The 115,343-nt window shown below is 31.8% G+C and carries 108 protein-coding genes and 2 tRNA genes (2 of these 110 running past the window's edge); 60 read left to right on the top strand and 50 right to left on the bottom strand.

Features of this window, described 5'->3' with window-relative positions; all coding sequences use genetic code 11:
- Positions 1 to 505 carry the 3' portion of a glycosyltransferase family 2 protein gene (locus tag BP92_RS15705; RefSeq protein WP_051604366.1) on the top strand. It extends 431 nt beyond the left edge of the window, so 505 of the gene's 936 nt are visible here — the last part of the coding sequence; its start codon lies beyond the left edge, outside the window; it ends in the stop codon at positions 503 to 505.
- On the opposite strand, the gene BP92_RS0103055 is transcribed toward BP92_RS15705, so the two are convergent.
- Together BP92_RS0103055 and BP92_RS0103050 are read right to left on the bottom strand one after the other, a co-directional pair.
- Positions 502 to 906: a sugar 3,4-ketoisomerase gene (locus BP92_RS0103055; protein WP_026724695.1), complete on the bottom strand. Its 405-nt coding sequence runs from the start codon at positions 904 to 906 to the stop codon at positions 502 to 504. The genes BP92_RS15705 and BP92_RS0103055 overlap by 4 nt on opposite strands.
- Positions 884 to 1,702 carry a glycosyltransferase family 2 protein gene (locus tag BP92_RS0103050; RefSeq protein WP_026724694.1) on the bottom strand — a complete coding sequence of 273 codons (819 nt, stop codon included), beginning with the start codon at positions 1,700 to 1,702 and terminating at the stop codon, positions 884 to 886. The genes BP92_RS0103055 and BP92_RS0103050 overlap by 23 nt, the downstream gene beginning before the upstream one ends.
- A gap of 72 nt (positions 1,703 to 1,774) precedes the next feature.
- Here BP92_RS0103050 and BP92_RS0103045 point away from each other — a divergent pair, with 72 nt between their 5' ends.
- Complete coding sequence (locus tag BP92_RS0103045) at positions 1,775 to 2,917, top strand: glycosyltransferase family protein (protein ID WP_026724693.1); 1,143 nt, start codon at positions 1,775 to 1,777, stop codon at positions 2,915 to 2,917.
- Here BP92_RS0103045 and BP92_RS15700 read toward each other — a convergent pair.
- Genes BP92_RS15700 through BP92_RS0103020 form a run of 5 tightly spaced genes read right to left on the bottom strand, consistent with a single transcriptional unit; the run spans position 2,880 to position 8,086 of the window.
- Complete coding sequence (locus BP92_RS15700) at positions 2,880 to 4,184, bottom strand: hypothetical protein (RefSeq protein WP_051604365.1); 1,305 nt, start codon at positions 4,182 to 4,184, stop codon at positions 2,880 to 2,882. The genes BP92_RS0103045 and BP92_RS15700 overlap by 38 nt on opposite strands.
- Positions 4,168 to 5,439, bottom strand: coding sequence for an O-antigen translocase (locus BP92_RS0103035; RefSeq protein ID WP_160169111.1), 1,272 nt, complete (start codon positions 5,437 to 5,439; stop codon positions 4,168 to 4,170). Before BP92_RS0103035 ends, BP92_RS15700 begins: the two co-directional genes overlap by 17 nt.
- Positions 5,439 to 6,011, bottom strand: a complete 573-nt coding sequence (locus BP92_RS17410; protein ID WP_035692738.1) for an acyltransferase — start codon at positions 6,009 to 6,011, stop codon at positions 5,439 to 5,441. The genes BP92_RS0103035 and BP92_RS17410 overlap by 1 nt, the downstream gene beginning before the upstream one ends.
- The gene (locus BP92_RS0103025; RefSeq protein ID WP_026724690.1) at positions 6,012 to 7,112 is read right to left on the bottom strand and encodes a DegT/DnrJ/EryC1/StrS family aminotransferase; all 1,101 of its coding nucleotides are present in this window, start codon (positions 7,110 to 7,112) and stop codon (positions 6,012 to 6,014) included.
- A complete protein-coding gene (locus tag BP92_RS0103020) occupies positions 7,109 to 8,086 on the bottom strand; it encodes a hypothetical protein (protein ID WP_035692734.1) in 978 nt (325 codons plus the stop codon). The genes BP92_RS0103025 and BP92_RS0103020 overlap by 4 nt, the downstream gene beginning before the upstream one ends.
- A 110-nt stretch (positions 8,087 to 8,196) precedes the next feature.
- On the opposite strand from BP92_RS0103020, the gene BP92_RS0103015 reads away from it, so the two are divergent.
- Positions 8,197 to 9,984: a gliding motility-associated C-terminal domain-containing protein gene (locus BP92_RS0103015; RefSeq protein ID WP_245598358.1), complete on the top strand. Its 1,788-nt coding sequence runs from the start codon at positions 8,197 to 8,199 to the stop codon at positions 9,982 to 9,984.
- A 7-nt stretch (positions 9,985 to 9,991) separates the two neighbouring features.
- On the opposite strand, the gene BP92_RS0103010 is transcribed toward BP92_RS0103015, so the two are convergent.
- Positions 9,992 to 10,732 carry an RDD family protein gene (locus BP92_RS0103010; RefSeq protein WP_026724687.1) on the bottom strand — a complete coding sequence of 247 codons (741 nt, stop codon included), beginning with the start codon at positions 10,730 to 10,732 and terminating at the stop codon, positions 9,992 to 9,994.
- Between the two features lie 20 nt (positions 10,733 to 10,752).
- Between BP92_RS0103010 and BP92_RS0103005 the strand changes: the two genes are divergently transcribed.
- From BP92_RS0103005 to BP92_RS0102900, 21 genes are all read left to right on the top strand, one after another.
- Positions 10,753 to 11,730 (top strand): stage II sporulation protein M, encoded by a 978-nt coding sequence (locus BP92_RS0103005; protein ID WP_026724686.1) that lies wholly within the window; start codon positions 10,753 to 10,755, stop codon positions 11,728 to 11,730.
- On the top strand, positions 11,714 to 12,652 hold the full coding sequence (locus tag BP92_RS0103000; protein ID WP_026724685.1) for a hypothetical protein: 939 nt from the start codon (positions 11,714 to 11,716) through the stop codon (positions 12,650 to 12,652). The genes BP92_RS0103005 and BP92_RS0103000 overlap by 17 nt, the downstream gene beginning before the upstream one ends.
- Positions 12,642 to 13,352 (top strand): DUF4129 domain-containing protein, encoded by a 711-nt coding sequence (locus BP92_RS15695; protein WP_150111854.1) that lies wholly within the window; start codon positions 12,642 to 12,644, stop codon positions 13,350 to 13,352. Before BP92_RS0103000 ends, BP92_RS15695 begins: the two co-directional genes overlap by 11 nt.
- A gap of 1 nt (position 13,353) precedes the next feature.
- Positions 13,354 to 14,547, top strand: coding sequence for a hypothetical protein (locus BP92_RS0102990; RefSeq protein ID WP_026724684.1), 1,194 nt, complete (start codon positions 13,354 to 13,356; stop codon positions 14,545 to 14,547).
- Entirely contained in the window at positions 14,547 to 15,557 is a 1,011-nt protein-coding gene (locus BP92_RS0102985; RefSeq protein WP_026724683.1) for an AAA family ATPase, read from the top strand. The genes BP92_RS0102990 and BP92_RS0102985 overlap by 1 nt, the downstream gene beginning before the upstream one ends.
- Positions 15,558 to 15,633: 76 nt before the next feature.
- Positions 15,634 to 16,968 carry a DUF58 domain-containing protein gene (locus BP92_RS0102975; protein ID WP_026724682.1) on the top strand — a complete coding sequence of 445 codons (1,335 nt, stop codon included), beginning with the start codon at positions 15,634 to 15,636 and terminating at the stop codon, positions 16,966 to 16,968.
- Positions 16,969 to 16,971: 3 nt separating this feature from the next.
- Positions 16,972 to 17,520 carry a hypothetical protein gene (locus BP92_RS0102970; protein ID WP_150111853.1) on the top strand — a complete coding sequence of 183 codons (549 nt, stop codon included), beginning with the start codon at positions 16,972 to 16,974 and terminating at the stop codon, positions 17,518 to 17,520.
- 76 nt (positions 17,521 to 17,596) lie between these two features.
- On the top strand, positions 17,597 to 20,620 hold the full coding sequence (locus BP92_RS0102965) for an amidohydrolase family protein (RefSeq protein WP_026724680.1): 3,024 nt from the start codon (positions 17,597 to 17,599) through the stop codon (positions 20,618 to 20,620).
- Positions 20,621 to 20,622: 2 nt separating this feature from the next.
- Positions 20,623 to 21,915, top strand: coding sequence for an amidohydrolase family protein (locus tag BP92_RS0102960; RefSeq protein ID WP_026724679.1), 1,293 nt, complete (start codon positions 20,623 to 20,625; stop codon positions 21,913 to 21,915).
- A gap of 141 nt (positions 21,916 to 22,056) precedes the next feature.
- Positions 22,057 to 22,845, top strand: coding sequence for a TrmH family RNA methyltransferase (locus BP92_RS0102955; protein ID WP_026724678.1), 789 nt, complete (start codon positions 22,057 to 22,059; stop codon positions 22,843 to 22,845).
- An 84-nt stretch (positions 22,846 to 22,929) separates the two neighbouring features.
- Positions 22,930 to 25,149, top strand: a complete 2,220-nt coding sequence (locus BP92_RS0102950) for a RelA/SpoT family protein (RefSeq protein ID WP_026724677.1) — start codon at positions 22,930 to 22,932, stop codon at positions 25,147 to 25,149.
- 93 nt (positions 25,150 to 25,242) lie between these two features.
- Entirely contained in the window at positions 25,243 to 25,680 is a 438-nt protein-coding gene (locus BP92_RS0102945) for a Fur family transcriptional regulator (protein ID WP_026724676.1), read from the top strand.
- 31 nt (positions 25,681 to 25,711) lie between these two features.
- Positions 25,712 to 26,983: an adenylosuccinate synthase gene (locus BP92_RS0102940; protein WP_026724675.1), complete on the top strand. Its 1,272-nt coding sequence runs from the start codon at positions 25,712 to 25,714 to the stop codon at positions 26,981 to 26,983.
- Positions 26,984 to 27,099: 116 nt separating this feature from the next.
- On the top strand, positions 27,100 to 28,794 hold the full coding sequence (locus BP92_RS0102935; RefSeq protein ID WP_035692776.1) for an OstA-like protein: 1,695 nt from the start codon (positions 27,100 to 27,102) through the stop codon (positions 28,792 to 28,794).
- 72 nt (positions 28,795 to 28,866) lie between these two features.
- The gene (locus tag BP92_RS0102930; protein ID WP_026724673.1) at positions 28,867 to 30,057 is read left to right on the top strand and encodes an aspartate aminotransferase family protein; all 1,191 of its coding nucleotides are present in this window, start codon (positions 28,867 to 28,869) and stop codon (positions 30,055 to 30,057) included.
- A 154-nt stretch (positions 30,058 to 30,211) separates the two neighbouring features.
- Positions 30,212 to 31,606: a tetratricopeptide repeat protein gene (locus BP92_RS0102925; protein ID WP_026724672.1), complete on the top strand. Its 1,395-nt coding sequence runs from the start codon at positions 30,212 to 30,214 to the stop codon at positions 31,604 to 31,606.
- A 10-nt stretch (positions 31,607 to 31,616) separates the two neighbouring features.
- On the top strand, positions 31,617 to 32,270 hold the full coding sequence (locus BP92_RS0102920) for a VTT domain-containing protein (RefSeq protein ID WP_026724671.1): 654 nt from the start codon (positions 31,617 to 31,619) through the stop codon (positions 32,268 to 32,270).
- Positions 32,271 to 32,348: 78 nt separating this feature from the next.
- Positions 32,349 to 32,993: a VTT domain-containing protein gene (locus tag BP92_RS0102915; protein WP_026724670.1), complete on the top strand. Its 645-nt coding sequence runs from the start codon at positions 32,349 to 32,351 to the stop codon at positions 32,991 to 32,993.
- A 100-nt stretch (positions 32,994 to 33,093) separates the two neighbouring features.
- Positions 33,094 to 33,849 (top strand): shikimate dehydrogenase family protein, encoded by a 756-nt coding sequence (locus BP92_RS0102910; protein ID WP_026724669.1) that lies wholly within the window; start codon positions 33,094 to 33,096, stop codon positions 33,847 to 33,849.
- Between the two features lie 401 nt (positions 33,850 to 34,250).
- A complete protein-coding gene (locus tag BP92_RS0102905; protein WP_026724668.1) occupies positions 34,251 to 36,134 on the top strand; it encodes a DUF349 domain-containing protein in 1,884 nt (627 codons plus the stop codon).
- Positions 36,135 to 36,307: 173 nt separating this feature from the next.
- Positions 36,308 to 37,804 carry a coiled-coil domain-containing protein gene (locus tag BP92_RS0102900; RefSeq protein ID WP_026724667.1) on the top strand — a complete coding sequence of 499 codons (1,497 nt, stop codon included), beginning with the start codon at positions 36,308 to 36,310 and terminating at the stop codon, positions 37,802 to 37,804.
- 277 nt (positions 37,805 to 38,081) lie between these two features.
- Here BP92_RS0102900 and mazG read toward each other — a convergent pair whose 3' ends face one another.
- From mazG to ruvX, 4 genes are all read right to left on the bottom strand, one after another.
- Positions 38,082 to 38,855: a nucleoside triphosphate pyrophosphohydrolase gene (gene mazG, locus BP92_RS0102895; RefSeq protein ID WP_026724666.1), complete on the bottom strand. Its 774-nt coding sequence runs from the start codon at positions 38,853 to 38,855 to the stop codon at positions 38,082 to 38,084.
- A gap of 183 nt (positions 38,856 to 39,038) precedes the next feature.
- Complete coding sequence (locus BP92_RS15690) at positions 39,039 to 39,473, bottom strand: DUF5606 family protein (RefSeq protein WP_035692731.1); 435 nt, start codon at positions 39,471 to 39,473, stop codon at positions 39,039 to 39,041.
- A 113-nt stretch (positions 39,474 to 39,586) separates the two neighbouring features.
- Positions 39,587 to 40,174: a peptide deformylase gene (def, locus tag BP92_RS0102885; RefSeq protein WP_026724665.1), complete on the bottom strand. Its 588-nt coding sequence runs from the start codon at positions 40,172 to 40,174 to the stop codon at positions 39,587 to 39,589.
- A gap of 55 nt (positions 40,175 to 40,229) precedes the next feature.
- Positions 40,230 to 40,643 carry a Holliday junction resolvase RuvX gene (gene ruvX / locus BP92_RS0102880; protein WP_026724664.1) on the bottom strand — a complete coding sequence of 138 codons (414 nt, stop codon included), beginning with the start codon at positions 40,641 to 40,643 and terminating at the stop codon, positions 40,230 to 40,232.
- A 116-nt stretch (positions 40,644 to 40,759) separates the two neighbouring features.
- Here ruvX and BP92_RS0102875 point away from each other — a divergent pair, with 116 nt between their 5' ends.
- The 4 genes from BP92_RS0102875 to BP92_RS0102860 are packed head-to-tail and all read left to right on the top strand — an operon-like array spanning position 40,760 to position 44,796.
- Positions 40,760 to 41,599: a 2,3,4,5-tetrahydropyridine-2,6-dicarboxylate N-succinyltransferase gene (locus BP92_RS0102875; RefSeq protein WP_026724663.1), complete on the top strand. Its 840-nt coding sequence runs from the start codon at positions 40,760 to 40,762 to the stop codon at positions 41,597 to 41,599.
- A 15-nt stretch (positions 41,600 to 41,614) separates the two neighbouring features.
- Positions 41,615 to 42,685, top strand: coding sequence for a glycosyltransferase family 9 protein (locus BP92_RS0102870; RefSeq protein ID WP_026724662.1), 1,071 nt, complete (start codon positions 41,615 to 41,617; stop codon positions 42,683 to 42,685).
- Positions 42,685 to 43,740 (top strand): UDP-N-acetylglucosamine 2-epimerase, encoded by a 1,056-nt coding sequence (locus BP92_RS0102865; protein ID WP_051604362.1) that lies wholly within the window; start codon positions 42,685 to 42,687, stop codon positions 43,738 to 43,740. The genes BP92_RS0102870 and BP92_RS0102865 overlap by 1 nt, the downstream gene beginning before the upstream one ends.
- A 30-nt stretch (positions 43,741 to 43,770) precedes the next feature.
- Positions 43,771 to 44,796 (top strand): NAD-dependent epimerase, encoded by a 1,026-nt coding sequence (locus BP92_RS0102860; RefSeq protein ID WP_026724660.1) that lies wholly within the window; start codon positions 43,771 to 43,773, stop codon positions 44,794 to 44,796.
- A 70-nt stretch (positions 44,797 to 44,866) separates the two neighbouring features.
- Here the strand turns inward: BP92_RS0102860 and BP92_RS0102855 are convergent, their stop codons facing one another.
- Both BP92_RS0102855 and BP92_RS0102850 read right to left on the bottom strand, forming a co-directional pair.
- A complete protein-coding gene (locus BP92_RS0102855) occupies positions 44,867 to 45,685 on the bottom strand; it encodes a glycosyltransferase family 2 protein (protein WP_026724659.1) in 819 nt (272 codons plus the stop codon).
- 24 nt (positions 45,686 to 45,709) lie between these two features.
- Positions 45,710 to 46,474, bottom strand: a complete 765-nt coding sequence (locus BP92_RS0102850; RefSeq protein ID WP_026724658.1) for a lipopolysaccharide kinase InaA family protein — start codon at positions 46,472 to 46,474, stop codon at positions 45,710 to 45,712.
- Positions 46,475 to 46,557: 83 nt separating this feature from the next.
- Here BP92_RS0102850 and BP92_RS17190 point away from each other — a divergent pair, with 83 nt between their 5' ends.
- Complete coding sequence (locus tag BP92_RS17190) at positions 46,558 to 46,917, top strand: hypothetical protein (protein WP_026724657.1); 360 nt, start codon at positions 46,558 to 46,560, stop codon at positions 46,915 to 46,917.
- On the opposite strand, the gene BP92_RS16875 is transcribed toward BP92_RS17190, so the two are convergent.
- The 5 genes from BP92_RS16875 to BP92_RS0102820 all read right to left on the bottom strand — a co-directional run bounded on the left by BP92_RS16875 (position 46,814) and on the right by BP92_RS0102820 (position 51,192).
- Positions 46,814 to 47,080, bottom strand: coding sequence for a glycosyltransferase (locus BP92_RS16875; protein ID WP_084329631.1), 267 nt, complete (start codon positions 47,078 to 47,080; stop codon positions 46,814 to 46,816). The genes BP92_RS17190 and BP92_RS16875 overlap by 104 nt on opposite strands.
- A gap of 89 nt (positions 47,081 to 47,169) precedes the next feature.
- The gene (gene neuC / locus BP92_RS0102835; protein WP_026724656.1) at positions 47,170 to 48,297 is read right to left on the bottom strand and encodes a UDP-N-acetylglucosamine 2-epimerase; all 1,128 of its coding nucleotides are present in this window, start codon (positions 48,295 to 48,297) and stop codon (positions 47,170 to 47,172) included.
- A gap of 353 nt (positions 48,298 to 48,650) precedes the next feature.
- The gene (neuB, locus tag BP92_RS0102830; RefSeq protein ID WP_026724655.1) at positions 48,651 to 49,691 is read right to left on the bottom strand and encodes an N-acetylneuraminate synthase; all 1,041 of its coding nucleotides are present in this window, start codon (positions 49,689 to 49,691) and stop codon (positions 48,651 to 48,653) included.
- Positions 49,692 to 49,722: 31 nt separating this feature from the next.
- On the bottom strand, positions 49,723 to 50,385 hold the full coding sequence (locus BP92_RS0102825) for an acylneuraminate cytidylyltransferase family protein (RefSeq protein ID WP_026724654.1): 663 nt from the start codon (positions 50,383 to 50,385) through the stop codon (positions 49,723 to 49,725).
- A 42-nt stretch (positions 50,386 to 50,427) separates the two neighbouring features.
- Complete coding sequence (locus tag BP92_RS0102820) at positions 50,428 to 51,192, bottom strand: lipopolysaccharide kinase InaA family protein (protein WP_026724653.1); 765 nt, start codon at positions 51,190 to 51,192, stop codon at positions 50,428 to 50,430.
- An 86-nt stretch (positions 51,193 to 51,278) separates the two neighbouring features.
- On the opposite strand from BP92_RS0102820, the gene BP92_RS0102805 reads away from it, so the two are divergent.
- Positions 51,279 to 53,111 carry a DUF3413 domain-containing protein gene (locus BP92_RS0102805; protein WP_084329629.1) on the top strand — a complete coding sequence of 611 codons (1,833 nt, stop codon included), beginning with the start codon at positions 51,279 to 51,281 and terminating at the stop codon, positions 53,109 to 53,111.
- A 1-nt stretch (position 53,112) separates the two neighbouring features.
- Here BP92_RS0102805 and BP92_RS0102800 read toward each other — a convergent pair whose 3' ends face one another.
- Positions 53,113 to 54,144, bottom strand: coding sequence for a polysialyltransferase family glycosyltransferase (locus tag BP92_RS0102800; RefSeq protein ID WP_026724650.1), 1,032 nt, complete (start codon positions 54,142 to 54,144; stop codon positions 53,113 to 53,115).
- A gap of 41 nt (positions 54,145 to 54,185) precedes the next feature.
- Between BP92_RS0102800 and BP92_RS0102795 the strand changes: the two genes are divergently transcribed.
- The 4 genes from BP92_RS0102795 to BP92_RS0102780 all read left to right on the top strand — a co-directional run bounded on the left by BP92_RS0102795 (position 54,186) and on the right by BP92_RS0102780 (position 57,727).
- Complete coding sequence (locus tag BP92_RS0102795) at positions 54,186 to 54,746, top strand: L-threonylcarbamoyladenylate synthase (protein WP_026724649.1); 561 nt, start codon at positions 54,186 to 54,188, stop codon at positions 54,744 to 54,746.
- A 95-nt stretch (positions 54,747 to 54,841) separates the two neighbouring features.
- Positions 54,842 to 56,257 (top strand): CCA tRNA nucleotidyltransferase, encoded by a 1,416-nt coding sequence (locus BP92_RS0102790; protein WP_026724648.1) that lies wholly within the window; start codon positions 54,842 to 54,844, stop codon positions 56,255 to 56,257.
- Positions 56,258 to 56,332: 75 nt separating this feature from the next.
- On the top strand, positions 56,333 to 57,352 hold the full coding sequence (locus BP92_RS0102785; protein ID WP_026724647.1) for a COX15/CtaA family protein: 1,020 nt from the start codon (positions 56,333 to 56,335) through the stop codon (positions 57,350 to 57,352).
- A 6-nt stretch (positions 57,353 to 57,358) separates the two neighbouring features.
- Positions 57,359 to 57,727 (top strand): hypothetical protein, encoded by a 369-nt coding sequence (locus tag BP92_RS0102780; RefSeq protein WP_026724646.1) that lies wholly within the window; start codon positions 57,359 to 57,361, stop codon positions 57,725 to 57,727.
- 2 nt (positions 57,728 to 57,729) lie between these two features.
- Here BP92_RS0102780 and BP92_RS0102775 read toward each other — a convergent pair whose 3' ends face one another.
- The 4 genes from BP92_RS0102775 to BP92_RS0102760 form a co-directional block, all read right to left on the bottom strand.
- Positions 57,730 to 58,500 carry a LytR/AlgR family response regulator transcription factor gene (locus BP92_RS0102775; protein WP_026724645.1) on the bottom strand — a complete coding sequence of 257 codons (771 nt, stop codon included), beginning with the start codon at positions 58,498 to 58,500 and terminating at the stop codon, positions 57,730 to 57,732.
- 76 nt (positions 58,501 to 58,576) lie between these two features.
- Entirely contained in the window at positions 58,577 to 58,945 is a 369-nt protein-coding gene (locus BP92_RS0102770) for a 2TM domain-containing protein (RefSeq protein WP_026724644.1), read from the bottom strand.
- 24 nt (positions 58,946 to 58,969) lie between these two features.
- Entirely contained in the window at positions 58,970 to 60,307 is a 1,338-nt protein-coding gene (locus BP92_RS0102765) for a 2TM domain-containing protein (protein WP_026724643.1), read from the bottom strand.
- 10 nt (positions 60,308 to 60,317) lie between these two features.
- Entirely contained in the window at positions 60,318 to 60,938 is a 621-nt protein-coding gene (locus BP92_RS0102760) for a hypothetical protein (protein WP_026724642.1), read from the bottom strand.
- A 233-nt stretch (positions 60,939 to 61,171) separates the two neighbouring features.
- On the opposite strand from BP92_RS0102760, the gene BP92_RS0102755 reads away from it, so the two are divergent.
- From BP92_RS0102755 to BP92_RS15685, 14 genes are all read left to right on the top strand, one after another.
- A complete protein-coding gene (locus BP92_RS0102755) occupies positions 61,172 to 62,449 on the top strand; it encodes a chloride channel protein (RefSeq protein ID WP_026724641.1) in 1,278 nt (425 codons plus the stop codon).
- Positions 62,446 to 63,045 (top strand): HPP family protein, encoded by a 600-nt coding sequence (locus BP92_RS0102750; RefSeq protein ID WP_026724640.1) that lies wholly within the window; start codon positions 62,446 to 62,448, stop codon positions 63,043 to 63,045. The genes BP92_RS0102755 and BP92_RS0102750 overlap by 4 nt, the downstream gene beginning before the upstream one ends.
- Positions 63,046 to 63,072: 27 nt before the next feature.
- Positions 63,073 to 63,987 carry a glutaminase gene (locus tag BP92_RS0102745; protein WP_026724639.1) on the top strand — a complete coding sequence of 305 codons (915 nt, stop codon included), beginning with the start codon at positions 63,073 to 63,075 and terminating at the stop codon, positions 63,985 to 63,987.
- An 81-nt stretch (positions 63,988 to 64,068) separates the two neighbouring features.
- The gene (locus BP92_RS0102740; RefSeq protein ID WP_026724638.1) at positions 64,069 to 64,620 is read left to right on the top strand and encodes an IS1096 element passenger TnpR family protein; all 552 of its coding nucleotides are present in this window, start codon (positions 64,069 to 64,071) and stop codon (positions 64,618 to 64,620) included.
- A gap of 102 nt (positions 64,621 to 64,722) precedes the next feature.
- The gene (locus BP92_RS0102735; protein ID WP_026724637.1) at positions 64,723 to 65,781 is read left to right on the top strand and encodes a nucleoid-associated protein; all 1,059 of its coding nucleotides are present in this window, start codon (positions 64,723 to 64,725) and stop codon (positions 65,779 to 65,781) included.
- Positions 65,782 to 65,922: 141 nt separating this feature from the next.
- Positions 65,923 to 66,582: a TetR/AcrR family transcriptional regulator gene (locus tag BP92_RS0102730; protein WP_026724636.1), complete on the top strand. Its 660-nt coding sequence runs from the start codon at positions 65,923 to 65,925 to the stop codon at positions 66,580 to 66,582.
- 4 nt (positions 66,583 to 66,586) lie between these two features.
- Entirely contained in the window at positions 66,587 to 67,897 is a 1,311-nt protein-coding gene (locus BP92_RS0102725; RefSeq protein WP_026724635.1) for an ABC1 kinase family protein, read from the top strand.
- Positions 67,898 to 68,028: 131 nt separating this feature from the next.
- The gene (locus tag BP92_RS0102720) at positions 68,029 to 68,919 is read left to right on the top strand and encodes an ABC transporter ATP-binding protein (RefSeq protein ID WP_026724634.1); all 891 of its coding nucleotides are present in this window, start codon (positions 68,029 to 68,031) and stop codon (positions 68,917 to 68,919) included.
- 10 nt (positions 68,920 to 68,929) lie between these two features.
- Positions 68,930 to 69,784, top strand: a complete 855-nt coding sequence (locus BP92_RS0102715) for an ABC transporter permease (RefSeq protein WP_026724633.1) — start codon at positions 68,930 to 68,932, stop codon at positions 69,782 to 69,784.
- Between the two features lie 16 nt (positions 69,785 to 69,800).
- Positions 69,801 to 71,819 (top strand): T9SS type B sorting domain-containing protein, encoded by a 2,019-nt coding sequence (locus tag BP92_RS0102710; RefSeq protein WP_035692726.1) that lies wholly within the window; start codon positions 69,801 to 69,803, stop codon positions 71,817 to 71,819.
- Between the two features lie 44 nt (positions 71,820 to 71,863).
- The gene (locus BP92_RS0102705) at positions 71,864 to 72,874 is read left to right on the top strand and encodes a DHH family phosphoesterase (protein WP_026724631.1); all 1,011 of its coding nucleotides are present in this window, start codon (positions 71,864 to 71,866) and stop codon (positions 72,872 to 72,874) included.
- Positions 72,875 to 72,878: 4 nt separating this feature from the next.
- The gene (gldI, locus tag BP92_RS0102700) at positions 72,879 to 73,436 is read left to right on the top strand and encodes a gliding motility-associated peptidyl-prolyl isomerase GldI (protein ID WP_035692725.1); all 558 of its coding nucleotides are present in this window, start codon (positions 72,879 to 72,881) and stop codon (positions 73,434 to 73,436) included.
- Between the two features lie 6 nt (positions 73,437 to 73,442).
- Complete coding sequence (locus tag BP92_RS0102695; RefSeq protein ID WP_026724629.1) at positions 73,443 to 74,531, top strand: peptidylprolyl isomerase; 1,089 nt, start codon at positions 73,443 to 73,445, stop codon at positions 74,529 to 74,531.
- Between the two features lie 10 nt (positions 74,532 to 74,541).
- On the top strand, positions 74,542 to 75,729 hold the full coding sequence (locus tag BP92_RS15685) for a peptidylprolyl isomerase (RefSeq protein WP_035692722.1): 1,188 nt from the start codon (positions 74,542 to 74,544) through the stop codon (positions 75,727 to 75,729).
- A 48-nt stretch (positions 75,730 to 75,777) separates the two neighbouring features.
- Here BP92_RS15685 and BP92_RS0102685 read toward each other — a convergent pair whose 3' ends face one another.
- From BP92_RS0102685 to proS, 6 genes are all read right to left on the bottom strand, one after another.
- On the bottom strand, positions 75,778 to 76,209 hold the full coding sequence (locus BP92_RS0102685) for a hypothetical protein (protein WP_026724628.1): 432 nt from the start codon (positions 76,207 to 76,209) through the stop codon (positions 75,778 to 75,780).
- A gap of 45 nt (positions 76,210 to 76,254) precedes the next feature.
- Positions 76,255 to 78,054, bottom strand: coding sequence for a translational GTPase TypA (typA, locus tag BP92_RS0102680; RefSeq protein ID WP_026724627.1), 1,800 nt, complete (start codon positions 78,052 to 78,054; stop codon positions 76,255 to 76,257).
- A 144-nt stretch (positions 78,055 to 78,198) separates the two neighbouring features.
- Positions 78,199 to 78,450, bottom strand: coding sequence for a 30S ribosomal protein S20 (gene rpsT / locus BP92_RS0102675; RefSeq protein WP_026724626.1), 252 nt, complete (start codon positions 78,448 to 78,450; stop codon positions 78,199 to 78,201).
- A 156-nt stretch (positions 78,451 to 78,606) separates the two neighbouring features.
- A tRNA-Glu gene (locus BP92_RS0102670) sits at positions 78,607 to 78,678 on the bottom strand.
- Positions 78,679 to 78,708: 30 nt separating this feature from the next.
- Positions 78,709 to 78,780: transfer RNA gene (locus BP92_RS0102665), tRNA-Glu, on the bottom strand.
- A 116-nt stretch (positions 78,781 to 78,896) separates the two neighbouring features.
- Positions 78,897 to 80,375: a proline--tRNA ligase gene (proS, locus tag BP92_RS0102660; protein ID WP_026724625.1), complete on the bottom strand. Its 1,479-nt coding sequence runs from the start codon at positions 80,373 to 80,375 to the stop codon at positions 78,897 to 78,899.
- Positions 80,376 to 80,476: 101 nt separating this feature from the next.
- Here proS and BP92_RS15680 point away from each other — a divergent pair, with 101 nt between their 5' ends.
- The 4 genes from BP92_RS15680 to BP92_RS0102640 all read left to right on the top strand — a co-directional run bounded on the left by BP92_RS15680 (position 80,477) and on the right by BP92_RS0102640 (position 84,889).
- Positions 80,477 to 81,436: a hypothetical protein gene (locus tag BP92_RS15680; protein ID WP_051604361.1), complete on the top strand. Its 960-nt coding sequence runs from the start codon at positions 80,477 to 80,479 to the stop codon at positions 81,434 to 81,436.
- Positions 81,437 to 81,466: 30 nt separating this feature from the next.
- A complete protein-coding gene (locus BP92_RS0102650; RefSeq protein WP_035692719.1) occupies positions 81,467 to 83,014 on the top strand; it encodes an OmpP1/FadL family transporter in 1,548 nt (515 codons plus the stop codon).
- A gap of 200 nt (positions 83,015 to 83,214) precedes the next feature.
- Entirely contained in the window at positions 83,215 to 84,516 is a 1,302-nt protein-coding gene (rimO, locus tag BP92_RS0102645) for a 30S ribosomal protein S12 methylthiotransferase RimO (RefSeq protein WP_026724623.1), read from the top strand.
- Positions 84,517 to 84,652: 136 nt separating this feature from the next.
- Positions 84,653 to 84,889 carry a YdcH family protein gene (locus BP92_RS0102640; RefSeq protein WP_150111852.1) on the top strand — a complete coding sequence of 79 codons (237 nt, stop codon included), beginning with the start codon at positions 84,653 to 84,655 and terminating at the stop codon, positions 84,887 to 84,889.
- Between the two features lie 50 nt (positions 84,890 to 84,939).
- On the opposite strand, the gene BP92_RS0102635 is transcribed toward BP92_RS0102640, so the two are convergent.
- The 6 genes from BP92_RS0102635 to BP92_RS0102610 all read right to left on the bottom strand — a co-directional run bounded on the left by BP92_RS0102635 (position 84,940) and on the right by BP92_RS0102610 (position 93,510).
- Positions 84,940 to 86,358 carry an MBL fold metallo-hydrolase gene (locus BP92_RS0102635; RefSeq protein WP_026724621.1) on the bottom strand — a complete coding sequence of 473 codons (1,419 nt, stop codon included), beginning with the start codon at positions 86,356 to 86,358 and terminating at the stop codon, positions 84,940 to 84,942.
- A 75-nt stretch (positions 86,359 to 86,433) separates the two neighbouring features.
- Positions 86,434 to 87,585 (bottom strand): peptidoglycan endopeptidase, encoded by a 1,152-nt coding sequence (locus BP92_RS0102630; protein ID WP_026724620.1) that lies wholly within the window; start codon positions 87,583 to 87,585, stop codon positions 86,434 to 86,436.
- A 90-nt stretch (positions 87,586 to 87,675) separates the two neighbouring features.
- A complete protein-coding gene (locus BP92_RS0102625; protein WP_026724619.1) occupies positions 87,676 to 89,217 on the bottom strand; it encodes an acyl-CoA carboxylase subunit beta in 1,542 nt (513 codons plus the stop codon).
- A 74-nt stretch (positions 89,218 to 89,291) separates the two neighbouring features.
- Positions 89,292 to 90,731 (bottom strand): acetyl-CoA carboxylase biotin carboxylase subunit, encoded by a 1,440-nt coding sequence (locus BP92_RS0102620; RefSeq protein WP_026724618.1) that lies wholly within the window; start codon positions 90,729 to 90,731, stop codon positions 89,292 to 89,294.
- Positions 90,732 to 90,741: 10 nt separating this feature from the next.
- Positions 90,742 to 91,227: an acetyl-CoA carboxylase biotin carboxyl carrier protein subunit gene (locus BP92_RS0102615; RefSeq protein WP_026724617.1), complete on the bottom strand. Its 486-nt coding sequence runs from the start codon at positions 91,225 to 91,227 to the stop codon at positions 90,742 to 90,744.
- An 84-nt stretch (positions 91,228 to 91,311) separates the two neighbouring features.
- The gene (locus BP92_RS0102610; RefSeq protein WP_026724616.1) at positions 91,312 to 93,510 is read right to left on the bottom strand and encodes a B12-binding domain-containing radical SAM protein; all 2,199 of its coding nucleotides are present in this window, start codon (positions 93,508 to 93,510) and stop codon (positions 91,312 to 91,314) included.
- Positions 93,511 to 93,614: 104 nt separating this feature from the next.
- Between BP92_RS0102610 and BP92_RS0102605 the strand changes: the two genes are divergently transcribed.
- From BP92_RS0102605 to BP92_RS0102585, 5 genes are all read left to right on the top strand, one after another.
- Complete coding sequence (locus BP92_RS0102605) at positions 93,615 to 97,253, top strand: T9SS type B sorting domain-containing protein (RefSeq protein ID WP_026724615.1); 3,639 nt, start codon at positions 93,615 to 93,617, stop codon at positions 97,251 to 97,253.
- 11 nt (positions 97,254 to 97,264) lie between these two features.
- Positions 97,265 to 98,158, top strand: a complete 894-nt coding sequence (locus BP92_RS0102600) for a DUF6263 family protein (protein ID WP_026724614.1) — start codon at positions 97,265 to 97,267, stop codon at positions 98,156 to 98,158.
- A 75-nt stretch (positions 98,159 to 98,233) separates the two neighbouring features.
- Positions 98,234 to 99,829 (top strand): bacillithiol biosynthesis cysteine-adding enzyme BshC, encoded by a 1,596-nt coding sequence (gene bshC, locus BP92_RS0102595; protein WP_026724613.1) that lies wholly within the window; start codon positions 98,234 to 98,236, stop codon positions 99,827 to 99,829.
- A 151-nt stretch (positions 99,830 to 99,980) separates the two neighbouring features.
- The gene (locus BP92_RS0102590; RefSeq protein ID WP_026724612.1) at positions 99,981 to 100,808 is read left to right on the top strand and encodes a formylglycine-generating enzyme family protein; all 828 of its coding nucleotides are present in this window, start codon (positions 99,981 to 99,983) and stop codon (positions 100,806 to 100,808) included.
- 58 nt (positions 100,809 to 100,866) lie between these two features.
- Entirely contained in the window at positions 100,867 to 101,286 is a 420-nt protein-coding gene (locus tag BP92_RS0102585) for a nucleoside-diphosphate kinase (protein WP_026724611.1), read from the top strand.
- Between the two features lie 52 nt (positions 101,287 to 101,338).
- Here BP92_RS0102585 and BP92_RS0102580 read toward each other — a convergent pair whose 3' ends face one another.
- On the bottom strand, positions 101,339 to 102,814 hold the full coding sequence (locus BP92_RS0102580) for a helix-turn-helix domain-containing protein (RefSeq protein WP_026724610.1): 1,476 nt from the start codon (positions 102,812 to 102,814) through the stop codon (positions 101,339 to 101,341).
- Positions 102,815 to 103,004: 190 nt separating this feature from the next.
- On the opposite strand from BP92_RS0102580, the gene aceB reads away from it, so the two are divergent.
- The gene (gene aceB, locus BP92_RS0102575; RefSeq protein ID WP_026724609.1) at positions 103,005 to 104,588 is read left to right on the top strand and encodes a malate synthase A; all 1,584 of its coding nucleotides are present in this window, start codon (positions 103,005 to 103,007) and stop codon (positions 104,586 to 104,588) included.
- Between the two features lie 86 nt (positions 104,589 to 104,674).
- The gene (gene aceA, locus BP92_RS0102570) at positions 104,675 to 105,952 is read left to right on the top strand and encodes an isocitrate lyase (RefSeq protein WP_026724608.1); all 1,278 of its coding nucleotides are present in this window, start codon (positions 104,675 to 104,677) and stop codon (positions 105,950 to 105,952) included.
- A 63-nt stretch (positions 105,953 to 106,015) separates the two neighbouring features.
- Here aceA and BP92_RS0102565 read toward each other — a convergent pair whose 3' ends face one another.
- Both BP92_RS0102565 and BP92_RS0102560 read right to left on the bottom strand, forming a co-directional pair.
- Positions 106,016 to 106,312, bottom strand: coding sequence for a DUF721 domain-containing protein (locus BP92_RS0102565; protein WP_026724607.1), 297 nt, complete (start codon positions 106,310 to 106,312; stop codon positions 106,016 to 106,018).
- 1 nt (position 106,313) lies between these two features.
- Positions 106,314 to 106,730: a lipocalin-like domain-containing protein gene (locus tag BP92_RS0102560; protein WP_026724606.1), complete on the bottom strand. Its 417-nt coding sequence runs from the start codon at positions 106,728 to 106,730 to the stop codon at positions 106,314 to 106,316.
- A gap of 108 nt (positions 106,731 to 106,838) precedes the next feature.
- Between BP92_RS0102560 and BP92_RS0102555 the strand changes: the two genes are divergently transcribed.
- Entirely contained in the window at positions 106,839 to 107,903 is a 1,065-nt protein-coding gene (locus tag BP92_RS0102555) for a serine hydrolase domain-containing protein (RefSeq protein ID WP_026724605.1), read from the top strand.
- Positions 107,904 to 107,924: 21 nt separating this feature from the next.
- Here BP92_RS0102555 and BP92_RS17245 read toward each other — a convergent pair whose 3' ends face one another.
- From BP92_RS17245 to BP92_RS0102500, 11 genes are all read right to left on the bottom strand, one after another.
- A complete protein-coding gene (locus tag BP92_RS17245) occupies positions 107,925 to 108,107 on the bottom strand; it encodes a hypothetical protein (RefSeq protein WP_026724604.1) in 183 nt (60 codons plus the stop codon).
- A gap of 11 nt (positions 108,108 to 108,118) precedes the next feature.
- Positions 108,119 to 109,099, bottom strand: coding sequence for a signal recognition particle-docking protein FtsY (gene ftsY, locus BP92_RS0102545; RefSeq protein WP_026724603.1), 981 nt, complete (start codon positions 109,097 to 109,099; stop codon positions 108,119 to 108,121).
- Between the two features lie 124 nt (positions 109,100 to 109,223).
- On the bottom strand, positions 109,224 to 109,376 hold the full coding sequence (locus tag BP92_RS16870; protein WP_014389076.1) for a DUF4295 domain-containing protein: 153 nt from the start codon (positions 109,374 to 109,376) through the stop codon (positions 109,224 to 109,226).
- 8 nt (positions 109,377 to 109,384) lie between these two features.
- Positions 109,385 to 109,567 carry a 50S ribosomal protein L33 gene (gene rpmG / locus BP92_RS0102535; RefSeq protein WP_008253902.1) on the bottom strand — a complete coding sequence of 61 codons (183 nt, stop codon included), beginning with the start codon at positions 109,565 to 109,567 and terminating at the stop codon, positions 109,385 to 109,387.
- 20 nt (positions 109,568 to 109,587) lie between these two features.
- On the bottom strand, positions 109,588 to 109,830 hold the full coding sequence (rpmB, locus tag BP92_RS0102530) for a 50S ribosomal protein L28 (protein ID WP_008253904.1): 243 nt from the start codon (positions 109,828 to 109,830) through the stop codon (positions 109,588 to 109,590).
- 79 nt (positions 109,831 to 109,909) lie between these two features.
- On the bottom strand, positions 109,910 to 111,157 hold the full coding sequence (locus BP92_RS0102525) for a CinA family nicotinamide mononucleotide deamidase-related protein (protein WP_026724602.1): 1,248 nt from the start codon (positions 111,155 to 111,157) through the stop codon (positions 109,910 to 109,912).
- A gap of 43 nt (positions 111,158 to 111,200) precedes the next feature.
- Positions 111,201 to 111,545, bottom strand: a complete 345-nt coding sequence (locus BP92_RS0102520) for a hypothetical protein (protein WP_026724601.1) — start codon at positions 111,543 to 111,545, stop codon at positions 111,201 to 111,203.
- 2 nt (positions 111,546 to 111,547) lie between these two features.
- The gene (locus tag BP92_RS0102515; protein ID WP_026724600.1) at positions 111,548 to 112,159 is read right to left on the bottom strand and encodes a fumarylacetoacetate hydrolase family protein; all 612 of its coding nucleotides are present in this window, start codon (positions 112,157 to 112,159) and stop codon (positions 111,548 to 111,550) included.
- 69 nt (positions 112,160 to 112,228) lie between these two features.
- Positions 112,229 to 112,999 (bottom strand): 3'-5' exonuclease, encoded by a 771-nt coding sequence (locus tag BP92_RS0102510; RefSeq protein WP_026724599.1) that lies wholly within the window; start codon positions 112,997 to 112,999, stop codon positions 112,229 to 112,231.
- Between the two features lie 81 nt (positions 113,000 to 113,080).
- The gene (locus tag BP92_RS0102505; RefSeq protein ID WP_026724598.1) at positions 113,081 to 114,379 is read right to left on the bottom strand and encodes a dihydrolipoamide acetyltransferase family protein; all 1,299 of its coding nucleotides are present in this window, start codon (positions 114,377 to 114,379) and stop codon (positions 113,081 to 113,083) included.
- Between the two features lie 84 nt (positions 114,380 to 114,463).
- Positions 114,464 to 115,343: the 3' portion of a glycosyltransferase family 2 protein gene (locus BP92_RS0102500; RefSeq protein WP_026724597.1), read on the bottom strand. The gene runs 239 nt beyond the window's last position; 880 of the gene's 1,119 nt are visible here — the last part of the coding sequence; its start codon lies beyond the right edge, outside the window — the gene reads right to left on this strand; its stop codon occupies positions 114,464 to 114,466.

The following is a 115,343-nucleotide window of genomic DNA, read 5'->3' as shown; positions in this document are numbered from 1 at the left end:
AGATTTTTTTCAAGCCAGTTTAGTGAATCGAATAGCTACTTCTTCTTCTGTCATTGTTCCTAAAAAAATTATTATGGAATATAAAGGATTTAATAAAACAATTACAAACGGAGAGGATTTAGAACTTTGGACAAAAATTGCTATAAAGAACAATGTAGCTATTAACAATGTAATTTCTGCAATTTATCATTTTGAAGCACAAAATTCTTTAGCGAAATTGAAATTTACAAAAAAAACTTTAATCGATTTAAATCAATTTTCTGAAGTAGAAAAACAAAACAAAATTTTAAAAAAATTCTTAGATATTTACAGATTAGAATATGCTTTGCAATTTAGAATTGCTGGAGACCTAGAAAAATCAAAGCAGTATTTAAACGATATTTCATTAAAGATTCCGATTAAAACTCAAATACTATTAGCTTCTCCAAGTTTTTTCTTAAAATTTCTTTTAAAAACTAAACATATTTTAAAAAAATACGGCATCGATTTCACAGTATATCATTAAGACTTAGATTTCAAAAATTCATCAAAATCACGAATATAATCGTCTTCATCAAAAACATCTGAAGCAACTACTAAACAAACGGCTCCAGAAGAAAAATCTTTCAATTCTCGCCAAATGCCATTTGGAATCAAAAGTCCTTCAAAAGGTTTGTTAAGTGTAACTGTTTTTTCAACTTTTCCATCGTTTAAAATCACATCAAAACTTCCAGATAAAGCGACCAAAAATTCTTGTTGTTCTCTATGAGAATGTCCACCACGTTCAGCACCACTTGGCACATCGTATAAATAATACACGCGCTTGATTTCAAATGGAATTACATTATGTTCTATCACCGAAAGATTTCCTCTAGGATCTTCAATCTTTGGAATAGCAAGTATTTTACAATTTTGTATGGTTGACATAAGCTTTTTTACCCTTGAGGGCTTGAATGAATAAGTAATAAACTTGAGTAAAGTTAATTTTACTTTGTTTTAAATCAAAAAATAATTTCAAAGCTACCCAAAATAAATACATTTTACCAAAAATGCGATAAAAAACAGCACTTTGTACAAAATATAATTCTGAAAAAATTGTTTTTTCTCCTGTTGATAAATCGGAATGAATTAATATTGTTTTTGGCACAAAACCTATATTCAAACCTTTTTTTATAGCATCAGAAACAAAAATAGCTTCTTCTCCCATGTAAAATGTAGATCCCAAACCAAAATTCTCATCAAATAGGACAACTTTAGATTTGATACTATTCTTTTTAAAAACCAACTCTACAGAAGATGCATTTAATATTTCAAAATTTGAAAGTTTTGATAAAAAACGTTTTGGATATTTTTTGGGTAAATTTCCATTTTCATTTTCATATTGAAATCGAAAACCATCATGATTTGGGTTGGAATTGAATGCGTTTAATACAAAATCTTCGAAACCAGATTTAAAAACCACATCATCATCAGTTAAAATAACCAAATCTTTAGAAGCTTTTTGTAATGCTAAATTTCTGCTTTTAGACAATCCTCTTTCAAAAGAATTGATTACTTCAACATTATCAAAATCAGATTGCAATAACCTATCAGAAGTTGTTTGATTAATTACTAATAAGTTAAGCGTTGAAAAATCAGAAAATACAAACATCGCTTTCAAAAAATCGAAATTAGTTCGATTCATCGTGGCAATTAAAATTTGAATATCCGATTTTTGATACATATTTAGCAATTATACTATATTTACACAAAGATAAGAATTTAGAAGTCAGAATTTAGAATTTAGAACCATTACATGAAAATACTTTTGTTAGGCGAATATAGTCGTTTGCACAATTCTTTAAAAGAAGGATTAGTAGCGCTTGGTCATGAAGTCACAATTGTGGGTTGTGGTGATAAATTCAAGAAATTCCCTGTAGATTATTCAATTTATGCGGCTGTATGCAACGATAACAAGATAGCTAATTTTCTATTTAAAAGTATTCGAAAAGTTTTGGGTTTAGATTTCGAAAAAATTGAAAAAGCGATTCGATTTTATCTGCTTTTACCTAAGCTGAATGATTTTAATCATGTACAATTAATTAATTCGGATGCTTTAGAAACGTATCCAATTTTGTCAAGATTTTTATTTAAAAAGTTATTCAAGAAAATTAAAAGTCGAAGTTTATTAATTTGTGGTGATGAGACACCAATTGTAGATTATTGGTTTCAAAACGAACTAAAATATTCGGTTTTAACTCCTTATTTTGAGGACAATTCTTTGGAAAATCAATTTCAATTTCCTTTAAAATATCGAAAAGAAAATTATCGAAAAACCTTTGAATGGTTGAAAGAAAATTGTCAACAACTAATCACATCAGATTTAGATTATGAAATTCCGATGCAAAAAATGGGATATTCAACCACGTTTATTCCAAACCCAATAAATACAGATAAAATTGTTTTTCAACCTATAGAAAATACAAATAAAATCATCATTTTTCTTGGTATTAATCGATTGAGTTACCTTAAAAAAGGAATTAATTATTTCGAAAAAGCTTTAGAAATCGTTCGAAAAAAATATGCTGATAAAGTTGAAATAGTCGTAACCGAAAACCTTCCGTACAACGAATATATTTCTATTTACAATAAAGCGCACATTGTTTTAGACCAAGTTTTTGCATACGATCAAGGGTATAATGCATTAGAAGCTATGGCAAAGGGAAAAGTGGTTTTTACTGGCGCTGAAACCGAATTTTTAAATCAGTATCAGTTGCAAGAAGATGAAATTTGTATTAATGCGTTACCTGATGAAAACAAAATTGCAGCAAAGCTTTCCTATTTAATTGAACATCCTGAAAAAATAATAGAAATTTCTGAGAATGCTCGAAATTTTATAGAAAAAGAACATAATTACAAAACTAATGCAACCAAGTATTTAACTTGCTGGGAAGCTTAATATTCTTTTTCAAAAATAAAAAAACTGTACTTATCATTATAAATTCGAAAGGAAAACTAAAACGATTATTGGTTCCATAAGTTGCCAAGGCCTGTAAAACAGAAGCCGTAAACACAATTAAAGCTAATAAAAATTCAAAGCTAAGTTTTTTACTTTTCATGAATTTCACCAACTGAAAGCAAAAAACAAAAAGGAATCCTGCCTTAATTAAAACAATAAGAGCGGACTGCAAATACCAAACTCCCAAAAATAGTTTATTCGCATACTTAAAATTGAACGCTTCATAATTCCAATTGATTGTTGGTTTCCAAAAATCAAACCAAGACTTAGTGATAACTTGTTTCAAATATGCGAATGGATTTTCTTTTATTGCTGCTTTAGCAAATTTTCCCAACTCTACTGAAAATTCAGGTAAAGTTAGATTGTACTTATCATAAGCGCCATCTTCATAAGCATACCAAATCGTCATAGCCACGTCGCGATTTTCTCGTATAGATTTTTCTCTGTAATCCACGTATGTTTTTGAAATCCAATCGAATTCTTTTGGAGCATCTTCGGCAAAATAAACACAATTTTGCGCTAAATATAATCCTGAAATTCCTGAAGAGGAAAATTGACCAATGTTAATTTTATTTACATACGACCAACTCAAAAAAGCTAGCATTGGGAAAATTAGAATCACAAATGCTTTGCGAAAAAAAATTTTAAAATTGGCCTGATTTAGAATCAACCAAACAAGTAATAAAAAAGGTATAAAAATGTAAAACGACTTAATAAAGACTAAATATCCTAATATAAAACTCATTAGAAAATCGAACTTTAAACTTTGATTTTGAAAAGAAGTTTTGGAAAGTAAATAAACAAAAGTACTCATTAAAAAAAGCACTACAGTTTCCACTAAAATACAAGTTTCGAAAAAGAAAACATTTAGAAAACAACTAATGAAGAGTGCAAATATTAAGCTATTTCGTTTTGAAAAACCCAAATAAACCAGCGTTTTATATTGAAAAACAGAAGTTATAATTCCTAATCCAAATTGAATAAAAATAACTGCATATAAATTAGAATTCACAAAAGAAATCAACAATGGATAACCGGGTGAACGCAATCCGTTATAATTTGAAAAATCAAAATTGGAAACTCTTTGCGCTAAGTCGATATATCCTTCAGAATCGGGAAAAATGGTTACTGAAGAATAGAATATCAGAAATAAAACCAATCGAAATAGGGTTTCGATTGCGATAAGTAGCTTAAGATTTTTTGACATAAATTAGTTTTCTAAAAAAATATAAAACCACTAAAAAAGTAATGACATTAGCATAAAAATAAGCCATAACAGCACCTTCAACTGAAAATTGTTTTAACAAAAACAAAACGCCAAAGTAAAATAAAAGATTAAAAACAAGCTCAATAATTAAATACTTATTTACCATCGCTTTTACTAAAATTTGATACCCAAAGGCTAAGGTCATAATCTTAAATAAATCGCCTAATAACTGCCAAATCAAAAGTGATTTCACCAATTGAAACTTCGATGCTAACACATAATCAATAATCCAATTTTTAGCGACAAATACGAACAATAAAACCAATATAAATAACGGAACTAAGGTTTTAAAATAATATCCCAATTCCTTTTTAAACTCATCATCTGTATTCAAAGCTGAAAGTTTTGGAAGATAATACATGGATAATCCAGCACTAAAAAACATCATGTAAAATCCTGAAATTCTATTGACTGCTTCCCAATTTCCAGCTGCATCAAGTGAAATATCTGTAATTAGTACATTTCGAATTAACAATGATGTCAGTGGAATAATAATAGCACTTACTAATGCCATCAATAAGAACTTTTGAATACTTTTTAAATAGGTAAAATCGATGTTTTTTAAAGTATTAAAATAGTGAAAAGCTTCATTTTTTCGTAAAAAATATAATGTACAAACCAACAGTAATACATCTGAAATCACCAAAATTAAAATGGCTCCTTCTAATTGATTTCGAATAGTAAAAAAAGTAGTAAAAGCAAAAATCACAATGGAACTTACCAATTGTAATGCAATCAATTTCTTGAAAAATTGTTGGGCATTTAATAACGCCGCCAAAAAAGATTGGAATGTAAAAAAAGGTAATAACAATCCAAACAAAATTAAAAAGTGCGAAAACTGATTGGATTGAAAAATCAATTGACTCCATTTTGAAGCAAAGCTGATGATAATTACGGAGCAAACAATGGTTATAATTCCAAAAAAAGAAAGGAATGTGGAAAATATTTTTTTTCGCTGTTCGGCTTCCGTGTTTACAATAAACAACTTGATAAAACCTTCTTTTAGACCCACAATGCTTATCGACTTGAAAATACTGGTGAAGTTTCTCAAATTCCCCATAAAAGCCATACCGCTCGGACCTAAATAAACTGACACAATATTAACGGAAATCAGACCTAAAATAAATTGTACAAAAACTGCAATCGCATTAAGCGACAATACTTTTAATAAAATATGTCGGTTAAAAAATGACACTATTTGATTTCTTTTATGATTTGCGCTGGATTTCCAGCAACAATTACATTTGAAGGAACACTTTTAGTTACAACCGAACCATTTCCTACAACCGAATGCTCACCAATTGTGACTCCTTTCAAAATGGTAACGTTATCGCCAATAAAAACGTTTTTCTCAATTACAATTTCAGCTGATTTTGGTGTTCCAGAAAGGCGATTATCAATTTCTAAGGAATGTCCGTCGTTATCTAAAATGGAACAATTTATCCCAATCAAAACATCATCTTGAATAGTGATTTTTGATAAAGCTTCAATGGAACAATGGTTATTTATTGAAACATTATTTCCAATGACAATTTCACTTTCTGAGTTTCTTGCTTCAAAATAAGAATAATGAGAATAATAGTTTGGCGAATTTACAACACCAATTTGAACATTTTTTCCAAACGAAATCTTCCCTTTTCCATTTAAAAGCAATGGATGATATAATTTAGGCTGACCCGAAACTTGCTTACACGAAGACAAGCTGTTATATTTTAAAATGCGAAGCTTTACAAAAGCAAATTGTTTCAATTTATGCAAAATTCCCATTTAGTAATTATTTAAAGTTGTAATGATATGCTGAATTTCTGAGGCTTTTAAACCCGAATTCAATGGAATACTCAAAACCTCATCATGAATTTTCTCTGTAATTGGAAACGATAACTGATTCCAATTGGCTAATGCTTTTTGTTTATGTGGTGGAATTGGATAATGAATCATGGTTTCAATTCCGTTTTCTTTTAAATAATTTTGCAAATCCGTTCGATTGGAAGTTCGGATGACAAACAAATGAAATACGTGATTTTGAGATAAATCCCAATTTGGCATTAAAATCTTCTCATTTTTAATTTTAGAAAGATAGCGTTTTGCCATACTTCTTCTGAACTCATTTTCAGAATCTAATTGCTTCAATTTAATATTCAAAAAAGCGGCTTGTAATTCGTCTAATCTTGAATTAACTCCTATAATTTCATTCTCATATTTAACTTTAGAACCATAATTTCGCATCGAAAACAAAACTGCTGCCAATGCATCATCATTAGTTGTAATAGCTCCAGCATCGCCTAAAGCACCTAAATTTTTTCCTGGATAAAAACTAAAAGTAGCAGCATGACTTAAATTTCCAGCTTTTTCATTTTCAGAAAACTGACTTCCGTGCGCTTGAGCTGCATCTTCAATAACTAAAAGATTGTGCTTTTTAGCGATTTCGTTTATAGCTTTCATTTCACACAATTGTCCATATAAATGAACAGGTAAAATAGCTTTAGTTTTAGATGATATTTTAGCTTCAATTTCTTCTGGATTGATATTGAAAGTTTCTAAACGAGGTTCGACTAAAACAGGAACCAAATCAGCTTGTAAAATTGCTAGAATACTTGCAATATAAGTGTTTGCTGGAACGATTACTTCATCACCTTTTTGTAATTTCCCAAGATGAATATAAGCTTTGAAAATTAAAACCAATGCATCTAAACCATTACCAACACCAATACAATGTTTCGTTCCGCAGTAAGTGGCGAAATCCGTTTCAAATTGCTTAACTTCATTTCCTAAAATATACCAACCACCTTCTAGAAATTGCTTCATCTTTTTCTGAAAAGCAGCTTCAAAAGGTTGATTTAGTTTTTTTAAATTTAGGAAATGTATCATATCAAAACGCTTTCTAAAAGTGGATAGTTTTTGGTTTCAATCTCATAAAAATTTTGAACAATGGTTCGTGCTCCAAAACCTTCTTTCCAAAACAGCAATCCTTGATTGATATTTTGTCCTTGATTTTCATTTGAAATTCCGAAATCGAAATACTTTTTATTACGAAACGTATAGGTTATTAATCTGTTGTGTAAAAAATCTAAACTTCCGGTTGTATTTTTTGATTCATCTGCCGAAATATATTGCGAATGTGCTACAAAATCACTTTCAAAAACGGTTGTTCCTGCAATGATTTTCCCTTCTTTATAAACATTGAATTGTCTAATATTATTTGGAAATTTAGATTTCAAATAGGCTATCTCTTCTAACGAATGAACAGGTTTTGCCTGATGCTTTTGTGCTAAATTAGGAATTAATATTTCATTCCAAAACGAAGTAAAATCTTGTTCTTCTCTAAATTCTAAACCAAAATCAGTTCCTCTTTTTATTCCTTCTGCCCTACTACTACTAAATTCGAAATCGGTTTCTAAATTAATAACCGACAAACTATCTCTTCTAATTAATTTCGCATTTAAAATAAAACTTAAATACTCCATTTCATCAGAAGGCGATTCATGATAAATAGTTGGCAATTGTTTTAGATTAATTGACGAAATCGAATTTTCATTCGAAAACTGTAATACTGAATGTACTATTTCAATTACTTCTTGAAGTCTTGTTTTTTGGTTTAAAACCAAACCTCCATAGGTCAATCCTTGATGAGAATACAGCGTATTTTCTACTTTATTTGCAGGTAAAATGGCTTTCAAATGATTCTTTTCATCAAAAATCAAAAGCGAATAATCTTCAAATCGATCTTGATGATATTCCATAAAATCGCGATGAAACAAGAATGTTGCATTTTTAGCATGGGCTACAAAATTGTTCCATTCTTTATAATGTTCGTTTGAATACTTTTGAATTTGATACTTCATTAAAACCTTTAAATAATTCGGAAAATTACTAATTTTTTATGTTATCTGAATTCAATATATCGTTTTTTAAAAAAAATATAGTAAATTGGAACCAAATTAATGGCTCTCAAATGATTAAAAAAATTACTCTCCTACTGTTTATTGGATTTCTTTTGTCACCATTTTTATTCTTTGGGCAAAATATTTCGTTATATACTCAAGTAAACGGACGTTATGACTTTACTTTTGTAGGAAATACTATGAATACGGCTGAAAACAATCCAACTAATTTCTATGTAACCAATACTTCTTCATCTGCAACGCTAAATCTTGGTCCAAGTGATACTGTGATTAGAGCCTATTTATATTGGGCAGGAAGTGGAGATGGTGATTTTCAAGTTGATTTAAACGGTACCACAATTACACCTGATAGAACTTTTTCACATTCGAGATTTTTCAACCCTAGCACTTTTACTTACTTTAGTGCATTTAAAGATATAACAACTTTTGTTCAAACAACAGGAAATGGAACTTACACCCTTTCTAATTTAGACATTTCTCCTTTTGAAGCGCTTCATTACAGTAGAAAGACAAATTTCGCTGGTTGGGCAATTTTAATTGTTTATGAAAATCCGAGTTTGCCTCTAAATCAGCTAAATATTTATGATGGTTTACAAGGAGTTCCTGATGCTTTGCAAATAGATTTAACTAATTTATATGTACTTAACAACGCAAACGCTAAAGCTGGATTTATAGCTTGGGAAGGAGATTCACAATTACCAACAGAAACATTTACTGTAAATGGCACCGTTATTAGCAACCCTTTTAACCCTCCTAATAACGTATTTAATAGTACTAACTCAGTTACTGGATCGAACCAACTATACAATATGGATTTAGACATTTATGATATTGATAGTTATATTTCTATAGGAGATACGAATGCTTCAATCGCATTGACTTCTTTTCAAGATTTCATTATGATTAACACTGTTGTTACCAAACTAAACAGTCAATTACCCGATGCAACCATTGTATTAGAAAATCCAAATTCCACTTGTAATTCCAGAGAAGTCACAATTGATTTTACTGTTTCAAATTTGAATAGCACAGAAGTTTTACAAGCCAACACCCCAATTACTTTTTACGCAGGAACACTAGCCATTGCTACAACATATACTCAAAATACAATTCCAATCGGCGGAAGCGAAAACGGAAATATCACACTAACTATACCAAGTTCTGTCCCATTAAATTTCACATTACAAGCAGTTGTTGATGATACTGGAAATGGAACAGGAATTAGACCTGAATTAATTGAAAACAATAATTCGTTCCAAATAGAAATTGAATTGATAGTTTCTCCTATTTTCAATCCCCTAAACTCATTAACTTCTTGTAATCTTGGTTTAACTAGAGGAATTTTTGATTTTTCTGGATATGCTGCATTGGTTAGTACAAATCCTACTCATTTAATCTCTTTTCATGAGACTTATAATGATGCCGTACAAAATATAAATCCAATCGTAAACAGTTCTAATTACGATGCACTTACCACTCCAAAAGAAATTTTTGTTCGTATTGATAACGGTTGCTTTTCTGTTACTTCATTCCAACTTTTAACAGAAAATTGCCCGCCAGTAGTTTACAATGCCGTTTCTCCTAATGGTGACGGCTCAAATGATACTTTTTTTATCGATGGTCTTCGCGATATTTTTGTAAACTTCGAGTTATTGATTTACAATCGTTGGGGCAAACATTTATGGACAGGAAATAACAACAAGGCTGATTGGAATGGCTATGTAGAAGATGGTGTTGGAAGTACATTAGCTCCAGCAGGAACTTATTTTTACATACTTAATTTAAACGACCCTAATTACAAGGAACCTTTAACTGGATATTTATATATAAACAGATAAGATTAAATTACATATTTTGAGTGTAATAGTTATAGTCTTTCAATAAAGTTCTGATAAAATCTTGATCATTCCCTGATTGATTTTTTATACCCGTAACTGCTATAACTTTTTCTCTTAATTTCACAATAGTTTGAAAATCTCTAGACACAATTGCGATTTCAAATGTTTCTTTGATAATCCTAACATCATTATCCGAAAGTTTAATTACTAAAGGATACGTAGGAACATAATCAGAATGAACATCTTGAATAATGGTATGATTGATATTAATTTTATTTTTCAAAGTAATAACCGCAGTTCCTGCAGCCATATCACCTAAGCGTTGATTTTTCGCACTTGCAATTACTGCTATTAAAGCTATAACTCCATTTCCAATAAATATTTCTACTAATCTAAATAACCAGCGTACTAAGTAATCTCCAAAACTAGCTTGATAACCATCTAGTTTAATTACTTTAGTTTTCATTATTCGTTTTCCTATTGTTTGTCCTTCCCACAAACTTTCTTGCACTATGGTATAAAACATTATTGGAGAATAGATTAACAAGTAAATTGCCATTTTAGACCAATTATCTAAGCCTTCAATTGCAGCAGCCAAACCAGTTAAATCCAAAACAAATCCTACAACTACAGCATAAGCTATCATAACCAGAAAATCAAGTAGTTGTGCGAAAATTCGATCACCAACTGAAGCTGCTGTAAAATTTATATTTACATTTTGTGTAGTATTTATTGATAATTGTGTCATATTTTATATTTTAGCATTTCATGAGAGAAATAGCATTCATAAAGCAAAATAAAGAAAAATGGCTTGAATTTGAACAAGCAATTTTTGGTAAAGCTAAAAAAAATCCAGATGATTTAGCCAATCTGTATATACATTTAGTTAATGATTTATCCTACGCTCAAACGTATTATCCTAAAAGTAAAACAGTTGTGTATCTAAACCATTTAGCTGCACAAACGTATCAAAAAATTTATAAAACCAAAAGAACAGAAACCAATCGGATAAAACATTTCTTTTTAACCGAAGTGCCATTACTTGTTTATGAATATAGAAGATACGTAATGTATGCGTTTTTAATATTCACTATTTTAACTGCTATTGGTGTAGTCTCTGCCAAAAACGACGATTCGTTTGTTCGTTTAATTTTAGGCGATCAATATGTAAATATGACTTTAGAAAACATTGAAGACGGAAATCCTGTCGCCGTATATAAAACTGGCAGCAACTGGGGAGGCTTCATTGCAATTACCTTAAACAATCTAAAAGTCGGAGCACTCTCCTACTTTTTAGGAATTTTCATAGGCATTGGTACTTTCTATGTTTTATTAAACAACTGTATCATGTTAGGCTCATTCCAATATTTTTTTTACCAAAGAGACGTATTTTGGGAAAGCGTTAGAGGAATTTGGATTCATGGATCAATGGAAATTTTTGCTATGGTAATTGAAGCAGGTGCCGGTTTTATTTTAGGTGCAAGTATTTTATTTCCCAAAACTTTTTCACGATTAGAATCTTTCAAAATTGGTTTCCAAAATAGTTTCAAAATCTTTTTAAGTACCATGCCTTTTACATTTGCAGCTGGTTTTTTAGAAGGTTATGTAACACGATATTCTATGGAAATGCCAACTTATTTAAGTGTAGGAATTATTTTGATAACGTTATCATTAATCAGTTTTTATTATTTAATTTATCCTTTCATAGTTCATAAAAAAGTAAAAAAATATGTTTCAACTTTATAAAAAAAGAGAGTTTAGTGCTCTTGTAGGAGATACTTTTAACTTTTTTAAGTTGGAAGGAAAAAATTACTTTAAAAACTATTTTATCATTAATGGAGGATTGCTATTACTTCTAGTAGTGGTGATTTATTTTTTCTCCAACATATTCATCAAAGGTACTTTTGAAGGACTTCGAAATGGAAATCAAAACAGTTTGGCTAATGAAATATATGGTAATATTGGACTATTCATTGGTTTTGGAATAGCCATGATTTTTCTTATAATGCTAATATCAATCATCAACTATTCATTTCCTGTTGGTTATTTAAAGCTAATTGAAGAAAAAAAGGAAAGAAATTTTGAAAATTTATTTAAATACTTCAAAAGTAAATTAGTCAGAATCATAGGATTTTATTTTTTATCATTAATCATATTATTGCCTTTGATAGTGATAGTTGTAGCTCTAACCTTTTTATCAATTTTTATTTTAATAGGAATTCCACTGATTTTTTTATTGCTACCAACATTAACAAGTTTTATTGCCTTAACTTATTTTCACTATATAACAGAAGAAATCGGTTATTTTGAAGCAATTAAAAAAGCAGTTTTAATGCTAAAAAGCAAATATTGGCCTATCATTGGTTCTACATTTATTGTACAAATGATTGTTCAAATAACACTTGGAATTTTTACATTAATACCTTATTTTATTGGAATCATAACTGTTTTTTCAAATCCAGAATCATTGCAACAAAATCCTGATAATGCAATTTCTTTTGTTATGATTTTACTTCTTGTTATTGTTATAATTTCAATCATATTTAATTACACCCTACAAAATATTGTTTTAATAAACCAAGGTGTTATTTTTTACAGTTGCAAAGAAGAAATGGAAAACGTTAGTATCAATAATAACATCGATTTAATAGGAACAGATGAAGCTTAAATTCATATTTTTTTACTTTATACTTTTCTTACAATTGGATGTTTGTTTTTCACAAGTCCAAATAGATTCTGCTGTTCATGAATCAAGAAAATTCGAAAATTTAAAAGCAAAATATTCTGATTCAGATTTTAATTATATTGAAAAACCCGTAAAAGTTGACACAAATGCATGGGATAGATTTTGGAATGCAGTAGGTCGTTTTTTAAGTAACTTATTCGATTTTGGCAATGGTCCAAATAGTTTAAGTGGCTTAGAAATTGCCATGAAGGTAATTGCTATTTTAATTATCCTGTTTGTTGTTTATCTAATAGTTAAAACCATTATTAATAAAGAAGGAGGCTGGATATTTAGCAAATCATCAAATAAAATTACTGTTTCAGAAACCACTGAAGAAAACATCCATTCATTAGATTTCAATACATTAATTACAAAAATTAAAAATGAAAAAAACTATCGTTTGGCAACACGATATTATTATTTGTGGCTTCTAAAAACACTTTCTGATCGCAATATAATTGAATGGGATATTGAAAAAACAAATGGAGACTACTTAAATGAAATTTCAAATCTTGAATTAAAAAATGAATTTCAATTTTTATCTTATGTTTATGAATATAGCTGGTATGGCGAATTTAATTTGAATGAAACTGACTTTGAAAAAACAGAAATAGCCTTTTTAAAATTAATCACTAAAAAATAATATGCCAAAGAGTTTAAAAATATACATATTTCTTTTAGTGCTAATTTTAATTGGCATTATTTGGGCTGACGCAACAAAAGAAAAACCAATTGATTGGAGTGAAAGTTATTCGCTAAACGAAAAAAGTCCTTTTGGTCTTTATGTGTTTAATGAAGAACACAAATCGTTTTTTAATCCTCAAAAAGTAAAGAAATTCAACGAGTCTCCTTATGAGTATTTTGATAAAAATTACAATGTTGAAAAATCAACATACAACATAAGAGGAACAATCTTACTAATTGAACATCAAACTAATATTGATGAATATTCTGAAAATGAACTTTTCTATTTCACTAGTCATGGAAATACTGTTTTTTACAGTAATACTAATTTTTCAGAAAAATTTGCAGATTCGCTTGGTTTTGAAATTGCATACAATAACGACTTCTCCGATTCGCTAAAATTCAAATTAGAAAGAAATGCAAAACTTGATAACTTCTATTTTAACAAAGGAATCAACAATGCCTATTTCTCTAAAATCGATAGTAGCAAAACAGAAGTTTTAGGAACACAAATCAATTCTAAAGGAGAAAAATTTGCCAATTTCATTAGAGTTCCATACAAAAACGGAAATTTCTATTTGCATTTACAACCTGTAGCATTTACCAATTATTATATGTTAAACAAAAACATAAAATACACAGAAGATGTTTTAGGCTACATTCCATCGCAAAATCCCATTTATTGGAAAGTAAAACAATATGATAATGAAGAATTGTCAAGTTCGCCAATGCGATATTTATTAAGTCAACCCGCTTTAAAATGGGCTTGGTTTTTAGCTTGGATAACCTTAATGATTTTTATTGTTTTCAATGCAAAAAGAAGACAACGAATTATACCAATTAAAGAAAAACTAAAAAACACAACTGTAGATTTTACCAAAACAATTGGAAATCTATATTATCAAGAAAGAAATCATCAAAATATAGCAGAAAAGAAGATTATATTCTTTCTTGAAAAAATTAGAAATGAGTATTATATAGACACCTACAATTTAGATGATACTTTTGTAAACAGACTGAATCAAAAAACAGGAAAAAGTAAAAAAGATATTGAAGATGTAGTATTCTTTATAAAAAAACTCAGAAATCAATCTAATACAACAGAAAAAGAATTAATAACGTTTAACGAACTTTTAGAAAAACTGAATTTATAATGGAAAATAATTTTGAAATCAATAATCAAGAAAACGAAAATCTAAACTTTGAGTCTCGTTTAAACTTACAACCGTTACAAGATAATGTTCAAAAAGTAAAAGCTGAAATTGCAAAAGTAATCGTAGGTCAAAACAAAATGATTGACCAACTTTTAGTAGCGGTTTTATCAAATGGACATGTTTTACTTGAAGGAGTTCCTGGAGTTGCAAAAACTATCAGTGCCAAACTTTTAGCAAAAACATTATCGTTAGACTTTAGCCGAATTCAGTTTACTCCCGATTTAATGCCTTCTGATATTATTGGAACATCTGTATTTGATTTATCTAAGTCTACATTTGAATTTAAAAAAGGACCAATTTTTTCAAATTTTGTACTTATTGACGAAATCAATCGTGCTCCAGCTAAAACCCAAGCAGCACTTTTTGAAGTTATGGAAGAACGTCAAATTACCGCTGATGGAACTACTTATGTTTTAGATAGACCATTTTTGGTTATTGCAACACAAAATCCAATTGAACAAGAAGGAACGTATCGCTTACCAGAAGCGCAATTAGACCGTTTCTTGTTTAAAATTAATATTGATTATCCAAATTTAGCAGAAGAAATTCACATTCTTCAAAAAGAAAATGATTTACAAAGTCGTGATAAAATGAGTGCTATTGCCACCATTATTTCACAAAGTCATATAATCGAATTCCAAGAACTAGTAAAACAAATTCTTATCGAACAAAACTTAATTGAATACATAGCCAAAATTGTTTTAAACACGCGCGAAAATGCATTTTTATATTTAGGCGCTTCACCAAGAGCATCGATAGCTATTTTAAATGCTGCCAAAGGTTTTGCCGCTTTACGCGGAAGAGATTTTGTTACACCAGATGATATTAAAGACGCAGCAATTCCGGTTTTACAACACAGAGTTGTGGTAACTCCAGAACGCGAAATGGAAGGAATCACCAGTACAGAAATAATCAAACAAATTGTAGATTCAGTAGAAATTCCAAGATAATTTTTCTGAAAAAATTAAAGAACGTTTGTCATGCTGAACTCGTTTTAGCATGAATAACAAAATTTTAAAAAAATAAATGAAACGCATTTTCAAACAGCTTTATCTCAATAATTTCCTTTTTTATTGCCTGATGGGAATCATTTTGCTATTCACAGTAGCCTATTTTTTCCCCTCATTATATCATGCTGTTTGGTATGTTTTATATGTTTTAATACTATTTGTATTAATTGATATCTTATTGCTATTTGGAACAAATAAAAAAGTAATTGGTATCAGAAATATGTCTGAAAAACTGTCAAATGGTGATGAAAATGAAATTTATATTGCATTAAACAATCAGTTTACATTTCCTGTTCGTTTAAAAATTATAGACGAAATTCCGTTCCAATTTCAACAGCGAAATTTTGAAGTCAAAAGAAAAATAAAAGCAAAAACTAAAGATGATTATCGCTACTTTTTAAGACCAACAGAACGCGGTGAATATTTTTTTGGGAATCTTAATATTTACGTTACATCTCCCCTTCGATTAGTAAGTAGAAGATTTACTTACGACAACAATCAAATGGTTCCTACTTATCCATCGTATATGCAATTAAGAAAATACGATTTAATGGCATTCTCTAATAATTTATTCCAATATGGATTAAAGAAAATTAGGAGAATTGGTCATACCATGGAATTTGAACAGATTAAAGAATATGTACAAGGCGATGATTTAAGAACTATTAATTGGAAAGCTACTGCGAAAAAAAATCAATTAATGGTGAATCAATACCAGGACGAAAAATCACAAAATGTCTACATGGTAATTGATAAAGGAAGAGTAATGAAAATGCCTTTCAATGATTTAAGCCTTTTAGATTATGCTATTAATGCCACTTTAGTTTTATCAAATGTAATTATAAAAAAACAAGATAAAGCCGGCATTTTTGCTTTCTCAAAAAAAGTTGAAAATCGTGTTGTTGCAGAAAAAAGACAAAGTCAAATGCAACAAATCATGGAAAATTTATACAACATAAAAACCGATTTTTTTGAAAGCGATTTTAGTCGTTTGTATGTCGATGTAAAAAAACATATCAACCAAAGAAGTTTAATTATTTTGTACACTAATTTTGAAACTTTAGATGGCTTACACCGACAACTACCCTACCTTAAAGGAATTGCAAAAAACCATTTGTTGGTTGTTGTCTTTTTTAACAATACAGAGTTAAACGAACTGATACACAAAAAAGCAGATAATGTTCAAGAAATTTACGACAAGGTAATTGCTGAAAAATTTGCTTTCGAAAAACGATTAATAGTAAACGAACTAAGAAAATACGGAATTTATTCGGTTTTAACCCAACCCGAAAACTTAACATTAGATACTATAAATAAATATCTTGAAATCAAAGCCAGAGGAATTCTATAAATTATGAGTCTTTACAATTTAATGCAATATTGCTTTTTTGGTTTCGGAATTTATAATTTATTCTTTCTAATCTTCAGAAAAAATAAATTTTTCCATAATAAAATTAAGTTTGAAGAAATTGACCAAGCAGCCACTATTACATTAATAATTTGTGGTATGATTTATTTGGCTAATTGGACTTTTGATTGGATTTATATTTTTGCTAATCGAAATTCAGAAAACAGCAAAAGTATCTTTAATCGATTGAATGGCCCTTATGGATTTGCTGTTTATACCCAGCAACTAACCTACATTACGGCTTGTTTATTATTTCTTCTAAAATTTGTTAAAAAAAGTTCTATTATTAGATTTCTTATCGGTTTTATATTTCTGTTTAACTTCGAAAAGTTCGTAATCATTGTAACTTCATTACATCGCGATTACTTGCCTAGCTCTTGGACAATGTATCAATCCTCTTTTGGTTGGATAATTGCTGATTGGACAATCAAAACATTAATTTTTGCAAGTTTTACCACAATTACTTATTTCATAAGTAACAGGAACAAACGTTAAAAAACATCAAAATACACTTACAAAGTTCAAATAATAAAGATATTTTTTATCTTTAACCTTTACTAAACCAAAAAACATGAGATACTTATCGTTATTGTTAGTATTCTTGCTTTCCTTATCAACGAATGCACAAGAATATTTTCCAAAAAATGATGGCGTAAAACAAAGTTTTAAAAACTTTACAGCAATTACAAACGCCACTATTTATGTATCAGCAACGCAAAAAATTGAAAAAGCAACGCTGTTAATCAAAGAAAACAAAATTGTAGAAGTAGGAACCAATGTTGTAATTCCAAAAGGAACCAACATAATTGATGCTACAGGAAAAACAATTTATCCTTCATTCATCGAATTGTACAGTGAATTCGGAATTAACAAGCCTACTCCAAGACCTAGTGGTAACTTCACACCACAATACGATACCAATCGTGAAGGGTATTATTGGAACGACCACATCAAACCAGAATACAATGCGTATGAAAACCTAAGCTACGATTCAAAAGCAGCCGGAAGTCTAAGAGAAGTTGGTTTTGGAACTGTTTTAAGTCACCACAACGATGGTGTTATTGCTGGAACCGGTTTACTTTGGACCTTAAACGACTTCGGCACAAACGCCGATAGAATGATAAAAGATAAAGTATCACAACATTTTACATTCAGCAGAAGTAAATTTACAAAGCAAAGTTATCCTTCTTCTATGATGGGAAGTATGGCTTTAATTCGCCAAGTATTCCATGATGCAAAATGGTATGCTCAAGGAAATGCAACCAATAAAGATTTATCTTTAGAAGCTTTCAATGCGAACAAATCTTTATTGCAAATCTTTAATGCTGGAGATAAATTAAATGCATTAAGAGCAGACAAATTAGGAGATGAATTCGGAATAAAATACCTAATAAAAGGAGGCGGAAACGAATTTGAGCGCATTGACGAAATCAAAAAGTCAGGAGCTACTTTTATTATTCCATTGAATTTTCCAGATGCTTATGATGTTTCTGACCCCTATTTAGCGCAACAAGTAAGCTTGAGCGATATGAAATTTTGGAACCAAGCACCATTCAACTTGAAAATTTTGGCTGAGAATAACGTACCTTTTGTACTTTCAACAGCTGATTTAAAAGAAACAAAATCGTTCTTATCAAACTTAAGAAAAGCCGTTTTATATGGTTTACCAAAAGACAAAGCGTTATTAGCCTTAACAGAAAATCCTGCTAAATTGGTTAATCAATTTGATAAAGTAGGTTCTATTTCAAAAGGAAAATTAGCGAACTTCATCATCGTTTCAGGTGATATTTTTGAAGACAAAAGCAACATCTTAGAAAACTGGGTGCAAGGAAATCGAAACATCATTGATAAAATTAACCCAACCGATATTAGAGGGACTTACGATTTAGTTTTCGACAACCATAAATTTGAATTAAAAATTGAAGGCGAAACTTCAAAATTCGAAGCAAAAGCGGTTAAAGACAGTATCAACTTTGGAACAAAAATTCAATTTAATGATCCTTGGGTGAATTTGGTTATCAAAAATCAAGATACTACAAAAGCAAATTTCGTTAGACTTTCAGGAACTTTCGCTAAAGACATGATGCAAGGAAAAGCCGTTTTAGAAAATGGAAACGAAACTTCATGGACAGCTACAAAAAGAACAACTGAAGTTAAAGAAGATAAAAAGAAAGACGACAAAAAAGACGAACCAAAAGTGCCTTCAATGTATGCTGTAACGTATCCAAATATTTCGTTTGGAACGACTGAAAAACCAAAACAAGAAACTATTTTATTCAAAAACACAACGGTTTGGACAGGTGAAAAAGACGGAATTATAAAAGAAACCGATGTTTTAATTCAGAACGGTAAAATTGTAAAAATTGGTAAAAACTTACCATCAACTGGAGCAAAAGTAGTTGACGGAACGGGCAAACACTTAACGGCTGGAATCATTGACGAACATTCACACATTGCTATTTCAAATGGAGTTAACGAAGGTGGACAAAATTCATCAGCAGAAGTTACGATTGAAGATGTTGTAAATTCAGATGATATCAATATTTACAGAAATTTAGCGGGAGGCGTTACTTCGGCTAACTTGTTGCATGGTTCTGCAAATCCAATTGGTGGTCGTGCGGCATTCATCAAATTAAAATGGGGATATTCTCCTGATGAAATGCTAGTAAAAGATGCTCCAAAATATATCAAATTTGCTTTGGGTGAAAACGTAAAACAATCGAATTGGGGAGATTTCTCGAGAAACCGTTTCCCGCAATCGCGTATGGGTGTGGAACAAGTCTATGAAGATTATTTCACAAGAGCTATCGAATACAAAAATGAATGGGATACTTACAAATCAGGTAAAAATAAAAAAATGCCAAGATTTGATATCGAGATGGAAGTTTTAGGCGAAATTTTAGCTAAAAAACGTTTCATCACTTGTCACTCTTATGTACAATCAGAAATCAACATGTTGATGAAATTAGCAGAGCGTTATGGTTTCAAAATTCAAACGTTCACACACATTTTAGAAGGCTACAAATTAGCTGATAAAATGTCGGCTCATGGTGTTGCAGGTTCAACATTTGCCGATTGGTGGGCTTACAAATATGAAGTTAATGATGCTATTCCATACAATGCAGCGATTATGATGAATGAGGGTGTAAAAGTTTCGATTAACTCGGATGATGCTGAAATGTCAAGACGTTTAAATCAAGAAGCTGCTAAAACAGTTAAATACGGAAATGTAACGGAAGAAGAAGCTTGGAATTTCGTAACCTTAAATCCAGCAAAAATTCTTCAAGTAGATAATAAAGTAGGAAGTATCAAAGTAGGTAAAGATGCCGATGTCGTACTTTGGTCAGATAGTCCATTATCTATTTACACTAGAGCAGAAAAAACGTTAGTAGACGGAATCATTTTCTACGACTTAGAAAAAGAAAAAGAGACTTTAGCATTGATTCAAAAAGAACGTGCTGAGTTAATCAATTTCATGTTAGACGCTAAAAACAAAGGAATGAAAACGCAATTACCTAAGAAAAAAGAAAACGGTCATTACCACTGTGATACTTTAGGAGAATATTGCAAAGAGTCTCACTATAAATACAACTAATCATGAAAAAATATATAGTTCTTTTATTTATTTCTTTGTTTGGGTTTGCCCAACAAACGCCAGCGCCAAAACAAAGCAAATCGATTTTAATCTTAGGTGCTAAAGCGCATTTAGGAAATGGAAAAGTAATTGAAAACAGCTTGATTTCAATTATGGATGGAAAAATCGCAACCATTGGCGATGCAACAGTAATGAAACCAGCCAAACATGACATTATGATTGATGCTTCTGGAAAACATGTTTATCCAGGATTCATTGCACCAAATTCAACATTAGGTTTAGTTGAAATTGATGCGGTAAGAGCTTCGGATGACGAAAGTGAAATTGGAGAATTCAATCCACACGTGAGAAGTATTATTGCTTATAATGCAGAATCTAAATTAGTTGAAACTACTCGTCCAAATGGCGTTTTATTAGCTCAAATTACACCAAGAGGTGGCAGAATTCCAGGAACTTCATCAATTGTTCAATTAGATGCTTGGAACTGGGAAGATGCTTCGATTAAAACGGATGACGGAATTCACTTAAACTGGCCAAGAAGCTATTCAAGAGCGGGTTGGTGGGCAGAACCAGGTGGAATTGAAATGAACAAAAACTACGATCCCCAAGTGAAAGCAATTCAAGATTATTTTGACAATGCTTTTGCCTACTTAGGTAGTAAAAATGATAAAAAAGATATTCCTTATGAAGCTATGAAAGGATTACAATCAGGTGAAAAAACCTTGTATGTAAATGCAAATGGTGAAAAAGAGATCATCGATGCGGTTTTATTCAAAAAGAAAAACAACATCAAAAACATGACAATTGTTGGTGGTTATTATGCTTTTAAAGTAGGTGCATTATTAAAAGGAAATAACGTTTCTGTTTTATTAAATCGTGTACACAGTTTGCCTTTATTAGAAGATGAAGATGTAAATTTACCATACAAAAATGCTAAATTATTAGTTGATGCAGGAGTTTTGGTTGGTTTACAAAATGCAGGCGATATGGAGCGTATGCAAACTAGAAACCTTCCTTTCTACGCAGGAACTTGTGCCGCTTGGGGACTTTCAAAAGAACAAGCATTGCAATTAATCACAGGAAATTCAGCTAAAATTTTAGGAATTGACAACCAATATGGAACGTTAGAATCTGGTAAAAGCGCGACTTTATTTATTTCTGAAGGCGATGCTTTGGATATGAAAACCAATGTAATTTCATTCGCTTTTATCGATGGAAGACAAATCAGTTTGGAAAGTCACCACACGGAATTATACCAACGTTACAAAGGAAAATTCGAACAACAAAAAAAATAATTTTTAGCCACAAAGACTCAAAGCCACAAAGAATTTAAAACTTTGTGGCTTTTTTTATTAGTTGAAAATATGTAACAAAACAATATCTTTGTAAAAACTTTGCGCCTTAGTGCCTTAGTGGCTAAACTTGCGTCTTAAAATATGAAACAAATCACCTCGGTTCAAAATCCGTTTATCAAATCGTTAGTTCAATTGCAAGAAAAAGCAAAAGTTCGTAAACAAACGGGCACTTTTTTAATTGAAGGAAAACGCGAAATTGAATTGGCATTAAAAGGCGGTTATGAATTAGAAACTATTTTGTTTTTACCCGAAATCATTTCGGAAAAACAACTAAACGATTTAACAACTAAACCGTTAAACGTAATAGAAATTTCAAAAGAAGTCTATCAAAAGTTAGCCTATCGAGATACTACTGAAGGTATTTTAGCTATTGCGAAAACCAAATCCTTAGCCTTATCCGGTTTAAAACTTTCTAAAAATCCGTTAATTTTAGTTGGGGAATCTTTAGAAAAACCAGGAAACGTTGGTGCCATTTTAAGAACAGCTGATGCCGCAAACATTGATGCTGTAATTATCGCCAATCCTAAAAGCGATTTATATAACCCAAATATCGTTCGTTCTAGCGTTGGTTGTTTGTTTACCCGACAAATTGCTGTTGGAACTACGGAAGAAGTAATTGCGTATTTAAAAGCAAATAATATCAATATTTATTCCGCTACTTTACAAGATTCAACGGAATATCATACCCAAAACTACATCACTCCAACTGCATTAGTTGTAGGAACAGAAGCTACAGGTTTGTCCGAAAAATGGCGAACTGAAAGCACAAAAAACATCATCATTCCAATGCAAGGCGAAATCGATTCAATGAATGTTTCGGTTGCAGCAGCTATTTTACTATTTGAAGCTAAAAGACAACGCGGATTTTAGACTTTCTTCTTTTCTCTTTTTTCTATTTTCTAGATTTGCACAATTAGAAAAATTAGCTTACTTTTAATTGGTTAAAGAAAATGTATGACAGAGTTAGAATTAGAAGCCGAAAACAAAGCCATTGCGCAAGAATATAAAGAATTACTTCGCATCAGTTATCAAACCCTTACTGATGAAGACAAAAAAATCATCCGTAAAGCATTTGATGTAGCTGTTGATGCTCATAAAGACCAACGCAGAAAATCAGGTGAAGCTTATATTTTCCATCCTATTGCTGTAGCTAAAATTGTAGCTAGAGATATTGGTTTGGGAGCGACTTCAATTGCTGCAGCTTTAATGCACGATGTCGTTGAAGATACTGACATTACAGTTCAGGATATTGAAAAAATGTTCAATCCTAAAATCGCGCAATTGGTTGAAGGCTTAACCAAAATTGCCAAAGTTAAAACCGATCAAGAAATTTCTGTTCAAGCAGAAAATTTTCGTAAAATGTTATTAACACTGAATGATGATGTTAGGGTAATTCTTATCAAAATTGCTGATCGTTTGCACAACATGCAAACTATGGAAAGCATGGTGGATTACAAACAAGCCAAAATTGCTTCTGAAACATTGTACATTTATGCGCCTCTAGCTCATCGTTTAGGATTATACAACATCAAAACCAAGTTAGAAGATTTAGGTTTAAAATATACAGAACCCGAAGTTTACAACGATATTGTAAGTAAAATTAAGGAAACCAAGGAAGAACAAGACGAATATATCAAAACTATTTCGGATGTTTTAAGCAAATCATTACAAGACGAAGGAATTGAATTTGTCATCAAAGGACGACCAAAATCAATTTATTCGATTCGAAGAAAAATGAAGGCGCAAGGCGTTACTTTTGATGAAGTTTACGACAAATTTGCCTTACGAATTATTTATAAAGCTAACCAGCATGACGAAAAGTTCATTGCTTGGAAGATATATTCAGTCGTAACCGATCATTATCGTCCTTCTCCAAGTCGTTTACGTGATTGGATTTCTTCACCAAAATCATCTGGTTATGAAGCACTTCATATTACCGTAATGGGACCAAAAGGACGTTGGGTAGAAATTCAGGTGCGAAGCGAACGCATGGACGAAATTGCGGAAAAAGGATACGCTGCCCATTACAAATACAAGAATGGAGCTACAGAGGAACACGGTTTGGAAATTTGGTTAAACCAATTGAAAGAAGCTTTAGAAAATTCCTCTACGAATGCCGTTGATTTTGTTGAAGATTTTAAACTGAATTTGTATGCTAAAGAAATCTATGTGTTCACTCCAAAAGGCGAAATCAAATCGTTACCAAAAGGAGCTACTTCGTTAGATTTTGCTTTCAGTATTCACTCTGAAATTGGGGTAAAAACCAGAGGAACAAGAGTGAACGGAAAATTAGTTCCATTAAACCATGTTTTAAATAGTGGTGATCAGGTAGAAATTATTACTTCGGCAAATCAAAAACCAACTTCACAATGGTTAGATTTTGTTACTACTTCTAGAGCAAAAAATAAAATTAAAAACGTTTTAAACGAAAACACCAAAAAGATTGCCGAAGACGGAAAAGAAATCCTTACAAGAAAACTACGCCACTTAAAAATCACTTTAAACGAGAATACAACTAACGAATTAGTTAACTTCTTTAAGTTACAGACTAGTTTAGATTTATATTACAGAGCGGGAATTGGAGCTATTGAAAACCAACAATTAAAAGAATACGCAGCTCAAAAAAGCAATACCTTGGTTAATTTCTTTAAGAAAACTATCAAGCGTTCGCCTTCAAGTCAACCCGAACAAATTAATAAAAATGAAATTAGTAAAAAATATGACTTACTAGTTTTCGGTTCCGAACAAGATAAATTAGATTATAAACTTTCTACTTGTTGTAATCCAATACCAGGAGATGAAGTATTTGGATTTGTTACTATCAACGAAGGAATAAAAGTGCATCGAAAAGACTGTCCGAATGCAATCAGTATGCAATCCAATTATGCATATCGTATTATTCCAGCAAAATGGATTGACTCTTCACAAGAAGAATTCAAAGCGATTTTAAAAATTACTGGAATGGATATTTTAGGACTTACAAACGATTTAACCAAAGTAATTTCAAGTCAAATGAACGTAAATATTCAAAGTATTTCCTTAAGTAGTGAAGCTGGAATTTTCAACGGACAAGTGGCTGTAGTAGTTCAAAACAATACAATCCTAAAAAAGCTAATCGAAAACATCAAAAAAGTAGATGGAATTGATAAAGTGACAAGGGTTTATAATAATTAACAAAAGTTAATAACTAAATTTTCTAATTAAATTTAGGATTTTATTCAAAGCAAAAATAACACTATCTTTGCCGATATTTGATTTATCAATACGATGGAAAACAAAAATCAAGAAATTGTAAAGAACGTTTTTACTAAATTTTTAGAAGAAAAAGCACACCGCAAAACACCAGAACGCTACGCTATTCTTCAGGAAATTTACAATACTGCCGAACATTTTGATATCGAATCTTTGTATATCAAAATGAAAAATAAAAACTACCGCGTAAGTAGAGCTACACTTTACAATACAATCGAACTTTTATTAGAATGTGGTTTGGTACGTCGTCATCAGTTTGGACAAAACCAAGCACATTACGAAAAATCGTATTTCGACAAACAACACGATCACATTATTTTAACCGATTCTGGTGAGGTAATCGAATTTTGTGACCCAAGAATTCAGCAAATAAAACAAACCATGGAAGAAATGTTTGGAATTGATATCACAAACCACTCGCTTTATTTCTATGGAACAAAAAAACAACAATAACAACTAACTACAAATAATAAACAACAACACAATGACTGTAGATTTACTACTTGGATTACAATGGGGCGACGAAGGAAAAGGAAAAATCGTTGACGTTCTTACCTCAAAATATGATATTATCGCAAGATTTCAGGGAGGTCCAAATGCTGGACATACTTTAGAATTCGACGGAATCAAACACGTTTTAAGAACTATTCCTTCTGGAATTTTCCATAAAAATGCAATCAATATCATTGGAAATGGAGTGGTAATCGACCCAGTAGTTTTCCAAAAAGAAATTGAAGGTTTGGCTAAATTCAACATGGATGTAACTGCTAAATTATTCATTTCTAGAAAAGCACACTTAATTTTACCAACACATCGTTTACTTGACGCTGCTTCTGAAGCATCAAAAGGAAAAGCAAAAATTGGTTCTACTTTAAAAGGTATAGGTCCAACATACATGGACAAAACAGGTAGAAATGGACTTAGAGTTGGTGATATCGAATTAGAAGATTTTAAAGAAAGATACAGAACTTTAGCTGACAAGCACGAAGCTATGATTGCTTTCTACGATGTAGAATTACAATATAACTTAAAAGAAATGGAAGATGAGTTTTTTGCAGCAGTAGAAGACTTGAAAAAATTAACTTTCATTGATAGCGAAGAATACTTAAACAAAGCCTTAAAAGAAGGTAAATCAATATTAGCAGAAGGAGCTCAAGGTTCTTTATTAGATGTTGACTTTGGAACGTATCCTTATGTAACTTCTTCTAACACAACAGCAGCTGGAGCTTGTACAGGTTTAGGAATTGCACCTAACAAAGTAAAAGACGTTTTCGGAATTTTCAAAGCATATACAACTCGTGTAGGTAGCGGACCTTTCCCAACAGAAGATTTTGAAGAAGCTGGACAAACTATGGCCAAAGTAGGAAACGAATTTGGTTCCGTTACTGGACGCGCGCGTCGTTGTGGTTGGTTGGATTTAGTGGCTTTAAAATATGCTGTTCAAGTTAATGGTGTAACGCAATTATACATGATGAAAGGCGACGTACTTTCTGGATTTGATACGTTACAAGTTTGTACAGGTTACAACTATAAAGGACAAAAAATTCAACATTTACCATACAATATCGAACCTGAAAATGTTACTCCAATTTTCACCGAAATGAAAGGTTGGAAAGCCGATTTAACAGGAATGACAACGTATGATGAATTACCACAAGAATTAAAAACATACATCGAATTCATTGAAAAAGAAGTCGAAGTGCCAATCAAAGTAATCTCAGTTGGTCCAGACAGAAAACAAACGATAATGAAATAATCAATAAAAACGCTTTCAATTGAAAGCGTTTTTTTATGCTCTTAAATGATAAAATATTCTTAATTATCAATGGCTTTTCGAGTTTTTACTTAAATTTGGCTCAAAATAAATTCAACTTGAAAAACACATTTTTATATATCGCCTTTTTATTGCTAACGATAACTTTTTCGACAGCACAAGAAAAGAAAAAAATCATCATTGAAAACTCCGATTTCGTAGATATGAATCAGACCGAAATTCCGGGTGCTATCGTATTCACTGGAAATGTTCGTATTATCCACAACGGAGTAAGAATGGTATGCAACAAAGCCTATCATTTTAAAGATGAAAATTATGTAAAAGCTTTCGGAAACGTTCAAATGAATCAAGGTGACACGATTACCATGAACAGCCGTTATGCGGAATATAATGGTGATAAAGAATTTGCTTTTGCCACTGGAGATGTAGTTTTGCGTTCGCCAGAATCTACTCTTACAACAGATACCGTTTATTTCGATAAGAAAAACCAACAAGCGTTTTACAACACCTACGGTACCATTCGTAACAAAGAAAACACGTTGAGAAGTAAATCAGGTCGCTATTATGTAGACCAAAAGAAATACAAATTTACAACAGCAGTAACGGTTACCAATCCAGAAAGTACAATCAAAACTAACAATTTAGATTATTACGAAAATTCAGGACATGCTTATGTTTTTGGACCATCAACTATCACTAGTAAAGAAAACGTAATCTATACCGAAAACGGATTTTACGATACCACAAACGACATTGGTAAACTTTCCAAAAACTCCAAAATTACGCTCGATAATAAAATTATTGAAGGCGATGATTTGTATTACGACCGAAAGAAAAACTATTCAAGAGGAATCAACAATGTAAAAATAACCGACACCATCAACAAGGTAATTGCTACAGGTCATTATGCCGAATTGTACCGCAATGCTGCTACCAAAAAAGACTCTATGATTTTAACCAAAAGAGCTTTAGTAAAAACATTGGTAGAAAAAGATACTTTGTATATGCACGGAAAAAAAATTATTGTATCCGGACCGCAAGAAGATCGCGTGATTCGTGCTTTTAACAATGTTCGTTTTTACAAAAGTGATATGAGTGGAAAATGCGATTCACTTCATTCTAACAATAAAACACAATTGACTAAAATGATTGGAAAACCTATTCTTTGGAACAACGAAAACCAAATGACAGGCGACATCATGCATCTTATCGGAAACAACAAAACACAGAAATTAGATTCATTAAAAGTACTTAATAACGCCTTTATAATACAAAAAGACAGTCTCAGCAAAAATGGTTACAACCAAATAAAAGGACAAAATTTGTATGGAAAATTTGTGGATAGCAAACTTAAAGAAGTCGATGTTGTTAAGAATGCCGAAGTCATTTATTACATGTACAACGATGCCAATGAGTTTATAGGAATCAACAAAACTGTTTGTAGTAAGATTAACTTGGAATTAGAGGAAAATAAAATCGATGCGATAACTTTCTTCACTAAAACAGATAGTCACATTTATCCAGAAGCCGATTTCCCTGAAAACGCTCGAAAACTTAGAGGTTTCTTGTGGCGCGGCGATGAAAGGATTTTAAGTAAAGACGATATTTTCCCAGCAGAAGAAATTGCTTTAGACGATAAAATTCAAGTCGAAGCTAAAAAGAAAGCTATTGCTGCTGAAAAACCAATGGAAATCCAAAAAGAAACATTGGAATACGACGACAATAAAAAAGCCGAAGAAAAGAAAACTGAGAAAAAAACCGAAGTAAAGAAAAAAACAACCCCAAAAAAATAATCAATTAAATGGTTAAAGAAGTTAACTCATTTTCAGTTAAACAATTTAACACATTAACGATTCTACAATAAAATGATTGAAGATTTTTTTAAATACCAAGCACAAACCTCACCTCACCCATTAGCCATAGAAATTTCCCACGCTAAGGGTTCTTATATTTACGATACTGATGGCAATGCCTATTTGGATATGGTTGCCGGAGTTTCAGCAAACACCTTAGGGCATCAACCACAACGCGTGAATGATGCCATCAAAAAACAATTAGACACCTATTCTCACGTTATGGTGTATGGCGAATATGCCCAACATCCAGCAACGGAATTATGTAAATTATTGGCCGAAAATCTTCCCTATCCACTTACGAAAACGTATTTGGTAAACTCAGGAACGGAAGCTATTGAAGGTGCTTTAAAATTAGCTCGTCGTGTAACAGGAAGAAGTCAGTTGATTTCGTGTCACAATGCGTATCATGGTAACACTATGGGAAGCATGAGTGTAATGGGATTCGAAGAACGCAAGCAAATATTTCGTCCTTTAATTCCTGATGTGGATTTCATTACGTTTAATAATGAAGCGGATTTAGAAAAAATCACCACCAAAACAGCTGGAGTTTTATTAGAAACGATTCAAGGTGGTGCAGGTTTTATTGAACCTCAAAACGATTTTCTTAAAAAAGTACGCCAACGTTGTGATGAAGTGGGTGCTATCATGATACTAGACGAAATCCAACCCGGATTTGGTCGCACCGGAAAACTTTTCGGATTTCAAAACTACGATGTTATTCCTGATGTGGTGGTTATGGGAAAAGGAATGGGTGGCGGAATGCCTGTAGGAGCTTTCACCGCTTCAGCCAAAATGATGGATTTACTAAGTCATGATCCAAAATTAGGTCATATTACCACTTTTGGCGGACATCCTGTCATAGCGGCAGCGAGTTTGGCAACATTACAAGAAATAACAGAAACCAATTTAATGCAAGAAGCTTTAGAAAAAGAACAACTTTTCAAGAAGCTTTTAGTGCATCCACTAATCAAGGAAATTCGAGGTCGAGGACTTATGCTAGCAGCAATGACCGATTCTCCTGAAATTACGAATGAAGTAATTTTACGCTGTCATAAAAGAGGTGTTATTTTATTTTGGCTCCTTTTTGAAGGTTGCGCTGTTCGAATTACACCGCCATTAACCATTAGTAATGAAGAAATTACAAAAGGTTGTGGCATTATTATTGAGGTATTAAATGAGATAGAAAAAGAAATGAAGTAGGAAGTTGGAAATAGGAATTAGAACTTTTTTAATCTAAAATCAATTTTAAACTTAAAATTGTTAATTAAATTGTTTAAAACAATTCGCCCCTAAAACCACTACCCCAATATTATTCCTTAATTTTAATAAGGATAAAATCATAAAACGAAGCGCTATGAATTTGAGTCACGAAGAAGAAGAAAACAGCTTGTCCTTATCTAAATTTGAATCGATGTTAAAAACCAACAAAGTTTTTTTCTTTGATTCAGAAGAATTTGAAGATATTATTCTTCATTATATGGATACTGGCCGATTGAATTTGGCTAAAAGAGCGCTTAAATTAGGTTTAGAACAACATCCAAAATCTACTGGATTAAAATTAGTTCAGGTAGAAATGTTGGTTTATGAAGACAAACTCGAAATTGCTGAAAAGTTACTAAACGAGTTGTACGCTATTGAACCAACTAACGAAGAAATCTACATTCAAAAAGCCAATATTTACTCAAAAAGAGACGAACATGAAAAGGCTATTTCTTTTCTGAAAATCGCTTTGAAATATACTGATGATTATGCTGACGTTTATTCTATGATTGGAATGGAATATCTGTTCATGGATAATTTAGAAATGGCTAAAGAAAATTTCATCAAATGTTTAGATGAAGATACTGAAGATTACTCAGCACTTTACAACGTGGTCTATTGTTTTGATTTCTTAGATCAGAATGAAGATGCCATTGTTTATCTAAACAAATTCATTGATAAAAATCCGTATAGTGAAGTGGCTTGGCATCAGTTAGGTCGCCAATATTATGCGTTGAAAAACTACGAAAAAGCAGTTTGGGCTTTCGATTATGCAACTTTAATTGACGAAACCTTCTTAGGAGCGTACATGGAGAAAGCAAAATCGTATGAAAAGCTAAAAAAATATCAAGAAGCAATTGATTGCTATAACGTTGCATTAGAGTTAGACGATCCTTCTTCATTTGTATTACTTCGTGTAGCAAAATGTTACGAACGTTTAGGAAACACCGAATTCGCATTAAATTATTACCTAAAAACAGTTCACGAAGATCCGTTGTTAGACAAAGGTTGGATTGCGATTACTGATTTTTATATTCGACAAAAAAACTTCCAAAAAGCCTTATACTATGTTAACAAAGCGATTGGAATTGATGGTGACAATTCGTTATATTGGAAACGTTTTGCTGCGGTAAATAGCGCCTTACATTTCTTTGAAGAAGCAGAATATGGTTACCGAAAAGCATTTGAATGTGGCGATATCAATCTAGATACTTTCACGCTTTGGACGGATGTTTTACAATATTTAGGCGAGTTTGATACCGCTATCGAAATTCTTTTAGAAGCAAGTAGTGTTTTACCAGATGAATATGAAATCGAATACCGTTTGGCTGGATTGTATTTTCTTATGGACGATGTTACAAAAGGAAATCTTCATCTAATCAATGGAATGAAATTAGAACCAAAACACTTATCTTTGTTTCAAGAGTTATTCCCAGTAGTTTGGGAAAGAACAGAAGTTCAGAATACGATATCAAAGTTTAAAAAATAGTCCCCAATTAATGGAAATAGTACACTTTTTATTAGAATTTTTAAAAGACCCTTTAACTGTAATTCAAGAATTAATTCAACAATATGACAACCTGATTTATTTCATTTTATTCCTAGTTGTTTTCGTAGAAACCGGATTTGTTATCATGCCTTTATTACCTGGTGATTCCATGCTATTTGCTATTGGAGTTATTGCAGCAACTACAGGACAATTAAGCATGGCAATTATAATTCCGTTGCTGATTGTGGCAGCTTTACTTGGCGATAATCTAAATTATTTTGTTGGACATAAATTCGGCGAATTAATTAAAGAGAAAAAGAAAATTCTATTTCTAAAAAAAGAGTACATCACACAAACCGAAACTTTCTTTGAAAAAAACGGAGGAAAAGCAGTTATTATGGCGCGCTTTGTTCCTATCGTTCGCACCATTGCTCCATTTGTGGCTGGAGCCGGAAGTATGCAATATTACAGATATATTTTCTATTGCATCACAGGCGCTATTATTTGGGTAACTAGCATTACTTTCTTAGGATATTTCTTAGGACAAGTGCCTTGGGTAAAAGCAAACTTCGAAAAAGTAGTTTTATCTATTATTATTATTTCTGTTTTACCCATTATCATCAAACTATTTAAAAAGAAAAAAACTACCGAAGTTCAATCTTAGCTAAAAACAAGCTTTTAAATAGAACTATTGCCCCAAACAAACCAAAACCTAAAAATTTAAAATACCCCAACCACCATAATGGAAATTATCGATTTTTTATCTGCCTTTTTGAGTGATCCTTTAACTGTAATTCAAGATTTAATTCACCAATACGATTACCTAATTTACTTCATTTTATTCTTAGTTATTTTTGCAGAAACTGGCTTTGTTTTTATGCCTCTTTTACCTGGAGATTCCTTACTTTTTGCGATAGGTGTAATAGCGGCATCTACTGGGCAATTAAGCATGTCTATTATAATTCCTCTTCTTATAATTGCTGCATTATTAGGAGACAACTTAAACTATTTTGTGGGAAACAAATTTGGGAATCTCATCAAAAAAAGAAAAAAAATATTATTTCTTAAAAAAGAATACATAACACATACCGAAACTTTCTTCGAAAAAAATGGAGGAAAAGCAATTATCATGGCTCGTTTTGTTCCTGTTTTAAGAACCATTGCGCCTTTTGTGGCTGGTGCAGGAAGCATGCCGTACATTAAATATATTGTTTTTTGTGTTTTAGGCGCTTTTATTTGGGTAACCAGTTTAACCTTTTTAGGTTACTTCTTAGGTCAGGTGGTTTGGGTGAAAGAAAATTTTGATATAGTTATTTTATTAATAACACTACTTTCAGTTTCTCCTGTTATTATAAAAGTAATTAAAAAGAAACTAGCAAAAAAATAATTTTATTTCACTTCATTTAAAAAATAAACATTGTCTTAACAATTTATAATAAAATACTATTTAAATTTGATTCTTTATAAACTCTGAAAATCTTTTACCAATGAAAAAGAAAACAAAAAAACAGTTGAAATTTGGCTTAATTGGCCGAAACATAAGCTATTCTTTTTCAAAAAAATATTTTAATGAAAAGTTTGAAATTGGTCATTTTGACAATTGCGAATACAAGAATTACGACATTGAAAGCATCAAAGAGTTTCCAAAAGTAATTACCGAAATTAAAGGGTTACGTGGTTTAAACGTGACGATTCCGTACAAAGAAGAGATTATTCCGTATTTGGATAAATTATCAAAAACAGCTAAGAAAATTGGCGCTGTAAACTGCATAACCATTTCCAAAAAGAAAAAACTAAAAGGCTACAATACCGATTATCACGGATTCAAAAAATCGATAAAACCTTTACTGAAAGACCATCATAAAAAAGCATTGATTTTAGGAACTGGTGGCGCAAGTAAAGCCATTGCTTACGCCTTACGAAGTTTAAAAATCGAATATGATTTTGTTTCTAGAACAGCCGATGAATTTCAATACAAATACGAAGAATTAGACGCTGCTATTTTCGAAGAATATACCATTATCATCAATACTACTCCAGTAGGAACGCATCCTAATGTAGACGATTGTCCGAATTTAGATTACAGTTTATTTACCAAAAAACACATTGCTTACGACTTAATTTACAATCCAGAAGAAACTGCATTTTTAAAAAAGGCTAAAGCCCAAGGCGCCGTGACTAAAAACGGTTACGAAATGTTGGTTTTACAGGCGGAAAAAGCTTGGAAGATTTGGAATGAATAGGTTTTCTTAAACGCAAAGACGCTAAGGTTTTCGCAAAGTTTTACGTTTAGTTTGTCATGCTGTCAAGCATCTCATCTCTTTTATGTCATCCCTACGGGATTTTTTTCTTATTCATTTCATTAATTACTGGGATGTCATGCCTAACGGCATTTTTAAATTAGTCTGATGAAAAAGTACAAAACTAAAACTTCTTCAAAAAATCAATCCCAAGAAAGCCTTTTGATAGCTATCTAACCCCGATACAAGCGATACCATGTTTAGCGGATAGCGGGAAAATGGATGGCAAGAAAGCCCAAAACACTCGTTTCAAAGAAAATAAGCGATAATTAGACGATTTTTTTTGAATTTTCGGAGTGCTTTAGTATCTTCACACAATATTAGTAACCTTAAGCATTTACACAATGTCAGAAGCAACACATGATAACCTGCACAACGCAGATGGACAAGACCAAATGGAACAATTAGATGGTGTTACCATTATTAGTCAATCGGTATTAGAGGAAATAGACAATTCTAATGCAGAAGAAAGCGAAGATGATTCGATAAAAGAAAAGCACGAAATTCCAGTTTTGGATTACGATGCGATGTCGATGGAAGCCTTAACCGAGGAACTTGAAAAATTAGTTGAGAACGAAAAAGTAATGGCGATTAAAGACCATGTAGAAGGCATTAGAAAAGCTTTTTCGGACAAATACCACCATTTTATAGACGAGAAAAAAGAGGAATTCTTAGCTCAAAACAACGAAGAAGGTTTAGATTTTGAGTATCACTTTCCTTTAAAAAATAAGTTTGATGGCATTTACAACGCTTACAAAGCAAGTAAAGCGAAACACTTCAAACAATTACAAAACAATTTAGAACAGAATTTCGCTGTTCGTGAAAGCTTAATCGACGAGTTGAAAAACTTAATCGATTCAGGTGATACGAGCATTAGCGATATGTTCAAAAAAGTAAACGACATTCGTGAGCGTTGGAAAAATGCCGGTGCGATTCCAAGAGATAAATACAACATCTTGTGGAACAACTACCATTTTCATATAGAGCGTTTTTACGACATCATGCACTTAGACAAAGAAGCGCGTGATTTAGATTTGAAACACAATTTAGAGCAAAAGCAACTAATTATTGCTAAAGCGAAAGAATTGCTAAACGAAGAAGATGTATTGAAAGCCTTCCGAGAATTGCAATTGTTACACCGCGTTTGGAAAGAAGAAATTGGTCCAGTTGATCGTGAACACAGAGAAGCGATTTGGAACGAATTCAGTGAAATTACCAAACAAATGCACGATAAACGTGAAGCTTTATACGCAGAAGCGAGAGGAAAAGAAACTGAAAACTTAGCGATTAAAAACGAAATTATTTCACAAATCATCGCTTTAGGAACCGAGAAAATCGATTCACACAGTGGATGGCAAGCGCAAATTCAGAAAATGGAAGCGTTGCGCGATGCGTTCTTTAAAGCAGGAAAAGTGCCAGCGGAAGTAACTGAGGAAACTTGGGCCAACTTTAAAAATGCGGTTCGAGCTTTTAATGCGAATAAAAACGTTTTCTATAAAGACATCAAACACGAACAAAACGAAAATTTAACTAAGAAATTAGAATTAGTTGAAAAAGCAAAATCGTTAAAAGAAAGTACTGATTTCGCTGCTACGACTCCAATTATGAAGAAAATTCAGGACGATTGGAAGAAAATTGGTCACGTGCCTCGTAAATATTCGGATAGTATTTGGAAAGACTTTAAAGATGCGTGTAATGCGTATTTTGATAGAATGCACGAAGCTAAAAATGCCGAAACTGGTGAAGAAGTAGAAGCCTTTGAAAAGAAAAAAGCATTCTTAGAAGAGTTAAAATCATTCGCTTTAACTGGTGAGCACAAAGCGGATTTAGATGCGATAAAAGCTCATATTGCGACTTGGAAAACCTTTGGAAAAGTGCCTTTCAACAGAAGACACATTGAAGGAAAATTCAATAAGATTTTAGATGCTTTATTTGAAAAACTAAGCCTATCTAAAAAAGACACCGAAATGATGCGTTTTAACAATCGTTTAGAGCAATTATCGGAAGGTGACGACCGCAGAGCTTTAGAACAAGAGCAATTCTTTATTAGAAAGAAAATCGACGAAGTACAAAGCGAAATTTTCCAGTTAGAGAACAACATTCAGTTTATTAGCAGTAGTTCTAAAGGTGAAAATCCTTTTATTAAAGAAGTTCAGAAAAACATTGAACGCCACAAAGACGACTTGAAATTGTGGAAAGAAAAGCTACAGCAAATTAAAAATATGTAAGATAGAATCCCGAGTGAAAGCTCGGGATTTTTTTGTTTATAACTTGTTGTAAATGTGTAGAAAAACTATAGTATAGGTTATAGGAGTTTGGTTATATTTGTTAAATAACTTGATTAAACAAGTAACCAAAACAATTCAAACTTAAACTATTAGTATAACTTTAATATATAATCATGGGGATTTTTGATAGTAAAGAAACTTTACAAAGAATAAAAAATATTGAAAAAAAAGTTGATAAAAGTTTTGAATCATATAATTCATTAATAATTCAACTTAATAATTTCAAAAATACAATTACTGAATTACAAAAACGTAGTCCTGAATACGAGAAAGAAGCTAAAGAATCTTCAAGAAAAGCATCAGAATATCGCAATAAGACAAATCAAACTTTAGTTGATGCTAAATCTATTTTCAACAACTTAGAAACAATCAACGCACAAGTTAAAAATCTTCAAGATGAGTGTTCTGAGACTTTAGACAATATAAAAAAAGATTTTGAAAGTTTCAATAATCATAATAATGAAGCCTTAGAAAAATTAGATTTATTGAACCAGAAAATTGACAGTTTAAATGATGTTATTTCTGATTTTGAAGAAACCGTTAATAATCACCCAGATTTTGAAACAGAAATTATTGAATTAGAGACTTCAATTACAAAAATCAAAGAGAATGAAAGCAAATCAACTCAATTATTAAAATCAATAAATAATAGAAAAATAGAACTTGAAACCTTATATAATGAGATTTTAGGCTATGAAGATGAAGATGAAGAAGGTAATACAACTATAATTAAAGGCTCAAAACAAGAACTTGAAGAATCACTAGAAGGGCTTGAAGAACGGGTAAGCGAATATGAAGATAAATTTGACATCTTAGAAAATGAAACAAATGATAAAACTACTAATCTATTAAAAGTTAACAGTGATAAAATAGCTAATCAAATAAAAGATTGGGAAGAGAGATACGAAAAATTAAACAAAAAAATTGAAAATCTATTACCAAATGCAGTAACTGTAGGTTTATCATCCGCATTCTCTAAAAAGAAAGAAGAAGAAGATAAATCTTATGAAAAACATAAAAAACAATTTGGATTTGGAATTGCGGGTATGATTGCAGTATCATTAATACCTTTTATAATTTCAGTTTATACATTATTTGGAAACGATACTCTTGATATAATAATTAATCGTACTCCTAAATTGGTAATTGCAATTCTTCCCTTGTATATACCTGTTTTGTGGTTATCAATATCTTCTAGTAAAAAAATGAATTTATCTAAGAGATTAATTGAAGAATATGCACACAAAGAAGTTTTAAGTAAAACTTTTGAAGGTTTATCTAAACAAATTCATGATTTAGAAGAAGATAACATTTCAAAAGAATTAAAAATTAAATTACTACAAGACTTTTTACAAATGTATTCTGAAAATCCTGGTAAACTAATCTCAGACTATAGCAAATCGGATCATCCTATTATGGAATTGTTAGAAAATTCAAATAAACTAGATAAAACTATTCAAAAAGTTCAAAAATTCCCAGGACTTAATAAAGTTGCTGAGATTATTGAAAAAAAATCAGAACGTAAAATTGAACAAGTAACTGACGCTATAGAAAGAACATTAGACAAGAAGTTAGCAATTCATGAAAGTGAAGAAGACGATTCAAAATAATATTCTTAACACAAGTCCATAAGAGCTTCATAATTATGAATAAAAAAATAATACATTAAAAAATCCCGTAGGGATGACATAAAAGAGATGCTTAACAGCATGACAAACTGAGTGTGATATGCGTTATGTGATGCTTCGTTACCTCAGCATGACAAACTGGTGGTAAAACTTTGCGTGCTTTGCGAAAAAACTTAGCGCCTTTGCGTTTAAAAAAGAGATACTGTAACAAGTTCAGCATGACAAACTAAACTGACCACTGAAAACTGACCACTGAATACTAAAGCTTCTTCGCTTCTTCCCAAAAAACATCCATTTCTGCTAGCGTCATATCCATTAATGGCTTGCCTAATTCGGTGGCTTTGCTTTCTAAATATTGGAAACGTTTGATGAATTTTTTATTGGTGCGTTCTAAAGCGTCTTCTGGGTTTACTTTTAAGAATCGAGCATAATTGATCATGGAGAACAAAACATCGCCAAATTCGGCTTCTATTTTATCTTGGTTGCCGGCTTGCACCTCAACTTGGAGTTCGTTTAGTTCTTCTTGTACTTTATCCCAAACTTGGTGCGGTTCTTCCCAATCAAATCCAACGCCTTTTACCTTATCTTGAATGCGACTTGCTTTGACTAACGCCGGTAAACTTTTTGGCACACCTTCTAAAACCGATTTTTTGCCTTCTTTCAATTTTAGTTTTTCCCAATTTTGCTTTACTTCCTCTTCATCAGCCACTACCACATCACCATAAATATGCGGATGACGATCGATTAATTTATCACAAATAGAATTGGCTACATCGCCAATATCAAAAGCATTGGTTTCGCTTCCAATTTTCGCATAAAACACAATATGTAACAACACGTCGCCCAACTCTTTCTTTATTTCTTCTAAATCGTTATCTAAAATAGCATCGCCTAATTCATAGGTTTCTTCAATCGTTAAATGACGTAGACTTTCCAGCGTTTGCTTTTTATCCCACGGACATTTTTCGCGTAAATCGTCCATGATATCTAAAAGTCGGTTGAAAGCTTGTAGTTGTTGTTGGCGTGTGTTCATTATTAGTGATGTTTATTTGACGTTGAGACAAGCCATTGGCTTGTCTGTACTTATTTGCCTTTTAATCTTGGCTGTTGAGACAAGCCATTGGCTTGTCTGTACTATATTGATGGAAATAATATCGTAAAAATAAAAAATCCCACGTGGAAAACGCAGGATTTTAAAGTATAATTTTTCCAAAGCTTATTCAGCAACTGGAGTTTCTTCTTCTTGTTTGATTTCTTTAGATAACGCTTCTACAGAAACGAAACCTTTAGGTTGTAACAAATTATACCAGTTTAAGATTTTTTTGATGTCAGAAGTATATACTCTGTCTTCGTCAAATTCTGGTAAAATTTCTCTGAAATATGCTTTTAATTTCGCATCATCTTCTTTGTGAGACATTGCCATACCATCGTTTTCTTTTGTAGCAATTGCTTTGAAAACTTCTGCTAAACGCACTTCTTCAGAATAGGTATACACTGCAATTTCTGATAACAAACTTACGTTAGCTCTCATTCCTACAGTTATCTTTTTTCCGTCTAATAAAGATTCAGCAACAAATCCTGTACGTGTTTGAATTTTTAATTCATATAAACCTGGTTTCCCAGAAATAGCTAATATTTTTTGAATGCTCATATTTCTTACTTATTAAGGTTGGCAAATATATTATTTTAAAGTAAAAAGTGAAACGTAAAAAGTAAAAAGTTTAATTAAAAAGCTATTTACTTTTCACTAATAACTAATTACTATTAACGTCCTTTTTTGTTTACGTATTTCATTTTATAATCGGGTCTTGCTTTACCATCCATAATGTTTTGCAATTTCTTCCCAATTAACTTCTTTTTCAGAATTGACAAATGATCGGTAAATAAAATTCCTTCGATATGATCGTACTCGTGTTGGATAACACGCGCGATTAAACCGTCGTACACTTCTGTTTTCTTATTGAAATCTTCATCAAAATATTCAATTGTAATCGTATCATGACGAAAAACATCTTCACGCACATCTGGAATACTCAAACATCCTTCGTTAAATCCCCAAATATCACCTTCTTCTTTGATTATTTTTGCATTGATGAACGTTTTTTTAAAATCTTTCATTAAAGCCGCTTCTTCTTTAGAAACGTCATCACTATCGCTAAATGGTTCGGTATCTACAATAAACAAACGAATTGGCAACCCAACTTGTGGAGCCGCCAAACCAACGCCATGTGCATGATACATCGTTTCATACATATTCGCGATTGTTTCTTTGAGATTCGGATATTCTGGAGTAATGTCCTCTCCTACTTTACGTAAAACTGGTTCTCCGTATCCGTATATTGGTAAAATCATAATCTGTATTTTCTAATTTCTAACTTCTGAATTCTAAATTTCGAATGCAAAAGTACTATTTTTTATAATGTAAATAATCTTGAAGCATAATTGTTGCGGCAATTTCGTCAACCAATGCTTTATTTTGGCGTTGCTTTTTATTTAAACCGCTATCAATCATGGTTTGAAACGCCATTTTGGAAGTAAATCGTTCATCGACACGTTCCAAAATCATTTCAGGAAAAGCAACTTTGAACTTAGCTACAAACGCATTGATAATTTCAGCACTTTGCGAAGGTGTTCCGTCCATTTGCTTAGGTTCACCAACGATGACGCATGCTACTTTTTCTTTCGAAAAATAGTCTTTTAAAAACGTAATTGCTGTGTCTGATGGAATTGTAGTTAGCCCAAAAGCTATCATCTGCATTTCATCAGTAACGGCAATTCCAGTTCGTTTGATTCCGTAATCTATGGCTAAAATTCGTGACATTTTATTTTTTTTACAAAAATAAGGCATTTGTTTAACAAAATAGACTCCAAACTTTAAACTATTGATTTTTGCTTTCAAACAAATGATTTATCTTTGCTACTCAAATTTTGAAAAACATGACCAATTTACAAGCAACAATAGAACAAGCATGGGAAAATCGTGCTTTATTACAAGAAGAAACTACGCAAAAAGCCATTAGAGAAGTTATCGAATTATTAGATAGCGGAAAACTTCGTGTAGCCGAACCAGTTGAAAATACTTCGACATTGCTCAGTACAGGCTCTTGGCAAGTAAACGAATGGGTTAAAAAAGCCGTAGTAATGTACTTCCCTATTCAAAAAATGGAAACTTGGGAATCGGGTATTTTTGAATATCACGATAAAATGTTGTTGAAACGCAATTATGCTGAAAAAGGAATTCGTGTTGTTCCAAATGCTGTGTCGCGATATGGTGCTTATATTTCTTCAGGAGTAATTTTGATGCCTAGTTATGTAAACATTGGTGCTTACGTAGATGAAGGTACGATGGTAGATACTTGGGCAACTGTAGGAAGTTGTGCACAAATTGGAAAACATGTTCACCTTTCGGGTGGTGTTGGAATTGGTGGTGTTTTAGAACCATTACAAGCTGCTCCTGTTATTATTGAAGATGGAGCATTCATCGGTTCAAGATGTATTGTAGTTGAAGGAGTTCATGTAGGAAAAGAAGCAGTTTTAGGTGCTAACGTATGTTTGACTGGTTCTACAAAAATTATTGATGTAACTGGAGATGAACCTGTAGAATATAAAGGTGTTGTTCCTGCTCGTTCAGTAGTAATTCCTGGAAGTTATACTAAGAAATTCCCTGCTGGTGAATATCAAGTTCCATGTGCAATAATCATTGGACAAAGAAAACCTTCAACTGATTTGAAAACTTCGTTGAATGATGCGTTGAGAGAATATAACGTAGCGGTTTAATTAATTTAAATGCAGATGAAAATACTTGTAGTCCAACAAAAAATGATTGGCGATGTGTTGATTAGTTCTATGATTTGTGAAAACCTAAAGAAAGAATACCCTGACGCTCAAGTGGATTACTTAGTAAATTCATTTACAACTCCAGTTATACAAAACAATCCGTATATTGATAATGTAATTCTCTTTGAAGATAAATTCAGAGCGAATTACATTTCTTTCTTTAAGTTTTTACTTCAAATTAGACGTAAAAAATACGATATCGTAATCGATCCGTATGCTAAATTAGAAAGCAGCTTGATTACTCTTTTTTCGGGTGCACCAAAAAGAATTGGTTACCAGAATAAAGGCTTAGGAATCGCTTATAACCAAAAAGAAAAACACCATAGTAAACCAAAATCATATTATGGTTTAGCTATTGAAAGAAGAATTAATCTATTTGAAAAATTAATCAAAAAAAATACCATTGATCCTTTTCCAAAATTACATTTATTAAATTCTGAAAAAGAAGAAATGATTCCCGTTTTCAAACAGTACGGAATTGATTTAGCTTCTGAAAAAGTAATCATGATAAGTATTTTAGGAAGTGAAGTAAGCAAAACATATCCTGAAGATTACATGGTAAAATTGATTGATTTTGTAGCAGAAAATTATGCTGTAAAAATTCTTTTTAATTACACACCAAAGCAACAAAAAGAAGCGCATTCTATCTACAATAAATGCAACGAAAAAACCAAACAACGTATTGTTCTGGATTTAATTGGTAGTGATTTGCGTTCGTTTATCAAAATCATGTATCATTGCTCGTTGATAATTGGAAATGATGGTGGTGCTGTTAATATTGCAAAAGCCTTGAAGAAACCGTCTTTTACCATTTTTTCTCCTTGGATAAAAAAAGAAAATTGGAGTATATTTGAAGATGGAACGACTCATATCGGTGTGCATCTTTTTGATTTTTATCCTGAATTAAAAAAACAATTTGAACTAAAAAAATTAAAGGAAGAATATTCTAATTTTTATCTAAAATTAAAACCTGAATTATTTTCTGACAAACTAAACACTTTTTTAAATCAAAATCTTAAATCTTAATGTATCGGTTTTTAATCTATATAGCGCATCCATACAGTATTCCTATTGGACTTCCCTTAGCAGAAGAAATTAAAAAAAGAGGATTTACAGTAAAATGGTTTGTTGAAATCGAATCTACAAAGAGTAAGTTATCTCATAATGAAGAAATTCTCCATAACGTTGAAGATGTTGTTGTCTACAAACCCGATATTGTACTTGTTGCAGCAAATGAAGTTCCTCACTTTTTTCCTGGCATAAAAGTTCAAGTCTTTCATGGATTTAGTGTTAACAAAAGAAGTAAAGATAAAGGACACTTCAGAATTAGAGGCTTTTTTGATTTATATTGTACACAAGGACCATCGACAACCACTTATTTTAAAGAACTTGAAAAAAAGCATGGTTTTTTCAAAGTAGTTGAAACGGGTTGGTCTAAAGTAGATATTCTTTTCCCAAAAGAAGAAAAAACTTCTGATGAAAAGCCAACCATATTTCTTGCTTCTACCTTTACTACAGCTTTAAGTTTAGCTCATAATGAGGAAGTTTTTAAAACTATAAAATCATTAATCGAAAAGAATGAATGGAATTGGATTATCAATTTACATCCAAAAATGGCAGTTGAAATTGTTGAAAAATTTCAAGAATTGAATAACTATCCTAATGTACGATATATTCCATTTTTAGAATCTTTAGAGCCTTTAAAACACGCAGATGTTTTAATTGCTGACACTTCATCTATTATTACAGAATTTTTAATTCAAGAAAAACCTGTTGTCACATTTAGAAACAACAAACCCTTTGATTATTTCATAAACACACTTGAAGCTACCGAATTAGAATCTAACATCCTTTTGGCACTTAGTAAACCAGAAGCATTAATGACAAAAATTCACGATTTCATAATATTGGAACATCCATATTTCGATGGACTATCTAGCAAAAGGGTTATTGACGCCTCTATTGCTTTTATTGAAAATAATGAAAGAAAAAAATTAAAGAGAAAACCACTTAATTTGATTCGAAAATTTCAAATGCGAAAAAAATTTAATTACTTTAAAAATTTCTTTAAATCCAATTAAAAACTATCTTTGAATAACAAAATTGTTCGTATGAAGGTATTAGTAACAGGCGCAGCTGGTTTTATTGGTTATCATTTATGTATTAATCTTTTGAATGCTAACCATTCAGTTGTAGGATTAGACAACCTAAATGATTATTATGATCCTAATTTAAAATTAGCACGTTTAAAACAATTAGGGATACAAGAACAATGTCTTTCTGAAAATGTACTATACAACAGTTCGTTACCTACTAAAAACTTCAAATTCATAAAACTCAATCTTGAAGATCGCGAGCATCTTCCTATTTTATTTCAAAATGAAAAATTTGATATAGTAGTTAACTTGGCAGCACAAGCAGGAGTTCGATATAGTATTGAAAACCCATTTGTATATGCTGAAAGCAATGTAATGGGATTTTTAAACATTTTAGAATGCTGTAGAAATAACAATATTGAAAAATTGATTTTTGCAAGTAGTTCTAGTGTATATGGTCTAAATGAAAAAATTCCTTTTTCTACAAATGATAATGTTGACCATCCAATCAGTTTGTATGCTGCTACTAAAAAATCAAACGAATTAATGGCGCACACTTATTCTCATCTTTATGGTATAAAAACTATTGGTTTGCGTTTCTTTACTGTTTATGGCCCTTGGGGAAGACCTGATATGGCTATGTTTTTGTTTACGGATGCCGTTTTAAACAACAAACCTATTAAAGTTTTTAATAATGGAAATTTGTCTCGTGATTTTACTTATGTTGATGACATTATCAACGGTATAATCTCGATTATTAACAAATTTGACTCTATAAACTTCGAAGATTCGAATTATAAAATATACAATATTGGTAATAATAAACCTGTAAAACTTTTGGAATTTATAACCGAAATAGAAAAAACTACTGGAATAACAGCTCAAAAAGAAATGATGCCTATGCAGGCAGGTGATGTAGAAAGTACTTGGGCAGATATAGATAATTTAATTGCCGATTTTGATTATGAACCTAAAACAAATATTTCTGAAGGAGTAGCCAGTTTTATAGAATGGTACAAAGAATACTATAAAAAGAACTAATCTAAAAAACTTCTCTTTAAATTCATCATTCTAGCTTTGAATGAAGCTCAATTCTGTATTTAATACTTTATTAATCGGTTATTTTTACAATACCATTTAGTGTTTTAATAATATTATGAGATTTATTATATCTCCTTATATCATTATTTCGTTTAATATTTTCAAGAGATTTATAAGATCTTTTATGATTTAAATGTACACAAACCGCACTATAACGAATTTGTTTTGCTAATATTCCTAGGTTAAAAAGACGTTCACCAACTTCTCTATCTAGTCCTCCATAACTCATATCTTCATTAAACCCATTAACTTCTAACAAATCTTTTTTAAAACAAGATGTGTTATGACCATTAAAAGTCTTTTTTGTAGGTGTTATCCAATTCATAAAAGCAGCAAACCACTTTGTCTTTATTAACTTTGTTAATTTAAAAGAATTTTTCACCCCATTAGTAACTAACCATCTTTTAGAAAAACATTGTTGCTTTAATATAATATTGCTATCAATTAATTTAGAGGTATCCATTGGCAGTTTAAAATAACCACCTGACAAAAAATAACCATCCTCTTTATACTTTAAATGTTGAGCAACAAAATCTTCTCTCGGAATACAATCACCATCAGTAAATAATAAGTAATCTGAATTAGCACTTAAAATAGCCTTATTAAGAATTTTACATTTTTGAAAACCCTCATCAGGTTGCCAAACATGAACTATTGGAAAGTTAAATTTAGAAGAAAATGAAGTAATAACTTCCTTTGTTTTCAAAGTTGAACCATCATCTGCTATAACTATTTCAAAATTCTGCTCAGTTTGGCAACTATAACCTTCGAGAACTTTTGCAAGCCATTCTTCTGAATTGTAGGTAGTAATAATAACAGATAATTTCATCTAATGAATTAAAAAGTGAAAATACTACTTTTTCCAGAACTTTAATTTCTTTTTCAGTCTTTTTTTTCTATAAAACTGATGTTGAAATTCTTGTGTAGCTTTCCACATGGCATTGAAAACCATTTCTTTATTTTCTCCTGACAATTTCGCATACTCATCACTCATAATTGCAATGATAGCTTCGCTTGAAGTTAATTTGGAGAAATTTTTCATGCGCTCTTCAAAAGTCAATTTTTTATCAAAATTGGTTCTATTTAAATCTACTAGATAAAAAGCATATTGTCCATTTCCTAAATCTTTTATCAAAGTATTTCCAGTAGAATGATCAATAAATTCAATATTAGCTTGGTGTAACTTATAGGTAAAAGCAACAAATTGTCTTAAAACAGCTTCTTTTATTACTTCATCCTCCATTTTCAATAATTCTCGGTATCTAAAATCGCTTTTCAAAAACTCGCTAACATAATAACTATCGTTTAATCCTAAACCATCAAAATTTTCATAATAAGCAATTGGTTTTGGTGTTCCAATTCCCTTTTCCAGCAACAATTTTGCATATTCAAAAGAACGCTTTGCTTTACTCTTTCTAAAATAAGTATACATTATTTTATTGAAAAGATGTGGTTTTTTGAATGCTTTTATACAAATTGTACAGTCTTCCAAATCAAAAATCTTGATACTATTTCTATTTCCTTCATAAATAAAAGTGCCTAAATTGTAATAATTGGTTACACAATTTTGGATAACTTCTTTTTTATCTAAAAATTCGGGATTAAAAGTACTTTTCATAATGCGAAAATAAAACAATGTTGGCGATTTACCTTCAAATATAAAATAATTTATAGTTTTGTGGTATCAAAAAAAGATCCTTCATGAATATCTTCAAATCCATAAAACGAAATTTAATTAAAAGAAGTGTTATCCAATCTATTTTAGAAAAAGAGCAACACAACAACGATGTGGTTAATATTCATAGAATTGATAAAAAAAATATTGGCGATTTTTACTGTGCTCCACATCATTATTTTGATGTTTTAAAAGGAAAAAGTTTAGATATTTTTGATTACAAAAGCGAAGATAAAGAAGTGAAAAATCATTTTATTAATGAAATCTCTGAACGTTCTTTAATTATAGGAGGTGGCGGTTTATTAAATCGTGATGGTTTTGTAATGCAAATGAAAATGTTTGAAAACCATTGTCTTCTTGCCGAACATGAACAATTGGATATTTAAAAGAATCTTTAAAAGAATCTATTATGCTTTTTGTCTTTTCGGTTGAACCATCATCAGCAATAACAACTTCAAAATCCAACTCTGTTTGGACACTATAGCCAACGAGCACTTTTTGAAGCCATTCTTCCGAATTGTAAGTGGTGATAATTACCGATAATTTCATCCAATGAATTAAAAGTGAAAAATAGTACTTTTTCCAGAACTTTAATTTCTTTTTCAGTCTTTTTTTTCTGCAAAAACATTAAAAAAAAATTATTCGAAATCTCTAAACTGTTTTTGATGATTCAGTTGCCAAATATCATCATTTAATAGGGATTTCAAAAACAATTCGGCACTATTTCCTTTTCCAAAATCACTTTCTGTTGGTTGTACTTTATGCGTATCAATAACACTCAAAGCTTTTGAAATTTGTTCCGATGTATAATCAACATTGATGATATCGGCGTGAAGTGCCCTATTTTGTTGTCGTGTGCCAATATTGATAATAGGTAACCCATAATAAGGCGCTTCTCGTATACCCGCACTACTGTTTCCAATAATGAACTGGGATTTTTTTAATAGAGTTAAAAAATATTCAAAACGCAACGATGGAAAAACTCGAAAACGAGGATTTCCTTTTAATCTTTCATACGCTTTTAAAATGGTTTGACTTCCTAAATCGTTATTAGGATACACTACCACATAATTATGATGATCCGCTAATAAAGCATCCACAAAATGATCTGCATATTCCTGCATGAATTTGGCTTCTGTTGTCACCGGATGAAACATCGCAACGGCGTAGGTATCAAAGGTAATATCATAATACTGTTTTGCCGTTTCTAAATCAGGTAACGTATTGGAAAACATAATATCTACATCCGGAGAACCGATTGTAAAAATAGCATGTTCTAATTCGCCCATTTGAATCAAGCGTTTTTTGGCTTGAAGGTTAGAAACAAAATGCACGTGACTCATTTTACTGGTTGAGTGACGAATCAACTCATCGATAGTTCCAGAGACTTCTCCTCCTTCAATATGCGCTACTAAAATATTATTCAAACTTCCTACAATAGCTCCTGCTAAGGCTTCCACTCGATCGCCATGAATGACAATCATATCAGGCTCGCAAGATTTCACATAAGCAGAAAGTCCTTCAATGGTCTTCGCTAAAGTCAAATCCATAGTAGTTTCATGAGTGTGATTTTCGAAGGTATGAATATGGGAAAAACCACAGCGTTCTACTTCTAGCAAAGTATAACCATATTCTTTTTGCAAATGCATACCCGTAACAAAAATAAAAGGTTCAAATTCGGGATGCGCTTCCAAAATTTGAATCAAGGATTTTATTTTACCAAAATCGGCACGAGTACCGGTAAGATATAGGATTTTTTTGGACATTTTTTGTTTGCTATCGTGTTGCAAATATAGGATTTTTGGTTAATTCTTTTGAATCAAAATACAACGGAAATCAAATTCATCTTAGTTACTACAATGTCAGACTGATTACCCCAATGTCAGACTGAGCTTGTCGAAGTTCTTAGTAGCACAATTCGCTTCCATTAAGCTTTGACAAGCTCAGCTTGACAATAGTCGAATTACAAAATTAAAGAACTTATATATCTACTAAAAACAATTAACTCCAATGTCAGACTGAGCTTGTCGAAGTCATTAGTAACAAAATTCACTTCCATTAGGCTTTGACAGGCTCAGCTTGACAATAGTGGAATTATTATTTTAAAAGAATTATAATCTTATTCAAAATCCCCAAAATCCAATTGCTCATCATGGGCAATAGCTCTTGTGGCTTTTTTTCCTAATAACGAATCAAAATGCTCCGCTAAAATTTTCCCTGTTCCCGGACGTTTTACCCAAATGTTTTCTTTCGTTAACACTTCTCCTTTTTTAATTGGAGCAATAGAACAAACCGTTGCAAAAGCAAAATCAATTGTTACTTGTTCTTCATCAGCGGGTTTTTTGGTTCCACCTCGCATTTGAGCTATCTCGGCACTGTTGATAATTAATTCTTTTGTTGCTTGCTCATCCATACTACATACAATATCAGGACCTGTTCGGTTCATGTGATCGGTGAAGTGGCGTTCTAAAATGGAGGCTCCTAAAGCAACAGCACCCAAACATGCGTTATTATTTAACGTATGATCCGATAATCCAAAAACCTTATCAGGAAAAGCTTGATGCATTTCCATCATGGCGCCAAATCGTACTAAATGAATTGGAGTGGGATATAAATTGGTAGTATGCAATAAGGCAACTGGAATATTATGTTTATCAAAAATAGCAACTGCTTTTTGAATACTTTCAATAGTATTCATACCCGTACTCAAAATAACTGGTTTCCCAAAAGAGGCTATATGCTCCAGTAAGGGATAATTATTACATTCTCCCGAACCAATTTTATAAGCTGGAATATCAAACTTTTTCAAACGTTCGGCTGCAGCACGAGAGAAAGGTGTTGAGATAAAAATCATGCCTTTACTTTCCACGTATTTTTTCAATTCTAATTCTTCGTCTTCGTTTAAAGCACAACGCTCCATAATTTCATAAATAGAGACATCAGCATTGCCTGGAATGACTTTTTTGGCAGCACCACTCATTTCATCGGCCACGATGTGGGTTTGGTGTTTCACTACCTCAACTCCTGCTCTATGTGCAGCATCTACCATTTCTTTGGCTACTTTTAGCGACCCTTCATGATTAATACCAATTTCAGCAATAACTAAGGGTGGAAAATCAGGTCCTATTTTTCTTCCTGCGATTTCGATGTAGGGATTCATTTTTATTTGGTTTAAAGTGTTAGATAATGGGTTAAAAGTTCTTTTTGTTAAGCAAATACTCTGCATAATCAAAGTCTTCTTGTGTATCGATATCTACATTAGCAAAAGTATGATTGACTTCTAATGGAAATGCTTCTTTTGTAATGATTTCATTATTTAGTATAACGGATGATTTTGTAATGTAAAGCAACCCATTTTCGTAATATAAGGGCTCTAAATCTTGACTACGTTGCCCCACTTCATAGTTATGAGGAATAAATCTATTATTTATAATTTTTCCTAATTTATGATGACTGCGCGAAACCGTAAACAGACTATTTGTTTGTTGTTCTTGAAAAATAGTAAAAGCTTCATGTAATAGATTTTGTGGTCGTAGTGGATTAGTAGCTTGCAAAAGAATTACATTTTCAACTACTCCATCAATTGATTCTAAAACATGTTTTAAAGCAGAAACAGTATGCTCAAAATCCCCTGAAAGTGATTGAGGTCTATCGATTACTAAAGCGTCATATTGTAACGCTACTTTTTTTATTGCTTCATCATCTGTGGAAACATAAACTGCGTTTATAAATTTGTGTTGTTGTGCATACAAAATACTGTGTGCCAACAAAGGAATACTACCTAATAGTTTTATGTTTTTTCCTGGTAAGCGTTTGGATCCCCCTCGTGCTGGGATTATGGCTATGGTTTTCATTTTTAATTTTACAATAAAATGATGTTAAACATTTAAAAAATATTACTTTTTCCAGAACTTTAATTTCTTTTTAATTCTTTTTTTTCGATGAAATCGATGTTGGAAATCAGAAGTTAGTTTCCACATGGTTTCAAAAACTGTATTTTCATCATCACCTGAAAGTTTGGCATATTCGTTACTCATTACTGCAATCATGTCTTTCTTATGTGTAATCTTTGATAAATTCTTCATTCGGGTTTGAAAATTCATAGTTTCATGAAATTGCATTCGGTTCAAGTCCACTAAAAAAAAGGAATAACTTACGTCGTTATTTTTTCGAATTAGAGTATTTCCAGGTGAATGATCTAAAAATTCAATGCCTTTTTCGTGCATTTCAAAGGTAAATTGAGCAAACTTTCTAATAATAAAATCTCGGTTTTCAAAAGCTTCATTTTGGACAATTTCTCTGAATTCAAATACATTTTCTAAATGTTCACAAACGTAATAACTATCTTTAAGCCCAATGAAATCATAATTTTCAAAAAAAGCGACAGGTTGAGGAGTACCAATTTGCATTTCCATCAATTTTGAAGCAAATTCGAAGGAACGACGTGCTTTTGATTTTCTGAAGTATCGATAAACTATTTTGTTAATTAAATTTGGTTTTTTAAACGATTTAATACTGAGCGTAATTTCTTCAAATTCAAATAGTTTAATTATATTTCTTTGTCCGTTAACTAGAATTTTTCCTTCGATTAAAAAATGATCAATCAAAAAAACAATCCTTTCTTGTAAATCTTTAAACTTATTATGAATTAAATACTTCATTTAAAATATTTTAAAATTAAATTAACTTAATACTAAATTTATGTTAATAATCAACAACTATACTATATTTTTGCAAAAAACAAAATATGCATTCCAAAACAATTTTTCCAATAAAATTATTTTTCATTTTTTTAGTAAATACTTTATTGACATTGATAATTTCAATAAAGTATTATGATTTTGTTGAAAATGTAAATTCAATAAATGCAAATATATTTATTATTATTTCACAAATTGGCCATTTTGCAGTTTTAAGTAGTATTCCTTTGTTTCTTTCTCTTTTACTATTTTTTGTTTCAAAAAGAATATTACTTACAAAATTTATAAATATTATATCTTCTAGTTTACTTTTAATTCTAGTTAAATTAGATACCATTGTTTTTAGTCAATTTAGGTACCATCTATCGCCAATGGTTTTTAAATTGGCATTTGGCAAAAGAGCAAGTGATATTTTTCAATTTTCAAATGAAAATTACATTACTGCATTTTTATTTATTATTGGAGTTGTTGGTTTTCAACTATTACTATTCATGTTGATTAATAGAATTTCTTTTGAGAACACTAAATTTAGAAAAATTATAAAAACTTCTTCATTTACTTTTTTAATAATTATTTTAGTTTCTCATATCGGATTTGCATGGTCTGACGCAAATAGTTACAGACAAATTACTCAAACTAAAAATTTATTTCCTGCCTATTATCCTTTAACTGCAGAAAATTTATTTATAAAATTAAATCTTGTAAATAAAGATTTGTCTAAAAATGAAATCGCAATAGAAACAGAATCCAAAACTATAAATTATCCATTAAAAAATATAGATAGTAATAATACAACTAATAAAAACATTCTTTTAATTGTAATTGACTCGTGGAGATATGATTATTTAACTGAAGAGATAACTCCAAACATCTATAATTTTAAAAAATCCGCACAAGAATTTACCAATCATAAAAGCGGATCAAACATGACTACAGGTGGGATTTTCTCCATGTTTTATGGAATTCCAGCAACTTATTTTGACTCATTTACGGGAATAAATAAAGGTCCAGTCATGATTGATCAATTTATAAAACAAAAATATGACGTCAATATATTAAGTAGTTCTACTGTTGAAAATCCTCCTTTTAATAAAAATGTTTTTACCAAAGTGAAAAATCTTAAGTTAAATACTGATGGTAATTCACCTGCGGAAAGAGACATGAGTATTTTTAATTCTTGGACCAACTATATTGAAAATTACAATCAAAAAAATCCGTTTTTTGGTTTCTTATTTTTTGATGCTGCACATGGTTTTGATTTCCCTAAAAACTACAAAGCTCCATTTAAACCGTATCTTGACAAAGTTGATTATTTAGCTTTTGATGATGATTACGACCCTAAACCACTAATTAACAGGTATAAAAATTGTTTACATTATGTTGATGATTTAATCGGAAAAATCATATCGCAACTTGATAAAAAGAACAAATTAGAAAACACTATTATAATTATAACTTCTGATCACGGACAAGAATTTAATGATTCTAAAAAAGGATACTGGCAGCATGGAGGGAATTTTTCAAAATATCAAATCAACACACCCTTTATATTATATGATTTTAATAAAGCTCCAAAAAAATACAATCATCTTACGCTACATTATGATATAGCACCCACAATTATGAGCAATTATTTAGGAGTAAACAATAGTCCTAAAGAGTATTCTTCAGGAAAAAGCTTGTTTGACACTTCTAAAAGGGATTTTTTCATTTGCGGTTATAATCAAAAATTTGCTATAGTAGAAACTAATAGAATAACCAATATTTACACATCAGGTTTATTAGACGTTGTTGACAATAATTTAAACGTCCTAGATGAAGAACCAAATAGTGAATATCTATTACAGACAATGAACGAAATAAGAAAGTTTTATAAATAAATTAAAGAAAATCTATATCATTATCTAGGATATCATTTATTTTATTGAGGTTTTCCATACCTAAAACAACTTTCTTTTTAATATTCTGTAAGTTTTCTAATGAACTTGAATAAAAAGTAAATCCTAAGTCAAACGAAAAGTCCTTAGATAAATTTAGCAGTTCTATTGGAAATAATTTGGGTATAAAGGAAACATCTGACAACAATTTTGTATAATCGGTAGTTTCTCTTGGATGTTGTTTTATGTAAACTTTGTAACCCTCACTTATTGCTTTTTCAACAACTTTTTTATAAAGCTTAATTTTTACATTTTCTGTTAAATGCCCGTCTTCAGACAAAGGCTGTGTTATTAATATCATTTTTTTCTCTTGAGAAAATGTAATTTCATCTCCTAAAAAGCAATTAATCAATTGTTTTTTTTCAATTTCTGATAAATTTTGTTGTAATAAATTTAAATCCATTTTTACAGATTTATTTCTCAAAAACTGATCCTTCATGTTCTCAGGATGCTGTACTAAAATTTCTTTAACTTGCTTATCATAGCCCATTAAAATTGGAAACTTAATTAAATATTTTCTTTTTAAATATCTAGATTTAGGCATTCTATGCAAATAGGTACCTAATCCTTCTTCTACCATTCTAAATAAATTATTAGGATATTTTATTAAAAAATAGGCTCTAGTTCTTACAACATGAAATAAATTAATTTCAGAATTTCTTATAAAAAAATCATTCTCAACTAAAATTGGGTTAGTTTTTTCAAATAGCTCAACTAAACCTTTCTCCCTGTTGAAAATATAATTAAAAAGTCCTAAATTTTTTTTAAAATCTGTTAAAATAGAGTAACTCTTTATTGACAAAACAGATTCAAACAATTGTAATTCATTTATTTTAGGGATAAGTTTTTCAATATCTTCAACTCTATCATTAATTACAATCAATAATGATTTTTTACCTTCCTTTTTTGCTTTGTGTGCTAATAAAATGGATATGTATATATGATAAAGAGAACATCCAACAAATGTTTGATTCATTTTTAAAATTTTTAGAATATTTTTGTAAAAATAATTAAATTATGAACACAGAGGTACACAACGCATTCGAAGTTATAAAAAATGGAGGCATTATTTTATACCCAACCGATACCGTTTGGGGAATTGGTTGCGATGCCACTAATGAAGAAGCTGTAAAAAAAATCTACGCATTAAAACAACGTGAAGAAACCAAAAGTATGATTGTTTTAATGAATGGCGAACGTATGATGTACAACGTTTTCAAAGAAATTCCTGATGTGGCTTGGCAAATTCTAGATTTATCGGAGAAACCAACTACTTTAATTTTAGACAATCCTCGAAATGTTGCCAAAAATATTGTGGCTGAAGATAATACGTTAGGAGTTCGAATTGTTACCGAACCTTTTTGTTTTAAGTTGATGGAACGCATGAAAAAACCATTGGTTTCAACCTCAGCAAATATTTCGGGCGAACCTACACCAAAAACTTTCAAAGAAATTAGTCCCGAAATTATAAAAGGTGTGGACTATGTAGTAAATTTGCACCACGATAAAGTTTGCAAAAATCCTTCTACGATAATTAAATTAGGTTTAGACAGCCAAGTAAAAGTGATTCGCAAATAAAAATGTGCCAATATTTCGATTTGTCAATTAGCCAATGATGTTGTTTGATAATTAATTGACACATTGACTAATTGTCAAATTGACGAATTAAGAAAATGAATTACAAACAACATTTAGAGCATAACATCTTCAAAATCATTTCGCAAGCCGCACAAGAACTCAACTTGGAATGCTATGTGATTGGTGGTTTTGTTCGCGATATAGTACTCAACAGAAATCACAAAAAAGACATCGATATCGTTGCCGTTGGTAGCGGAATTGAATTGGCTTTAAAAGTTTCCGAATTGATTCCGTTTCATCCAAAAGTACAAGTTTTCAAAAACTACGGAACAGCCATGTTGCGCTACGATGATATCGATGTGGAATTTGTGGGCGCTAGAAAAGAATCTTATACGCACGATAGCCGAAATCCATTAGTGGAAAACGGAACATTAAAAGACGACCAAGAGCGAAGAGATTTTACGATAAATGCCTTAGCTTTTTCATTGAATTCTGAAAACTTTGGTGATTTAGTTGATCCATTTAATGGTGTAGAAGATTTGAAAAATAAAATCATCAAAACACCTTTAAATCCAGATATTACCTATTCCGATGATCCGTTGCGTATGATGCGTGCGATTCGTTTTGCTACGCAATTGAATTTCGAAATCGAATCGGAATCTTTAGAAGCAATTTCGAAAAACAAAGACCGAATCAATATTATTTCTGGCGAAAGAATTGTAGATGAATTGCATAAAATTCTTGCTTCTGACAAACCTTCCATCGGATTTTTACATTTGTACCAAACGGGTTTATTAGACATTATTTTACCTGAATTAACCGCTTTAAATAATGTTGAAGAAGTAGATGGTCACACGCACAAAAACAATTTTTATCACACTTTAGAAGTAGTAGATAATATTTGCCCGAATACAGATGATGTTTGGTTACGCTGGTCGGCATTATTGCATGATATTGGAAAAGCTCCAACAAAAAGATTTAACAAAAAACAAGGTTGGACGTTTCACGGACATGAATTTTTAGGCGGAAAAATGGTCAAAAAAATATTTGAGCGTTTACACATGCCTTTAAATCATAAAATGAAATTCGTGCAAAAAATGGTTACGATGAGTTCGCGACCAATTGTAATTGCTGAGGATATTGTTACGGATAGCGCCGTTCGTCGTTTGGTTTTTGATGCAGGCGAAGATATTGATAGTTTGATGACTTTATGCAAAGCAGATATCACAACTAAAAACCCAAAGAAATTTCAGAAATATCATAAGAACTTCGACATCGTAAAAGAGAAAATAGTAGAAGTGGAAGAGAAAGACCGAGTTCGCGTTTTTCAACCACCTATTTCAGGTGAAGAAATTATGGAATTATTTGGTTTAAAACCTTGTAGAGAAATTGGAGTTCTAAAAGAAGCCGTTAAAGAAGCAATTTTAGAAGGCGAAATTCCAAATGAGTATGAAGCAGCTAAGGATTTTGTCCTAAACAAAGCTTCAAAAATGGGATTGAAAAAAGTATAAAAATTATAATCTGTTAAAGCACTTTTCAAATACACATTATGTAAATTTGGGGGTGCTTTTTGAATATCAAGAAAAATGAAAACAAATAAATCAGTCATTTATTGGCTACTTTCGGGATGTGTTTTGTTATTTATCATGGTAACTGTTGGTGGAATTACTCGTCTAACCAACTCAGGTTTATCAATGACCGATTGGCATTTGATAAATGACACCTTCCCTCCTATGTCAGAAGAAAAATGGATAGAAGCTTTTGAAGAATACAAGAAATATCCAGAATATCAAAAAGTAAATCAATACAAAGATTTTCAATTAGACGATTATAAATTCATTTTCTTTTGGGAATGGTTTCACCGTTTTATTGGTCGTATTATTGGTGTGGTTTTCATTATTCCGTTTATTTATTTCTTAATCAAAAAACAATTAGATAACGAGACCATTAAAAAGTGTTTTATCCTTTTAGGAATGGGTGCTTTTCAAGGATTTTTAGGTTGGTTCATGGTAGCCAGTGGTTTAAAAGATATGCCCGATGTGAGTCACTTTAGATTAGCGATTCACCTAACGTTTGCGTTTATTACGTTTGCTTATACACTTTGGGTGGCTTTAGATTTGATTTATCCCGAAAGAAAATTACCTGTTATTGAATTAAGAAAAATAGCCCGAATTGCTTTGGTAATTTTAATTATTCAAATTATTTACGGTGGATTTGTTGCTGGTTTAAATGCTGGTTTAATTCATAATCATTGGCCTTTAATGAGCGACGGACAATTCTTCCACGAAAGTATTCAGTTAGAACAATCCAATTTACTTTTAGCCTTTACAGAAGGAAAAAGCGGTGTGCAATTCATACACCGAACATTTGCTTATGTGGTAGTTGGAATGATTATTTTCTTATTCATGAAAAGTAGAAAATTTGTATTAGACAAAACACAAGATAACGGAGTTAAAACGTTGTTGGTTTTTGTATTTATTCAATTTATTTTAGGAGTTTTCACTTTATTATTCCACGTACCACTTTGGTTAGGATTAGCACATCAAATTATGGCTTTCTTTTTATTAACAGCCATGACGTTTACATTGCATAGGTTTTCAAAATAAATTTTAATGAAAAAAGCTATTTTTATAATCAATATGCTATTTTTAGTTACTTTTTTTTCAAATGCACAAAATAATGACGATTTAATTTTTAAAGACGGAAATCAAACAATTAAAATTGAGTTTGAAACTAAACAACCTTATTTAGAATTAAATAAAAATACTAAATTTATTGTTTCTGTTGAAAATATTGAGTTACAGAAAACTTCAATAATTGGCAGAGGAATTAGAATTTTAGGTTCAAATAATAAAACTAATTTTGAATGTTCTGTTTTAGTTGATGAAAATGGGTTAGAAAATGGAAAGTTCAAAATGCGTTTAATCTATTATAATAAAGATGAATTAAAAACACATATTTTCATAATTCCTGTTAAATAATTCTACCCAATCCACTCCTTAAAATCACCAACACGTTCTCTGGCAACAATTACTTCGTCGTCTTTGTAAGTGGGAAGAATGATTTTTAATCTCGAATTAGAATACACTTGAATTTCCTTTACTGCTTTCAATGGAACAATGAATTTTCGGCTTACGCGATAGAATTCTTTTGGATTGATTTCTGCTTCTACAACTTCTAAAGTAGAATCGATTAAATAATCACGATTGTCTAAAGTGTGAATATATGTTCCTTTGTTTTCGCTGTAAAAACATTCTACTTCATCAATGGAAATCACTTTCAATTGCTGACCAATTTTCACCGAAAATCGCTTTTTATATTCTTTTTCCACTGGATTAACCAACATGCGCTTAATCGCTTCAAAATCTAAACTCGAAATCGTGTTTTTTTGAAATTGATTTTTGAATTTCGAAATTGCAATTGAAAGTTCTTCTTCATCAATAGGTTTCAATAAATAATCAATACTATTTAGTTTGAAAGCTCGCAATGCATATTCGTCATAAGCCGTAGTAAAAATTACAGCACTTTTAATGTGTTGCTGAGCTTTGTCGAAGTACTCAAATATCTCAAACGACAAACCATCAGACAATTGAATGTCCAAAAAAATCAAATCAGGATGCGGATTGTTTTGAAACCATGCAATAGCTTCTTCCACAGAGTGTAACATTGTGTTTATTTGCAAACCTAATTTTTCAACCTTGCGTTGCAACAATCGTGCTGCTGGTTTTTCGTCTTCGATAATTAATATGTTCATTGTATTTTTGTTTCAGGTTTTAAGTTTCAGGTTTCAAGTTCTTGTGTTGTCAACTGCGACTGAAAACTGTGACTAATTATTCCCACTTATTCGCTTTTTCTTTCTCCATAAATTCCTTAATCTTACGCTCTTCCCAGTTTTTTCCCATGATAAAATCAGGCAAAAATACCGACAATCCGTGTGCTAATAGTCCTAATCCCCAAAAGAAAGCGGTGAAGAAATTATGCGCTTGAAAATAACTTTCGCCATCTTTTAAATTTTGAATATTGATAATCACAATCATAATATTGATGACCAAATAAACGACAGCGTGCGTATAAAATCCTTTGATTTTCTTAACTCTTTTAACTGCTTCATAATATCTTGCTTCTTCGGCATTGGATGGAATAAAGTTTTTAAACGCTTCTTTATCCATTCTACTATTGATTCTATCTTGTAAACTCATGATTTCTTATTTTTTAAAATTTAATTATTCCCATTTATTGTTTTTCCCCTGATCTTTTTTCAAAATCTCTTGAATTTTTCGTTCTTCCCACGAACTTCCGTAACCGAAAACTCTAAAAGCGTGAAAAACTAATCCCATTCCCCAACCTAACATCGGGAACCAAAACCATTGAAATCCTGAGAAAGTTCTAAAATTGATAAACACTAAAACCGGAATTACGATGCAATAAGAAATTAAACTTCCGTAAAACTCTTTTATTTCTTTGACTCTTCTTGACGCTCTGTCATAAGCCGTTTGTTCATTATAATTGTATGTTGTTTCCATAATACTTATTTGTTTGGTTAAAATCGGTAGAAATACTTTGAACTCTTTTTCGTTTTCTTCTACCAATACTTTTCTTTTGGTTAAAATTCCGTAGCGATTCACTATATTTTGTAATCCTACGCCTTTTCGGTCTTGTAAAACTTCTTTCTTTTGAAGATTGTTAGTAATGACTAACTGACCATTTTCAATACTAATCTTTACATGTAGCGGTTTGGCTTCGCTAACTACATTGTGTTTGATGCAATTTTCTAATAACAATTGTAGCGATAATGGAACTACTTTAGCTTCTTCATTTTCAAAATTTTCTGGAATTTCAAAAGTGATACTGTTTTCAAATCGCATTTTCAGTAAATTCATGTACGTTTTGGCAAATTGTAATTCTTCAGCTACCGAAACTAATTCCTTATCTTTTTGTTCCAAAACATAGCGATAAATCTTGGAAAGCGAAGTCGTGAATTTTTGAGCACTTTCTGGATTTTCTTCGATTAATGAACTCAATACATTCAAACTATTAAAAAGAAAATGTGGATCGATTTGATTTTTTAAACTTTCAAATTGTGCCGAAGCCGTTCCAGCAATAATTTTCTGTTCCTTTAATTTGTTTTCCTGATATGATTTGTAGAAATAAACCAAGTGAATTACCAACGAAACTATAATCGTAATCACCATTGCTACAACATAATTAGCAGGCATTTCGGTTTGAATAAATTCTTGAATTGTTTTGTTTTCAAACCCAACATCTTCCAACATTCGCAAAAAGAAAATAGCCAATCCCGAAACAAAAAACGAGGCTAAAAATCCGATTACCAATCGTTTTAAATGAAATCGATTCTTTTCAAAATGTTTATCTAATTGAATAAAAATTAAAGCATTAGCAAAATAAAGCACCACACTATACAACATCGTGTAAATGAAATTCCATTTTAATGAAAGAAGACTTGGTAAACTTCGAGTGATTACAATATTTACGCCTTGAAGTATTGCAAAAATTACAATTCCAATCACTACTGCTTTAACTATTTCTCTTGAATATTTCATTTTAAAAATTTTATTTACAAGTCTTTACAGCTTCTTGCGCTTTATCTAATCCCCAACTTGGATGAAAAGCCGATTCAGGTTTAAAAGTAGCAAAAAGTTCGATAGATTTTTCAATTTGGGCACACATTGGTTTTGCATCTTGTCCAAAATATTCCGCCATACCTTTTTCAAATGAAGCCTTTTGAAACACAACTCTCGGGTTTTCAGGAGCTATTTTATACGCTTTATTCAAAATATACAAAACATCACCTGATAATTTTTGTCCGTTTGTCATTGGGTCATATACAATCCAAGCGGTGTGAATCATAGCTTGTAGTACTAAAACTTCTGGATTGTCTTGAGCTAATTCGTTACAAACATCTTGTGCTTTTTGAGCAGCATTCAATAAAGTCACCTTTTTAGCTTTGTCTTTTTCACCAAAAGCTTGTGTTGTATTGATGAAAGCGATGTAATAATTTGGCAACCAATTTGTTTTTTCAACCGAAGCAATTTTCTCGAATTGAACTAATGCTTCTTTTGAATTTCCGTCTTTCCAAGTTTGCAAGGCTTTTTGCATTCCTTGATCAAACTGTGTTTGCGCTGATACAATTGAAGCGACAAACATTGCGATGATAGTGATTAATTTTGTCATGATAAATTTTGTTTAATGGTTAAACTGTTCGTTCTTGATTTTTGTTTTTTGTTCTTGCGCTTGAACTATCTTATTTTGATGAAGCAAAGTTGCAACAGAAATCGCACCCATAAAATTGAAACTAACCGAACTGTCATTTTTTGAGGATGAATTGTAACTTTTAACTTTATTCTAAATTATTTTAATCTCTTAAACCTTAAATTTGCCTTTTCTCTTCATTTTAAACTAGATTTATGAGCAGTATAACTCAAATAAAAAAGCATTTTGTATTCATCAAATATCAAAAACTCATTATTGCGGCAATAATAATTGGTTTTTTGTCTGCTTTTTTAGCAATTTCATTAAAGAGAGGAACGGAACATTATGAAGAATTACTTTTCAATCAAGCCTCAAAAAACAATCTCTTCCTTTTCATATTTCCATTGATTGGCTTAACCATAATTGCCGTTTTGAGATACTATTTATTTAACAAAAAAACGAATAAAGGCATAAAAGAGATTTTTGAAACTACCGAAAAAAGAAAAAACAGTTTACCAATTTATAAAATTCCATCTCATTTCATAAACGGTTTATTCACGGTGATATTTGGAGGTTCTACAGGCATTGAAGTTTCAACAGTAGTTGCTTCTGCTACAATTGGATCTATGACTCAAGAAAAAGAAAACATATTAAATCGTCATAAAGTTGAATTAATATGTGCTGGTGTTGCTTCAGGAATTACAGCACTATTCTTCAGTCCTTTTGCTGGATTTTTATTTGCATATGAAGTAATTTCAAAAAAAGCTTCAAAAACATTTATTCTAGTTACTACGATTTCTGTTTCTATTTCTATACTAATTTGTTTGTTATTGAATGAAAAGCCTTTGTTTCATGTAACTATTAAAGAATGGCATTGGAAAGCGTTTCCTTATTTTATTCTTTTAGGCATTATTTCTGGAATGAATGCTGTATACCTAACAAAAACAGTTTTATTCATTAAAGATAAATTTACTTCTTTCAAAAAAAGCAGAACCAAAATAATAATAAGTGCGGTATTAATAAGTATTGGTTTATTCATTCTACCTCAATTATATGGTGATGGATATCACGCTATAAAAGAAAATTTAGCCAATTCAAATAATATCGTTTTAACTATCCCAATTTTCTTTTCTATTGTAAGTATTGTAATTTTCAAACCTATCATTACTTCGTTAACACTAGCAGGAGGTGGTGATGGCGGTGTTTTTGCACCAAGTATTTTTATTGGAGGATTTGTTGGTCTGTTGTTAGCTGTTGTCTTAAATACTTTTTTTCATGTTAATGTAATTCCCTTAAATTTTATGATAATTGGTATGGGAGCTATGCTTAGTGCAAGTATTCATGCACCTTTTACAGCCATTTTTATAACATGTGGCTTAATTAATGATTATAGTTTGCTATTCCCAATTCTTGTGACTTGTTTAGTTGCTAAACAGGTTTCAAAAACAATTTATCCATTTACAGTATATAGTTTTTCAAATAACAAAATATGACCTCAACAAAAAAGCTAAAACGCAATTACAGAAAAGCAAAATACGTTTTATACAAAGAAACTTTAATTGATTTTAAAGAACATTTTTGGGCTTTTTTAGGATCGTTTGTAGGTTTAGGAATTATAAGTTTATTGCAATTCAGAATTTTCACTTCATCGGACTTAGTTTTTCTTATAGGTTCGTTTGGTGCCTCTTGCGTTTTGGTGTATGGGGTTATCGAAAGTCCTTTAGCACAGCCTCGAAATCTTATTGGAGGTCACGTCATTTCAGCAATAATTGGAGTTAGCATTTATAAATTATTACCCGATTTAATTTGGGTAGCGGCTCCTTTAGCCGTTTCCTTATCAATTGTATTAATGCAAATTACAAAAACCTTACACCCTCCTGGTGGAGCTACTGCTTTAATTGCCATTGCAGGTTCCGATAAAATAAAAGAATTGGGCTATTGGTATGTAATTTCTCCTGTATTATTAGGAGCTACTATTTTATTGTTGACCGCTTTAATTTTCAACAATATGCCGTCTAAAAGACACTATCCGTCAAAAGGTAATTTTTTATCAAAAAAAGAGCTCAAAAAACGCATTCCTTTTCTGTAAGTAACTATTTTTACCAAAATTAGTTTCATGGCATACCAAGATATTTTAGACGGAATTTACAACGAAGTCATACAAATTGAAAACACTGGAAAAGTAGCTGATTACATTCCGGAATTAGCAAAAGTCGATGCGAATAAATTCGGAATTGCTTTAGTTGATAAACATCAAAACGTATTTACAAAAGGTGATGCTTTGGAGAAATTTTCGATTCAGAGTATTTCAAAAGTCATTACCACTTCGCTTATATTTTCTAAAATTGGAAACGATTTATGGGAACGTGTTGGTTATGAACCTTCTGGAAATTCCTTTAATTCCTTAGTACAATTAGAAAATGAAAATGGTATTCCAAGAAATCCGTTTATCAATGCTGGCGCTTTGGTTGTTGCAGATTTGATGTTAGATCATTTTGAAAATCCAAAAGCATTCCTACTTGATTTCGTTAGAGAACTGACCGAAAATCCAAACATTAATTACAACGAAAATGTCGCTCAATCCGAAAAAGCTTTTGGTTACCGAAATGCAGCTTTGGTCAACTTTATCAAATCGTTTGGAAACATCAAAAACGAACCCGAAGCGGTTTTAGATTTTTATTATCATCAATGTTCTATAGAAATGACTTGTGTTGATTTAGCCAAGTGTTTTCAAGTATTTTCGAATAATGGCGTAATTCCAAAAAGCGATAAAAAATTCCTTTCATCAAGTAAATGCAAACGCATGAACGCTTTAATGCAAATGTGCGGTTTTTATGATCAAGCAGGCGAATTTACGTTTAAAGTTGGGCTTCCTGGAAAAAGTGGTGTTGGTGGTGGCGTAGTTGCGGTTTTCCCAAACCATTATACGGTAGCGGTTTGGAGTCCAAAATTAAACAAAAAAGGAAATTCGTTTTACGGCTTAGAAACGTTAGAGCGATTGACGACTGAAACCTCCTTATCCATATTTTAAAATCTTATCAACAAATCGCAAAAGCAAAAAAGTTTCTCGTAAATAATAATTACTTTTGCAGTTCTTAAAATTTCAAAGATTATGATTTACAAATTCCGAGTGATTCTCGATGCTGAAGAAGATATTTTTAGAGATATTGCCATTGAAAGCGACAAAACCTTAGAAGATTTACACAATGCTATCGTAAACGCTTTTGGCTTTGATGGAACAGAAACAGGTTCGTTCTTTACTTGTGAAGACGACTGGACTTGGAACGAAGAAGACGAAATTCCATTGTTTGACACTGGTGAAGTTCCAGGTGAAATGAAAACCATGGTAGATTTTAAAATTGAGGATTTGATGCACCAAGACAATACTAAAATGGTCTATGTGTATGATTTCTTTAGTATGTGGACATTCTTCGTGGAATTAGCTGCAATTGAAGAAGAAAAAGAAGCTGGTGAAACCTATCCTGCGTTATTATTTTCTCATGGCGAATTACCAGCAGAAGCAGGTCAAAGCGGATTGAGAGGCGATTTATCAAATGACGATATTTACGGTGACTTTGAAGACGATTTCGATGACGATGATTTCGACATGTTTGATGGAGACGACAGCTTCGAAGACATGGGATTTGAAGAAAATTGGAACTAAAATCCAAAGAATTAGAAAAGAATAAACCAAAATACAATCTTTAAAAAGCCAAGAAAAAACAATATCAGTTCTATCTTGGCTCTTTTATCTAAACTATAAAAAATGATCAATCTATTTAATGCTCATATTGAGAATTTATCAATTCACCGCGTAGGAAATAAAAGCAGAAATGAAGCTATTTTCTTATCTGAAAATTCATACGGATTGAATGATGAAATTATGCCTTTGTTGAAGGAATTTTTCTTTAAACCTTTTAGAGAAAAAGAAGAAAACTACTTTCAGTTTGCTCATGAAGTAGATTTAGAATACAACGAGATGTACAATTTTGCTACCGAAGTTTTCAATAACCCTAGCGAAATTCACAACGTTTCTAAAAAAATCACAAAACACCTTTTTGAGCAATCAAATCATCCACATATTAAAAATGGAGAAGTGTATGTGGCTTATTTTACGCACGTTTCTATTGATAATAATGTAGTAGATGCCATCGGAGTTTTCAAAAGTGAAGTACAAACCGATTTCTTACAATTCGAAGAAAATGGTAACAACCTAGAAATGATTTTACAACAAGGAATCAACTTGAATAAGTTAGACAAAGGTTGTATCATTTTCAATTACAAAAAAGAAGAAGGCTACAAAATTTTAACCGTAGATAGCAACCGTTACGATGCACGTTATTGGTTAGAGCATTTCTTATCCCTTGATGCGTTTCAAGATGAAAACTTCATGACAAAGAAATACTTAAAATTCTGTCAAGAGTTTGCTAAAGAAGTAGTTTTACCAGCCGAAGACAAACAACAAGAAGTATTGTTCATGAACCGCGCCATCAATCACTTTGCAAAAAATGATGAGTTTGAAGAAACCGCTTTCTTGAACGAAGTAATGCAAAATCCAGAGTTCATTCCAGAATTCAAAAATTATAAAGTAGATAAAGGTGCGAAATATAGCATTGAAGACGTTTCAAGTTTTCCAATTGCAAATGCAGCGGTAACGGATGTTCGTCGTTCGTTAAAAAATACAATTCAATTAGACACGAATATTCAAATTAAATTGGATTTCATCAACCCTGAAAGTGCTGAGAAATTCGTGGAGAAAGGTTGGGACGAAGAAAAACAAATGTATTATTACTTGGTTTACTTTAATAAAGAGCAGAAATCGTAAGCCATTTACATACAAATTATTAAACCTCAATTGCAAATTCGTAATTGAGGTTTTTTTGAAAGAACTTTAACAAAATATTTTGTTTAACTTTTTTGATTTTAAATTAAACATTCTGTACCTTTGAGAAAAATATTTAAAATCATGGCAAAAAAGAAAGAAATAAACAAAGAAGGCATTTTAAGTTTATATATCGATTATTTCTTAGAACACAACAAGCAACCGCAATCGGTTTATTTGTTTGCCAAACATGCTGGTTTTGAGGAAGGTTTGTTTTACAAACACTATGCTTCTTTTAACCAAATTGAGCAAAACTTTTTCACTTCACTTTTCGATAATACATTAGAATTATTAGGAAATAGTGAAGATTTCGCTTCCTACGATGCTCGCACGCAATTGTTGAGTTTTTATTTCACTTATTTCGAAATGTTAACTGCTAATAGAAGTTTCGTGGTAGCATTATTGAAAGAAGACAAAAACAAATTGAAAAGTTTGTCAAAATTGAGCGAATTAAGAAAAAGCTTCAAACAGTTTTATGATACTTTAGACATTGAAAAAATCGATTTAAAACAAGAAAAGTTAATCGAAATTCAAGAAAAAACAATGAGCGAAATGGCTTGGTTTCAGTTCTTATTCACTTTGAAGTTTTGGATTGAAGATACGTCAATTTCATTTGAAAAAACCGATATTTTCATTGAAAAATCTGTCAATACCAGTTTTGACTTGATGGATACTACACCATTCAAAAGTCTAATTGATTTTGGAAAATTCATGTGGCACGAAAGAGGCTCATTTAAAATGTAATCACATGAAAACAATCGATAGTATTCCAACATCAAAAATCCAACGTGCTTCTAAACTGATTCAAACCGGAGCAAAAGTAGGTGTGAATTATCTCAAATATTACGGAGATAAAATCACCAAAACCGAAGAAGAAGCTAAAGAATCACTCAACAAAAACAACGCTGCCGATATTTACGACAGTTTAAAGCAACTGAAAGGAAGTGCTTTGAAAGTCGCACAAATGCTGAGTATGGATAAAAATATTTTACCAAGAGCTTACGTGGAGAAATTCTCATTGGCACAATTTTCGGTGCCGCCGTTGTCGGCTCCATTGGTAAATAAAACCTTTAAGAATTATTTTGGCAAACAACCAAACGAAATATACGATACCTTCAATGCCACTTCTATAAATGCGGCTAGCATTGGTCAAGTGCACCAAGCTACCAAGGATGGGAAAAAACTTGCTGTGAAAATTCAATATCCAGGAGTGGCAGAAAGTATTAGTTCGGATTTGGCTTTAGTGAAACCTATTGCCATCAAAATGTTCAATATTAAAGGAAAAGATTCGGATAAATATTTTAAGGAAGTTGAAGATAAATTGATTGAAGAAACCAATTACATCAACGAAGTTAAGCAAAGTATAGAAATGGCAGAAGCTTGCCAAAACATTCCAAATTTGATTTTTCCTAAATATTATCCAGAATGGTCATCAGAGAAAATCATTACAATGGATTGGATGACGGGCGAACATTTGTCTGAATTCACTGCTCACAATACCGATGTTGAGAAATCGAATATTTTAGGACAAACCCTTTGGGATTTCTATATGTTTCAAATGCACAATTTGAGAAAAGTGCATGCTGATCCGCATCCAGGAAATTTCTTAATAACGACAGATACTAAATTAGTAGCTTTAGATTTTGGCTGCATCAAAGAAGTTCCAAATGATTTTTATGTACCGTACTTTGAACTAGCAAAAAAAGAAAATTTAAACAATCCTGAATTTTTCCAATCGAAATTATACGAATTGGAAATCTTAAGAAAAGAAGACGCAAAAGAAGAAGTGGAATTCTTCACAGAAATGTTCCACGAACTTTTAAGTTTGTTCGCTAGACCATTCCACGTAGAAGAATTCGACTTTTCTGATGAAGAATTTTTCGGTCAAATTGCGGATCTAGGAGAACGCTACTCCAAAAACACTGAATTACGTAATATGAATGGAAATCGCGGTTCGAAGCATTTTATTTACATCAACCGAACTTTCTTTGGATTGTACAATTTAATGCACGATTTAAAAGCAACTAAAGTTAAAATCAACAACTTTATTCAATATTAATTTTGCCCCAAGCAATACCTTAAAATCCCTAGCTAAGCCATAATGTTAGGGATTTTTTATTGACATTCACTTCAATCCGTAACAAATCTAAAATTCGTTCGTCTTACTTATAAATCAAAAAACGAACAAACTTGGAAACCATTTTAAAAATCTCGAATCTCCATAAAAAATTCAAAAAAGTACATGCCGTAAACAATGTTTCTTTAGAAATAAAAAAAGGTAATGTATACGGAATTTTAGGACCAAACGGCTCAGGAAAATCAACCACTTTAGGAATTGTATTAAATGTTGTCAACAAAACATCAGGCGATTTTGAATGGTTTGACGGAAGCCTTTCTACTCATGATGCCTTAAAAAAAGTAGGCGCAATCATTGAAAGACCTAATTTTTATCCCTACATGACAGCGGAGGAAAACTTGAAATTAGTTTGTAAAATTAAGAATATTCCTTTTGATAAAGTTAATGAAAAATTAGAATTAGTAGGTTTGTTTGACCGAAAAGACAGTAAATTTAAAACGTTTTCTCTAGGAATGAAACAACGTTTAGCCATTGCTTCTGCCCTATTGAATGATCCTGAAATTTTAATTTTAGATGAACCAACAAATGGATTAGATCCACAAGGAATTCGTCAAATTCGAGATTTAATAAAAATTATTGCAAATCAAGGTACTACTATACTTTTAGCCTCTCACTTACTGGATGAAGTTGAAAAGGTATGTTCTCATGTAATTGTTTTGCGCTATGGAGTAACGCTATATCAAGGCACTGTTGATGGAATGTTAGCCAATGAAGGATTTTTTGAATTACAATCGGATAATCTTGATGCATTAATTCAGGCGATTTCTAATCATGAATCCGTGGATAAAATTGAAGTTCAAGATGGAAAAGCTTTAGTTTATTTAAAAGCACCATTAGAAGCTGGAGAATTGAATCAATATCTTTTTAATAAGAATATTGTTTTAACGCAATTATTAAAACGTAAAACCAGCTTAGAAGAACAATTCTTAAAATTAACCAACTAAACCCATCAAAATGAAACGATTACTCACTATAGAATTACAAAAAATTTGGTTAAATAAAGCGAGCCGAGTTTTAAGCATCATATATTTTCTATCTTTATTTTTATTAGCCAGTATTGCTTTAATTGAATTCGATTTTGGATTTTTTAAATTTGAAGCCGCTAAAAGTGGATTCTTTAATTTTCCTTATATCTGGCATTTTACCACATTTGTAGCCTCTTGGTTTAAGTTATTTTTGGCAGTTATCATAGTTTCAATGGTAGCAAACGAATTTAGTTATGGCACATTAAAACAAAATTTAATCGATGGAATGTCTAAAAAGGAATTTTTACTCTCTAAATTCTACACCATTATTTTATTTTCTTTAGTTTCAACTTTATTTGTATTTGGTATCAGTTTAATTTTAGGTCTAAAATATTCATCCTATACAGAAATGAGTATCATTTTTTCTGATATGAGCTATTTGTTTGCCTACTTTTTAAAACACGTTGCATTCTTCTCTTTTTGTTTATTTTTAGCACTTTTAATCAAGCGTTCTGCCTTCACATTAGGCTTTATATTCGTTTGGTTTTTAGGAGAAAATGTTGGACATGCAATTTTAAAATACAAAATTTTAGGCTACACCCCTAAAGACAAAAATACTGAAGTGATTGATTGGGTTAAAGATGCTTTACCTCTAGAGTCTATGTCTAATTTAATTACAGAACCTTTTACACGATTAAATTTTGTGAAATCTGTTTCAAATACTGTTGGCGCTACTATTGATAAAAATTATCAAGTTCAACCCATTTTTGTTGCAATCGTTCTTGCATGGACATTTATATTTATTTTAACATCTTATTATATCTTAAAAAAGCGCGATTTATAGTATCTTTGACGACGCTATGAATACATTAAAATATACTTTTTTTACTATAATTATTGGGTTTGGATTCCAATTTGGAAACGCTCAAAATATTTCGGTTGATGAAGGATATACCCCACAAGATTTAGTTGAAGACGTTTTAATCAACAGTACTTGTGCTAACGTTTTTAATGTTAGTGTTTCAGGTGGAAATTTTGCTACTGGAGAAAAAAGTTTTGGTTATTTTGACGGAACAGGAACTACATTTCCTTTTCAAAACGGCATTATTCTTTCCACTGGAAAAATCAACAACGCTCCTGGACCTAATGGCTATTTGTCTGATGATGGTGGTGGCATGGGTTGGAATGGCGATCCCGATTTAAATGACGCCTTAGGATTAAGCAATACTTTTAATGCTACTGTTTTAGAGTTTGATTTTGTTCCTTTGGGAAATAGAATCAGTTTTGATTATATTTTTTCATCCGAACAATATCTATCAAGTCCATCTTCTAATCAATGTAATTATACAGATGGATTTGCCTTTTTATTGAAAAGAAATGGTGATATTAGTTATCAAAATCTAGCAGTTATTCCAGGAACTACAACTCCAGTAAAAGTGAATACTGTTCGTGGTCCTGGAACAATTTGTCCACCAGCTAATGCAGCCTATTTTGATGCTTTCAATGGTACAAATCATCCAACAAATTTTAATGGTCAAACCAAAGTTTTAAAAGCAGAATCGGATGTTATTCCTGGCCAAACTTATCATATTAAATTAGTTATAGCCGATGAAGGAAATTATCGTTATGATTCAGCCATATTCTTAGGTGGAGGAAGTTTTAACTTCGGAATCGATATTGGAGACGACCGTTTAATTGCAACTGGAAATCCTTTATGTCCAAATGAAACACTAGCAGTTGATGCAACTCAAATTGGAGCAACGAGTTATCAATGGTACAAGAACACAAATTTAATTCCTGGCGCAACAAATGCCACCTACAATATTACTTCCGCTGGAAATTATCTAGTTGAAATTAATTATGGACCAACCTGTCAAACAACTGGAGCCATTAAAATTGAATATGCAGAAACATTAATCGTAAATCAGAATACTTTTACTGAATGTGACGCTGATGCCAATCAGGATGGAAAAACAGTATTTAATTTAGATACTATTAAAAATCAATTATTCACCAATCTTCCTTCAAATTATATAGTTTCATTTTTTGAACTACCAACAAGCACAACAGAATTACCTTCCAACTTTACAAATACAATTGCTTACGACCAAACGATATATGCTAGAGTAATGAATGTTCAAGGCTGTTATTCAGATTATCCTGTGAATTTAAGAGTAAACACTTTTGACACTGTTTTAGTGGATGAAACTATTGGATTATGTGAAAATGAGTCATTAATTTTAGATGCAGGAAATGGATTTTCATCTTATGAATGGAATACAAATCCTCCACAATTTACCCAACAAATTACTGTAAATTCTGGTGGAATTTATGAAGTTACAGTAACTAATGCTTTAAATTGTTCAAAAACCAAAACATTTACCATTGAAGCCTCAGGAATTGCTACGATTGAAGAAATAGTTATCAACGATTTTCAAGAAAATAATTCGGCAACCATTGAAATTTCTCCAACTAGCTTAGGTGATTATGAATATTCGTTAGACGGTATTAACTATCAAAACTCTAATGTATTTTCAAATTTACTAGCTGGTGAATACACGGTTTATGTGCAAGACAAAAAAGGATGTGGAATTGTTTTGGAAACTTTTTACATATTAGACTATCCAAGATACTTTACTCCAAATAATGATGGTTATAATGACGCTTGGAATATTAAAAACCTTGAAAGAAGAGGATTGGAAAATAATCTTATTACGATTTATGATCGTTATGGAAAACTTTTAAAACAATTGATAGGAAATAGTTCAGGATGGAATGGAACTTTCAACAATGAAGTATTACCAGCAGCTGATTATTGGTTCACAATCGAATTAACAAACGGGAAAACTGTAAAAGGACATTTCTCATTAATTCGTTAGGCATAATAATTGCAGAATAGCTTACAAAATAATATATTCGCAGTATGATGCAAATACACGAAATTGAAGCTATAAAATTGCTTTTAGCTACACCAAAAAAAATTACAATTATACCTCATAGAAATCCTGATGGAGACGCTATGGGTTCAACTTTAGGCTTATATCACACCCTGAAACAATTACAACACGAAGTAATTGTTATGGCTCCAAACGAATTTCCCGATTTCTTAGCTTGGTTACCCGAAAGCGAAAAAGTCATCATTTTTGAACGCAGTTTTGATACGTGTAAAGGAATTTTAGAAAAATCCGATTTAATTTTTACATTAGATTTTAATGCATTACATCGAACAGGTGATCAAATGGAAAATGCGTTAAAAACACTAACCGTTCCAAGCGTAATGATTGATCATCACCAAGCACCAGACGGTTATGCAACCTTTACGTTTTCAGATACTGCTTATGGCTCAACTTGCGAAATGGTGTATGATTTTATTCACCAATTGGGCTTAGAAAATTTAATCAATAAAACAGTAGCTACTTGTTTATATACCGGAATTGTTACCGATTCTGGAAGTTTCCGTTTTCCAAAAACAACTAGCAAAACGCACAAATGTGTTGCCGATTTAATTGAGCGAGGCATTAATAATAGTGAAATTCACAATTTACTTTTTGATAATTCTTCTTACAACCGTTTGTTGTTATTAGGAAAAGCACTTCAGAATTTGAAAATGCTTCCTGAGTACAAAACAACTTACATAACTTTAACCCAAGACGAGTTAAACGAATTTGGACATCAAAAAGGAGACACTGAAGGCATCGTAAATTATGGACTAAGTATCAAAGGAATTGAATTTACCGCTATTTTCATTGAAAACAAAGAAGAAGGAATTATCAAAATTTCTTTCCGCTCTCAGGGCGATTTTGATGTGAACCAATTTGCACGAAATCACTTTAATGGCGGTGGACACATCAATGCTGCTGGTGGAAAATCTTTTTTATCATTAGAAGAAACTGTACAACAATTTATTGCTATTTTAGCAAAAGAAAAAAAGTAACCAAATGAAAATTAAAAATTTATTCCTTTTTGGAGCGATGATTTTCTTAGCAAGTTGTTCACAACAGCAACAAGCTAGAGAACCTATTTCACATACTTCAGGAACTTTTATAAAAGAATCAATCGAGCGAAATAAAGTTTTAATCGCAGATGAAGAAGATTTAATTGAAGCAATTATTAAAAACGATTCACTCAAATCATACATAGCTTCAAATAAAGGCTATTGGTACAAATACGAAACCAAAGTGGAAGAAGTAACACCGTCTCCAAAAAGAGGTGATATTGCTTTCTTTGACTATGAAATAAAAGATTTAAAAAACAGAATCATTTACAGCATGTCCGAAACAAAACCACAAACCTATTATGTAGATAAAGAAAACATTATGATGGGATTACGTGACGGTATTAAATTAATGAAAAAAGGAGAAACAGTTACCTTTTTATTTCCATCTCATATGGCATATGGTTATCATGGCGATGATAAAAAAATTGGAACAAACGAACCTCTTATTTGCACTGTAAGTTTAAACGATATTAAAGTAGATACACAAGCTAAAAACTAAATACAAATGAAGATTACCTCAATTTTACTACTAAGCATTGCTACTTTCTTTGCTTCTTGTTCAAAATCATACGACAACCTAAAAGAAGGTTTATATGCCGATATTGAAACTGCAAAAGGAAACATGATTGTAAAGTTAGAATTTGAAAAAGTTCCAAATACCGTTGCTAACTTTGTAACCTTAGCAGAAGGGAAAAATCCTTTTGTGAGTGAAGAATTCAAAGGAAAACCTTTTTATGACGGATTAAAATTTCATCGCGTAATTTCAGATTTTATGATTCAAGGTGGTGATCCTAATGGTGATGGTTCTGGTGGACCAGGTTATAAATTTAAAGACGAATTTCATCCTGATTTAACACATTCAAAAGCCGGGATTTTATCTATGGCAAATGCTGGACCAAGCACCAATGGAAGTCAATTTTTTATCACACATAAAGAAACACCATGGTTAGATAATATGCATACTGTTTTTGGAGAAGTAGTAGAAGGATTAGAAGTAATCAATACTATTGAAGCAGATGATGTTATTGAAAAAATCACCATCGTTAGAATAGGAAATGCCGCTAAAAAATTTGATGCCGTAAAAATTTTCAAAAACTATTATTCTTCTGTTGAAAAAGAAATAAAAGCAGCTGAAGAAAAAGCAAAACAAATTATCGAAAGTAAAGTAAAAGAAATTACCACTTTAAAAGCTACTGGTACTAAAACCAAATCAGGATTGATTTATCAAATTATTAAAAAAGGTACTGGTAAAAAACCATCAACTGGAACTCAAGTTTTAATTCATTATGCAGGCTATTTAGAAAATGGTCAACTTTTTGATACTAGTTATGAAGATGTTGCTAAACTTTACGGAAAATTTGATCAAAACAGAGCCAACCAAAATGGATATGCGGGTTATCCAGTAACCATAGGCAGTTTACCTTTTATTCCAGGTTTTAACGAAGGAGTTGAAATGATGAGCTATGGAGATAAAATGATGTTATATATCCCTTCTGATTTGGGTTATGGACCACAAGGTGCAGGCGACGTTATTCCTGCAAATGCAAATATTGTATTTGAAGTAGAGCTTTTAGAAAACAAACCAATAAACTAATATTTATACAATGAAGAATATTTTTAATATAGTACTTATTGCAATAAATTGCATTACTTTTTCAGTTGCTCAAGACAAAAAACAAGAAGGTGTTTTTGCCGAAATCAGTACATCTAAAGGGAAAATTGTAGTTGAACTTGAATACAAAAAGACGCCTATTACTGTAGCAAACTTTGTTTCTTTAGCAGAAGGTAAAAACACTCAGGTTGCTGAAAAGTTAAAAGGAAAACCTTATTACAACGGATTAAAATTCCACAGAGTTATTGCAAATTTCATGATTCAAGGTGGAGACCCAGACGGAAATGGTTCTGGAGGTCCGGGTTATAAGTTTGTAGACGAAATCACAGATTTAACTCATAAAAGTGCAGGTGTTTTATCTATGGCAAATGCTGGAGCTGGAACAAATGGGAGTCAGTTCTTCATTACACATAAAGAAACAGCTTGGCTAGATGGAAAACACACTGTTTTCGGACATGTTGTTAGTGGTCAAGATGTCGTGAATAAAATTGCACAAGACGATGTAATCAATTCAATTGTGATTATTAGAAACGGTAAAGAAGCTAAAAAATTTAAAGCAGAAAAAATATTTGCTGACTATTTTAGCAAAAAAGAAGAAAGCGATAAAGCTCAAGAAGTTAAAAATGAGTCTGCAAGAAAAGCATTAGCTGAAATTGCATTGGCAAATCAAAAAAAACAAGCTGAAATCGAAGCTGCTAAAAGAAAAGAATTAGAAGGTAAATTGGTAAATGTAAAAGCAGAAAAAATAGCAGAATTTACAACATTAAAAGCTACTTCAACAAAAACAGCTTCTGGCTTACAATATACAATAACTAAAAAAGGGACTGGCTCAAAACCTGCTGATGGAAGTACAATCTACATTCATTATGCTGGTTATTTTGAAGACGGAAGTTTATTTGATAGTAGTTATTCAGATATATCAAAAAAATACGGAAAGTTTGATCAAAACAGAGCCGATCAAAACGGATATGCGCCTTTCCCATTCCAATATGGCAATAAATCAGGTTTAATTCCTGGATTTTTAGAAGGTGTAAACTTATTATCGTTTGGAGATAAAGTAACTTTATTCATTCCTTCTAACTTAGGCTATGGAGAAAAAGGTGCTGGAAATGTTATCCCACCAAATGCAACCCTTATTTTTGAATTAGAAATATTAGAAAGTCAAACTTCATCTAAATAAAAAAAAAGCCGCTAAAAAAATTAGCGGCTTTTTTTTATTTCTATAGAATTAAAATCTCCAGTCAAATTCGTCTTTATCACTAAAAACGGCACCAACTTCAATTTTAACAATTTCGTTGTAATCTACGTGGAAAAACAACCAGTTTTCTTCGTTAAAATAACTAATCATTCCTTCTACCGTATCGGTTTCAAATGGTTTAATTTTATTCTTTTCTAAAAGAGGATACACATCACTCCAATTTTTACCAATTACAGTTGTATTAAACAACTTTACAACTGGATTTGTCGTTGTCATATAGCCTAATTTAAAAGCTTCTTCTTTATAAAAAATCAAGCGAAGTTTTCTAGCGTTATACATGAACACAACATTCTCTTCTTCGTCTTTATACTGTGTATCGGGTTTACCCAAAATTTTAGTAACATCTTGCTCTTTCATTCCGAAAAGCAAATTGTCAATTCCGTATTTTAATTTAATTTCCATTCTGATTTATGCTAAAAAATCCCGACTTTCATCGGGATTTAAAAATTATGCTATTTTGAAACGTTTTCTATCGTTTTCATTCAAATAGATTTTACGCAAACGTAACGATTTTGGCGTTACCTCAACATACTCGTCTTTTTGAATGTACTCTAATGCTTCTTCTAATGAGAATTTGATTGCAGGAATAATTCTTGCTTTATCATCATTTCCAGAAGAACGTACGTTTGTTAATTTTTTAGTCTTAGTTACATTCACTACCATATCATCTCCACGTGAATTTTCACCAATTACCTGACCTTCGTAGATATCTTCATTCGGGTCAACGAAGAATTTACCTCTATCTTGTAATTTATCAATTGAGTAAGGAATAGCTTTTCCGTTTTCCATAGAAATTAATGAACCACCTAAACGACCAGGAATTTCACCTTTGAATGGTTGGTAATCAATAAAACGGTGCGACATAATAGCTTCACCAGCTGTAGCTGTTAATAATTGATTTCTCAATCCGATAATTCCACGAGATGGAATGTTGAATTTGATAATCATACGCTCTCCTTTAGGCTCCATAGATAACATTTCACCTTTACGGATAGTTACAAATTCAACCGCTCTACCTGAAAGGTTTTCTGGTAAATCAACTGTTAATTCTTCAATTGGCTCACATTTAACACCATCAATTTCTTTGATAATTACTTGTGGTTGTCCAATTTGTAACTCATATCCTTCTCTTCTCATAGTTTCAATTAAAACCGATAAGTGAAGTACACCACGACCAAATACTAAGAATTTATCAGCAGAATCCGTTTCATTAACTCTTAATGCTAAGTTTTTCTCTAACTCTTTGTTCAAACGATCTTTAATGTGACGAGAAGTTACAAATTTACCTTCTTTACCAAAGAAAGGAGAATCATTAATTGTAAACAACATACTCATTGTTGGCTCGTCAATAGCAATAGAAGTTAACGCTTCTGGATTTTCAAAATCAGCAACGGTATCACCAATTTCAAAACCTTCTAAACCTACAATCGCACAGATATCACCTGCAACAACTTCTTCAACTTTTTTACGACCTAAACCTTCAAAAGTATGTAATTCTTTAATTTTTGATTTGCTTACTTTTCCATCTCTTTTTACTAAAGAAATATTCATTCCTTCACGTAAAACACCTCTTTGTAAACGACCAATCGCGATACGACCTGTAAACGAAGAGAAATCTAAAGATGTGATTAACATTTGAGGCGTTCCTTCAGAAACTTTAGGAGCTGGAACATGTTCCAAAACCATATCTAACAAAGGCTCAATATTTTCTGTTTGATTTCTAAAGTCATCAGACATCCAGTTGTTTTTAGCCGAACCATAAACGGTTGGGAAATCTAACTGCTCTTCTGTAGCACCTAATTCAAACATTAAGTCAAAAACTTTTTCGTGAACTTCTTCTGGAGTACAGTTTTCTTTATCTACTTTATTAATAACCACACAAGGTTTTAAACCTAAATCAATCGCTTTTTGTAATACGAAACGTGTTTGTGGCATTGGTCCTTCAAAAGCATCTACTAAAAGACAAACACCATCTGCCATATTAAGTACACGCTCTACTTCACCACCAAAATCGGCGTGACCTGGAGTATCGATAATGTTGATTTTTGTTCCTTTGTAAGTTACAGAAACGTTTTTAGAAGTAATAGTAATACCTCTTTCACGCTCTAAGTCATTATTATCTAAGATTAAATCTCCTGTGTTTTCGTTTTCACGAAACAACTGACAGTGGTACATAATTTTATCAACCAAAGTAGTTTTACCGTGGTCAACGTGGGCAATAATTGCGATGTTTCTAATAGAAGTCATTTATAAAATTTTTGAAGGTGCAAAGGTAATGTTTATTTTGATAAAAACACTATAGTAATCAATACTTTAGTAGAAATAACATAATAATAACGTATAAAAAAAGCCCTCAAAATGAGAGCTTTAGTATATTTCACTAACGGTAGACTATAAAGAAGCTACGTGTTTAGTTAATTTAGATTTTAAGTTAGAAGCTTTATTATCATGGATAATATTTTTCTTAGCTAATTTATCAATCATAGAAATTACAGTTGATAATTTTGCAGAAGCTTCAGCTTTGTCAGTAGCTAAACGAATAGCTTTGATAGCGTTACGAGTAGTTTTGTGTTGGTATCTGTTTAATACTCTTCTTTTCTCGTTACTTCTAATTCTTTTTAAAGCAGATTTATGATTTGCCATTTTGTTCTTTTTTTAATTGTAATAATTGTTATAAACTACTAGTTAAAAAAGAAAAACCTCCCACAATTACATTTGCAATCACTTTGGTTTTAACTAATAAAATAATAACCGAGACACCAATTATTATTTTATAAAACTTATTTACAACTAATTTTGTAGCCCGTAGGGGAATCGAACCCCTCTTACCAGGATGAAAACCTGGCGTCCTAACCGATAGACGAACGGGCCATTAACCAATTCTTTTAATCTCAATATTTGTAGCCCGTAGGGGAATCGAACCCCTCTTACCAGGATGAAAACCTGGCGTCCTAACCGATAGACGAACGGGCCATCTCGTACTCTGAACTCTAAAAGACCTCATTTCCGTAATGCGAGTGCAAAGATAAACACATTTTTTATTCCTGCAATAGCATCAATATTTTTTTTTCGCTTTTTTTACTATTTTTTTAGTAAGCCTTTGCAAATAAGACTCTTCCAATTGAAGGTTTCCCTGTTAAAACACAAGTTCCAGCTTCCTCTACTCTATCTAAAGCGATACAACGGATGGTTGCTTTTGTCAATTCTTTGATTTTTTCTTCAGTTTCTGCCGTTCCATCCCAATGCGCTGCTAAGAAACCACCTTTTGTTTCTAAAACTTCTTTAAACTCTTCAAAAGAATTCACTTCCGTAATATGAGTATCTCTGTAATCCAATGCTTTAGCAAATAAATCATTTTGAATCGTTGCTAATAAATTCTGAATATAAGCCGCTACTCCATCTTTAGCAACTACCTCTTTTGATAAATTATCTCTACGCGCAATTTCGTAAGTTCCGTTTTCTAAATCGTTTGGTCCAACTGCAATACGAACTGGAACACCTTTTAATTCCCATTCCGCAAATTTGAAACCTGGTTTTTGCGTATCTCTATTATCGTATTTAACTGAAATATCTAATTTTCTCAATTCAGCAACTAAACCATTCACTTGTTCTGAAATTGCATCAAATTGTTCGTCTGTTTTGTAAATTGGAACAATCACTACTTGAATTGGCGCTAAGTTTGGAGGTAACACCAAACCTTTATCATCAGAATGCGTCATCACTAAAGCACCCATTAAACGAGTTGAAACTCCCCAAGAAGTTCCCCAAACGTGTTCCTGCTTTCCTTCTTTATTAGCAAATTTCACATCAAAAGCTTTCGCAAAATTTTGACCTAAGAAATGTGAAGTTCCCGCCTGCAATGCTTTTCCGTCTTGCATTAAAGCTTCAATACAATAGGTTTCATCTGCCCCAGCAAAACGTTCTGTTTCTGTTTTCAAACCTTTGATAACTGGAATTGCCATAAAGTTTTGAACAAAATCAGCATATACATTCATCATTTTTTCTGATTCTTCAATCGCTTCTTGACGTGTTGCGTGAGCTGTATGCCCTTCTTGCCATAAAAACTCAGCCGTTCTTAAAAACAAACGCGTTCTCATTTCCCAACGAACCACATTAGCCCATTGATTGATTAATAAAGGTAAATCTCTGTACGATTGCACCCAACCTTTGTAAGTTGACCAAATAATAGCTTCAGAAGTTGGACGAACTATTAATTCTTCCTCTAATTTAGCATTAGGATCAACGATTAATTTTCCTTTATTATCTTCGTCTGTTTTAAGTCTATAATGAGTCACAATGGCACATTCCTTAGCAAAGCCTTCAGCATTTTTTTCTTCCGCTTCAAACATGCTCTTTGGTACAAACAAGGGGAAATAAGCATTACTATGTCCAGTTTCTTTAAACATTCTATCTAGTTCAGCTTGCATTTTTTCCCAAATTGCATAGCCATATGGTTTAATCACCATACATCCTCTTACTCCTGAATTTTCTGCTAAATCAGCCTTTACGACTAGTTCGTTATACCATTTGGAATAATCTTCCGCTCTTGTTGTTAAGTTCTTGCTCATTATGAATATTTTGGCACAAAAATTGTTTGTATAAATTTTAACTAATTTGTTTGGCAAAAATAGTTAAATTTGAAGTGTCCAACAATAAAAAAATAAGAGTTATGAAAACTTATTACTTGTTTACCAAAAAAAATGCCATATTTTCTTTGTTTGGATTATTGGCAATAATCACAACTTCATGTGGTTCCTATCAAAATGCGTCCTATTATGATGACGGTGTATATACAACTTCAGAGAAACAAAAAGTTGTAGTTGTTGAAGATAATTCTCAAAACAACAATGCTTATTCTCAAAAGTTTAAAGAAATGCAAAATGACTATGTTTACTATACTGAAGATGACACTGAAAAAAAAGATAGCATAGTAACTGTTTACAACACTCAATACAGCAACAATAATAATGCAGACTGGGGAAATAACGCAACCGAAGTAACCATCAATTACTACAACAATGGTTATGGTTGGAACAACTGGTACTCTCCATATTGGGGATTAGGATGGAACTGGGGATGGAATTCATGGTACGGATCTAACTGGGGTTGGGGATGGAACTCTTGGTATGGCGCAGGCTGGGGATGGAATTCATGGTACGGACCTGGATGGGGATGGAACGGTTGGTATGGCCCAGGTTGGGGAGGCTACTATGGAAATGGTTGGGGATATAATGGTTATTATGGCAATAATGTTTCCTACAATCACGGTCGAAGAGGCGGAAGTGGATACTACAATAACGGAGGTGGCAGAACTTCAAATCGATCAAATACACCACGTCCTAGTTTTGACAACAGAAACAACACACCTAGATCACACAACGCAACTCCAAGATCTAACAATACAACACCTAGATCACAAAATGCAACACCAAGAGAAGGCACTTATACCCCAAGAACCAATACGCAATCACCTAGAACATCATCACCTAGAGATAATAGCTCTTCTCCAAGAAGTAATAATTACTCATCACCAAGAAGTTCATCAGGAGGAAGTTTTGGTGGAGGAAGTTTCGGAGGCGGAGGCGGAGGTCGTTCTGGCGGCGGAGGCGGAAGAGGCGGAAGAGGTTAATTAATTCACTAAAGATTAAAAAAAATTGAAATGAAAAAATTATTATTATCCATAATTTTTGGTAGTTCCTTGTTGGCTACGGCACAAGAAACTACTACTAATGATGCTCTACGATATGCGGTAAATAATTTAACTGGAACCGCAAGATTCAGAGCTATGAGTGGTGCTTTTGGTGCTGTTGGTGGTGATTTATCATCTATTAATATAAATCCTGCTGGGTCATTATTTTTCAATAATAACTTTGCAAGTGTTACCTTAAGTAATTTTAATGCACACAATCGCTCTGATTATTTCGGAACCAGAACAAAGGAAAACCTTAGTACTTTAGATTTAAATCAATTAGGAGCTGTTTTAATTTTTAATGATGCCTCTGGGAATTCCGATTGGTCAAAAATTGCTATTGCACTTAACTATGATAGCACCAATAATTTTGACAACAATATCTTTTCTGCAGGCATGAACCCTTACAATTCTATTGGAAGTTATTTTATTGACAAAGCACAAGGATTACCACTAGAATATATGCAATTACAGCCTGGGGAAACTGTATCTCAATTATACTCTTATTTAGGAGAAACAAGCGGACTAGGTTTTCCAGCACAACAAGCAATGTTAGGCTATCAAGCCTTTTTATTTGAAGCATTTGATGGCGCTGACCCAAATAATGTAGATTATTACACTAATATTCCAACAGGAGGAAATTATTACCATGAAAACTATGTGCAAACATCTGGATTTAATGGTAAACTTTCAGCTAACTTTGCTACAGCATACAAAAACAAATTGTTTTTGGGATTCAATTTAAATGCTCATTTTACAGATTATACAAAATCAACTTCAGTATACGAAGGAAATAACAACCCATTATACACTTCTGGATTGACTGTTACCGATATCCAATTTGATAATGAATTATATACTTATGGAACTGGATTTTCTATGAATGTAGGGGCAATTTATAAATTTACTGATAATTTTAGAGCCGGTGTTGCTTATGAATCTCCAACATGGTATAATTTAAATGACGAATTATCACAACGTTTAATTGTGAGAACTACTGACGGAACAACAGATTATCAAGATGTTGTTAACCCTAACGTTGTTAATATTTATGAAACCTACAAAATTCAAACACCAAGTAAATGGACTTTTAGTGGCGCTTATATCTTTGGAAAAAAAGGATTAATAAGCGTTGATTATGCAACAAAAGATTATAGCAACATTAAATTCAAACCAACCAACGATGGTTTCTTTAGCGATTTAAACTCTCAAATGAGTAGTCAATTTAAAAACGCATACGAATTAAGAATTGGTGGTGAATACAAAATCAAACAATGGAGTCTTCGCGGAGGATATAGATTTGAAGAAAGTCCATACAAAGTAGATTTTGCAATGGGAGATTTAACTGGTTATTCTACAGGAATTGGCTACAACTTTGGTGAAAGCAGATTAGATGTAGCTTATGCTAACGACCACAGAAATTATAACCAGTCTTTAATTTCTTCAGGAATGAATGATACTGCAAGAATAAGAACAACAAATAACAATATTACCGTTACTTATTCTATTAATTTCTAAAAAAAACTAAAACAAAATATCAAACCACTTCTTCAACCGAAGTGGTTTTTTTATACCCAAGCCACAACTGCTAGCCCCGATAGGAGCGACATCCCGCCTTAGCGGATATAGCGGACAGCGGGACAAACCTTTAAAAAATTCCCAAACGCTGGTGCTTCTACTAATTATTTTATGTAATTTTGCACCTCAAAATTAAAAGCATGAGAACCAAATCGTTAAAGAAAAATAAAATCAATGTAATTACACTTGGATGTTCTAAAAACACTTACGATAGTGAGGTTTTAATGGGACAACTAAAAGCCAACGGAAAAGATGTTGCACATGAAGAAGAAGGCAATATCGTAGTAATTAACACTTGTGGTTTTATTGACAATGCAAAAGAAGAATCGGTAAATACGATTTTGGAATATGTAGACAAAAAAGACCAAGGCTTAGTAGATAAAGTATTCGTTACCGGATGTTTATCAGAAAGATACCGTCCTGATTTAGAGAAGGAAATTCCAGATGTTGACCAATATTTTGGAACTACAGAGTTACCGCTTTTATTGAAAGCTTTAGGTGCCGATTACAAACATGAATTATTAGGAGAGCGTTTAACTACAACTCCAAAAAATTACGCCTATTTAAAAATTGCCGAAGGTTGTGACAGACCTTGTAGTTTTTGTGCGATACCGTTAATGCGTGGAAAACACGTTTCGCAACCTATTGAAAAATTGGTTAAAGAAGCAGAAGGCTTGGCTAAAAAAGGAGTAAAAGAATTAATTTTAATAGCTCAAGATTTAACTTATTACGGATTAGATTTATACAAAAAACGTAATCTTGCTGAATTACTAGAAAACTTAGTTAAAGTAGAAGGAATTGAGTGGATTCGTTTGCATTATGCTTTTCCTAGTGGTTTCCCAATGGACGTTTTAGACGTAATGAAACGCGAACCAAAAATTTGTAATTATATTGATATTCCGTTGCAACATATTTCAGACAACATTTTGAAATCAATGAAACGTGGAACAACTAAAGAGAAAACAACAAAATTATTACAAGAATTTAGAGAGCGCGTTCCCGGAATGGCAATTAGAACTACTTTGATTGTAGGATATCCAGGTGAAACACAAGAAGATTTCGAAATTCTACGTGATTGGGTTCTGGAAATGAAATTTGAGCGTTTAGGTTGTTTTACATATTCGCATGAAGAAAATACAGGTGCTTTTGTATTAGAAGATGATGTTCCTCAAGAAGTAAAACAAGCGCGTGCTGCTGAAATTATGGACTTACAATCGCAAATTTCATGGGATTTGAATCAGGAGAAAATTGGACAAACTTTCAAATGTGTAATTGACAGAAAAGAAGGTCAATATTTCATTGGAAGAACCGAATTTGATAGTCCAGATGTAGATAACGAAGTATTAGTTGACGCTTCTAAACACTATTTAAAAACGGGAGATTTTGTAAACTTAAAAATTACAGATGCTACCGAATTTGACTTGTATGCTGAACCCGTTTAACTTCTACTTAGTGTTCAAAGTTATATCTAAATCCTTACATTTTTTTGTAAGGATTTTTTATTTGAAATGACAATTGTCATATCTGCTTTCATTTTTTATTGGTAAATTTGGGTATAGTAATTTAAAAACCAGCATTATGATAACTAAACATCCTATTTACCTAGATTTCCCTGAATACGCAGACAAGATTAAAGATCTGTATCATAACAATGATGAATTTCAGGTTTTATTACATTCGTATACAGATTTAGATGAAAAAATATACAAAATAGAAACAGACGAAGAGTTAGCTATGGATGATGAATTGTCACAACTTAGAAAAAATCGTGTATTTCTAAAAGATGAAATTGTTAACTTTTTAAAAGATAGCTAAACCTTTTTTAAATCAACACCAACAAAAAACCGCTTAAAAGCGGTTTTTTGTTATAACAATGTTGAAGGACAAACATAAGTAGTTTTGGGCAATTGAGTGGTCTTGGCAATTTCATTAAAACCACCTGAAACATCTATAAAATTATCAAAGCCACGTTGTTTTAAAATGGAAGCTGCTATCATACTGCGATAACCTCCAGCACAGTAAATCACGAAGGATTTATCTTTAGGAAAACTATCTAATTTAGCATTCAATTGATTCAATGGAATATTTACTGAATTTAAAAGATGCTCAGAATCAAATTCACTTTTTTTACGAACATCAAATAATGGTAAATGGGCTGTTTGAAGCATTCCTTCTAATTGTTCGCCTGTAATTCTTTTTAGAGAATCCGTTTCTTTTCCTGCCTGTTCCCAAGATGCGAATCCACCTTCTAAATAACCGATAGTATTATCATATCCTACTCTAGATAATCGAATCATACATTCTTCTTCCCTACCGGGTTCAGTGACTAAAAGAATAGCTTGATTGATATCGGAAATCATTTCACCAACCCACATAGCAAAACTTCCATCGATTCCAATATTAATGCTATTTGGAATAAAGCCTTTTGCAAAATCATTTGCATTTCTCGTATCTAAAATTAAAGCACCGGAAACATTTGCTAAAGTTTCAAAGTCATTTGTATTCAATGGCTTTTTACCTTTCTCAATCACTTTATCTAAGGATTCATATCCTTTTAAATTTAATAATACATTTTTTGGGAAATAACCTGGCGGCGTTGTTAATCCTGTAAGTAATTCATTTACAAATTCGTCTTCTGTCATATCTGATCGAAGCGCATAATTGGTTCTTTTTTGATTTCCTAATGTATCGGTAGTTTCTTTACTCATGTTCTTTCCACAAGCACTTCCAGCTCCATGATTTGGATATACAATTAAATCATCAGATAACGGCATGATTTTCTCACGAAGCGAATGATATAATAAGCGAGCTAATTTATCTTGCGTTAAATCAGCAATCACGTGTTGAGCCAAATCAGGACGACCAACATCACCAATAAACAAAGTATCGCCTGAGATAATACCATGTTCCTTATCGTTCTCGTCAATTAAAAGATAAGTCGTACTTTCCATGGTATGACCTGGCGTATGAATGGCTTTTATTTTATAATTTCCAATGGTGAAAATTTGTCCATCAGAGGCAATTAAAGCTTCGTAATTTGGTTTTGCGGTTGGACCGAAAACAATTTGAGCTCCTGTTTTTGCTTTTAAATCCAAATGACCGCTCACAAAATCGGCATGAAAATGTGTTTCAAAAACATATTTGATTTTGGCATTATCTTTTTTGGCACGATCAATATAAGGTTGGACTTCTCTTAGTGGATCAAAAATGGCTGCTTCCCCATTATTTTCAATATAATAAGCGGCATGTGCCATACAACCGGTATAAATCTGTTCTACTTTCATGACATAACTTTTAGAAGTTACGAATTTACATGCTAGTAGTTAGAAGTAAAATGATAAATATCATGTAGAAAACTATCAATGATTTTCTAAAACACGATTAATTTGAATGAAACGTTTTTTGTAGTAAGGTTCTTCTGTAGATGAAATAATAACTCCAGCCTGCACTGAGGAATGAATAAACTTAATTTCATCACCAATTATTTCGGTAATCATTCCCACGTGATTGATACTTCCTCTACCATTGGTTGTAAAGAAAATTAAATCGCCTTTTTGCGCTTGACTTCTTTCAATTTTGTACCCTGCACCTACCGCCATTGAGCTTGAAGAACGAGGCAAAGTCATATCGATATGTTTAAAAGTAGAAAACATTAATCCAGAGCAATCAAAACCAGCACTCGTAGTTCCGCCACCTCTATATCTAGTTCCAATGTGTTGCGATGCTTTCGCAATTAAGAATTCGGCTTTAGACATGTTTTCTGGAGAAAGCTCTTCCACCTCTTTTGGACTACTTACAATTTCATTTTGATGTTTTGCTAACTCTACATCTCCTTTTTTAATTACAACTTCATATCCGATAGGTAAATTAGCAATAATTTCAGGATTCATTTCTTCCAAATCTTTAACACTAACTTTGTACTTTTTTGAAAGTCTATATAAAGTTTCGCCTTTGGTTACGGTGTGCACTTTGTTTCCTAATTCATCCGTACATAAATTAGCATCCATGTTCGTTGGATTGGATATTTCAGTAACTACTGTTTTTATTTCTTTAGGATTATTTTCTTTGGGAGCTTCTTTTTCTTTAGGAACATCTTTTACTTTCTTTGCAGAAACAACTATTTTATCCCCAATTTGAATTGATTCTGGCTTGATATCAGGATTTAATTCTTTTAATTTTTCTAAACTGATATCGTATTTTTTTGCAATCTTATAAAGCGATTCGCCCGATTCCACTATGTGCGTTTCGGTAGCGTTTTTTGATAAAGAAACTTCTTTATTGTTCTTAGATTTTGTTTTTTTGTTGGGAATTAATAAAACAGTTTTTAACTGTAGTAAAGCACCTTTCGATTTTGGATTTAATTCATAAATGTCGGATTCACTAACATCATACTTTTTAGCAATAGAATAAATGGATTCACCCGAAACCACTGTATGTTTAATTGTCTTTTGAGAAAAAACAACACCACTACAGAAGAAAAGAAAAAAAGTTATAATTTGTAATAATTTCATTTAGAATTAATTTAGATGGATTGTAGCTAATTGATGGTCGCAAGATAAAAAAAACTCCCTTTAAAAAGGGAGTTTTAACATTATTTTAAATTACAACGGAATATTTCCGTGTTTGCGTTTTGGTGTATCGACCACTTTGTTTTCTAACATACTAAACGCTTTGATTAATTTTCTTCTTGTATCTCTTGGTAAAATAACCTCATCAATAAATCCACGTTGCGCTGCTGTATAAGGATTCGCAAATAATTCTGCATATTCTGCTTCTTTTTCTGCTAATTTAGCTACTGGGTCAGCTGCTTCGCTAATTTCTTTTTTGAAGATAATTTCCGAAGCTCCTTTTGCTCCCATTACTGCAATTTCTGCACTTGGCCAAGCAAAATTCATATCGGCACCAATATGTTTTGAATTCATTACGTCATAAGCTCCACCATACGCTTTACGAGTAATTACCGTAACTCTTGGTACTGTAGCTTCGCTAAATGCATATAATAATTTTGCTCCGTGCGTGATAATTCCGTTCCATTCTTGATCGGTTCCTGGTAAGAATCCTGGTACGTCTTCTAATACTAATAAAGGAATATTGAAACAATCGCAAAAACGAACAAATCTTGCTGCTTTTATCGAACTATTTACATCCAAACAACCGGCTAAAACCATTGGTTGGTTAGCCACAATTCCAATACTTCTGCCGCCTAAACGAGCAAAACCTACAATGATATTATCTGCAAAATCTTTATGAATTTCAAAGAACGAATCTTCATCGATAATTCCGCTGATTACTTCGTGCATATCGTATGGTTTGTTCGCACTATCAGGTACAAGTGTATCTAATTTCTCACGCACCTCATCTTGCAATACAAAAGGTAATTTTGGAGTAGTTTCCCTATTATTTTGTGGAATATAGCTCAACAATCTTTTAATATCCTCCAAACATTCTACCCCATTTGGAGATGTAATGTGACAAACTCCCGATTTTGAAGCGTGCGTTGCTGCTCCCCCTAATTCCTCCGAAGTTACTTCTTCATTAGTTACAGTTTTCACAACGTTTGGTCCAGTTACAAACATATAACTATTATTTTCTACCATCATGGTGAAATCGGTCATCGCTGGAGAGTAAACGGCTCCACCAGCACAAGGCCCCATAATAGCCGAAATTTGTGGAATTACTCCAGAAGCTTGTACATTTCTGTAAAAAATATCGGCATAGCCTCCTAAAGAACGAACACCTTCTTGAATACGAGCTCCACCTGAATCGTTTAATCCAATCATAGGTGCGCCATTTTTCACCGCCATATCCATGACTTTACAAATTTTTTCAGCGTGTGTTTCCGATAAAGAACCCCCAAAAACAGTGAAATCTTGAGCAAAAACATATACCAATCTTCCGTTAATAGTTCCATAACCGGTTACTACTCCATCACCATAGATAATTTCTTTTTCCATTCCGAAATCGGTAGTACGATGTGTAACTAACATTCCGATTTCTTCAAACGAACCCTCGTCTAATAAATATTCGACACGTTCTCTTGCTGTTAATCGTTTTTTAGCATGAAGTGCTGCTATTCGTTTTTCGCCTCCACCTAATTTAGCTAAAGCGATTTTATCATTTAATATTTTGATTTTATCTTCCATATTACTTTTTGTTTCAAGTTTAAGGTTTCAAGTTAAAAGTTATCCTAATTCTTACTACTTTTATCTTAATACTCTTAATTAGGCAATCTTAGTACTTTTTGATCTTCCACATATTGTTGAAATGCGATCATAGCTGCGATTTCGGCTTCGGTATCTAATTTTGATTTTAGTTTTTCAGCATCATAATATGCTTTTACAAATCCGGTATCAAAATCTCCAGAACGGAACGCTTCATGCTCCATTACAAATTTCCCGAAAGGTAAAGTAGTATGAACTCCTTCAACTAAATAATTATCAATTGCTTTAATCATCAATTCGATAGATTCTTCACGTGTATTTCCGTACGTAATCAATTTTGAAAGCATTGGATCGTAGTAAATTGGCACATCCATTCCTTCTTCGATTCCGTTATCTACTCGAATTCCTTCGCCTTCTGGCAATTTATAGGTGCTTAAGAAACCAACGTTTGGTAAGAAATCATTCATTGGATCTTCGGCATACACACGAAGTTCCATAGCGTGACCTTTGATTTGTAAATCTTCTTGTTTCATTGGTAACGCTTCGCCACGTGCTACACGAATTTGCAATTCCACTAAATCCAATCCCGAAATTAATTCTGAAACTGGATGTTCTACTTGCAAACGCGTATTCATCTCTAAGAAGTAGAAATTATGGTCAGCATCCATCAAAAACTCAACGGTTCCTGCTCCTAAATAATCACAAGCTTTAGCTACTTTTACAGCCGCCTCACCCATTTCTTTACGTTTTTCTGGAGTCAAAATCGCAGATGGTGCTTCTTCTACTACTTTTTGGTGACGACGTTGAATACTACATTCCCTTTCGAAAACATATACGATATTCCCATGACTATCAGCCATTACTTGTATTTCAATGTGACGAGGTTTAGTTACATATTTTTCAATAAAAACCGAACCATCTCCAAATGCATTAGTTGCTTCTGAAATTGCTCTATCCATTTGAGACACGAAATCTTCTGCTTTTTCCACAACACGCATTCCTTTTCCTCCACCACCAGCTGATGCTTTGATTAGAATTGGAAAACCAATTTCTGTTGCAATTTTCTTTGCAGCTTCGATATCGGTGATAGCATCTTCTGTTCCTGGAACCATTGGAATATTGTAATGTTTCACAGCTTCTTTTGCTGCTAACTTACTTCCCATCATTTCAATCGCTTTTGATTTTGGTCCGATGAAAATGATGTTATTTTTTTCACAAGCTTCTGCAAAAGATGAGTTTTCACTCAAGAATCCATAACCTGGATGCACCGCATCAACTCCAAGTTCTTTACAAACTTCAATGATTTTATCGCCACGTAAATACGATTGACTTGACGCTGCTTCTCCAATTAAAACGGCTTCATCCGCATATTTTACATGCAAAGCATTTCTATCGGCAGATGAATAAACCGCTACCGTTTTGATTCCCATTTTTTTCGCGGTTTTCATTACTCTAATAGCAATTTCACCACGATTGGCAACTAATATTTTTTTAATTTCTTTCATCTTATTCGAATTCAATTAACAATTGTCCTTTATCTACAGCATTTCCTTTTTCAACCGAGATTGATTTAATAACTCCATCTCTTGGTGAAAGGAAACAGTTTTCCATTTTCATAGCTTCCAAAATCAATAAAGGATCGTTTTCTTTTACTTCTTGTCCAACCGAAACGTTGATTTCTAGAATCAAACCTGGCATTGGCGCTTTGATAGCATTAACTACTTTTGTTCTACCACGTTCAATTCCCATACTTTTGATTAATTCATCTAAAGCATCTGAAATCGCCACTTCATAGGTGTTGTTGTTTACTTTAACGGTATATTTTTTAGAAATAAAATCGGCCGATACAAGTTCAGCTTTGTAAGGTGTATTGTCTTTTAGTACATGAAACTTTGTTGCTTCTACCTTTACGGCATCTAATTTTTGAAGATCATTTTCAGTAACTTCAAACGAAGCAGAATTGTTAACTAAAAGTTTATAATTTGCGCTCATATGAGATTTTTTTAGTGGTTGTAAACTTACGAAAAGAAAACGTGAATACCAAATCTCATAAAATTTGTAAAAATACTATAGGTTTTACAAGGTTAATAAACCAAATTGTCTTAAGGTCAAAATGGGTTTTGAATACCAAAACAATTCAAAATCCTCCCATTTTTGTTCAAAATCGGTTTTCAATTGAGCAAAAGTTACTTTATTATCGGAATAAACTGAAATTCTCTCTAAAGTTATGACCAACCATTTCCCCTCTTCGGCATTTACCGAAATATCAAAGGTTTTTGTTTTATTATGAAACGTTAATTTCATCATTTCCCAAGAATTTCCTTTTTTCGATTTGGTGAAGATTTCGGTTTGAGGTTTTCCTCCTATCCAAACAATTTTAGCATTTGGTTTTACTGAGAAATTATGTTCTTTTTCTAAACAATTATAAATAAAGTCAGGTGAAATTTTTGTTTTTGGAATTTTGAAATCGAACCAATCTTGCAAGTCATGATCAAAGCAGATTCCGTGCATGTAATTGAATAACGATTTTTTTAATCCGAAGCTGAATTTATCGTGATTGATTCCGGTTTTATCTTTGAAATTGATGTCGTTATTAGCAAACATAATTTCATTTTGCTCCGGAATTACTCCGAATTCTTCTGGAAACATTCCCACAGGTGAATGTGCTGTCATAGCAAATTGATGCCAAAAACCACTTTGTAAAACGCCCAATTCAAACAATTGACGTACCATTTCCAAACTATCTACCGTTTCTTGAATGGTTTGTGTGGGATAACCATACATTAAATACGCGTGAACCATGATGCCAGACTCCTTGAAATTTCTAGTTACTTGCGCTACTTGTTCTATAGTTACCCCTTTTTTGATTAATTCTAGAAGTCGGTCTGAAGCTACTTCTAATCCACCAGAAACCGCAATACAACCTGATTCTTTTAGCAACAAACACAAATCAGCCGTAAAACTTTTCTCAAAACGAATGTTCGTCCACCAAGTAACTACTAATTTTCGTTTGATGATTTCTAAAGCTACTTCGCGCATTAAAGCTGGTGGCGCTGCTTCATCTACAAAATGGAAACCGTTTTCGCCTGTTTGAGCGATTAATTCTTCCATTCGGTCGACCAAAATTTTGGCAGCGATGGGTTCGTATAACTTGATGTAATCTAATGAAATATCACAAAATGTACATTTTCCCCAATAACAACCGTGCGCCATGGTGAGTTTATTCCAACGACCATCGCTCCATAAACTGTGCATAGGATTGGCTACTTCAATTACGGAAATATATTTATCTAATAATAAATCGGAATAGTCTGGAGTTCCTACTTCACTTTGTTTGTAATCGTGACGAGTGGAATTGTTTTTATAGACGACTTGGTTATTTTCTAAAAGAAAAGTTCGTTTTAAAGGCATCTCTTCCGAAATTTCGGAATCGTTCGATATGACATTATAAACTAATTCAACTGGCAATTCGCCATCATCTAACGTAATAAAATCGAAAAATTTAAAAACGCGTTGGTCTTTTAATTCACGTAATTCCGTATTAGGAAAACCGCCACCCATTGCCGTTTTTACATTCGGAAAATTGGCTTTTATGAATTGAGCACAACGAAATGCACTATATAAATTCCCTGGAAATGGAACAGAAAAACAAACCAATTTAGGCTGAACTTCTTCAATTCGTTCTTTCAGAATTTTGATGGTGATTTTGTCGATAAACGTTACCTCTTGTTGTAAATGTTCGTACAATTCATCAAACGAATTAGCACTTCTACCCAAACGCTCAGCATAGCGACTAAATCCGAAATTTTCATCGATACATTCCACAATAAAATCAGATAAATCTTCTAAATATAAAGTGGCTAAATGTTTCGCTTTGTCTTGCATTCCCATCGAACCGAACGCAAATTCCATATCGTCTAATTGGTCAAATCGAGACGCTTCTGGTAAAAAATTTCCTGAACAAATTTGACGAGCTAAAGATGGATTCTTTCCTTGAAGAAAAGCGATTACGGAATCAATGGATTTGATGTAATCGTCTTTTAAAGCGAAAATTCGTTGCGAATTCGGTCCAAATTCTTCCAGCTTGGAACCTGAAACTTGAAACAAACTTTCTAAACCATCTTTGGAAAACATTTCTAAAATCACCTCAATACCTAAGTCCATTTGGTAAGCGGAAATGTTCTTGGTATTCAGAAAACCTTTGATATAAGCCGTTGCTGGATACGGTGTATTCAGTTGGGTAAAAGGTGGTGTGATTAATAGAATGTCTTTCAAAGTTTTCTAATAAAATTATGATTATCTATTTTAGAAAGAATTTAAATAATAATGTTATGAAAAATCTTTCATTTTTTTATATTTTTGTAAAAAAATTCTACTAAATGAAAAATATTCTTTTTCAAATCTCTCTACTTTTTCTAACTATTACTTGTTTAGGACAAAATTCTGAATTAAATACCAAAAATTCAAACATTGTTTTGATTAACGGTCGTGCCTTTGAAAGCACACCAGAATTTAATTTAAATGACTCTATTCAAAGGGAACAATTTCTTAACAAAATTGAAACTGAAAGAAATTTGAATTCCAATAGATTTATTCCTTTTTCAAGATTACAAAGTTCGGTTTTTTTATGTAATAACGGAGGTTTTGAAGAGTTTGAAAATACAAATAATACTTTTACCTTAAAAAATTACAGTTACGGTACGGGATCACCAGTTAATCCTATGCAATGTAAAGATGTATATGTAACTGCTAACCAAGGAATTATTCAATACGATCCAAACGCAAGTAGCTTAATGGCTACTACGGTACCATCGAATTATTATGATGAGTATATTGGCAACATTAACGGATTTGATCAATATGTTTTAAAAGTAAATCATAAAAATTCTTCCATAACATCTGGTGTTGTGCAAACGAAACGTTTTAAAACAAATAATGAAACAGAAGTAAAATTTAATTTTAAAGCAGTACTTCAAAGTATATCAGGATCTGACCATGATAATGAACAACCTTATTTCAAGGCCAAAATTATTAAAAACAATGTTGTAGTTAGTGAGTTTTGTTTAATTGGAGATCCAAATAATTGTATCTTCACTCAATATGAATCATCAAGTAATGGAAGTATTATTCTTTACACTGAAAATTGGCAATCGGGTATTTTAGATATTTCTTCAATTCCTAACAACGAAGATTTTATAATAGAGTTTACTGCATCAAGATGTGGATTAGGTGGTCATTTTGGCTACACTTATATTGATGATTTATGTTTATTACATTCTGATGAAAATTTACAAGGCAGCATTCAATTAAATCCATTATTTGAAATTTGCCCTACATTTCCATTATCGGTTTGTGGAACATTTACAATTCCTAATTCTGGCGGAGTAAGCGCAAATGTTCAATCTATAGAAATAAAAGTTTTAGATCAAAACAATCAAATTGTTTATACTTCATCTAATCCTTCTCAATTAAACTTGAACACCAAAACTTTCTGTTTTCAAATTAATGCAAATGATTTACCTAATGTAACAAATAACAACTACAATGTTCAAGCAATCATAAATTACGGGATAGTCCTAGGAAATACCACTTGTTCAGGAACCAACTTTGCAAGTGCTTCTGACAGTGATGCAAATACAGGTTGGGACATTTCCTTTTTAAATTGTTTACCAGATTGCGATTATAAGCCTACAACTACAAATTTATTTAAATGCGATTTAAATGGAGATGGAAAAGAGTTTTTTGATTTAACAAACTGTGAAGGCTTAATAATAAACAACCCCTCTAACTACACTTTTAGTTATTATGCCAATCAAAATGATGCTTATAACGATGTAAATTCGATACCAAATTTTCAAAATTTTGAAAGCTATACTTCTGCAATTTTTGTTAGAGTTATAAAAGACGCCACATGCTATAAAATAATTCCTATACAACTTACGGTTAAAAATCCTTTTACAACCATTTCGGGAATTTTAAATATTTGTAGCGGAAGCACCACATTAACGGCATCTCAAGGAGCAAACTATCTTTGGTCAACAGGTGAAATCACTCAAAATATTAGTGTAACTTCTGTTGGTACATATTCAGTAACAGTTACTGATAATTTTGGATGTATTTCTACTAACAGTGTTACAATTTTACCAAATCAGGTAGCTGTTTTACCTACAATTGAAATTCAGCAACCAAGTTGTCATGTAGCATATGGAACCATAACTGTTACGTCTCCTGCATCAGAATACAGCTTCGATGGTGGGGCAACATGGACCACATCTAACACGTTAACAAATCTAAATCCAGGATCTTATCAGGTTAAAATTAGAACAATAATGGGATGCGAATCTTACAATTCGCCTATTACAATTCGCTCATTATTATTAAGCACACCTTATGTAACCTATACAAATCCAACTTTTTGTGGCGATTTTGGTTCTATTTCAATACAAACTCAAGCAACTGAATATAGTTTTGACGATGGCCTAACTTGGTCAACTAATAATGTTGCCACAAATCTACCTATTGGATTATATACCGTGAGAATAAAAGACACTGATGGCTGTATATCCAATCCAAAAATTATTTCAATTGAAGGTGTTTTCTTAAACACTTTAGATTATAGTGTTGTTGAACCTTACTGTTCCAATTTAGGGAGCATAACAATTACAACTCCAGCTAGTGAATATAGTTTTGATGGAGGAAATACTTGGCAAACATCTAATATACTTAATAATGTTACTGCTGACACCTATATTTTAAAAATAAAAAATGCGTTTGGGTGTACCTCTCCCAATTATTATGTTTATGTTAGAAGTTTAGAAAGCATTCAACCTGCCTATACAATTGATCCGGCTGGATGTAATAAATATGCTAGTGTTACAATAACAACTTTTGGAGATGAATATAGTTTTGATGGAGGACTAACATGGAGTACATCAAATACTTTAGGAAATTTAAATCAAGGTAATTCAGTCATTATTAAAGTAAAAAGAGGTAGTTGCCAAACGTTAGCCACTACAGTATATATTTCATCATCTTTTTTACCATTACCTAACACACAAGATTTCACAACTCTTATTTGTGATAATGGCAACAATGGTAACGAAATAGTTGATTTAAGACAATTTAATCAAAACATTATAAGTAATCCGAATAATTATAATTTCACCTATTATAATTCGCTTATTGGAGCACAAAATCAAACAGCATCAGATCAAGTAACTACTTTTTCAAATTATAATTTAAACCAAACAGATAAAACGTTTTTTGTTCTAGTAAGAGACAACTTTGGATGTTACCAAATCAGTGATCTGCAATTAACTTTAATACCAACACCTGTAATCACTCTAAACAATCTGTATTACTTATGCGAAAACTTTACTGTTACTTTAACTGAAAACAGTTATTTTGATAGTTATTTATGGTCAACTGGAGAAACAACACCATCAATAGTAGTTAATCAACCAGGAAATTATAGTTTAACCGTAACTGAAATTCATGGAAGTGTAATATGCTCTACAACTAAAAACGTAGCTGTTGTTTTATCAAATCCAGCAACTATTGGTCCATTTGAAACATCTGACTGGACAGAACACGACAACACAATTACTGTAAATGTTACTGGTTTAGGTAATTATGAATATTCATTAAACGGAATCGAATATCAAGATAGTCCACTATTTTCTAACTTACCTAATGGAGAATATACCATCTTTGTTAGAGACAAAAACGGTTGTGGCGTAAGTTTCGACGAAATTTACTTACTTATGCATCCTAGATATTTCACTCCAAATGATGATGGATACAATGATTATTGGAGAATTAAATTTTCGGAAAATGAACCTAATCTAAAAATTTTAATTTTTGATAGACAAGGTAAATTTATAACTCAATTTGGGCCAAACGACTTGGGTTGGGATGGTAAACACAATGGAGAACCATTACCATCATCAGATTATTGGTTTGTAGTAAAAAGAGAAAACGGAAAAGAACATAGAGGACATTTTACTTTAAAACGATAATTTTTAGAGATATGCACACAAAATTTTTAATCATCTTCTTAAGTGTTTTATTTATTTCTTGCGAAGAAAAACATGCATTAAGACTCAATCTAACACCTGGAAAAATTTACAAACAAACCGTTTTAACTCAAAGTCACATTTATGAGGATGATATCGATTCTTGGGCAGATATTGAAGTATCCACGTTTTATAAGATCGACTATAAAGTTACAAAACGAGAGGATTCAATTTTTACACTTAGTTGTAAATTAAAAGAAATGATAATAGAATTTGAATCAGATTTTGATAATAAAATTATTGATTCTAAAGAACGAGATAGCGGAAATCCTTTAGATAAAATCATTTCTAACATGATTAACAAAGAATTTTTTGTTGTTATTAATGAAAAAGGGAAGGTAAAAGAAATAAAAAATACAGATAATTTATATAAAAACTTATTTGACGGCATTCCGCAAATCACCGAAGAACAAAAACAAAAAATAGCTAAAACATTCAAGGAAAGTTTTAACGATAAGACATTTAAAAATAATTTAGAAAATGGATTCTATATGATTCCATCTGAAGAAGTGGCATTAAAAGAATCTTGGACAAACAGTTTTAAAACGGAATTAAATGGCACCAAGATGAATTTAAAAAACACTTTTACTTTAACAAAGTTAAAACCAAACAAATATGCAATCATTGCTGGAAAATCTTTTATTACAGCTAAAATAAACAAAGAGAAAAGCAATGCCGATTTAAACGGAAAAATGACCTCAAAATACAAACTAAACCCTTTTAATGGTTGGATAAAAGAAGCTCTTATTACTCAAGAAATGAAAGGAATGATGGAAATTACCGAAAACAACCAAAAAAGAAAAACTCCTGTTAAAATATATAACCGAATTATGATTAGCGGGTATTAACTAATAATAAACTACTGTTAAAACCATTCAACAAATAATGTAATTTAGTATTTTAGCAAAAAAATAATTGCCAAAATGCCAAACGACTGTATAACGTATCAAAATTCAGGATATTTTTCAAAACTAATTGTAGATTATTTAGACCAAAAGGCTGAATTAAAAACGTTACATAATCGATTTCCAACATTAGAAAATTTCAAACTTCAAATTGAAGAAAAAAGTAAAAATTTTCCAATTGAAAATCGTGAAATCTTAGTCAATGCATTACTAAATCAACATCAAAAGTTTGAAATTTCAGAAGCTACTTCTACTAACATTGAAATTTTAAAAGATTCAAAAACCTTTACTATTACAACTGGGCATCAATTGAATTTATTCACCGGTCCATTGTATTTTATATATAAAATTATCTCTGTTATTAATTTAACAAAGGAATTAAAAACTGCTTATCCCGAAAATAATTTTGTTCCTGTGTATTGGATGGCAACTGAAGATCATGATTTTGATGAAATCAATTTTTTCAATTTCAAAGGCAATAAAATCCAGTGGAAAAAAGAAAGTAAAGGTCCGGTTGGGAGATTAAACACTTCTGGATTAGAAGAAGTTTTTGAGCAATTTTCTACTGAGTTAGGTTTAGGAAACAATGCCAATTATCTTCGTGAATTATTTAAAAAATCCTATTCGAAACATGAAAATTTAGCTGATGCTACTCGATATTTAGCTAATGAATTATTCAAAAATGAAGGTTTAGTCATTTTAGATGGTGATGATTTAGAGCTAAAAAAACTATTTATTCCTTATGCTAAAGAAGAATTATTACAGCAAACATCTTTTAAAACAGTTAACGAAACGCTTCCATTACTAAAAGAATATAACGTTCAGGTAAATCCAAGGGAAATTAACTTATTTTACATTCAAGATAATTTACGTGAGCGCATTATTTTAGAAAATGGAAATTACAAAATCAATAACACACAATTATCATTTTCAGAAAGCGAGATCTTAACTGAATTAGAAAATAATCCAAAGAATTTTAGTCCGAATGTAATTTTACGTCCGTTGTATCAAGAGGTGATTTTACCTAATCTTTGTTATATAGGTGGCGGTGGCGAATTAGCGTATTGGTTAGAACTAAAATCAAATTTTGAAGAGAATAATATTACCTTCCCTATTTTGTTACTTCGTAATTCTGCTTTAGTTGCTACAAAAAAGCAAGTTGAAAAATTGGAAAAATTAGGGTTAAATTGGTCTGATATTTTTCAAAATCAACAAAATTTAATAAATGAGAAAACCAAAGAATTTTCAGACTTAACTATAGATTTTAGCGAACAAAAAGCATTTCTTAAAAATCAGTTTGAAGCATTACATATCATTGCTAATAAAACTGACAAATCATTTATAGGAGCTGTAAAAGCACAAGAAGTAAAACAATTAAAAGGTTTAGAAAATTTAGAAAAAAAATTACTCAAGGCTGAAAAAAGAATTTATTCCGAAAAATTAGAACGAATTATTCAACTTCAAAACGAATTATTCCCAAATCAATCTTTACAAGAAAGAAAATCAAATTTCGCAGATTTCTACAATGAGATAACAAATTTTGAAGCTTTTTTCTCACTTTTATACTCTGATTTACAACCACTAAAGCAAAATTTCTCATTAGTTATTGTTTAAAAAAATCGACCAAATACTTTTTTGTTCGATAAAAAACAATATATATAATTTTTTAACATCAATTTAAGGTAAAAACTACGTTTTATAACAATTTTACCGCACAATGTTATATTATTATTATATTTGCACACCTAAATTAATAACTAAACTTATGAAAAAAATTACGTTTTATTCTACATTATTAATTACCCTTTTATCATTATTCGCATTTAAAAACAGTCTAGTTGATATTGACTTAATAAAAATTCAAGGAGGAACTTTTAAAATGGGTTCAAAAGATTCTGATGGTTTAGCGGATGTCGATGAACAAAAAGAGCATACTGTAAATTTAAATACATTTGAGATTAGCAAATTTGAAGTTACAGTATGGGAATGGAAACAATTCATCAAAGCTAACAAAATGAAAATGCCAGAAAAACCAACTTGGGGATGGCAAGATAATTACCCAATAAACGGTGTAACCTGGAATGAAGCTATTGCTTATTGTAACTGGTTAAGTAAAAAAGAAAAACTACAACCAGCCTACACTAAAAAAGGTCCTAATTTTGTTTGTAATTTCAAGGCAAACGGATACAGACTTCCAACAGAAGCGGAATGGGAATTTGCAGCAAAAGGTGGCGCTTCATCAAAATCCTTTAAATACAGTGGTAGCAATAATTTAGATGAGGTTGCTTGGCACAAAGGAAATAGCAAAGGAACACCACATACAGTAGGAACAAAACTACCTAACGAATTAGGAGTTTACGACATGAGCGGAAATGTTTGGGAATGGTGTTGGGATTGGTACAATAAAGATTTCTACAAATTAGAAAAAGGAGACAATCCTAGAGGTCCCGAAATGGGAGAAAGAAGAAGCGTTAGAGGTGGATCATGGGATAGTCAACAAAACTATGTAAGACCCGCTAATAGAATTTCAACAGAACCTAATAAAACACATGAGTTTTATGGTTTTAGAGTTGTTAGAACTATTACAAAATAATAAAAAAACAATATTGCAAAACCTAATTAAAATGGTACCTTTGCAAAAAATTTAAAAAATGGCAACAAACAGAACTTTTACAATGATTAAACCAGATGCTGTAGAAAACGGACATATTGGTGGTATCTTAAACATGATTACAGAAGGTGGTTTCAAAATTGTTTCTTTGAAATTAACTCAATTAACTATTGCTGATGCTCAAGCGTTTTACGCTGTTCATGCTGCAAGACCATTTTTTGGTGAATTAGTTGAATTTATGACTAGAGGTCCAATTGTAGCTGCTATCTTAGAAAAAGAAAATGCAGTGGAAGATTTCAGAACATTAATTGGAGCAACAAATCCAGCAGATGCAGCTGAAGGAACTATCCGTAAAAAATATGCTACTTCAATTGGAGAAAATGCTGTTCACGGATCTGACTCTGATGAAAATGCAGCTATTGAAAGTGCTTTCCATTTTTCAGGAAGAGAGCAATTCTAATTTTTAGAATTATCATATAAAAAAATCCCGATTCAATGAATCGGGATTTTTTTTACTTATATTTTTCCATTATCTCTTTCACAACCATATCTGTTTGCAAAAAACGAGCTTTTCGTTCCAAATTTTTTGGTGGTGCAACTCTTTCTAAACAATCTGAAATTGAACAAGATTCGCAAGTTACTCCAACTTTTCTTCGTTTAATATTTTCATCTTGCAAAAAAGCTATTCTACTTAAAGAATGTTGATTAATCATAATGCCTAAAGCAATACTTCTATAATAACCTTTTCTAAAAGGATCTTTTGTAGCCGAAGAAATTACAAAATATTCATTATCCGTATGATTATAAGAAGATATCTGACTATCTAATACATGATTTTCAGTTGTTTCTGTCAAATCTTGAATTGTTTTTAAAGATATCCACCTACGACAATAATGTTCATTTCGTTCATTTGCATGTGGTTCTAATAAATTTGTTATGTGTAATTCTTTGGTCAACTGAAAATCACCACGTTCAGGTTTATAACTAAATCGCAAAAAGAATAAATTTTTCAGATTAAAATCTTTTGGTAACACATTCGTTAATCGTTGATAAAAGGTTTCAGGAGAATCTGTAAAACCATCCATCAACATTTGAAAATCGTTAGTAGAAAAAGTTTTCTTATCAAAAAAAGATTTAAGTGATGCTACTAGTGATTTACGCGGAATTAATAAAGCTCCTGCAAAATATGAAGCTATAAAATTATTTAAAACTTGATCAAAACTATCAAATTTTATCCATGAAAAAGTAAACAATCTATCAGTTATATTCAAAAAATTGTAAGCAATTTCTTTTGCATAAATAAACATTCGTTGCGAATCATCAGTTTCAGACGAAACCAAAAGAGTTTTAGAACTTGGCACAAAAACAGAACGTAAATTATTCAATTCCTTATGCTGGGCTAACTCATCATTCTCAATTGTGTAACCGTATTCTTCAACTAAAATTTCTTCAAAATCTTTTGAATTTAACCGTTTATTCAAATCTAGTGAATATGCTTTGGCAAATTTTTCAACCTGTAGCTCAATTTCTTCAAAGTAATTATTATTTGCTTCCTGATATGAACGTAAAGCAGCTAAAAAGAAACTTTCACGTGTTAAATTATAGTGTTTAGCAATTTCAAAAAGTGTACTAATAAAGGCATTAACCTTTACAGGAGCTTCTGCAATAATATCAATTAAATCGCTTTCTTTAATTCCAAAAATATCTAATGGAATCTCTTTTAGAATTCTAGACTGCAAAATCTCTCCAATTGGCGCCAAATTTTTATCCAATTTTAAAGAAACTAATTGATCGTATGTTGTTTCTAAAGCTTCAGATAAAAGTACAATCTTATCTCTTTTAGGATATTTTTTTCCTTTTTCAATTTCGTTTAAATACGATTTAGACAAACCTGTCATTTTTGCCAAACCAAACAACGATAGATTTTTTTCGGTTCTAATTTGTTTCAATTTTAAACCAAAAATCAAACGGATATATTCTTCTTCAATCATCAATCAACTATTTAAAAAAATTAGAAACCTTTAAACTCTTTGCCTCATTTTACAATAAAAAACAAATATAATACATTTTTGCGAAAAATATTTTTTATGCTTTTTTTACATTTTTGCGAACGTTCGCTTGTTTTATGTTTTTTAATTTTATAATATTGTACCAATCAAACAAATAAACTTTCTAATTATGGAAACGAATATCTCACAACTTCAAGTAAAACAACAAGAAAAGTATCCTGAAATCCTTTCAGATGATGCTTTATTATTTATAGAAAAGCTACAAGTAAAATTCAATCCAAAAAGATTAGAATTACTAGAAAAGCGAAAAGAACAACAAAAAAGTTTTGATTTAGGTGAAAAGCCTCATTTTCCAAAAGAAACATTAGAAATAAGAAATAGCAATTGGACTGCTGCACCAATCCCTGAAATTTTGCTAGACAGAAGAGTTGAAATTACAGGACCTGTTGACAGAAAAATGGTTATTAATGCATTAAATTCTGGCGCAAAAGTCTTTATGGCAGATTTTGAAGATAGCTGCTCTCCTACTTGGTCTAACTTATTAGATGGGCAACAAAATTTAAAAGATGCTATAAACAAAACCATTTCAATAGAACAAAATGGAAAAAAATATCAATTAAATAATAATCAAACAGCCACACTTTTAGTCCGTCCAAGAGGCTTGCATTTAGAAGAAAAAAACATTCAATTAGATGGGAAAAATTTTTCTGGCGCATTAGTAGATTTTGGTTTATTCTTTTTCCACAATGCAGAAACTCTAATAAAACAAGAATTAGCTCCATTTTTCTATTTACCAAAATTAGAACATTATGAAGAAGCTCGTTGGTGGAATGATGTTTTTTTATATTCACAAGACTACTTCAAAATTCCAATCGGAACAATAAAAGCAACCGTTTTAATTGAAACAATTACTGCAAGTTTTCAATTAGATGAAATCATATATGAATTAAAAGATCATATGGCAGGATTAAATTGTGGAAGATGGGATTACATTTTTTCATACATCAAAAAACTAAAATTACAGTCTGGTTTTATGATTCCAGACAGAGACCAAGTTACAATGACTAGCCCTTTTATGAGTGCCTATTCGCAAAGAGTAGTTCAAGTTTGCCACAAAAGAAATGTACTAGCAATAGGCGGAATGGCAGCGCAAATTCCTATAAAAAATGACGAACATGCAAATGAAATAGCTTATGAAAAAGTAAAATCAGATAAAGAAAGAGAAGTTAAAAACGGACACGATGGCACTTGGGTAGCTCATCCAGGATTAGTACAGCTAGCAATGAAAGTTTTCAACGAAAATATGCCAACAAAAAACCAAATGCATATTAAAAGAGCTGAATTGAATATAACAGAAGAACAATTGTTAGAACTTCCGAAAGGAACCGTAACAGAAAATGGAGTCCGTAAAAATATCAACGTTGGAATTTTATACATCGAATCTTGGCTAATGGGTGTTGGAGCTGCAGCAATATATAATTTAATGGAAGATGCGGCCACAGCTGAAATCTCAAGAACACAATTATGGCTTTGGTTACATAAAGAAGTTACTCTTGAAAATGGAGAAAAATGTAATCCTGAATTATATCAAAAGTATACCTCTGAAGAGTTAATTAAAATTAAAGCCTATGTTGGAGAAGAACGATTTAATTCAGGAAAATTTGAATTAGCGACAAAACTTTTCACAGATATGATATTAAATTCAGAATTAGACGAATTTTTAACCTTGAAAGCATACGAATATATAGACTAACAAAAAAACTGCCGAATGCTGCAACATCCGACAGTCTATCCATAAATAATTACAAAATAATAACTATCTAAAAACACCACAAAATTATGAAAACTGAAGAAAGAATTCAACAATTAATTACGGATTGGACAACAAATCCAAGATGGAAAGGTATCGAAAGACCTTACACTGCAGAAAAAGTAATAGAACTACAAGGTTCATATCAAATAGAATATTCTATTGCGCGCCGTGGAGCTGAAATTCTTTGGAACAAATTAAACAATCAGGATTGGGTTGCTGGTTTAGGTGCACTAACAGGAAATCAAGCTATTCAAGAAGTAGAAGCTGGATTAGAAGCTATTTATTTGAGTGGCTGGCAAGTAGCTGCAGATGCAAATGTAGCTGGCGAAATGTATCCTGACCAATCGTTATATCCTGCTAACAGTGTTCCATTAGTTGTTAAGCGTATTAACAACGCATTGTTACGCGCCGACCAAATCCAGTCTGTGAACAAAGTTGAAAACAAAAAAGATTATTTAGTTCCAATTGTTGCCGATGCTGAAGCGGGTTTTGGAGGCAACTTAAATGCTTTTGAACTTATGAAAAGCATGATTGAAGCTGGGGCAGCAGGAGTTCACTTTGAAGACCAACTTTCATCTGCAAAAAAATGCGGGCATTTAGGCGGAAAAGTTTTAGTTCCAACACAAGAAGCCATCAATAAATTAATTGCTGCACGATTAGCGGCTGACACAATGGGAGTTCCAACATTAATTGTGGCTCGAACTGATGCTGATGCTGCCAATTTATTAACCAGCGACATTGATGAAAGAGATAGAAAATTTATTACTGGAGAGAGAACTCCTGAAGGATTTTTTTACGTAGAAGCAGGAATTGAACAAGGAATTGACCGAGGATTGTCATATGCTCCTTATGCTGATTTAGTTTGGTTAGAAACTTCTACACCCGATTTGGAAGAAGCAAGAAAATTTGCCGCGGCTATCCATAAACAATATCCTGGAAAATTATTAGCTTATAATTGTTCTCCATCATTCAATTGGGCAGCAAAATTATCAGTTGAGCAAATGGAAACATTCCGTGAAGATATTGCTAAATTGGGATATAAATTTCAATTCATAACATTAGCTGGATTCCATGCTTTAAATACTTCAATGTTTGAATTAGCTTTAGCATACAAACGCAAAGGAATGGCAGGATATTCAGAATTACAAGAGAAAGAGTTTGCTTTACAAGCTGAAGGATTTAGAGCTGTAAAACATCAAAATTTTGTTGGAACAAGTTATTTTGATGAAGTTCAAAATGCTGTGACCGCAGGATTATCTTCAACTGTAGCTATGAAAGATTCTACAGAAACTGCACAATTTTAATCTTATTAATTTTTAATTTTGAGTTTGTTGAAGCCCCATTTGATAAAGATTTGGGGCTTCTTTTTACCTTAAAACTAAATTTGTTACCAAATCTTTTCTGAGTTCTTCATTAATCATCTTGATGATTTTTTCTTTTCCATAACTTAATTCTTCACGCAAAACCGCTGACGATAAAGCTACATACAATGTAGAACCTTTTAATTGAATTTCAGTTGTATAATTATTTACTCCATTTCCCATTAAATTTTTCCAAGCATCACGAACATTTACTACATCCATACCTGCTTCCAGCTTATTTTGAGAAATAAATTGTTTTAATACATCTCCTATCGAACTCTCTTCGTTAAATCGCTTAGCCATTTTATTTTACTGAAAATTTTGCTGGTCTTTTGTAATAATATTCAATTTCTTGTTGATTTTTTACTACTAATTTATCCTTAGTTAACTCGATAATTTCTTCCTTCCAAGAAGCATAAGTAGTTTTGTATTGAAGTGAAGCATCACCATCCTTAATAACCACAACAACATCTTCTTGGATATCATTAGTTAAATACGTTCCATCTAATTGAGGCATTACTTTCTTTCTAAAACCTTTATTAGCTTCTATTTTAAAGAAATCAATAGTTTCATTTACTTTATATTCTTTCTTGTCACCATCGGGAAGCTCCACTTTTTCAATTTCCCAATAACCGTTTAAATTTGAAAGATCAGCCTCGGTAATCTTCTGCTTACACGAAAGAGCTGACACTAAAACAATTAACAAAAGAATTCTTTTCATACTATTATTATCAAATTAAACCATAAAATTACAATTAAAATTTATTTGAATTAAACTATTCTGTATTTTTATTGTCTAACTTTAATAAGTTCTAAAAATAATTTAGCTATGAAAAAAATATCATTACTTTTTATCTTGGTTACTTCATTATGGAGTTGCAATTCAGATGATGGAAATTCATCAAATGAGGAAGCTATGTATTTTCCTCCAATAGGTTCATCAACATGGGAAACCAAAACAGTAGCATCCCTTGGATGGAATGAAACTCAAGTACAACCCTTGCTAGATTATTTAGAATTAAAACACACCAAAGGCTTCATAATTCTTCATAATGGAAAAATAGTTATGGAGAATTACTTTAATGGTCATAGTGCAACAGATCCTTGGTATTGGGCAAGCGCTGGAAAAACATTAACAGCTACTGTTACAGGAATTGCTCAACAAGAAGGCTATTTAAACATCAACGACAAAGTTTCCGATTATCTGGGAACTGGCTGGACAAGTGCTCCGCTCGCAAAAGAGAATTTAATTACCAATAAACACCTTTTAACCATGACATCAGGTTTAAACGATGCTTTAGGTGATGATGTTTCTCCCGCAAACTTACAATATGTTGCTAATGCAGGAACACGATGGGCATACCATAATGTTTATGTTAAATTACAAGATGTTGTAGCTGCTTCTACTGGACAAACTTGGAATAATTATTTCAATACCAAACTGAAAAACAAAATAGGAATGACAGGCTTATGGGCTACCGTTGATGGAAATTTAAGTGTTTATAATAGTAACACAAGAAGTATGGCACGATTTGGACTATTAGCTTTAAACAAAGGAAAATGGGAAAACAATCAAATTGTTCCCGAAAGTTATATGCAAAATGCGACTACAACTTCACAGAATATTAATTTATCATACGGCTATTTATGGTGGCTGAACGGAAAGTCAAGCTATCATTTACCTCAAACACAATTTCAATTTTCAGGAAGTATAATCCCAACCGCTCCATCTGATATGTATTGTGCTTTAGGAAAAGATGATCAAAAGATATATGTAATTCCAAGTAGAAAAATAGTAATTATTAGAATGGGAGATGCTGCCGACGGTTCAAACATGGCGCTATCTGATTTTGATGAAGTATTATGGGAAAAAATAAGTGCTGTTATTAACTAACAGCACTTATTTTATATTTTTTTATTTCTTAACTTTCTTTTTACCGCTGGTAAACTTAATTAAAAGATACATTAATATAGCAAAAGAAGCTAACCGCAATGTAATGAAAACATAATCATAACCTTCAAAAGGAATTGCTACTAAAGCCATAATGATAGCTAGTAAAAGTAGTTGTACTGTTCTGTATTTTAAAAGTTCTTTCACTGTAATAAATCTTATTTAAAAAACGAATCTACAAATTCGTATTTATTAAACACTTGTAAATCCTCGATTCCTTCACCTACTCCAATGTATTTCACTGGAATTTGAAATTGATCTGAAATTCCAATAACAACACCACCTTTAGCAGTTCCGTCTAACTTAGTGACCGCTAAACATGAAACTTCTGTTGCTGCAGTAAATTGCTTAGCTTGCTCAAAAGCATTTTGCCCTGTTGAACCATCTAAAACCAAAAGTACATCATTTGGCGTATTTTCCACCACTTTTTGCATTACTTTTTTCACTTTAGAAAGTTCGTTCATCAAACCAACTTTATTATGCAAACGCCCTGCTGTGTCAATAATTACCACATCTGCATTTTGAGCTACGGCACTTTGCAAAGTATCAAAAGCTACAGATGCAGGATCGCTCCCCATTTGTTGTTTTACGATTAGTACACCAACTCTATCTGCCCAAATTTGCAATTGATCGATAGCAGCTGCTCTAAAAGTATCAGCAGCACCTAAAACCACATTATAACCTGCTTTCTTAAACTGATATGCCAACTTACCAATAGTAGTAGTTTTTCCCACACCATTAACACCAACCACCATAATCACATATGGCTTTGTATTCGCTGGAATTTCAAACTGCGTTGCTTCACCTGAATTAGTTTCCGATAATAAACCTGCAATTTCTTCTCGAAGAATACCATTTAATTCATCGGTTCCTAAATATTTGTCCCTTGAAACACGTTCTTCAATACGCTCGATAATTTTTAATGTTGTATTTACACCAACATCAGAAGAAACAAGAATTTCCTCTAAATTATCTAAAACTTCTGCATCTACTTTCGATTTTCCAGCTACAGCTTTAGTAAGCTTAGAAAAAAAAGACGTTTTCGATTTTTCTAAACCTTTATCTAAAGTTTGTTTTGCCTCTTCGCTAATAGCTTGTTCTTTCTTATCGGAAGAGAATATTTTTTTAAAAAAACTCATACTAAAATCAGGATTTAAGTTTTTACTACCAACAATTTGCCCACAAATCCATTTATCAGACAAATGTAAAAATAAAAAAGCTACTTTCAAACGAAAGTAGCTTATCTATATAATGTAAAATGAATTATTTCTTTTTCAAGAATTCATCAACTTCTTCTGGAGTCATAACTGATTCAACGAAAGTATAAGCACCAGTTTTTGGAGACTTAACCATTTTGATAGCTTTAGTTAATCTTTTAGAAGCTGTTTGTAAAGTTGCTACGGTTTTCTTTGCCATGACTTATCTTATTTAATTTCTTTGTGAACAGTTACTCTTTTTAAGATTGGATTAAATTTTTTAATCTCTAATCTATCTGGAGTGTTTTTTTTATTTTTTGTAGTAATGTAACGAGATGTTCCAGGAACTCCTGAAGTCTTGTGCTCTGTACATTCTAAAATAACTTGGATTCTATTACCTTTCTTTGCCATTTTGATCTATGTTTTAAGGATTATACAGATTTAACAAATCCGTTAGCTTTTGCATTTTTCAATACAGCAGCAATTCCATTTTTATTAATCGTTTTTAAAGCAGCAGTTGAAATTTTCAACGTTACCCATCTATCTTCTTCAGGAATATAAAAACGTTTTTTAACTAAGTTAACAGAGAATTTTCTCTTTGTTTTATTCATAGCGTGAGAAACATTGTTTCCTACCATCGCTCTTTTACCTGTAAGTTCACAAACTCTTGACATTATTTCTAATCTTTATTTCGTTATCTAAAATCAGGGTGCAAAGAAACAAAATCGATTTCATATACACAACTATCTTTTACTATTTTTTTAAAATTTCTTTATAAATGAGTTCCAATGCTTTACTCACCCCTCTATCAATAACCTTTTCACGTGGTTGACCAAAGTTAAATTCTTCAACAAAAACTTCATCAGGCGTAGCAATTCCAATAAAAACCATTCCTAATTCAGCATCTTCATCGCCTTTTGTTGGACCAGCATTTCCTGTTGTTGCAATAGCACAATCAGAATTCATAACTTTTTGAACAGATTTAGCCATTTCAGAAGCTACCTCAGCACTCACCACTCCATGTTTTGCAATCAAATTTTCATCTATACCTAAAATATCAATTTTAGCTTGTGTTGCATAACTCACAACACTTCCTCTAAAATAATTTGAAGCCCCAGGTACAGCCGACAAAGTTGCCGCAATTTTTCCCCCCGTACAACTTTCGGCTGTTGAAATTGTTAGTTTTTTTTCCGTTAACAATCTTCCTAAAACCACCTCAATTGGCTCATCTTCATTATAGCCTACAATAACGTCATGAATTAATAAATCAAGCTTTTCAACTTGATGTTTTATTTCATTTTTCAACAACTCTTCATTCGTACCTCTTGCTGTTAACCTCAAGCGAACTTTTCCCGGACTAGGTAAATAAGCCAATTTTATAAAATCAGGCAAATTATCTTCCCATTCTTCAATTTGTTCTGCAATCATACTTTCTCCTCGACCATACGTCATAATAGTTTGATGCACAATATAAGGACGTTCAAATTTTTGAACTAAATTTGGAATAACTTCGTTATCAATCAAATACTTCATTTCGTATGGAACTCCAGGCAACGAAATAAAAACCGTATTTTCTTTCTCCATCCACATTCCTGGCGCCGTTCCTGCTTGATTAAAAAGTACTTTTGCTTTTGTTGGAACTAAAGCTTGTTCTCTATTAATTTGAGTAATTGGACGCTTATAAAAACCTTCAATTATAGATTTTACATGTGTTAAAACCGCTTCGTTTTCAATCAATTCATCATCAAAATAGTCGCAAAAAGTTTTCTTCGTAATATCATCTTTTGTTGGACCTAATCCACCTGTTACGATAACAACATTCACTTTATTTTGTAACGAATAAAACGTATCTAAAATATGTTGCTTATCATCGGAAATTGACAACATTTCATGCGTTGCAATCCCAATTTTATCTAATGCTTTTGCAATGTAAGAAGAGTTCGTATCAACAATTTGGCCAATAAGTATCTCATCGCCAATGGTAACTATAGCAGCTTTCATTTTAAATATTTAATAGATTTGGGGAGATTTATGAAAAATAACTTTACAGTTTAAAATCTTTCTTGATTTCTTTAACTGCTAAATCAATTCTATCTTTCAATGATTTGAATACTTCTTTAATTTCTTTTCGTTTGCCTTCAGCTTTTGCCCAAGTCATAATTTGGATATTTTCTTCGTAAGCTAAATCCATACCAAGCAAATCCAATGTAGGTTTTATTTTATGACATGAAGAATACGTTCTTGTGTAGTCTTTTTCTTCAATTGCAACTTTAATTGATTTTATTTCAGCGGGAACTTCCTCTAAAAACAAAGTCACAATTTGTAATGCAAATTCAATATCATTTTCTGAAATTTCATACACTTTCGCTAAATTATATTGTAATGCCATAACTACCTAATTTGAATTTTAAACATCGATTTTCCTTCAATAAAACCCTCTAAAACATCACCTTCAGTCACTTTTGCAACACCTTTTGGAGTTCCTGTAAAAATAATATCTCCAATTTTTAATGTAAAATATTGTGAAACATACGAAATTAACTCATCTATTTTCCACAACATTAAACTCGTGTTACCTTCCTGAACGGTGGTTCCATTTGATTTTAACTCAAAGTTAATATTTTCTAACGAAGTATAATTTTTTTTCGATGTAAAGCTTCCAATTACCGCTGAATGGTCAAACGCCTTTGCTTTTTCCCAAGGTAAACCCTTCTCTTTCAACTTACTTTGTACATCTCGAGCTGTAAAATCGATTCCTAATCCAATTTCTTCATAATATTTATGAGCAAATTTAGTATCAATATGTTTCCCGACTTTACAAATCTTAACTAAAATTTCCACCTCGTGATGAATATCATTACTAAAAGCAGGAATTACAAATGGATTCTTATTTGGCAAAATCGACGAATCAGGTTTCATGAAGATAACCGGTTCTGTTGGTCTTTCATTATTTAATTCCGAAATATGGTCAGCGTAGTTACGTCCGATACAGATTATTTTCATAATTCTAGTGATTAGTGATTAGTAAAAAGTAATTAGCAACTATTCACCAATTACTTTTCACTAATCACTTTATTTAGTATTTAACTTTCTTAATTTAATTCCTGTTAGTACTTTTTTAGTATATAATGGAAAATCAGCGTTTTGAATCCAGCCAAAATAACCTGGTTCTTTATCAAAAACTTCTTCAACCAAAGCGCCTTTATGTTTTCCAAAAGTAAAAATTTCTTTTCCATCGTTATTTAATGCGATGAATCCAGCAAAGTCAACCGATTTTTTACGCGTTGTAAATTCAGATAATGATTTCATATCATTTTCTAAATTATCATAACGATCTAATTGCGATTTTAAGATTTCGTAGGTTGCCATCGTATCTGCTTCAGCACTGTGGGCGTTTTCTAAACTTTGTCCGCAATAGAACTTGTAAGCCGCACTTAAAGTTCGTTCTTCCATTTTATGGAAAATCGTTTGCACATCAACCGAAACTCTGTTTTTCATATCAAAATCAACTTCAGCACGAAGTAATTCTTCTGCTAAAAGCGGAATATCAAATCGGTCCGAATTAAATCCAGCCAAATCTGAATCTTTAATCATGTTATGGATTTGAGAAGCCAATTCTTTGAATGTTGGCTCATTCGCTACTTTTTCATCCGTAATTCCATGAACTGCTGTAGTTTGTGGCGGAATTGGAATAGTAGGATTTACCAACCATGTTTTACTTTCTTTATTTCCGTTTGGATATACTTTAAATATTGAGATTTCAACGATTCGGTCTCTTGCTACATCAATTCCTGTAGTTTCAAGGTCGAAAAAGCAGATTGGGCGTGTTAATTTTAATTCCATATTGATTTTATATGTGACAAAGATAGAAAAACCCGATAGCTTTTAAAACTATCGGGTTTACATTTATAATTTATTCTAAGATTAGAAATCTCTATTTACGTCAAACGCTTCTAAATAATCCGCAACACGTTTTACAAAACTTCCTCCTAATGCTCCATCAACAACTCTGTGGTCATACGAGTGCGATAAGAACATTTTTTGACGGATTCCAATGAAATCACCTTCTGGAGTTTCAATAACAGCAGGCACTTTTCTGATAGCTCCTAAAGCCAAAATACCTACTTGTGGTTGGTTAATAATTGGCGTTCCAAAAACAGAACCAAAAGTTCCTACATTCGTTACCGTGTAAGTTCCGCCTTGTGTATCGTCTGGTTTTAATTTTCCTGCTTTTGCACGGTTTCCTAAATCGTTAACCGCTTTTGCCATTCCAACTAAGTTTAATTGGTCTGCGTTTTTAATTACAGGAACGATTAAGTTTCCGTTTGGTAAAGCTGCCGCCATTCCTAAATTAATATTTTTACGTTTGATGATAAACTCACCATCAACCGAAATATTCATTCCTGGGAAATCTTTCAAAGCTTTTGCAACTGCTTCCATGAAAATTGGCGTAAAAGTTAACTTCTCACCTTCTCTCTTTTCGAAAGCATTCTTAACTTTATCTCTCCATTTTACGATGTTAGTAACGTCAACTTCAATGAACGACTGAACGTGAGCCGAAGTTTGTACCGAAGCTACCATGTAACCCGAAATCAACTTACGCATTCTGTCCATTTCCACAATCTCATCACCACCATTTACAGAAACTGGAACAGCTTGAGCTACTGGAGCTGGAGTTGCTTTTGGAGCCGCCGCTGGTGTCGCCACAACTGCAGGCTGACTTCCTCTATTTTTAATGTAATTTAGTAAATCTTCTTTGTTTACACGACCATCTTTACCAGAACCAGCAATAGATTCTAGTTCTGCTAAAGAAATTCCTTCTTCTTTCGCAATGTTTTTAACTAAAGGTGAAAAGAATTTATCTGATGCCGAAAAATCAGCTGGAGCTACAGTTTCCTTTGCAACTTCAACTGCTTTCGCTACTTCTGCAACAGCAACTGGCGCTTCTACTTTAACTTCTGGAGTTGCTGCAACGGCTCCACCTTCCGTTTCGATAATAGCGATTGTTTGTCCCACTTGAACTACATCATCGGTATTAAATAAAATTTCAACAAGTGTTCCTGCAACTTCTGAAGGCACTTCGCTGTCTACTTTATCAGTAGCAATTTCAAGTACTGCTTCGTCCATTTCAATTTTATCACCAACTTTTTTTAACCAGTTAGTAACTGTTGCTTCTGCAACACTTTCACCCATTTTAGGTAATTTCAATTCAAACTTTGCCATATCTTTAAACTAAAGTTGTGTTTTTGTATTTGGTTTGCAAAAATACTAATTTTTCGTTCGATTTTTAAAGAAATCAATAATTTTTTATAACAAAATTATTTGTCCTCTATCGCTCGAATTATTGCTTCCAATTAAGTAATTCGAACTCGAAATGTAATTCTTAAAACTTAGATTTTTACTCTTATTTAACTGCATAAAAGTAATAATTTCAGCAAAACTAAAAGTAGTGGTATCGAATATTATTTCAAGATTTTTTTGGGATTGATTCTCAAATTGATTAAAATCAGACAAATAAGTTGCTTTTTTTGATAGATTCAATTCTAAATTTTCTCTTGAAAAAACGATATATTCATCAATAATCCGAACTTCATTCTTTTGTTGATTCTTCTTCAAAAGACTAAAAGCGAAACTTCCAACTTGCATCATCAGATCAAAAAACCATGATTTCTTGAAATGTTTTTTATAGAAAAACTGCATCGCTTCACGGAAACGTTTCATATACATTCCATCTCGAACAGTACTCTCGCCTTTATAATGAATTACCGAAGTTTCGTGAAAATAATAATTCGATTTTCCCGTTTTCAAAACCAAATAACTCAAATCAATATCATCCGAATACATGAAGCAATTTTCATCAAAACCACCGACTTCAAGATACAATTCGCGCTTCATTACCATAAAAGCTCCTACCAAAATATCTACTTTCCCAGATTCGTTCTCCGATAAATGCTGGGCATAATATTTTCCAAAATAATTGGAAATTTTATACAATCCGAAAATCTTAGTAAAAGCCACCCAAGGTGTTGGAACGCCACGTTTGCTTTCGGGAAGGAAATTTCCTGCACCATCAATTAATTTACAACCGATAATTCCAGTGTTCAGTTGCCAGTTTTTAGTGTTCAGTATTTTTGAAAAAGTATCTTCTGCAACAACGGTATCAGGATTTAAAACGCAAACGTATTCA

Origin of the sequence: Flavobacterium sasangense DSM 21067 (assembly GCF_000686885.1) — a bacterium.
In the GTDB taxonomy this organism is placed as follows: Bacteria; Bacteroidota; Bacteroidia; order Flavobacteriales; family Flavobacteriaceae; genus Flavobacterium; species Flavobacterium sasangense.
The sequence above is the reverse complement of the archived record's forward strand: the minus strand, read 5'-3'. Positions and strand labels throughout refer to the sequence as shown.

Bases quoted from the DNA above. Each gene is read 5' to 3' on its own strand.
- BP92_RS0103055 (WP_026724695.1), bottom strand. From the start codon at position 906: ATGTCAACCATACAAAATTGTAAAATACTTGCTATTCCAAAGATTGAA.
- BP92_RS0103050 (WP_026724694.1), bottom strand. From the start codon at position 1,702: ATGTATCAAAAATCGGATATTCAAATTTTAATTGCCACGATGAATCGA.
- BP92_RS0103045 (WP_026724693.1), top strand. From the start codon at position 1,775: ATGAAAATACTTTTGTTAGGCGAATATAGTCGTTTGCACAATTCTTTA.
- BP92_RS15700 (WP_051604365.1), bottom strand. From the start codon at position 4,184: ATGTCAAAAAATCTTAAGCTACTTATCGCAATCGAAACCCTATTTCGA.
- BP92_RS17410 (WP_035692738.1), bottom strand. From the start codon at position 6,011: ATGGGAATTTTGCATAAATTGAAACAATTTGCTTTTGTAAAGCTTCGC.
- BP92_RS0103025 (WP_026724690.1), bottom strand. From the start codon at position 7,112: ATGATACATTTCCTAAATTTAAAAAAACTAAATCAACCTTTTGAAGCT.
- BP92_RS0103020 (WP_035692734.1), bottom strand. From the start codon at position 8,086: ATGAAGTATCAAATTCAAAAGTATTCAAACGAACATTATAAAGAATGG.
- BP92_RS0103015 (WP_245598358.1), top strand. From the start codon at position 8,197: ATGATTAAAAAAATTACTCTCCTACTGTTTATTGGATTTCTTTTGTCA.
- BP92_RS0103010 (WP_026724687.1), bottom strand. From the start codon at position 10,732: ATGACACAATTATCAATAAATACTACACAAAATGTAAATATAAATTTT.
- BP92_RS0103005 (WP_026724686.1), top strand. From the start codon at position 10,753: ATGAGAGAAATAGCATTCATAAAGCAAAATAAAGAAAAATGGCTTGAA.
- BP92_RS0103000 (WP_026724685.1), top strand. From the start codon at position 11,714: ATGTTTCAACTTTATAAAAAAAGAGAGTTTAGTGCTCTTGTAGGAGAT.
- BP92_RS15695 (WP_150111854.1), top strand. From the start codon at position 12,642: ATGAAGCTTAAATTCATATTTTTTTACTTTATACTTTTCTTACAATTG.
- BP92_RS0102990 (WP_026724684.1), top strand. From the start codon at position 13,354: ATGCCAAAGAGTTTAAAAATATACATATTTCTTTTAGTGCTAATTTTA.
- BP92_RS0102985 (WP_026724683.1), top strand. From the start codon at position 14,547: ATGGAAAATAATTTTGAAATCAATAATCAAGAAAACGAAAATCTAAAC.
- BP92_RS0102975 (WP_026724682.1), top strand. From the start codon at position 15,634: ATGAAACGCATTTTCAAACAGCTTTATCTCAATAATTTCCTTTTTTAT.
- BP92_RS0102970 (WP_150111853.1), top strand. From the start codon at position 16,972: ATGAGTCTTTACAATTTAATGCAATATTGCTTTTTTGGTTTCGGAATT.
- BP92_RS0102965 (WP_026724680.1), top strand. From the start codon at position 17,597: ATGAGATACTTATCGTTATTGTTAGTATTCTTGCTTTCCTTATCAACG.
- BP92_RS0102960 (WP_026724679.1), top strand. From the start codon at position 20,623: ATGAAAAAATATATAGTTCTTTTATTTATTTCTTTGTTTGGGTTTGCC.
- BP92_RS0102955 (WP_026724678.1), top strand. From the start codon at position 22,057: ATGAAACAAATCACCTCGGTTCAAAATCCGTTTATCAAATCGTTAGTT.
- BP92_RS0102950 (WP_026724677.1), top strand. From the start codon at position 22,930: ATGACAGAGTTAGAATTAGAAGCCGAAAACAAAGCCATTGCGCAAGAA.
- BP92_RS0102945 (WP_026724676.1), top strand. From the start codon at position 25,243: ATGGAAAACAAAAATCAAGAAATTGTAAAGAACGTTTTTACTAAATTT.
- BP92_RS0102940 (WP_026724675.1), top strand. From the start codon at position 25,712: ATGACTGTAGATTTACTACTTGGATTACAATGGGGCGACGAAGGAAAA.
- BP92_RS0102930 (WP_026724673.1), top strand. From the start codon at position 28,867: ATGATTGAAGATTTTTTTAAATACCAAGCACAAACCTCACCTCACCCA.
- BP92_RS0102925 (WP_026724672.1), top strand. From the start codon at position 30,212: ATGAATTTGAGTCACGAAGAAGAAGAAAACAGCTTGTCCTTATCTAAA.
- BP92_RS0102920 (WP_026724671.1), top strand. From the start codon at position 31,617: ATGGAAATAGTACACTTTTTATTAGAATTTTTAAAAGACCCTTTAACT.
- BP92_RS0102915 (WP_026724670.1), top strand. From the start codon at position 32,349: ATGGAAATTATCGATTTTTTATCTGCCTTTTTGAGTGATCCTTTAACT.
- BP92_RS0102910 (WP_026724669.1), top strand. From the start codon at position 33,094: ATGAAAAAGAAAACAAAAAAACAGTTGAAATTTGGCTTAATTGGCCGA.
- BP92_RS0102905 (WP_026724668.1), top strand. From the start codon at position 34,251: ATGTCAGAAGCAACACATGATAACCTGCACAACGCAGATGGACAAGAC.
- BP92_RS0102900 (WP_026724667.1), top strand. From the start codon at position 36,308: ATGGGGATTTTTGATAGTAAAGAAACTTTACAAAGAATAAAAAATATT.
- mazG (WP_026724666.1), bottom strand. From the start codon at position 38,855: ATGAACACACGCCAACAACAACTACAAGCTTTCAACCGACTTTTAGAT.
- BP92_RS15690 (WP_035692731.1), bottom strand. From the start codon at position 39,473: ATGAGCATTCAAAAAATATTAGCTATTTCTGGGAAACCAGGTTTATAT.
- def (WP_026724665.1), bottom strand. From the start codon at position 40,174: ATGATTTTACCAATATACGGATACGGAGAACCAGTTTTACGTAAAGTA.
- ruvX (WP_026724664.1), bottom strand. From the start codon at position 40,643: ATGTCACGAATTTTAGCCATAGATTACGGAATCAAACGAACTGGAATT.
- BP92_RS0102875 (WP_026724663.1), top strand. From the start codon at position 40,760: ATGACCAATTTACAAGCAACAATAGAACAAGCATGGGAAAATCGTGCT.
- BP92_RS0102870 (WP_026724662.1), top strand. From the start codon at position 41,615: ATGAAAATACTTGTAGTCCAACAAAAAATGATTGGCGATGTGTTGATT.
- BP92_RS0102865 (WP_051604362.1), top strand. From the start codon at position 42,685: ATGTATCGGTTTTTAATCTATATAGCGCATCCATACAGTATTCCTATT.
- BP92_RS0102860 (WP_026724660.1), top strand. From the start codon at position 43,771: ATGAAGGTATTAGTAACAGGCGCAGCTGGTTTTATTGGTTATCATTTA.
- BP92_RS0102855 (WP_026724659.1), bottom strand. From the start codon at position 45,685: ATGAAATTATCTGTTATTATTACTACCTACAATTCAGAAGAATGGCTT.
- BP92_RS0102850 (WP_026724658.1), bottom strand. From the start codon at position 46,474: ATGAAAAGTACTTTTAATCCCGAATTTTTAGATAAAAAAGAAGTTATC.
- BP92_RS17190 (WP_026724657.1), top strand. From the start codon at position 46,558: ATGAATATCTTCAAATCCATAAAACGAAATTTAATTAAAAGAAGTGTT.
- BP92_RS16875 (WP_084329631.1), bottom strand. From the start codon at position 47,080: ATGAAATTATCGGTAATTATCACCACTTACAATTCGGAAGAATGGCTT.
- neuC (WP_026724656.1), bottom strand. From the start codon at position 48,297: ATGTCCAAAAAAATCCTATATCTTACCGGTACTCGTGCCGATTTTGGT.
- neuB (WP_026724655.1), bottom strand. From the start codon at position 49,691: ATGAATCCCTACATCGAAATCGCAGGAAGAAAAATAGGACCTGATTTT.
- BP92_RS0102825 (WP_026724654.1), bottom strand. From the start codon at position 50,385: ATGAAAACCATAGCCATAATCCCAGCACGAGGGGGATCCAAACGCTTA.
- BP92_RS0102820 (WP_026724653.1), bottom strand. From the start codon at position 51,192: ATGAAGTATTTAATTCATAATAAGTTTAAAGATTTACAAGAAAGGATT.
- BP92_RS0102805 (WP_084329629.1), top strand. From the start codon at position 51,279: ATGCATTCCAAAACAATTTTTCCAATAAAATTATTTTTCATTTTTTTA.
- BP92_RS0102800 (WP_026724650.1), bottom strand. From the start codon at position 54,144: ATGAATCAAACATTTGTTGGATGTTCTCTTTATCATATATACATATCC.
- BP92_RS0102795 (WP_026724649.1), top strand. From the start codon at position 54,186: ATGAACACAGAGGTACACAACGCATTCGAAGTTATAAAAAATGGAGGC.
- BP92_RS0102790 (WP_026724648.1), top strand. From the start codon at position 54,842: ATGAATTACAAACAACATTTAGAGCATAACATCTTCAAAATCATTTCG.
- BP92_RS0102785 (WP_026724647.1), top strand. From the start codon at position 56,333: ATGAAAACAAATAAATCAGTCATTTATTGGCTACTTTCGGGATGTGTT.
- BP92_RS0102780 (WP_026724646.1), top strand. From the start codon at position 57,359: ATGAAAAAAGCTATTTTTATAATCAATATGCTATTTTTAGTTACTTTT.
- BP92_RS0102775 (WP_026724645.1), bottom strand. From the start codon at position 58,500: ATGAACATATTAATTATCGAAGACGAAAAACCAGCAGCACGATTGTTG.
- BP92_RS0102770 (WP_026724644.1), bottom strand. From the start codon at position 58,945: ATGAGTTTACAAGATAGAATCAATAGTAGAATGGATAAAGAAGCGTTT.
- BP92_RS0102765 (WP_026724643.1), bottom strand. From the start codon at position 60,307: ATGAAATATTCAAGAGAAATAGTTAAAGCAGTAGTGATTGGAATTGTA.
- BP92_RS0102760 (WP_026724642.1), bottom strand. From the start codon at position 60,938: ATGACAAAATTAATCACTATCATCGCAATGTTTGTCGCTTCAATTGTA.
- BP92_RS0102755 (WP_026724641.1), top strand. From the start codon at position 61,172: ATGAGCAGTATAACTCAAATAAAAAAGCATTTTGTATTCATCAAATAT.
- BP92_RS0102750 (WP_026724640.1), top strand. From the start codon at position 62,446: ATGACCTCAACAAAAAAGCTAAAACGCAATTACAGAAAAGCAAAATAC.
- BP92_RS0102745 (WP_026724639.1), top strand. From the start codon at position 63,073: ATGGCATACCAAGATATTTTAGACGGAATTTACAACGAAGTCATACAA.
- BP92_RS0102740 (WP_026724638.1), top strand. From the start codon at position 64,069: ATGATTTACAAATTCCGAGTGATTCTCGATGCTGAAGAAGATATTTTT.
- BP92_RS0102735 (WP_026724637.1), top strand. From the start codon at position 64,723: ATGATCAATCTATTTAATGCTCATATTGAGAATTTATCAATTCACCGC.
- BP92_RS0102730 (WP_026724636.1), top strand. From the start codon at position 65,923: ATGGCAAAAAAGAAAGAAATAAACAAAGAAGGCATTTTAAGTTTATAT.
- BP92_RS0102725 (WP_026724635.1), top strand. From the start codon at position 66,587: ATGAAAACAATCGATAGTATTCCAACATCAAAAATCCAACGTGCTTCT.
- BP92_RS0102715 (WP_026724633.1), top strand. From the start codon at position 68,930: ATGAAACGATTACTCACTATAGAATTACAAAAAATTTGGTTAAATAAA.
- BP92_RS0102710 (WP_035692726.1), top strand. From the start codon at position 69,801: ATGAATACATTAAAATATACTTTTTTTACTATAATTATTGGGTTTGGA.
- BP92_RS0102705 (WP_026724631.1), top strand. From the start codon at position 71,864: ATGATGCAAATACACGAAATTGAAGCTATAAAATTGCTTTTAGCTACA.
- gldI (WP_035692725.1), top strand. From the start codon at position 72,879: ATGAAAATTAAAAATTTATTCCTTTTTGGAGCGATGATTTTCTTAGCA.
- BP92_RS0102695 (WP_026724629.1), top strand. From the start codon at position 73,443: ATGAAGATTACCTCAATTTTACTACTAAGCATTGCTACTTTCTTTGCT.
- BP92_RS15685 (WP_035692722.1), top strand. From the start codon at position 74,542: ATGAAGAATATTTTTAATATAGTACTTATTGCAATAAATTGCATTACT.
- BP92_RS0102685 (WP_026724628.1), bottom strand. From the start codon at position 76,209: ATGGAAATTAAATTAAAATACGGAATTGACAATTTGCTTTTCGGAATG.
- typA (WP_026724627.1), bottom strand. From the start codon at position 78,054: ATGACTTCTATTAGAAACATCGCAATTATTGCCCACGTTGACCACGGT.
- rpsT (WP_026724626.1), bottom strand. From the start codon at position 78,450: ATGGCAAATCATAAATCTGCTTTAAAAAGAATTAGAAGTAACGAGAAA.
- proS (WP_026724625.1), bottom strand. From the start codon at position 80,375: ATGAGCAAGAACTTAACAACAAGAGCGGAAGATTATTCCAAATGGTAT.
- BP92_RS15680 (WP_051604361.1), top strand. From the start codon at position 80,477: ATGAAAACTTATTACTTGTTTACCAAAAAAAATGCCATATTTTCTTTG.
- BP92_RS0102650 (WP_035692719.1), top strand. From the start codon at position 81,467: ATGAAAAAATTATTATTATCCATAATTTTTGGTAGTTCCTTGTTGGCT.
- rimO (WP_026724623.1), top strand. From the start codon at position 83,215: ATGAGAACCAAATCGTTAAAGAAAAATAAAATCAATGTAATTACACTT.
- BP92_RS0102640 (WP_150111852.1), top strand. From the start codon at position 84,653: ATGATAACTAAACATCCTATTTACCTAGATTTCCCTGAATACGCAGAC.
- BP92_RS0102635 (WP_026724621.1), bottom strand. From the start codon at position 86,358: ATGAAAGTAGAACAGATTTATACCGGTTGTATGGCACATGCCGCTTAT.
- BP92_RS0102630 (WP_026724620.1), bottom strand. From the start codon at position 87,585: ATGAAATTATTACAAATTATAACTTTTTTTCTTTTCTTCTGTAGTGGT.
- BP92_RS0102625 (WP_026724619.1), bottom strand. From the start codon at position 89,217: ATGGAAGATAAAATCAAAATATTAAATGATAAAATCGCTTTAGCTAAA.
- BP92_RS0102615 (WP_026724617.1), bottom strand. From the start codon at position 91,227: ATGAGCGCAAATTATAAACTTTTAGTTAACAATTCTGCTTCGTTTGAA.
- BP92_RS0102605 (WP_026724615.1), top strand. From the start codon at position 93,615: ATGAAAAATATTCTTTTTCAAATCTCTCTACTTTTTCTAACTATTACT.
- BP92_RS0102600 (WP_026724614.1), top strand. From the start codon at position 97,265: ATGCACACAAAATTTTTAATCATCTTCTTAAGTGTTTTATTTATTTCT.
- bshC (WP_026724613.1), top strand. From the start codon at position 98,234: ATGCCAAACGACTGTATAACGTATCAAAATTCAGGATATTTTTCAAAA.
- BP92_RS0102590 (WP_026724612.1), top strand. From the start codon at position 99,981: ATGAAAAAAATTACGTTTTATTCTACATTATTAATTACCCTTTTATCA.
- BP92_RS0102585 (WP_026724611.1), top strand. From the start codon at position 100,867: ATGGCAACAAACAGAACTTTTACAATGATTAAACCAGATGCTGTAGAA.
- aceB (WP_026724609.1), top strand. From the start codon at position 103,005: ATGGAAACGAATATCTCACAACTTCAAGTAAAACAACAAGAAAAGTAT.
- aceA (WP_026724608.1), top strand. From the start codon at position 104,675: ATGAAAACTGAAGAAAGAATTCAACAATTAATTACGGATTGGACAACA.
- BP92_RS0102565 (WP_026724607.1), bottom strand. From the start codon at position 106,312: ATGGCTAAGCGATTTAACGAAGAGAGTTCGATAGGAGATGTATTAAAA.
- BP92_RS0102560 (WP_026724606.1), bottom strand. From the start codon at position 106,730: ATGAAAAGAATTCTTTTGTTAATTGTTTTAGTGTCAGCTCTTTCGTGT.
- BP92_RS0102555 (WP_026724605.1), top strand. From the start codon at position 106,839: ATGAAAAAAATATCATTACTTTTTATCTTGGTTACTTCATTATGGAGT.
- ftsY (WP_026724603.1), bottom strand. From the start codon at position 109,099: ATGAGTTTTTTTAAAAAAATATTCTCTTCCGATAAGAAAGAACAAGCT.
- BP92_RS16870 (WP_014389076.1), bottom strand. From the start codon at position 109,376: ATGGCAAAGAAAACCGTAGCAACTTTACAAACAGCTTCTAAAAGATTA.
- rpmG (WP_008253902.1), bottom strand. From the start codon at position 109,567: ATGGCAAAGAAAGGTAATAGAATCCAAGTTATTTTAGAATGTACAGAG.
- rpmB (WP_008253904.1), bottom strand. From the start codon at position 109,830: ATGTCAAGAGTTTGTGAACTTACAGGTAAAAGAGCGATGGTAGGAAAC.
- BP92_RS0102525 (WP_026724602.1), bottom strand. From the start codon at position 111,157: ATGAAAGCTGCTATAGTTACCATTGGCGATGAGATACTTATTGGCCAA.
- BP92_RS0102520 (WP_026724601.1), bottom strand. From the start codon at position 111,545: ATGGCATTACAATATAATTTAGCGAAAGTGTATGAAATTTCAGAAAAT.
- BP92_RS0102515 (WP_026724600.1), bottom strand. From the start codon at position 112,159: ATGAAAATAATCTGTATCGGACGTAACTACGCTGACCATATTTCGGAA.
- BP92_RS0102510 (WP_026724599.1), bottom strand. From the start codon at position 112,999: ATGGAATTAAAATTAACACGCCCAATCTGCTTTTTCGACCTTGAAACT.
- BP92_RS0102505 (WP_026724598.1), bottom strand. From the start codon at position 114,379: ATGGCAAAGTTTGAATTGAAATTACCTAAAATGGGTGAAAGTGTTGCA.